This is a genomic window from Acidovorax sp. 1608163 (assembly GCF_003669015.1).
GTDB lineage: Bacteria > Pseudomonadota > Gammaproteobacteria > Burkholderiales > Burkholderiaceae_C > Acidovorax.
In genome coordinates this window covers 1349032-1464374 of record NZ_CP033069.1, presented here as the reverse complement: position 1 = coordinate 1464374, position 115343 = coordinate 1349032, and the positions used below count along the sequence as shown (strand labels likewise).

At 62.6% G+C, this 115343-nt stretch carries 84 protein-coding genes, 6 tRNA genes, 1 other RNA gene and 9 pseudogenes (2 of these 100 only partly in view); 28 read left to right on the top strand and 72 right to left on the bottom strand.

The genetic code is table 11. The features are described from left to right. The 3 genes from EAG14_RS06530 to EAG14_RS06520 all read left to right on the top strand — a co-directional run. Window positions 1-960, top strand: partial view of a DEAD/DEAH box helicase gene (locus tag EAG14_RS06530; RefSeq protein WP_121728399.1) — the 3' portion only. 849 nt of this gene lie to the left of the window's left edge; the window shows 960 of its 1809 coding nt (coding positions 850-1809); its start codon lies beyond the left edge, outside the window; its stop codon occupies window positions 958-960. A 291-nt stretch (window positions 961-1251) separates the two neighbouring features. Then, window positions 1252-3078 (top strand): M14 family metallopeptidase, encoded by a 1827-nt coding sequence (locus EAG14_RS06525; protein WP_240457029.1) that lies wholly within the window; start codon window positions 1252-1254, stop codon window positions 3076-3078. A 201-nt stretch (window positions 3079-3279) separates the two neighbouring features. Next, window positions 3280-3356, top strand: a tRNA-Arg gene (locus tag EAG14_RS06520). 378 nt (window positions 3357-3734) lie between these two features. Here the strand turns inward: EAG14_RS06520 and EAG14_RS06515 are convergent. The 10 genes from EAG14_RS06515 to EAG14_RS06470 all read right to left on the bottom strand — a co-directional run bounded on the left by EAG14_RS06515 (window position 3735) and on the right by EAG14_RS06470 (window position 13614). Continuing rightward, window positions 3735-3810 (bottom strand) — tRNA-His (locus EAG14_RS06515). Window positions 3811-3870: 60 nt separating this feature from the next. Next, window positions 3871-5784 (bottom strand): SurA N-terminal domain-containing protein, encoded by a 1914-nt coding sequence (locus EAG14_RS06510; RefSeq protein ID WP_121728397.1) that lies wholly within the window; start codon window positions 5782-5784, stop codon window positions 3871-3873. Window positions 5785-5842: 58 nt separating this feature from the next. Continuing rightward, window positions 5843-5918, bottom strand: a tRNA-Val gene (locus tag EAG14_RS06505). 15 nt (window positions 5919-5933) lie between these two features. Beyond that, a complete protein-coding gene (locus EAG14_RS06500; RefSeq protein ID WP_099658722.1) occupies window positions 5934-6206 on the bottom strand; it encodes an HU family DNA-binding protein in 273 nt (90 codons plus the stop codon). 331 nt (window positions 6207-6537) lie between these two features. Then, window positions 6538-7104 (bottom strand): CDP-diacylglycerol--glycerol-3-phosphate 3-phosphatidyltransferase, encoded by a 567-nt coding sequence (gene pgsA / locus EAG14_RS06495; RefSeq protein WP_099656142.1) that lies wholly within the window; start codon window positions 7102-7104, stop codon window positions 6538-6540. Window positions 7105-7154: 50 nt separating this feature from the next. After that, window positions 7155-9194, bottom strand: a complete 2040-nt coding sequence (gene uvrC / locus EAG14_RS06490; RefSeq protein ID WP_121728396.1) for an excinuclease ABC subunit UvrC — start codon at window positions 9192-9194, stop codon at window positions 7155-7157. Between the two features lie 117 nt (window positions 9195-9311). Then, entirely contained in the window at window positions 9312-10295 is a 984-nt protein-coding gene (locus EAG14_RS06485; protein WP_121728395.1) for a tripartite tricarboxylate transporter substrate binding protein, read from the bottom strand. Window positions 10296-10374: 79 nt separating this feature from the next. After that, on the bottom strand, window positions 10375-11355 hold the full coding sequence (locus EAG14_RS06480; RefSeq protein ID WP_121728394.1) for a tripartite tricarboxylate transporter substrate binding protein: 981 nt from the start codon (window positions 11353-11355) through the stop codon (window positions 10375-10377). A 46-nt stretch (window positions 11356-11401) separates the two neighbouring features. Beyond that, window positions 11402-12382 carry a hydroxymethylglutaryl-CoA lyase gene (locus EAG14_RS06475; RefSeq protein WP_121728393.1) on the bottom strand — a complete coding sequence of 327 codons (981 nt, stop codon included), beginning with the start codon at window positions 12380-12382 and terminating at the stop codon, window positions 11402-11404. Next, window positions 12379-13614: a CaiB/BaiF CoA-transferase family protein gene (locus tag EAG14_RS06470; RefSeq protein ID WP_121728392.1), complete on the bottom strand. Its 1236-nt coding sequence runs from the start codon at window positions 13612-13614 to the stop codon at window positions 12379-12381. Before EAG14_RS06470 ends, EAG14_RS06475 begins: the two co-directional genes overlap by 4 nt. 158 nt (window positions 13615-13772) lie before the next feature. Between EAG14_RS06470 and EAG14_RS06465 the strand changes: the two genes are divergently transcribed. The 5 genes and pseudogenes from EAG14_RS06465 (at window position 13773) to EAG14_RS06445 (ending at window position 18159) form a co-directional block, all read left to right on the top strand. Continuing rightward, a complete protein-coding gene (locus EAG14_RS06465) occupies window positions 13773-14672 on the top strand; it encodes a LysR family transcriptional regulator (protein ID WP_121728391.1) in 900 nt (299 codons plus the stop codon). Further along, a pseudogene (earP, locus tag EAG14_RS06460) lies at window positions 14669-15837 on the top strand (elongation factor P maturation arginine rhamnosyltransferase EarP). Before EAG14_RS06465 ends, earP begins: the two are co-directional and overlap by 4 nt. Window positions 15838-15977: 140 nt before the next feature. Further along, a complete protein-coding gene (efp, locus tag EAG14_RS06455) occupies window positions 15978-16532 on the top strand; it encodes an elongation factor P (RefSeq protein ID WP_099656149.1) in 555 nt (184 codons plus the stop codon). Between the two features lie 216 nt (window positions 16533-16748). Then, entirely contained in the window at window positions 16749-17921 is a 1173-nt protein-coding gene (locus EAG14_RS06450) for a hypothetical protein (RefSeq protein WP_121728390.1), read from the top strand. A 58-nt stretch (window positions 17922-17979) separates the two neighbouring features. Next, window positions 17980-18159 carry a hypothetical protein gene (locus tag EAG14_RS06445; RefSeq protein ID WP_121728389.1) on the top strand — a complete coding sequence of 60 codons (180 nt, stop codon included), beginning with the start codon at window positions 17980-17982 and terminating at the stop codon, window positions 18157-18159. A 104-nt stretch (window positions 18160-18263) separates the two neighbouring features. On the opposite strand, the gene rimO is transcribed toward EAG14_RS06445, so the two are convergent. From rimO to EAG14_RS06420, 5 genes and pseudogenes are all read right to left on the bottom strand, one after another. Beyond that, a complete protein-coding gene (gene rimO, locus EAG14_RS06440) occupies window positions 18264-19655 on the bottom strand; it encodes a 30S ribosomal protein S12 methylthiotransferase RimO (protein WP_099656152.1) in 1392 nt (463 codons plus the stop codon). A gap of 111 nt (window positions 19656-19766) precedes the next feature. Continuing rightward, a complete protein-coding gene (phaR, locus tag EAG14_RS06435; protein ID WP_099656153.1) occupies window positions 19767-20327 on the bottom strand; it encodes a polyhydroxyalkanoate synthesis repressor PhaR in 561 nt (186 codons plus the stop codon). A 346-nt stretch (window positions 20328-20673) separates the two neighbouring features. Further along, window positions 20674-21367 (bottom strand): annotated as a pseudogene (locus EAG14_RS06430) (IS5 family transposase). Between the two features lie 346 nt (window positions 21368-21713). Continuing rightward, complete coding sequence (locus EAG14_RS06425) at window positions 21714-21911, bottom strand: hypothetical protein (protein ID WP_121728388.1); 198 nt, start codon at window positions 21909-21911, stop codon at window positions 21714-21716. A gap of 80 nt (window positions 21912-21991) precedes the next feature. Beyond that, window positions 21992-26080, bottom strand: a complete 4089-nt coding sequence (locus EAG14_RS06420) for a DUF4347 domain-containing protein (protein WP_121728387.1) — start codon at window positions 26078-26080, stop codon at window positions 21992-21994. 452 nt (window positions 26081-26532) lie between these two features. Between EAG14_RS06420 and EAG14_RS06415 the strand changes: the two genes are divergently transcribed. Next, entirely contained in the window at window positions 26533-28071 is a 1539-nt protein-coding gene (locus EAG14_RS06415; protein ID WP_121728386.1) for an IS3 family transposase, read from the top strand. 148 nt (window positions 28072-28219) lie between these two features. Here the strand turns inward: EAG14_RS06415 and EAG14_RS06410 are convergent. The 3 genes and pseudogenes from EAG14_RS06410 to EAG14_RS06400 form a co-directional block, all read right to left on the bottom strand. Then, window positions 28220-28296, bottom strand: a tRNA-Val gene (locus EAG14_RS06410). Between the two features lie 59 nt (window positions 28297-28355). Then, window positions 28356-30565: pseudogene (locus EAG14_RS06405) on the bottom strand (bifunctional (p)ppGpp synthetase/guanosine-3',5'-bis(diphosphate) 3'-pyrophosphohydrolase). Next, window positions 30562-31566, bottom strand: a complete 1005-nt coding sequence (locus tag EAG14_RS06400) for an alpha/beta fold hydrolase (protein WP_121728385.1) — start codon at window positions 31564-31566, stop codon at window positions 30562-30564. Before EAG14_RS06400 ends, EAG14_RS06405 begins: the two are co-directional and overlap by 4 nt. 168 nt (window positions 31567-31734) lie before the next feature. Between EAG14_RS06400 and EAG14_RS06395 the strand changes: the two genes are divergently transcribed. After that, complete coding sequence (locus EAG14_RS06395) at window positions 31735-32517, top strand: 3-hydroxybutyrate dehydrogenase (protein ID WP_121728384.1); 783 nt, start codon at window positions 31735-31737, stop codon at window positions 32515-32517. 130 nt (window positions 32518-32647) lie between these two features. Here the strand turns inward: EAG14_RS06395 and EAG14_RS06390 are convergent, their stop codons facing one another. From EAG14_RS06390 to EAG14_RS06375, 4 genes and pseudogenes are all read right to left on the bottom strand, one after another. Further along, window positions 32648-35818: an efflux RND transporter permease subunit gene (locus tag EAG14_RS06390; RefSeq protein ID WP_121728383.1), complete on the bottom strand. Its 3171-nt coding sequence runs from the start codon at window positions 35816-35818 to the stop codon at window positions 32648-32650. 33 nt (window positions 35819-35851) lie between these two features. Then, window positions 35852-37215, bottom strand: a pseudogene (locus EAG14_RS06385) (efflux RND transporter periplasmic adaptor subunit). A gap of 210 nt (window positions 37216-37425) precedes the next feature. Beyond that, complete coding sequence (gene rnhA, locus EAG14_RS06380) at window positions 37426-37872, bottom strand: ribonuclease HI (protein ID WP_099658725.1); 447 nt, start codon at window positions 37870-37872, stop codon at window positions 37426-37428. Window positions 37873-37981: 109 nt separating this feature from the next. Next, window positions 37982-38799 (bottom strand): annotated as a pseudogene (locus tag EAG14_RS06375) (class I SAM-dependent methyltransferase). Between EAG14_RS06375 and gloB the strand changes: the two are divergent. Continuing rightward, window positions 38798-39580, top strand: a complete 783-nt coding sequence (gene gloB, locus EAG14_RS06370; RefSeq protein WP_121728382.1) for a hydroxyacylglutathione hydrolase — start codon at window positions 38798-38800, stop codon at window positions 39578-39580. The pseudogene EAG14_RS06375 and the gene gloB overlap by 2 nt on opposite strands. Beyond that, window positions 39577-41094 carry a transglycosylase SLT domain-containing protein gene (locus EAG14_RS06365; protein WP_099741667.1) on the top strand — a complete coding sequence of 506 codons (1518 nt, stop codon included), beginning with the start codon at window positions 39577-39579 and terminating at the stop codon, window positions 41092-41094. Before gloB ends, EAG14_RS06365 begins: the two co-directional genes overlap by 4 nt. A gap of 63 nt (window positions 41095-41157) precedes the next feature. Here EAG14_RS06365 and EAG14_RS06360 read toward each other — a convergent pair whose 3' ends face one another. From EAG14_RS06360 to dnaX, 6 genes and pseudogenes are all read right to left on the bottom strand, one after another. Continuing rightward, the gene (locus EAG14_RS06360) at window positions 41158-41310 is read right to left on the bottom strand and encodes a DUF3096 domain-containing protein (protein WP_099656161.1); all 153 of its coding nucleotides are present in this window, start codon (window positions 41308-41310) and stop codon (window positions 41158-41160) included. A gap of 66 nt (window positions 41311-41376) precedes the next feature. Further along, a complete protein-coding gene (locus EAG14_RS06355; RefSeq protein ID WP_099741669.1) occupies window positions 41377-42429 on the bottom strand; it encodes an ABC transporter substrate-binding protein in 1053 nt (350 codons plus the stop codon). Window positions 42430-42802: 373 nt separating this feature from the next. Beyond that, a pseudogene (locus tag EAG14_RS06350) lies at window positions 42803-43227 on the bottom strand (MAPEG family protein). A gap of 99 nt (window positions 43228-43326) precedes the next feature. Further along, complete coding sequence (gene recR / locus EAG14_RS06345; RefSeq protein WP_099656164.1) at window positions 43327-43917, bottom strand: recombination mediator RecR; 591 nt, start codon at window positions 43915-43917, stop codon at window positions 43327-43329. A 310-nt stretch (window positions 43918-44227) separates the two neighbouring features. After that, on the bottom strand, window positions 44228-44560 hold the full coding sequence (locus EAG14_RS06340; RefSeq protein WP_099656165.1) for a YbaB/EbfC family nucleoid-associated protein: 333 nt from the start codon (window positions 44558-44560) through the stop codon (window positions 44228-44230). A gap of 40 nt (window positions 44561-44600) precedes the next feature. Then, window positions 44601-46649 carry a DNA polymerase III subunit gamma/tau gene (gene dnaX / locus EAG14_RS06335; RefSeq protein WP_121728381.1) on the bottom strand — a complete coding sequence of 683 codons (2049 nt, stop codon included), beginning with the start codon at window positions 46647-46649 and terminating at the stop codon, window positions 44601-44603. 101 nt (window positions 46650-46750) lie between these two features. Between dnaX and ffs the strand changes: the two genes are divergently transcribed. Continuing rightward, an RNA gene (gene ffs / locus EAG14_RS06330) (signal recognition particle sRNA small type) lies at window positions 46751-46847 on the top strand. Window positions 46848-47014: 167 nt separating this feature from the next. Here the strand turns inward: ffs and EAG14_RS06325 are convergent. The 4 genes and pseudogenes from EAG14_RS06325 to EAG14_RS06310 all read right to left on the bottom strand — a co-directional run bounded on the left by EAG14_RS06325 (window position 47015) and on the right by EAG14_RS06310 (window position 55095). Continuing rightward, a complete protein-coding gene (locus tag EAG14_RS06325; RefSeq protein ID WP_099656167.1) occupies window positions 47015-47200 on the bottom strand; it encodes a hypothetical protein in 186 nt (61 codons plus the stop codon). A 290-nt stretch (window positions 47201-47490) separates the two neighbouring features. After that, window positions 47491-48777: a TIGR03862 family flavoprotein gene (locus EAG14_RS06320; protein WP_240457028.1), complete on the bottom strand. Its 1287-nt coding sequence runs from the start codon at window positions 48775-48777 to the stop codon at window positions 47491-47493. Window positions 48778-48938: 161 nt separating this feature from the next. Beyond that, a pseudogene (locus EAG14_RS06315) lies at window positions 48939-52489 on the bottom strand (UvrD-helicase domain-containing protein). After that, the gene (locus EAG14_RS06310) at window positions 52486-55095 is read right to left on the bottom strand and encodes a PD-(D/E)XK nuclease family protein (RefSeq protein ID WP_121728379.1); all 2610 of its coding nucleotides are present in this window, start codon (window positions 55093-55095) and stop codon (window positions 52486-52488) included. The pseudogene EAG14_RS06315 and the gene EAG14_RS06310 overlap by 4 nt, the downstream one beginning before the upstream one ends. Before the next feature lie 109 nt (window positions 55096-55204). On the opposite strand from EAG14_RS06310, the gene trxA reads away from it, so the two are divergent. The 5 genes from trxA (at window position 55205) to EAG14_RS06285 (ending at window position 60999) form a co-directional block, all read left to right on the top strand. After that, window positions 55205-55537, top strand: coding sequence for a thioredoxin TrxA (trxA, locus tag EAG14_RS06305; RefSeq protein WP_099656170.1), 333 nt, complete (start codon window positions 55205-55207; stop codon window positions 55535-55537). A gap of 274 nt (window positions 55538-55811) precedes the next feature. Continuing rightward, window positions 55812-57074, top strand: a complete 1263-nt coding sequence (rho, locus tag EAG14_RS06300; RefSeq protein ID WP_063459546.1) for a transcription termination factor Rho — start codon at window positions 55812-55814, stop codon at window positions 57072-57074. Window positions 57075-57348: 274 nt separating this feature from the next. Then, window positions 57349-57606: a type B 50S ribosomal protein L31 gene (locus EAG14_RS06295; RefSeq protein ID WP_099656171.1), complete on the top strand. Its 258-nt coding sequence runs from the start codon at window positions 57349-57351 to the stop codon at window positions 57604-57606. Window positions 57607-57744: 138 nt separating this feature from the next. Continuing rightward, window positions 57745-59451, top strand: a complete 1707-nt coding sequence (locus tag EAG14_RS06290) for a hypothetical protein (RefSeq protein WP_121728378.1) — start codon at window positions 57745-57747, stop codon at window positions 59449-59451. A gap of 228 nt (window positions 59452-59679) precedes the next feature. After that, complete coding sequence (locus EAG14_RS06285; RefSeq protein WP_371414403.1) at window positions 59680-60999, top strand: MATE family efflux transporter; 1320 nt, start codon at window positions 59680-59682, stop codon at window positions 60997-60999. On the opposite strand, the pseudogene phoR reads toward EAG14_RS06285, so the two are convergent. The 7 genes and pseudogenes from phoR to pstS form a co-directional block, all read right to left on the bottom strand. Then, a pseudogene (gene phoR / locus EAG14_RS06280) lies at window positions 60991-62315 on the bottom strand (phosphate regulon sensor histidine kinase PhoR). The gene EAG14_RS06285 and the pseudogene phoR sit on opposite strands and share 9 nt — an antisense overlap. Window positions 62316-62413: 98 nt before the next feature. Further along, the gene (phoB, locus tag EAG14_RS06275) at window positions 62414-63121 is read right to left on the bottom strand and encodes a phosphate regulon transcriptional regulator PhoB (RefSeq protein WP_121452839.1); all 708 of its coding nucleotides are present in this window, start codon (window positions 63119-63121) and stop codon (window positions 62414-62416) included. Window positions 63122-63136: 15 nt separating this feature from the next. Beyond that, complete coding sequence (gene phoU, locus EAG14_RS06270; RefSeq protein WP_099656176.1) at window positions 63137-63841, bottom strand: phosphate signaling complex protein PhoU; 705 nt, start codon at window positions 63839-63841, stop codon at window positions 63137-63139. A gap of 9 nt (window positions 63842-63850) precedes the next feature. Then, a complete protein-coding gene (pstB, locus tag EAG14_RS06265; protein WP_099656177.1) occupies window positions 63851-64636 on the bottom strand; it encodes a phosphate ABC transporter ATP-binding protein PstB in 786 nt (261 codons plus the stop codon). Window positions 64637-64651: 15 nt separating this feature from the next. After that, complete coding sequence (pstA, locus tag EAG14_RS06260) at window positions 64652-65533, bottom strand: phosphate ABC transporter permease PstA (protein ID WP_099656178.1); 882 nt, start codon at window positions 65531-65533, stop codon at window positions 64652-64654. After that, window positions 65530-66456, bottom strand: coding sequence for a phosphate ABC transporter permease subunit PstC (gene pstC, locus EAG14_RS06255; protein ID WP_233194960.1), 927 nt, complete (start codon window positions 66454-66456; stop codon window positions 65530-65532). Before pstC ends, pstA begins: the two co-directional genes overlap by 4 nt. Window positions 66457-66626: 170 nt before the next feature. Further along, complete coding sequence (gene pstS, locus EAG14_RS06250) at window positions 66627-67667, bottom strand: phosphate ABC transporter substrate-binding protein PstS (RefSeq protein WP_099741678.1); 1041 nt, start codon at window positions 67665-67667, stop codon at window positions 66627-66629. A gap of 407 nt (window positions 67668-68074) precedes the next feature. Between pstS and EAG14_RS06245 the strand changes: the two genes are divergently transcribed. The 3 genes from EAG14_RS06245 (at window position 68075) to EAG14_RS22680 (ending at window position 71349) form a co-directional block, all read left to right on the top strand. Continuing rightward, window positions 68075-69247: an ABC transporter substrate-binding protein gene (locus tag EAG14_RS06245; RefSeq protein WP_121728377.1), complete on the top strand. Its 1173-nt coding sequence runs from the start codon at window positions 68075-68077 to the stop codon at window positions 69245-69247. Window positions 69248-69328: 81 nt separating this feature from the next. Next, entirely contained in the window at window positions 69329-70807 is a 1479-nt protein-coding gene (locus tag EAG14_RS06240; RefSeq protein WP_121728376.1) for a Ppx/GppA phosphatase family protein, read from the top strand. Window positions 70808-70857: 50 nt separating this feature from the next. After that, window positions 70858-71349 carry a hypothetical protein gene (locus tag EAG14_RS22680; protein ID WP_162995924.1) on the top strand — a complete coding sequence of 164 codons (492 nt, stop codon included), beginning with the start codon at window positions 70858-70860 and terminating at the stop codon, window positions 71347-71349. Between the two features lie 21 nt (window positions 71350-71370). Here the strand turns inward: EAG14_RS22680 and sixA are convergent, their stop codons facing one another. From sixA to EAG14_RS06190, 9 genes are all read right to left on the bottom strand, one after another. Continuing rightward, the gene (sixA, locus tag EAG14_RS06230) at window positions 71371-71832 is read right to left on the bottom strand and encodes a phosphohistidine phosphatase SixA (protein WP_121728375.1); all 462 of its coding nucleotides are present in this window, start codon (window positions 71830-71832) and stop codon (window positions 71371-71373) included. A gap of 11 nt (window positions 71833-71843) precedes the next feature. Continuing rightward, complete coding sequence (gene ppk1, locus EAG14_RS06225; protein WP_233194965.1) at window positions 71844-73898, bottom strand: polyphosphate kinase 1; 2055 nt, start codon at window positions 73896-73898, stop codon at window positions 71844-71846. Between the two features lie 146 nt (window positions 73899-74044). Then, window positions 74045-75130, bottom strand: a complete 1086-nt coding sequence (locus EAG14_RS06220) for a glycosyltransferase family 1 protein (RefSeq protein WP_121728374.1) — start codon at window positions 75128-75130, stop codon at window positions 74045-74047. Next, window positions 75127-76011 (bottom strand): UDP-2,3-diacylglucosamine diphosphatase, encoded by an 885-nt coding sequence (locus EAG14_RS06215; protein ID WP_099656184.1) that lies wholly within the window; start codon window positions 76009-76011, stop codon window positions 75127-75129. The genes EAG14_RS06220 and EAG14_RS06215 overlap by 4 nt, the downstream gene beginning before the upstream one ends. Continuing rightward, window positions 76011-76847, bottom strand: coding sequence for a GNAT family N-acetyltransferase (locus tag EAG14_RS06210; protein WP_121728373.1), 837 nt, complete (start codon window positions 76845-76847; stop codon window positions 76011-76013). Before EAG14_RS06210 ends, EAG14_RS06215 begins: the two co-directional genes overlap by 1 nt. A gap of 198 nt (window positions 76848-77045) precedes the next feature. Then, complete coding sequence (glmM, locus tag EAG14_RS06205) at window positions 77046-78380, bottom strand: phosphoglucosamine mutase (protein WP_121728372.1); 1335 nt, start codon at window positions 78378-78380, stop codon at window positions 77046-77048. Window positions 78381-78422: 42 nt separating this feature from the next. After that, window positions 78423-79286: a dihydropteroate synthase gene (gene folP / locus EAG14_RS06200; RefSeq protein WP_121728371.1), complete on the bottom strand. Its 864-nt coding sequence runs from the start codon at window positions 79284-79286 to the stop codon at window positions 78423-78425. 97 nt (window positions 79287-79383) lie between these two features. Beyond that, window positions 79384-81303: an ATP-dependent zinc metalloprotease FtsH gene (gene ftsH, locus EAG14_RS06195; protein ID WP_099656188.1), complete on the bottom strand. Its 1920-nt coding sequence runs from the start codon at window positions 81301-81303 to the stop codon at window positions 79384-79386. A 239-nt stretch (window positions 81304-81542) separates the two neighbouring features. Next, window positions 81543-82205, bottom strand: coding sequence for an RlmE family RNA methyltransferase (locus EAG14_RS06190; protein ID WP_099656189.1), 663 nt, complete (start codon window positions 82203-82205; stop codon window positions 81543-81545). Between the two features lie 32 nt (window positions 82206-82237). Between EAG14_RS06190 and EAG14_RS06185 the strand changes: the two genes are divergently transcribed. Continuing rightward, window positions 82238-82711 (top strand): YhbY family RNA-binding protein, encoded by a 474-nt coding sequence (locus tag EAG14_RS06185; protein WP_099656190.1) that lies wholly within the window; start codon window positions 82238-82240, stop codon window positions 82709-82711. A gap of 5 nt (window positions 82712-82716) precedes the next feature. Then, on the top strand, window positions 82717-83469 hold the full coding sequence (locus EAG14_RS06180) for a glycosyltransferase (RefSeq protein ID WP_099741687.1): 753 nt from the start codon (window positions 82717-82719) through the stop codon (window positions 83467-83469). A gap of 112 nt (window positions 83470-83581) precedes the next feature. On the opposite strand, the gene EAG14_RS06175 is transcribed toward EAG14_RS06180, so the two are convergent. The 21 genes and pseudogenes from EAG14_RS06175 to rpsB form a co-directional block, all read right to left on the bottom strand. Continuing rightward, entirely contained in the window at window positions 83582-84046 is a 465-nt protein-coding gene (locus tag EAG14_RS06175) for a DUF4149 domain-containing protein (protein WP_121730333.1), read from the bottom strand. A 16-nt stretch (window positions 84047-84062) separates the two neighbouring features. Next, window positions 84063-84539, bottom strand: a complete 477-nt coding sequence (gene greA / locus EAG14_RS06170) for a transcription elongation factor GreA (RefSeq protein WP_099656192.1) — start codon at window positions 84537-84539, stop codon at window positions 84063-84065. A 219-nt stretch (window positions 84540-84758) separates the two neighbouring features. Continuing rightward, window positions 84759-88025, bottom strand: a complete 3267-nt coding sequence (gene carB / locus EAG14_RS06165) for a carbamoyl-phosphate synthase large subunit (protein WP_121728370.1) — start codon at window positions 88023-88025, stop codon at window positions 84759-84761. A 10-nt stretch (window positions 88026-88035) separates the two neighbouring features. Next, window positions 88036-88449, bottom strand: a complete 414-nt coding sequence (locus EAG14_RS06160; protein WP_099656194.1) for a hypothetical protein — start codon at window positions 88447-88449, stop codon at window positions 88036-88038. A gap of 28 nt (window positions 88450-88477) precedes the next feature. Continuing rightward, the gene (gene carA / locus EAG14_RS06155) at window positions 88478-89650 is read right to left on the bottom strand and encodes a glutamine-hydrolyzing carbamoyl-phosphate synthase small subunit (protein ID WP_099656195.1); all 1173 of its coding nucleotides are present in this window, start codon (window positions 89648-89650) and stop codon (window positions 88478-88480) included. A gap of 210 nt (window positions 89651-89860) precedes the next feature. Further along, entirely contained in the window at window positions 89861-90640 is a 780-nt protein-coding gene (locus tag EAG14_RS06150; protein ID WP_121728369.1) for an RNA methyltransferase, read from the bottom strand. After that, a complete protein-coding gene (gene rnhB, locus EAG14_RS06145) occupies window positions 90637-91299 on the bottom strand; it encodes a ribonuclease HII (protein ID WP_121728368.1) in 663 nt (220 codons plus the stop codon). Before rnhB ends, EAG14_RS06150 begins: the two co-directional genes overlap by 4 nt. After that, the gene (gene lpxB, locus EAG14_RS06140; RefSeq protein WP_121730332.1) at window positions 91271-92428 is read right to left on the bottom strand and encodes a lipid-A-disaccharide synthase; all 1158 of its coding nucleotides are present in this window, start codon (window positions 92426-92428) and stop codon (window positions 91271-91273) included. Before lpxB ends, rnhB begins: the two co-directional genes overlap by 29 nt. Before the next feature lie 10 nt (window positions 92429-92438). Beyond that, window positions 92439-93227, bottom strand: coding sequence for an acyl-ACP--UDP-N-acetylglucosamine O-acyltransferase (gene lpxA, locus EAG14_RS06135; RefSeq protein ID WP_099656198.1), 789 nt, complete (start codon window positions 93225-93227; stop codon window positions 92439-92441). Window positions 93228-93238: 11 nt separating this feature from the next. Then, window positions 93239-93679: a 3-hydroxyacyl-ACP dehydratase FabZ gene (gene fabZ / locus EAG14_RS06130; protein ID WP_099656199.1), complete on the bottom strand. Its 441-nt coding sequence runs from the start codon at window positions 93677-93679 to the stop codon at window positions 93239-93241. Between the two features lie 16 nt (window positions 93680-93695). Beyond that, the gene (gene lpxD / locus EAG14_RS06125; RefSeq protein ID WP_121730331.1) at window positions 93696-94676 is read right to left on the bottom strand and encodes a UDP-3-O-(3-hydroxymyristoyl)glucosamine N-acyltransferase; all 981 of its coding nucleotides are present in this window, start codon (window positions 94674-94676) and stop codon (window positions 93696-93698) included. A 24-nt stretch (window positions 94677-94700) separates the two neighbouring features. After that, complete coding sequence (locus EAG14_RS06120) at window positions 94701-95213, bottom strand: OmpH family outer membrane protein (RefSeq protein ID WP_099656200.1); 513 nt, start codon at window positions 95211-95213, stop codon at window positions 94701-94703. Further along, on the bottom strand, window positions 95213-97510 hold the full coding sequence (bamA, locus tag EAG14_RS06115; RefSeq protein ID WP_099656201.1) for an outer membrane protein assembly factor BamA: 2298 nt from the start codon (window positions 97508-97510) through the stop codon (window positions 95213-95215). Before bamA ends, EAG14_RS06120 begins: the two co-directional genes overlap by 1 nt. A 23-nt stretch (window positions 97511-97533) precedes the next feature. Continuing rightward, window positions 97534-98916: an RIP metalloprotease RseP gene (rseP, locus tag EAG14_RS06110; protein ID WP_121728367.1), complete on the bottom strand. Its 1383-nt coding sequence runs from the start codon at window positions 98914-98916 to the stop codon at window positions 97534-97536. A 25-nt stretch (window positions 98917-98941) separates the two neighbouring features. Continuing rightward, window positions 98942-100120 carry a 1-deoxy-D-xylulose-5-phosphate reductoisomerase gene (gene ispC / locus EAG14_RS06105; RefSeq protein WP_121728366.1) on the bottom strand — a complete coding sequence of 393 codons (1179 nt, stop codon included), beginning with the start codon at window positions 100118-100120 and terminating at the stop codon, window positions 98942-98944. Then, complete coding sequence (locus tag EAG14_RS06100) at window positions 100117-100971, bottom strand: phosphatidate cytidylyltransferase (protein WP_121728365.1); 855 nt, start codon at window positions 100969-100971, stop codon at window positions 100117-100119. Before EAG14_RS06100 ends, ispC begins: the two co-directional genes overlap by 4 nt. A gap of 9 nt (window positions 100972-100980) precedes the next feature. Next, window positions 100981-101712 (bottom strand): polyprenyl diphosphate synthase, encoded by a 732-nt coding sequence (uppS, locus tag EAG14_RS06095; RefSeq protein WP_121728364.1) that lies wholly within the window; start codon window positions 101710-101712, stop codon window positions 100981-100983. Between the two features lie 32 nt (window positions 101713-101744). After that, a complete protein-coding gene (frr, locus tag EAG14_RS06090; protein WP_099656205.1) occupies window positions 101745-102305 on the bottom strand; it encodes a ribosome recycling factor in 561 nt (186 codons plus the stop codon). A gap of 42 nt (window positions 102306-102347) precedes the next feature. Next, window positions 102348-103069 (bottom strand): annotated as a pseudogene (gene pyrH / locus EAG14_RS06085) (UMP kinase). A gap of 54 nt (window positions 103070-103123) precedes the next feature. Beyond that, window positions 103124-104050 carry a translation elongation factor Ts gene (gene tsf / locus EAG14_RS06080; RefSeq protein WP_099656206.1) on the bottom strand — a complete coding sequence of 309 codons (927 nt, stop codon included), beginning with the start codon at window positions 104048-104050 and terminating at the stop codon, window positions 103124-103126. Window positions 104051-104159: 109 nt separating this feature from the next. Next, window positions 104160-104912, bottom strand: a complete 753-nt coding sequence (rpsB, locus tag EAG14_RS06075; RefSeq protein ID WP_099656207.1) for a 30S ribosomal protein S2 — start codon at window positions 104910-104912, stop codon at window positions 104160-104162. Window positions 104913-105085: 173 nt separating this feature from the next. On the opposite strand from rpsB, the gene EAG14_RS06070 reads away from it, so the two are divergent. The 3 genes from EAG14_RS06070 to EAG14_RS06060 all read left to right on the top strand — a co-directional run bounded on the left by EAG14_RS06070 (window position 105086) and on the right by EAG14_RS06060 (window position 109483). Then, window positions 105086-106429, top strand: coding sequence for an amidase (locus EAG14_RS06070; RefSeq protein WP_121728363.1), 1344 nt, complete (start codon window positions 105086-105088; stop codon window positions 106427-106429). A 52-nt stretch (window positions 106430-106481) separates the two neighbouring features. Beyond that, window positions 106482-107699: an FAD-dependent oxidoreductase gene (locus tag EAG14_RS06065; RefSeq protein ID WP_121728362.1), complete on the top strand. Its 1218-nt coding sequence runs from the start codon at window positions 106482-106484 to the stop codon at window positions 107697-107699. Between the two features lie 221 nt (window positions 107700-107920). After that, the gene (locus tag EAG14_RS06060; protein ID WP_121728361.1) at window positions 107921-109483 is read left to right on the top strand and encodes an NAD(P)H-hydrate dehydratase; all 1563 of its coding nucleotides are present in this window, start codon (window positions 107921-107923) and stop codon (window positions 109481-109483) included. Window positions 109484-109533: 50 nt separating this feature from the next. On the opposite strand, the gene rnr is transcribed toward EAG14_RS06060, so the two are convergent. Next, window positions 109534-111897, bottom strand: coding sequence for a ribonuclease R (rnr, locus tag EAG14_RS06055; RefSeq protein ID WP_121728360.1), 2364 nt, complete (start codon window positions 111895-111897; stop codon window positions 109534-109536). 19 nt (window positions 111898-111916) lie between these two features. On the opposite strand from rnr, the gene EAG14_RS06050 reads away from it, so the two are divergent. Next, window positions 111917-112001 (top strand) — tRNA-Leu (locus EAG14_RS06050). 166 nt (window positions 112002-112167) lie between these two features. Next, window positions 112168-112252: transfer RNA gene (locus EAG14_RS06045), tRNA-Leu, on the top strand. Window positions 112253-112456: 204 nt separating this feature from the next. On the opposite strand, the gene EAG14_RS06040 is transcribed toward EAG14_RS06045, so the two are convergent. Then, entirely contained in the window at window positions 112457-112906 is a 450-nt protein-coding gene (locus tag EAG14_RS06040) for a GNAT family acetyltransferase (protein ID WP_121728359.1), read from the bottom strand. Between the two features lie 8 nt (window positions 112907-112914). After that, window positions 112915-115343, bottom strand: the 3' portion of a protein-coding gene (locus tag EAG14_RS06035) for a DUF349 domain-containing protein (protein WP_121728358.1). It continues 313 nt past the right edge of the window; only the last 2429 of its 2742 coding nucleotides appear in the window; its start codon lies beyond the right edge, outside the window; the stop codon is at window positions 112915-112917.

Below are 115343 nucleotides of genomic sequence, written 5' to 3'. Positions count from 1 at the left end.
AGCGCCCGTACACAGGCCCTGGCGGGCTTCAAGAGTGGTGATATCCGCGCCCTGGTGGCTACCGATATTGCAGCCCGCGGCATCGACATTGACGATCTGCCCCATGTCGTTAACTACGAAATCCCCAACGTCTCCGAAGACTATGTGCACCGCATTGGCCGTACGGGCCGTGCAGGCGCCACGGGCGAAGCAGTGAGCCTGGTCTGCATGGACGAAGAAGGCTTCATGATGGACATCGAGCGCTTCACCAAGCAGCAGATTCCAGTGCAAGTCATCGAGGGCTTTGGCCCAGACGCAGGTGAAAAGGCAGAGCCCATTGCCATGGGCCGCCAGACGATCTGGGGCGGTGCAGGCAAGCCCCCAAGCCGCGAAGTGATGCAGGCCGCCGCCAAGGCCGCCCGCAGTGAAATGATGGAACGCATCCGCACCAACAAAGCCGGCCAGGGTGCAGGCAACGGCAATGGCGGCGGCGAGCGCGGCCCCCGTCCTGCCGGTGGCGGCAATGGCGGCGGTGGCCGTGGCGGTCGCGCCGGTGGCGGTGCCGCAGCGAATGGCGGCGGCAATGGCCCACGTGGCGGTCGTGCCGGTGGTGGCCAGGGCGGCGGCGCACGCGCTGGCGGCCAAGCCCCTCGCGGTCGCTCCGGCGGCGGTGGTTACGAAGGCGGCGGTGGCGGCAATCGCTACGACGACTCGCAACCTCCGCGCGCCAATGCCCACCTGGGAACGCACTCGGGTCACAGCAACCCAGGCAACCGCCACTCAGGCCATTCGGCGGGCGGCCAGCCTGACCCGATGCGCACCAGCGTAGACAGCATGGGCGGCGGCGGTCGCCGTGGCAGTGGTGGTGGCTACCGCAGTGGTGGTGGCAATGGCGGCGGTGGATACGGCGGCGGTGGTGGCCGCAGCAACGGCCCTCGCGGGTCTGGCGGCGGCCCTCGCGGCGGCTCGTTCAACCGCTAAATTCATCCACCCACTGAGGGTCTGAGTGCCCGACCTCCCGCAAAGACACCCGGGATGTCGGGCACAGTCACATCTGAGCCCCAGAACTGCAGATGGCCAGCAAACTCATTACACCCTGGGTGCACCCACGCCCGCAGTGCAGGCTGATGTAAACCTGCAGCCACACGCCAACATCCCCTACAGGCGTCAACGGGTAACATCTGCAAGTTCCGTGACGCCCTCTTGCGACCTTTACAGCCCCACACCATGACTTTGCGCTCCGCACTCTTCAATGCCCTTGGCCCCCAGTCAATGCCTGAGAGCCCCGAGCCAAGCGGCAGGTGGCGGCTGCATGCACTCACCGCAACCATCATTTCAGCGGCTTTGCTGGCGGCTTGCAGCAGCACACCGTTGCCACCATGGCCCAGCGCCGGGAGCAAGCCCACGGCAACAGTCCCTGCACCGTTGCCACGCGCTGCATCGGCCAAGCAGGTTCCGCCCCCACTCGGCACTACACCTAAAGCAGCCGAAGCCACAGCGACGCCTGTCCTGCCAACCCCAGCTTTGGCGGGCAGAAACGAAGAACCACTCACGCCACCTTACAGCGCAGCGGTGGCAGCACGTTTTCCTGATCCAGCCATCCAATACAGCACCCCGGGGCTTGGGAAAGATCGCCGCTCATTCACCACCAATGCCGAGCTAGCGCAATGGCTGACAGGGCTTGCAGACATGCGATCTGGGGCCACCCCACCTCCCCAGTTGCTTCAGCTAGGCGTGTCTCAACGTGGCACTCCAATCTTGGGCTTGCTGCTGACCAAAGCAAAAAACCCCAGCCCAGCTGCACTGGAAACTGCAGGCCGCCCCACCGTGATCATGCTGGGGCAACAGCACGGGGACGAGCCGGCAGGAGCGGAAGCTCTCCTCATCATGGCCCGCGAGTTGGCCCCTAATGGGCTGCTCGATGCGCTGCTGGACAAGATCAACGTGATTGTGGTGCCGCGCGCCAATCCCGATGGCGCCGAAGCAGGAACGCGCAACACGGCCAACGGTGTCGACATGAACCGTGACCACCTGCTGCTGCAAACCCCCGAGGCCCAAGCGATAGCACGCTTGGTACGCGACTACCGCCCGTTGCTTGTCATTGACTCACATGAATACACCGTGGCAGGTCGGTTCAAGGAAAAGTTCAATGCCATCCAGAAATACGATGCTTTGCTGCAGCATGCGACGACAGCCAACTACCCTGAGTTTCTGACCAAGGCCTCCCTGGAGTGGTACCACGCCCCCATGGTGGCAGCCCTGAAAGAGCAAGGCCTGAGCAGCGAGTGGTACTACACCACATCCACCGACCGCGACGACAAGAGCATTTCCATGGGCGGCACACAGCCCGACACCGGTCGAAATGTGCACGGACTTAAAAATGCGGTAAGCCTGTTGATCGAAACACGGGGCGTTGGTATTGGCAGGCTGCATGCACAAAGGCGGGTACACACCCAGGTCACAGCCATCACCAGCGCATTGCGCAGCACGGCCGACAAGATAGGCCCACTGGAGCAAGTGCGCTCATTTGTTGCACGAGACATCGCTGCGCAGGCTTGCCGCGACCAAGTCGTAACCGAAGCCGCCGCCACCCCCACCCAACGCGACCTTGTTTTGCTGGACCCAACCACCGGAGAAGATCGCAGCCTGCGGGTGGACTGGAATTCCTCACTGAGCCTGCGCAAACTGCAGACCCGGGCACGCCCATGCGGCTACTGGCTGGATGCCAGTGCAGCCGCTGCTGTAGAGCGACTCAAGCTGATGGGCGTTCAAGTGATGAAGGTTGCCGAAGCAGGCTCGCTACTCGCGGAAAAATACCAGGAAACCGCAAGAGAAATCGGGGAACGGCGCGACGTGCGGGGCGCCATTGCAGCCAGCAGTGACACCATCCGCATCAAGGTGGCGCCCGTGCGCGCAGCCATCGACGTCCCCACTGGCAGCTACTACATTCCGCTGAACCAAGCCTTGGCACACATCGCCGTGGCGGCTTTAGAGCCCGATACCCAGAGCAGCTACTTTGCAAACCACTTGATCGGCGAGCTGGAGCACACAGCTCGCGTCATGGCCACCCCCTCCCTGGTTTTTGAAGAAGCCGACTGATTCGGACACCAAAGGCACCTCACCTGCTGCAAGCTGAACGGTCTGGCAAGAACCAAAAGCACATCGGCACAGCAGGCATTGGTCCGCATATTTGCGCCTACAGCCCCGTCGGACAAGTGTCTGCGGGTTATCATCGTACTCTCGGGTTCAGCATGTGCACATGCACAGCACCTCAAAACCCATTGAGGCTATCCCATCCATCTGCCCGTAGCTCAACCGGATAGAGCAATTGCCTTCTAAGCAATAGGTCGGGGGTTCGAGTCCCTCCGGGCAGGCCAATCCAGTCAGGTCATGCGAAACATCCAAGGACGATGTTGCCCATGGCGATGGCACTCCTCCAGATCAAAGATGAGCCCGCAAGAATGGGTTGAAATCACCCTGGCAACACTCTACCGGCTGGCCGCATTTGCAGTCTTCAATTTGACGGAAGATGCCGCATTGCTTGCTCTGGTGTTTTGTTAGTCAAGTGCAGCAGGTCAAAACCCGCAACGACACCACCTCAACACCACCAAGCAAATTGAACCGCCATCGGTGGCTTGTTTGCACAGCAGCAAGCGCCAGAGCCCAGCCCCACTGAAGCAGCACACAAACTGCACCGATAACGCCGAACCAAAAACAAGAAAACCCGCAGTGCTTTCACACTACGGGTTTTTATTTGGGGTGGCTGATGGGGCTCGAACCCACGACAACAGGAATCACAATCCTGGACTCTACCAACTGAGCTACAGCCACCGTAGACTCAAATTATAACGGAAATTTGGGCACTCGAATCAACTTCCAGAACTTTCTATTTCAAATAGCGGACGACTGTGGACGCGTGGGCTTGATCTGCACCTTGAAGCGCTCCTTGAGCATTTCATAGTAAGCGAAACCTTCGGCCGTGGTCCACCACTGCTGCAATTGCTGGCGTTGTTGCGCCGTTTGCTGGGCGTCTGCAGTCTCACGGGGCAATATGCGCGACACCTTCACCAAGGCGGCGCCTTGGGCACCAAGGTCTGCAACCACCCACGCAGGCAATCCATCTGGAGAGACGCGCAAGGCCGCGTCCAACACTTGGCGAGGCTGACCTTGGGTCTGGTCACGAGAAACCGTCACAGCAGCCGAAAGACCGGTCGCAGCGGCTGCATTGGCAGTCCATGCAGCCTTCTTGGCCTCTGCATCCTTGCGGGCAAGCTCCAGCGACTTTTCTTGCACATGCAGGCTGCGGGCACGGTCGCGGACCTCAGTCAAAGGAAGCGTACGGGCAGGCGCATAGGTAGAAACTCGCCCCGCCACCAGTTGACTAGGACCCACTTCGACAGCGCTGGTGTTGCGCTTTCCTTCGATGGAATCACTGGAAAACAAGGCTTCCAAAAACTTGGCATTGGCCAGGGGGCCGGTCACACCAGCCGCGGGAACCCGGGTGACTCCATCTGCCGTTTGAATCTTGAGTTTCAAACTGTCCGCCACAGGCTTGAGGCTGTCTGGCTGCTCATACACACCGTTCGTGAACAACTCTGCCACCTCGGCAAATTTGCGCTGAGCTTGTTGCTGCTTGAGTTCAGCTTCCAGCGAAGGACGCAGTTCCTCAAAAGACGGCTGGCGAGGGGTTTTGATGTCCGTCAGCAAAATGATGTGATAGCCGAAATCCGACTCCACCACATCACTGATATCGCCTTTCTTCATGGAGAAAGCGGCTTCCTCGAAAGGCTTGACCATGGCGCCGCGGCCAAAGAAATTCAGATCACCGCCAACGATTGCAGAACCGGTGTCCTGCGAGGACTTCTTGGCCACTTCAGCAAACGAGCCTGGCGCCTTGCGAACTTGCGCCAGCAACTCTTCGGCACGGGCCTTGGCCTTCTCGCGCTCCGCAGCAGGAGCATCCTTGCTTGCGCTGATCAGGATATGGCTGGCACGGCGCTCTTCTTTTGCCGCCAGACGGGTCAGATTCTCTTTGTAGTAAGTGCGCAGATCATCCTCATTGACGCGAATGCTGCCACGCACGCTGTCCAAATCCAGCACCACGTATTCGACTGCAGCCTGCTCTTGCTGCTGAAAGCGTGCACTGTTGGCTTGGTAGAAAGCCTCTACATCGGCGTCGCTGGGATTGACCTGTTTGGCATAGTCCGTGGCATTGAAGCGGGCCACCTGTATCTCACGGCGTTGATACAAGGAGTCAAAAGCCAGGCGCGTGGCCGAATCTGTGGCAAAGGCCGAGCCCATCACGCCACCCATCACCTGGCTCACAGACAGCTCTCGGCGAACATTCGACTCAAACCCTTCAGGCGTCAGCCCCTGGGCGCCCACCAGCGCACGATAGGCCTCGGTGTCCAGCGAGCCATCTGGTCGCTTCAACCCTGCAATGGCAGGAATGTCTTGCAGCGCACGGGCAAGGCGGGCATCACCTGTTACGAGATGGGCGCTTTGCGCAGCAGCAGCAAACACACGATCACGCACCAAGCGCTCCAGCGTTGCATACCGGGCCTGGGGCGTATCCAGTTGCTTGGGATCCACATTGGGGGACTGCGCGCGGATGCGATCTGTCTCCGTCCTGTGGGCATTGTCCCAATCAGCTTGGGTGATTTTGTGCCCATCAACACGCGCAACCACTGGGCTCTTTTCAGAGAAGTAGTTGCTGTCGATACCCACAAGAACAAACGAAGGAATGACCAGCAAGAACAACAAGAACATCACGATCTTGGAGTGCTTGCGGATGGCTTCAAACATGGTCGATCTTTCAGTGACAAAAAGAAAAGGCGAACTTTCGTTCGCCTTTGTTTGATGGTGGTGGGTCCTGACGGTCTCGAACCGCCGACCTACTCCGTGTAAAGGAGCCGCTCTACCAACTGAGCTAAGGACCCAGCCTAAAACAATTTTCAGTTCACAGCATCTTTCAATGCTTTACCTGGACGGAACTTTGGAACTTTAGCAGCTTTGATTTTAATCGCATCGCCGGTACGGGGATTACGACCTGTACGTGCAGCGCGCTTGCCGACAGCGAATGTACCAAAACCCACCAAAGACACGGTGCCGCCCTTCTTCAGGGTCTTCTTGACAGCTTCAATCGTCGACTCCAGTGCGCGTGCAGCAGCTGCCTTGGAGATATCGGCGTTGTTAGCGATGTGCTCGATCAATTCGGTTTTGTTCACAAGAAGCCTCTCGGGAAAAACGTTGATGGAATTTGTCTTGGGTATCTGGTCTTCACACGTCAAAGCGCCTCAATAAGAGGCTTGGATCAATGGACGGGAGAATGACTGGAGTACACAGCAATGGCTGCTGCGTCAGATTAAAACCATCGACTTTCCGGGTGTCAATACAACATGCCGTTTGGCGGCGATGTTTGCCTGAATTCTAGTCGCATTTCTCAGCCTGGCCGGGCTTGCTGCGTGTTTTTGTCTCAATCGCGCTGCATGCGCACCTTCACCGATTGACACGGGCAAACAGGCCCGAGTGACCTGCAAGCACCGCACGAACCCAGCGCTATCGAACCCTCGCCCGAATCTCCGGAAGGGCTTTTTGCAGGTAGTAAACCATGGACCACACCGTGAGCACAGCGGAGGCCCAGATCAGCCAAGTGCCCCAGACCCCCGTGTCCACCACACCCAGCAAACGGCCGTCGTACAAAAGAAAGGGAATCGCAACCATCTGCACCGTGGTCTTGACCTTGCCGATCATGTGCACGGCTACGCTCTTGCTGGCACCGATCTGCGCCATCCATTCGCGCAGGGCCGAGATCGCGATCTCTCGGCCAATGATGATGAGGGCCACAAACACATCGGCACGCTGCAAGTGCACCAGCACCAGCAGCGATGCGCAAACGAGGAATTTGTCAGCTACCGGATCGAGGAAGGCCCCAAACGACGAAGTCTGGTTGAGCTTGCGGGCCAGAAAACCATCCAGCCAATCGGTGGCAGCGAACACCACAAACATCACCGTGGCGATGAGGTTGCGAGTGGCCGGATCCACCGGCGCATAGAACACTCCGACGATCAAAGGTATCGCGACAATGCGCGTCCAAGTCATCAGGGTCGGTATAGTCCAAAACATGCGGCGATTGTGTCACGCGCCCAAAGCCCTGGCACCATGCCCTTGCAACTTCACCGCAACGCGCGGTAAATCTCTTCGGCCAGCTCACGTGAAATACCGTCCACCGTGGCCAGATCCTCCACGCTGGCCGCCGCCACGCCGCGCACCCCGCCAAACCGCTGCAGCAACCGTGCCCGCTTCTTGGGGCCCACGCCAGTGATCTCTTCCAGCTGCCCGCCACCCACACGCACCTTGGCCCGCGCAGCGCGCATGCCGGTGATGGCAAAACGGTGCGCCTCATCGCGGATCTGCGCCACCAGCATCAGTGCGGCCGAGTCCTTGCCCAGGTAGACCTTTTCGCGCCCGTCGGCAAACACCAGCTCTTCCAGGCCCACCTTGCGGCCCTCGCCCTTCTCGACCCCCACGATGCGGGTCAGGTCCAGCCCCAGTGCCGTGAACACCTCGCGCGCCACGCCCACCTGGCCCTTGCCGCCGTCGATGAGCACCAGGTCGGGCAAACGCGCCTGGCCCTTGGGGCGTGCTGCCGCTTGCACCTCGGGCGCTTGGGCATAGTCAATGCCGCCCTCCTCGCGCTGTGCCTCCACCACCTTGCTGTAGCGGCGCGTGAGCACCTGGCGCATGGCGGCATAGTCGTCGCCCCCCGTGATGCCCTCGATCTTGTAGCGGCGGTATTCGCTGCTCTGCATCTTGTGGTGGTGAAACACAACACACGACGCCTGGGTGGATTCGCCCGCCGTGTGCGATATGTCAAAACACTCGATGGTGAGCTGGTCCAGGTCTTCGGGTGGCAAATCGAGCGCCTCGGCCAGCGCGCGGGTGCGGGCCTGCTGCGATCCCTCCTCGGCCAGCAGGCGGGCGAGTTGCAGGTCGGCGTTCTTTTGCGCCATGTCCAGCCAGGCGCGGCGCTGCTCGCGCGGCTGGTGGATGGCGCTCACGCGCAAGCCACTTTGTTCGGTCAGCGCATCCAGCAAGCCCTTGTCCACCGGCACGCTGGTCACCAGCAACGGGGGCACCGGCACGCCGATGTAGTGCTGGGCGATGAAGGCTTCGAGCACCAGCGCCTCCACGGGGCGGGTGGGCTTGGCCGGGGCGGTGGCCGCGTCCTCGACGCCCTCCACGCCTTCCACGCCTTCCACAGCCTCGGCACTATCGCCCCCCTCTTCCGCATACACCGCTGCAGCGTCTTCCACATGCACCGGGAAATAAGGCCTGTCGCCAAGGTGGCGGCCACCGCGCACCATGGCCAGGTTCACGCAGGCGCGGCCGCCTTGCACACGCACCGCGAGGATGTCCACATCCTTGTCGTCCACCGTCTCGATGGACTGCTGGTGCAGCACGCGCGACAGCGCCTGGATCTGGTTACGCACCTCGGCGGCCTGCTCAAATTCCAGCTTGTCGGAGTGCGCCATCATGCGCGCCTCCAGCGCCTGCAGCAGCTCCTGCGTTTCGCCGCGCAGCAGCGCCTCGGCATGCGACACGTCGGCGGCATAGGCTTCGGGCGAAATCAGGTCCACGCAGGGCCCGGTGCAGCGCTTGATCTGGTACAGCAGGCAGGGCCGCGTGCGGTTGGCAAACACCGTGTCTTCGCAGGTGCGCAGCCGAAAGACCTTTTGCAGCAGCTGGATGGTTTCCTTCACCGCCCAGGCGCTGGGGTACGGGCCAAAGTACCGGTGTTTTTTATCGACCGCGCCCCGGTAGTACGCCATGCGCGGAAACACCTGGCCCGGCGCATCGCCCCGCGTGTGGGCGCCCGGCGTGCCGGTGATCTTGAGATAGGGGTAGCTCTTGTCGTCTCGGAACAGGATGTTGAACTTGGGGTTCAGCGTCTTGATGAGGTTGTTTTCCAGCAGCAGCGCCTCGGCCTCGGAGCGCACCACGGTGGTCTCCATGCGCACGATCTTGCTGACCATGTGGCCGATGCGCGTGCCACCATGGTTCTTCTGGAAGTAGCTGGACACCCGGCGCTTGAGGTTGAGCGCCTTGCCCACATACAGCAGCGCATCCTGCGCGTCGAAATAGCGGTACACACCCGGCAGCGCGGGCAGCGCAGCCACCTGCGCCAGGAGTTCTTCGGAATGCACATCAGACATGGCGCGTATTGTGGCCCCGCGCGCAGCCGGCCCCATTCACTATCAAATAAATAGCTGCTAGCGCTTATCCAGCGGGCGCCAGCAGGCTTTTTAATCCAATTTTCTGAATCCTCCGGGTCACTCCGCCTCGATCTTGGAGGTTTTCACCACCGTGGCCCAGTTGGCCAGATCGGCCTTCACCTTGTCACCCAGCTGCGCAGGGGTCTGGTAGTCCGCCGTGGCGCCCTGCTCTTGCGCCTTTTGCTGGAAGGCCGGGTTCTGCACCACGGTGCGGATGTCGGCCGTGAGCTTGTCCACCACGGCCTTGGGTACGGCGGCGGGGGCAAACACTGCAAACCACGAGGTGGCATCGACCTTGGGGTAGCCCGCCTCGGCTGTGGTGGGCACATCGGGCAGGCTGGGCAGGCGCTGCTTGCCCGTCACGGCCAGCACGCGCAGCTTGCCGCTGGCGATGTGGGGCATGAAGGGGGGCGCGGTGCCGAAGGTCAAGTCCACCTGGCCGCCCAGCAGGTCCTGCAGCGCGGGGCCCGTGCCTTTGTAGGGCACGTGGACCATCTTGATGGCGCCCTGCTGCTCCAGCATGGCACCGGTCACGTGCTGCAGCGACCCATTGCCCGACGAGGCGTAGTTGAGCTTGCCGGGGTTGGCCTTGGCGTAGGCGATCAGCTCGGGCAGCGTTTTCACCGGCAGGTCGGCCCGCACCACGATGATCTGCGGGGCCGAGATGACATTGGCCACAGGCTGGAAGTCACCCTGCTCCCACTGCTTTTGTTTGGTGATGTGGGGCGAGATGACGTGGTAGCCCGAGTACTGCATGAGCAGCGTGTAGCCGTCGGCCTCGGCCCGCTTGACGGCGCTGGCCGCAATGTTGCCGTTGCCCCCGCCCTTGTTGTCTGCGATGACCGACTGGCCCAGCACCGGCGCAAGCGCCTGCGCCAGCATGCGGGCCGACAGGTCGGTGGTGCCACCGGCGGCGGTGGGCACCACCAGGGTCACGTTCTTGGACGGGTAAGCGCCCTGCGCCGCTGCGTGGCCGATGAAGCTGATGGCGGCCAGTGCGGCAAGGGCCAGGGTGGTGAACTGTTTGCGGGTGGTTTTCATGAAAGCGATGTCTCCGTTGTCGTTGTTGTGAAAGGTCTGAGTATCAAAAAGGCAGCAGGGTTCGACAGTCGTGCACCGCTCAATCCACCGTCGCACCCGTCTCCTTGACCACACGGCTCCACTTGGGCAGGTCAGACTGCACCAGCGCCGCCAGTTGCGCCGCCGTGCCCTTGAAGGGCTCGCAGCCCACGGTGGCCAGCTTGTCCACCACGTCCTTGTGCTCCAGCGCGCGCGCCACCTCGGCCTGCAGCTGCGCCACGATGGGCGCGGGCGTGCCAGCCGGGGCAAACAGCGCATACCAGGGAGCCTGGCCAAAGCCTTTGATCGTCTCGCCAATGGTGGGCGCATCGGGCAGCGCGGCCACACGCTTTTCATTGACCACACCCAGCACCTTGAGCTTGCCTGCCTTGATGAACGCAATGGCCGACGGCAGGCTTTGCACCGACAGCGGCACTTGCCCGCCCACCACATCGGTGGCGGCTGCGGCGGAACCCTTGTACGGAATGTGCTGCAGCTGGATGCCCGCCGCCTTTTGCAGCATCTCGCCAATCAGGTGGTTCAGCGTTCCGTTGCCCGCCGAGGCAATCGAATATTTGCCGGGGCTGGCCTTGGCCAAAGCCACCATTTCGGCCACGGTGTTAGCCGGGAAGGATGGATGCGCCACCAGCACATAGCCCGCCGTGGCCACGGGCGCCACGGGTGCGAAGTCCTTGACCGGATCGAACCCCGGGTTCTTGTACAGCGCAGGGCCGATCACATGGGCGCTGTCGGCCGTGAGCAGCAGCGTGTAGCCATCGTTGCGCGCACGGGCCGTGGCGCCGGTGGCCAGCGTGCCGCCCGCGCCAGGGCGGTTGTCCACGATCACGCTCTGGCCCAGCTGCTCGCTGAGTTTTTGCGCCACCACGCGCGCAATGGCGTCGTTGGCGCCACCCGCAGCCTGGGGCACGACCACGGTGATGGGCTTGGAGGGGTATTTGTCCTGCGCGCCCGCAGCGAAGGCAGCGGAGCACAGCACGGCGGCGGTAAAGATGCGGCGGGACAGCGTCGTTTGAAATGTCATGGCTTTTGTCTCCTGGTGTTATGTATGAATGCAGGCTCGCCCGCATTCAGCGGGCAAGCGCCCTTTCGCGAATGGCTTCGAAATCCGCAGGCACCGGGTGCAGCGCCAGGCGCGGGCCCGCCTTGGCGATCTGGCTGGGAATATCGTGGCCGATCAACGCAGGCAGTTGCTGCGCCGCCACCACCAGTTGTGCCAAGTCCACCCCGGTGTCATAGCCCATCAGCGCCAGCGCATGCACGATCTCTTCGCTGCACACATTGCCGCTGGCGCCCGGCGCATAGGGGCAGCCACCCAGGCCTCCCAGCGAGGCATCGAACCGGTCTGCGCCTGCGTCAATGGCCGCCAGCACATTGGCCAGCCCCATGCCGCGCGTGTTGTGAAAATGCAGGGTGAACTCCACCCCCGGCCAGCGCGCGCGGGCTGCCGCCGTGAGCTGGTGCACCTGCGTGGGGTAGGCCATGCCCGTGGTGTCGCACAGCGTGATGCCACGCACGCCCCGATCCACAAAACGCTGCACCCAGCCGAACACGTCGGCCTGGGCCACATCACCCTCCATGGGGCAGCCGAACACGCAGGACAGCGACACATTCACCGCCACGTTGGCGCCCTGCGCCAGGGCCACCACCTGCGCCAGCGCCGCAAACGACTGTTCCTGCGTCATGCGCAGGTTGGCCAGGTTGTGGGTGGCGCTGACCGACATCACCAGGTTCAACTCGTCCGTGCGCGACTCGATGGCGCGCTCTGCACCGCGCAGGTTGGGCACCAGCGCGGTGTAGACCGTGCCAGGGCGGCGCGTGATCTCGCGCATCACGATCTCGGCGTCTTTCAGCGCTGGAATCGCCGTGGGCGAAGTGAACGAAGTCACTTCGATCTTGGCCAGGCCCGCCGCCGACAGCGCATTGCACAGCGCGATCTTGTCGGCCGTGGGCACAAACGTCTTTTCCATCTGCAGGCCGTCGCGCAAGCCGACTTCCTGCATATGGATGCGGTGGCCTGCGCCCTGCCACACCGTGTTGGATGCACTCATTGAATCACCCCCTTGCTGCGCAGCAGCGCGATCTGTTCGGCCGTGAGCCCGGCCTCGGCCAGCACCGCATCGGTGTCGTCGCCCAGGTGCGGCGCGCTGCTGCGGATGCTGCCCGGCGTGGCAGAGAGCTTGGGCACGATGCCGGGCACCTGCACGCTGTAGCCGTCGCGTGTCTGCTGGGTCAGCAGCATGTCGCGGGCGCGGTAGTGCGGGTCTTCGGCGATGTCCTTGGCGGTGTAGACCTTGCCCGCAGGCACGCGGGCGGCGCCCAATGCATCCAGCACCTGCTGCACAGTGCGCTGCGCGCTCCAGGCGCCAATGGCGGCGTCGATCTCTTCCACACGCGCCACGCGGCCGGTGTTGTTGGCCAGGTCCGGCGCGGCGCCCAAATCAGGCCTGCCAATCGCATCCATCAGCCGCTTGAAGATGCTGTCGCCATTGCCCGCCACCAGCACCCAGCCGTCGGTGCAGGGGTAGGCGTTGCTTGGCGCAATGCCCGGCAGCGCGCTGCCTGCGGCCTCGCGCACGGCGCCGAAGGCGCTGTATTCGGGGATCAGGCTTTCCATCACGTTGAACACCGCCTCGTGCAGCGCCACGTCAATCACCTGGCCCTGGCCGCCGTTGACCTTGCGGTGGTACAGCGCCGTGAGCACGCCGATGGTGCCGTGCAGCGCCGCCAGCGTGTCGCCAATCGACACACCGACGCGCACCGGCACGCGGCCGGGCTCGCCCGTCAGGTGGCGCAGGCCGCCCATGGCTTCGCCGATGGCGCCAAAACCAGGTAGGTCGCGGTAGGGCCCCGTCTGGCCATAGCCCGAGATGCGCAGCATCACGAGGCCGGGGTTGAGTTGGTGCAGCTCCTCGGGCGACATGCCCCAGCCTTCCAGCGTGCCGGGGCGGAAGTTTTCGACCAGCACATCGGCTTCTGCAATCAGCTGGCGAGCGATGTCCTGCCCCTCCTTTTGCCGCAAGTCCAGCGCCACCGAGCGCTTGTTGCGCGACTGCACCTGCCACCAAACGGAGGTGCCTTCCTTGATGAGGCGCCAGTTGCGCAATGGGTCACCGGTCTCTGGGGCCTCGATCTTGATCACGTCGGCGCCAAACTCGCCCAGCGTCTTGCCGCAGAACGGCCCGGCGATGAGCTGGCCCATTTCGATGACACGCACGCCTTGCAGTGCGGCGGGGCTGGCTGGGATGGGTGAAGCGGGCGGGTGGGCAGGTGGCAAAGCCATGCGGGGGTTCTCCTGGGGTCCATCAGACAATCAATGCACCCTCCATGCAACATGGAGGGGATGGCGCGCATCATGCGCAAAGCCCACGCCCTCTGCAAAACGCTGATGCGCGAAGCTGCCATCGCCAACGGGCATGGCCGGGGTACGATCTGACGACCATGAAACTAGACCCAGTCTCCCTGCGCCTCTTCGTTGCGGTGATGGAAGAAAGCACCATCGCTGCCGCCGCAGAGCGCGAACACATGGCGGCCTCGGCCGTCAGCCGCCGCCTGGCCGACCTTGAAGATGCCTTGCGGGTGGAGTTGTTCACCCGCAGCAACCGGGGCGCTACGCCCACCGCTGCGGCATTTGCGCTGCTGCACCTGGCACGCGGGGTGCTGAATGATCTGGACAGCATCACCACCCAGATGCGCGAGTACGGCAGCGGCGTGCGCGGCCATGTGCGGGTGGTGGCCAACATTTCAGCCATCACGCAGTTCTTGCCTGCACAACTGCAAAGCTTCATGGCCTTGCACCCGCAGGTGGATGTGCGCCTGCAAGAGCAGATCAGCACCGCCATCGCCACCTCGGTGGCGGAGAACGCGGCCGATATCGGCATCTTGAACGATGGCGACTACGGCGACCGCGTCACCCTGCTGCCCTACCGCACCGATGAATTGGTGCTGGTGATACCCGCAGACCACCCCCTGGCCCGGCGCAAGGCCGTGCGGCTGCGCGAAGCGCTGGCCTACGACTTTGTGGGCGCCCACCCCGGCAGCGCCATCAACAACCAGCTCAACCAGGCCGCCGCGCAGGCCGGGTTGCCGCTGAAGCTGCGCATCCAGGTCACCAGCTACGACGCGCTGTGTTTGATGGTGAACGCGGGCCTGGGCGTGGGCGTGATGCCCCGGGGCAGTGCGGCACTGTACAAAGGCACGCTGGGCATCCGCGCCATCACCCTGAACGAGCCCTGGGCGCACCGCCACCTCAAGCTGTGCGTGCGGTCGGAAGAATCGCTCTCCAGCGTAGCCCGCCTGCTGGCAGACCACCTTCGCAACCCGACCGAGGCCACGGTATGAGCCTGCTGCCCACACCGCCGTCTGCGCCGCCAGCCCCGCCGCTGCAGTGGGATGTGTTTTGCCGTGTGATCGACAACTTTGGCGACATTGGCGTGTGCTGGCGCCTGGCCTCGCAACTGGCCGGGCAAGGTCAACGCGTGCGCCTGTGGGTGGACGATGCATCGGCCCTGACCTGGATGGCCCCCAGCGGCTGCCCCGGTGTGGAACTGCGCGACTGGAATGCCCCGCCCCCCAGCGCCGACGAAGCCCCCACCGATGTGATGGTGGAAGCCTTTGGCTGCGAAATTGCTCCTGAATTCATAGCATCCTGCGCTTATCAGGCAAGCGCTAGAGGCCAAAAACCTGTTTGGATCAACCTCGAATACCTGTCTGCCGAGCGCTATGTGGAGCGCAACCACCGCCTGCCCTCCCTCATCTCGCAAGGGCCTGCGCAGGGCTGGACACGGTGGTTTTTCTACCCCGGCTTCACGCCCGCCACGGGGGGGCTGCTGCGCGAGCCCGATCTGCTGCCGCGCTGCCAAGGCTTTGATGCACTGGCCTGGCGCGCAGCCAACGCACACCCCCAACGGCCCGCGCAAACTGCGGCCAACGAACCTGCCACGCGCTGGATGTCGCTGTTCTGCTACGAGCCCCAGGCCCTGCCCCAATGGCTGCAGCTGTGCCAGACGGCCGCCACGCCCACGCACCTGCTGGTGGCCCCTGGCCGCCCCACGCACGCGGTGCAGCAGGCGCTTTTCCCTCAAGGTGAAATCGACCTCCAGCCCCTACAGACAAGCGCAAGCAGCTATACATTTCATACCGATCGCACTGCCCGCAGCCTGCCTTTGACGAGATGCTTTGGGCCTGTGACTTCAACGCCGTGCGCGGCGAGGACTCCCTGGTGCGGGCCCTGTGGGCGGGCAAGGCGCTGGTGTGGCACATCTACCCCCAGGACGACGACGCCCACCACGCCAAACTGCTGGCGTTTTTGGACTGGCTGCAGGCGCCAGCCTCCATGCGCCAGTTTCACTGCACCTGGAACGGTTTGGACGCCCAGCCACTGCAATGGCCGGGCGACACTACCCTGCGCGAATGGACGGCCTGCGTGCAAGCCGCCAGGGCACGGCTACTGATGCAAGACAACCTTGTGGCACAGCTTTTGGGCTTTATCGCGGAAAAACGGTAAAATCCGAGGCTTTGCGCAAATCCAGCGCGGCACACTAGTGCCCCGCAACCGCGCACTTCCGCCGCGGAACATGCGCCGGCAGGCACCGCCCCACAAGGCAGCCCGCCCGCATTGAGCGGCCCCAACCCAAGCAATCAGCTATGAAAATCGCTCAAGAAATCCGCGCCGGCAACGTGATCATGCACGGCAAGGACCCCATGGTCGTCCTGAAGACTGAGTACGCCCGTGGCGGCCGCGGTGCAGCCACCGTGCGCATGAAGCTCAAGAGCCTGATCGGCAACTTCGGCACCGAAAACGTGTTCAAGGCCGACGACAAGATCGACAACGTGATCCTGGACAAGAAGGAGTGCACCTACTCCTACTTCGCCGATCCCATGTACGTTTGCATGGACACCGAGTTCAACCAGTACGAAGTCGAAGCCGAAAACATGGGCGACGCACTGAACTACCTGGAAGACGGCATGGCCCTCGAAGTGGTGTTCTACGACGGCAAGGCCATCTCGGTCGAACTGCCCACCAGCGTGGAACGCGAAATCACCTGGACGGAACCCGCCGTCAAGGGCGATACCTCTGGCAAGGTCATGAAGCCCGCCAAGATCGCCACTGGTTTTGAAGTGCCTGTGCCCCTGTTCGTGTCGCAAGGCGACAAGATCGAAATCGACACCCGCACTGGCGAATACCGCAAGCGCGTCTAAGCCTTTGCACCGGGGGCACCCCGCCACCGCCCTGCTCACCGCAGGGTGTGCGTGGCAAAAATGCACAAAAAAGGAGCCCGCGTGGCTCCTTTTTTTATCCGCTGGTCCTTTTGGCGCGCGCGCAGCCCACCCAAACCAGGGGGACGCTGGCACCATCGCGGGTTGCACAGGGTGGCCCGAGGTGGCCCCTTAGCACCCCAGCCCGCCACATGCCCCATGCAAAGCACCACCCCAGCAACAGCCCCCACGCCACCCGCGTTCGCCGAGCGCACCAGCGAGCACCTCTACGCCATCGTGCACCGCTGGCCGGGCACCTGCCAGCCACAGGAACAACTGCAACCGCCCGAGCAATCCCTCGCACGCGATGAAGACGCCCGCGAAGTCCTGGCCCTGGGGTACCTGGCAGACCTGCGCCTGCGCTTTGTGTTCACCCAACCAGGCACTGAATCCATGGCCCTGGCCCGCGCCTCCGACCTGGCCCGGCTCGACCTGACACCCCACAAAGCCCTGGCCTTGGCCACCATGCACCTGCGCAAGTCCGGCACAACTCCCACCTTGCAGCCACAAACGAACGGCACCTATAGGCTGCAGTCACTACAGCCCTTGCTGCTGGAAAGCCACCTCACCGACCGCCACTTTTGGCGCGGGCTGCTCGCACAATTCCCGTGCGGCGTGGTGGTTGCCATGCCGCGCCGGGGCTGGATGGCCCTGGCACCCGCTGACGACAATGCCGCCCAGGCCCAGCTGTTTGACGCCGCAGACACCGAATTTGCCGCCGCCGGGCCGCAGCAGCTGTCGGGCTGCCTGCTGCACTTTGACCAGACCGGCTGGCGCCTGCATGTGCGGCTACCCGCCTCGCTCAAGCCCACCCAACGCAAACGCAGGCGCAAAAAGACCGAGGAAGCCGACCAAGGCAGCGCAAGCCAGACGAGGCAGCGCCCCCATGCCGCACTGGCCGCTGCCGCCCAAATCAGCGGCGCATCCGCTGCTGCAGCGCAGGAGCAGCCAGAGACAGCAGAGCGATATGCAAGGCAAGACTTCGCAAACTCTGGAGACATCGAGGACTCGCACCTCGTGACCACAGGCATGCAATGCCTGCTGGCGGCCCTGGTGGCATTCGTGCTGGGAGCGCTGCTGTGGAAGCTCAGCCCCTTCATGCGTCTGGGGCCAACGCAACTGCTGGGCACGGGGGCGGCGGCGCTGGGCGCCATCGGAGCAGTGCGGCTGTCTTATGGACTGGGGGCACAAACCACCACCGCGCTGCTCTACGCCGTGGCTTCCTTCACGCCCATCGCCAACATGGCGCTATGGGCCTGGCTGATCTACACAGGACTGCGTGCACTGCGGGATGCGGGTTGGCAGCCCAGCTGGCGCACCTTCATTCCTTGAAGCACCGCCCGAAACCCAATCCCCAGCCCACAGCAAAAACGCCCCCAAAGGTTTGCCCATGGCCAAATGGCTTCTTTACTTTCCACTGATCCTGCCCATCTGCGCCTTGCTGGCCGGGGCCGCCACCTGGGTGCTCATCCGCGACCAGGAACCCGATAGCACCGACTTGTTGATGGACTTTGGCGCCTTTCTGGGCATGGCCTTGCTTTGCTCGTACGGCGTGTTCTCATTGCGATAGCACGCGCACCTTCGCGCGCCCCGTCAACCGCCACAACGGGCCGAGAAACACGCTGAAAACCCACAAGACAAAGGCCATGCGCCCCTCGGCACGGGCAATGCAGATCAGATGGGCAGAGCCACCAGGTCGTGCCCTTGCACGCCCACAATGCGCGCCTTGGTGAACTCGCCCACCTTCAGCGTCTTGCTGATTTTCTCGGGTGGCAGCAGGTGCACCACGCCATCGATCTCGGGGGCATCGCCGTAAGTACGGCCCGTGCCGCCCTTGCGGCCCAGCGCAGGGGCGTGGTCCACCAGCACCTGCATGGTCGAGCCCACGCGCTGGCGCAGCCGGGCGATAGAGACTTCCTCGGCCACCGCCATAAAGCGCGCACGGCGCTCTTCGCGCACTTCCATCGGCAGCATGCCGGGCAGCTCGTTGGCGGCGGCGCCATTCACATCGCTGTAGGCAAAGCAACCTGCACGGTCAATCTGCGCCTCGCGCACAAAGTCAAGCAGGTGCTGAAATTCTTCTTCCGTCTCACCCGGAAATCCTGCAATGAAGGTGCTGCGAATTACGATCTCGGGGCAGGCCTCGCGCCAGCGCTGGATGCGCTCGAGGTTGCGCTCGCCACTGGCGGGGCGCTTCATGCGCTTGAGCACGTCAGGGTGGCTGTGCTGGAATGGCACATCCAGGTAAGGCAGCACTTTGCCCGTGGCCATGAACGGGATCACCTCGTCCACGCTCGGGTACGGGTACACATAGTGCAAGCGCACCCAGGCGCCGTAGGGCTCGGCAATCTCGCCCAGCGTCTGCACCAGCTCCAGCATGCGGGTCTTGACGGGCTTGCCATCCCAAAAACCGGTGCGGTACTTCACATCCACGCCGTAGGCCGAGGTGTCTTGGCTGATGACCAGCAGCTCTTTCACCCCGCCCTCAAACAAGGCCTTAGCCTCGCTCAGCACATCCCCCACCGGGCGCGATACCAGATCGCCACGCATAGAAGGGATGATGCAGAACGTGCAACGGTGGTTGCAGCCTTCGCTGATCTTGAGGTAGGCGTAATGCTTGGGCGTCAGCTTGATGCCCGCCACACCGAAGCCACCGGGCACCAGATCGATGAACGGATCGTGCGGCTTGGGCAGGTTCAAGTGCACCGCGTCCATCACCTCTTGCGTAGCGTGGGGGCCGGTCACCGCCAGCACGCTGGGGTGCATTTCACGCACCATGTTGCCGCCGCCCTCACCTGCGCGCGCGCCCAGGCAGCCGGTGACAATCACCTTGCCGTTTTCAGCCAGGGCTTCGCCGATGGTGTCCAGGCTTTCCTTGACGGCATCGTCGATGAAACCGCAGGTGTTGACGATCACCAGATCGGCGCCCTGGAAGGTTTTGGAGGTTTCATAACCCTCAGCGCTCAGTTGCGTGAGGATGAGTTCGGAATCGGTCAGTGCCTTGGGGCAGCCAAGGCTCACGAATCCGACTTTGGGTGTTTTGGTGGGGGCAATTGCTTCGCTCATATCCCCGTATTGTCCCAGTTCCGGCGTTCGGCGGGTGGAGTTGCCTATTCAAGGCAAGGTTTGGCGCGGGCAGGCCCCTTTGACGGGGACCGCCCTCACGCAGCCCAGGGACTACCTTTTGATTCCGAACGCGCCCAGCATCTGCTCGGTCTGCTTTTGCATCTGTTCCTGCATTTGCGTGAGCATCGATTGGGATTGCTCCACATAGTTGCCCATCATGCCCTTGAGCATCGGCGACTGCAGGTTCATAAACTGCGCCCACATCTCTGGTGTCACGCTTTGCGACTGCTCGGCCAGCTTGGTTTGCACATCGGTGAAGGCCTGGACGTTTTTCTCCAGATAAGCCCCCATGAAGCCCTGCATGGCATGGCCGTAGAACCGGATGATGTTGGCCAGCACCGCCTCACTGAACATAGGCGCCCCACCCGCTTCCTCTTCCAGAATGATCTGCAGCAAGATGCTGCGCGTGAGGTCTTCACCGGTCTTGGCGTCGCGCACCACCACATTTTGGTGATCCATGACGAGTTGCCGCACCTCGGTCAACGTGATGTAGGTGGAGGTATCGGTGTCGTACAGGCGCCGATTGGGGTACTTCTTGATCACGCGCTGCGCTGGTTTGGCAGAGGCGCTGGTGGATTCAGGCAAATCGTGGCTCCTTGGGCGAACGCCCATGTGGGTATTGCAGTGCAACACATTCTAGAGAGCCACGGGGCGGAGATTCTCCGAGGATTACCCTGATGGGCGTGCGCGCCGACCCAACACCCGGTTTCACGGCGGAAAATAAAAAAGCCTTCCAAGCAGTTTGCTTTGGAAGGCTTTTTACCAATGGTTAGTTGGTAGGCGCGATTGGACTCGAATGTGTGGGCACCTGGAGCTCCACTGTGAGGTGCCCCTGCAATCACCCTCCAGTGACCGCCTGGAAACGTCAGTAAACCCCAAATAAAGCCCCACGTAGGCGGGGCCCCACCGACCAATGAACGGAGTCCACTCGCGGTAGCCAAAAACCCTTAGAACCTGTTCAAGATCTTTTGAGCAGTAGGGCCAAGAATGCCAGATGGACAAACTGCAAACTGGTACTGAGCAGTCTCTCGCAGTTCTTCCACAACCGCCTGTTCTTCTCCAGCCACGCAAAGCTGCGCTCCACCACCCAGCGCTTGGGCATCACAGTGCGTTTGGCGATCTGTACTGTGACGTATGCGCCCAGAATGTCTTGGACGCCTTGGGCGAACGGCTTGCCCACATAGCCGCTGTCACACAGCAAGGCTTGCACCCGGCTCAAAGCCAGTTTGCAGCGCTGCAGTGCCTGTAGGTCCGTCACCTTGGCTGTGGTCACCGCAATGGCGTGCGGTAGCCCTTGGGTGTCCACTGCAATGTGGCGCTTGATGCCCAACCTGCGTCATAGCCCTTCAAGGCGGCTGTGTCCGTGTTCTTCACGCTCTGTGCGTCCACGATCAAGAACGCGTTTGAGGCGTTGCGCCCCTGCTTCTCTCGGGCCGCGCCAACCTGATTTTTTAAGCCTGCTCCAGCAGACTGACGCCTTCGCGCTGCTCACTCCAGATGGCAAAGTACGCGTGCACCATACGCCATTTGGGAAAGTCACTGAGCAGGGCTCGCCACTAGCAGCCTGTGCGCAGCAGATAGAGCACCGCACAAAACACCTCGTAGAGTTTTACCGTGCGTGGGTGCGTGATTTTGCGGGCGTTCTCCAGCATGGGGGCGATGAGCTCGAACTTCTACAGGCCGATGTCGCTGGAGTACTTGGCTCTCATGGGGCAGGCTGCTTAGCAGCAAGTCAGCAAGAAACGGAGATTTTGAACACGTTCTTAGATAAAGCGCCTTATGCATCGGTTGATTGGGCTCGAACCAGAAACCTGGGGAACTAGGGGGTTTTCCGGGGAACGTCTCAACGGTTCATCCGAGAGATATGCCCCTTGCCACGCCTCGCTGCCCCAAGGCCGCCCCTGTAGTAGCTGCCCCCGGCACACGCAAACTTTTCAAGTAACCGTCATCCGTCACTACTGAGCCTCGCTGCTGTTCGTATGACTACTCATTCACCGCTCACAGATCCGCATCCGACCCGGCTGCATTGACCAAAGCATCGATCTCCGCACCAAACCCACCGGCCATCATCTGGTACCTTATGTTCGCTTGGAGTCGGGCAGCCTCGTCGATACTGGGCAGGCCGATTCGGCCATTCGCAAGTTTGCGCACCTGTAACAGTGAGTCCAGGCCGCGCAGGCCGTTCGCAAAGCGCATCTTGCCCTGGATCAGGGCATGCCCGCAGATTCGGGCACGTTGCCAAGCACCATCAGGACGCTACTCTACCTGCGTGCCAGCTACTTGCGGGCACGCTGGCGCTGCTTGTGCCAGACCATCAAGCCAATCATGGCCGAGAGCAGCGCTAGCGCCCATGGCGCATCCACAGGAATCCCCACGGCGTCGCTCGCCACAGGCACCGCCAACGGGGCGAACGGATCGCTGATGCTACCGACCGCTCCATCCGAGTCACCCACGCCGTTATCCGTAATGCTGTAGGTCACCGTCTTGCGGTCACCGCTGAGTGACGCACCACTGAACTGGAACCAACTGGATGCAGCCACCACCCCGCCCACCGCCGCTGTAGCAGGGCCATACTTCCAGAACTGAATGCCGGCCGGGAGGGCTTCAGGGTATGTAATCGCCATCGTCACCGTCCCGACGCAGCTGGTGGACTGGAATGCGTATTCCCCATAAGGCATGGTTTTGCCCGCAGGAGCCGGGTTGGACAAACTCGCAAAACCACTGGTGGGATTCAGCGTGCAGGATGAGCCGCCTCCCGACAGGGTCGCCGTAGCCGTACCAACCATGCCAGGCACCGAGCCCGACACAGTGAGCAACTGGGGGGTTACGGCGGAAGATGCAGCCGATGCAGCGCTAGCGCCTGCGGAGTTGTTGGCGGCCACCGTGAAGGTGTACGACGTGCCGTTGGTCAGACCGGGTACGACGATGGGGCTAGAGGCGCCGGTGGCGGTGATACCGCTAGGCGCGGATGTCACCGTATAGCTTGTGATCGGTGCGCCACCATTGACGGCCGGGGCCGTGAATGACACGCTGGCCTGGGCATTACCCGCCGTGGCCACACCGATGGTGGGTGCGCCCGGAATCACTGCGTTGACTGCGAAGCTGCGCGACACCTGTGGGGCCGCCAGATAACTGCCATTACCGGCCTCGTCTGCATTGATCGTGCAGGTGCCGACAGTGACAAAGGTCAGCGAGCCGGTTGTGGTGATGGTGCAAACGCCCGTTGTCGAAGACGTGAACGTCGGGGTCAGACCGGAGTTGGAAGTCGCGGTAAGCGTTGGGGTTGTTCCAAAGTTCTGCGCGGCTGGCTGGGCAAATGTAATGATTTGCGCGGCCTTGGGCGTTACCGCATTGGATGCCGCAGAAGCCGCGCCCGTACCCGCAATGTTGGTTGCAGTGACTGTAAACGTATAGGAAACCCCATTGGTCAGACCCGTCACAGTGATGGGGCTTGCAACGCCAATATTGGCAAGCCCAGCCGGGTTAGATGTGACGGTGTAGCCGGAAATAGCGGAACCACCCGTGAATACCGGGGCGGTAAATGTCACCGATGCCTGGGTGTCGCCTGCCGTGGCGGTGCCAATCGTGGGTGCACCTGGCACAACCGCGGCTACGGTGAAGCTTCGTCCAACCTGCGAGGCCGCCAAGTAACTACCGTCACCGGCCTGGTCCGCATTGATGGTGCAGGTGCCGCTAGTGACGAAGGTCAGTGCCCCACCGGTGCTGATGGTGCAGACACCCGTTGTCGCTGACGTGAAGGTCACGCTCAGGCTGGATGTTGCCGTGGCGGTTAGCGTCGGGGTCGTGCCAAAGTTCTGTGTACCAGGGTTGTTGAAGGTGATGGTCTGTGCCGCCTTGGGTGTTACGGAATTCGATGCCGCAGACGCCGAACTGGTGCCTGTACCGTTGTTCGCGGTGACGGTGAAGGTATAGGACACGCCATTGTTAAGCCCTGTCACGGTGATGCTGCAAGCAGCAGGACCTGAACAGGTGCCGGTCGCGCCGCCAGGATTTGCCGTTGCCGTATAGGTGGTGATGGATGCGCCACCGTTGGACGCTGGCGCGGTGAAGGTGACCGAGGCCTGGGTATCACCAGCGACTGCCGTGCCGATCGTCGGGGCCCCGGGGGCGATGGCGTTGACGGTGAAGGTTTGCTGGACCTGTGGAGCGGCATTAAAGCTACCGTTGCCCGCCTGGTTTGCGCTGATGGTGCAGCTACCCGCTGTCACGAAGGTCAATGTGCCGCCGGGCGTGATCGTGCAGACACCGGCCGTCGCGGTCGTGAAGGTGGGTGCCAGGGTCGATGTGGCAGTGGCCGTCACTGTGGGCGAGGTGCCGAAGTTTTGCGCCCCGGGGTTGTTGAAGGTGATGGTCTGCGCGCCTTTGGGGGTGACGCTGTTGGATGCAGCCGATGCAGTGCCGGTGCCGGCAGCATTGGTGGCGGTCACGGTGAACGTGTAGGCCGTGCCGTTGGTAAGCCCCGTGACAGTGATGGTGCAGGCAGCAGGCCCTGCGCAGGTGCCAAACGACCCCCCGGGATTGGCCGTTGCCGTGTAGGTGTTGATGGCAGAACCGCCGTTGGAAGCCGGGGCGGTGAAGGTGACCGAGGCCTGGGCATCACCCGTTGTCGCCGTGCCGATGGTGGGCGTGCCGGGTGCGACTGCAGCGATCGTGAACGATTGCTGGACCAGGGATGCCGCGGCGTAGGTTGCATCACCGGCCTGGTTGGCATTGATGGTGCAGGTGCCGGTGGTCACCGTGGTCAGTACACCGCCGGTGGAGATGGTGCAGACACCGGCGGTGGTGGTCGTGAAGGTGGGTGCCAGGCCCGATGTGGCGGTGGCAGGCAGCGTGGGCGTGGTGCCGAACGACTGGGTGCCAGGGTTGTTGAAGGTGATGGTCTGCGGGCATTTGCTGGTAGTGAACGTGGCGTCACTGCCGTTGGTGGTGCCTGCGCTGTTGACCCCTTTGACCCGGAAGTGGTACGTGGTGTTGCAGGTCAGGCTGGAGATGGCCACGGAGGCAGCGGTGGCACCCGCGCCTGCGCCCACGGTGCCGCCGGTGGTGGCTGCTGCGGAGCTGCCGTAAGCGTTGGTCAGGCCGTACTCAAAGGTGACGGTGGTGGATGCGCCGTTGTCGTTGCCCGTGCCGTTCAGGGTCGCGCCAGTGGCGGTAATGCTGGTGGCTGCGCCTGTAGTGGCGGTGGGGGCGACCGGCACTGCATCTGCAATCACAATGTTGTTGATGGAGGCGTTGGTCGCTGTCTGGTCACCCAAATATCCACCTGCGGTGATGTAGAAACGGACATCGTCAACATTGTCAAAACTATTGCCCAAAACAACATCAAATGGCAGAAAGGACGCCACGTAGGCTTCGAAAGTCGTCGATGCAACCTCCACGCTGTTGCGATAGCCTTTTACGGTCATGGTGGTGGTCGATGTTTCACCCCAGTTGTAGTGCTTGAACTGTGTGAGCTTGAATTTGCTGCCGTTACTGGATTTGATCCGCATGCCTTTGGAACCGGCATTCTGGTCGTAGGTAATTGCGGAGTAACTGCCGTCGTTGCTGTTCAAGAAACCATTGTTTTGCCACGACATGGTGCCAGTTTGCGTTCCGGCAGTATCGGATATGTTGGATATCTGGATCACGATACCAGGCAGATCGGCAGACCCACCCTGTCCGTCCGTTGCGATGCCGCCGGTGCCCAGCCCACCACCATTGCTGGTGAACGTTATTGTCCCGTTCGCCAACAGATGGGAATAACCAGGACTTGACAGGCTCGCAGTTTGAATCGCGCCGGAGCGCTGCTCCAAAAACCAGTCCCCGCCAAGGCTTTTGGCTCCCGTTTTATTGACTGAGGCTGCAACAGCAACTTGTGTTTCGCGGGATAAAGCAGACACAAAATTTTGGCCAATTTCACCCGCAGCAACTTCGCACCCATAGAGCAGCAGGTCACCGCCCGGTTTCAAAGCCCGCCGCACTGCAGCCAACTCTTTCACATACAAGCCGAGATTGCTCTCGGTCAAAGTGAGGGCACCCAGATGCAGAGCGCCAGAAGCACCGTGCGATATAAGGTGTATGGCGTCCACCTTGTCGTATTGGTTCAGAACACGGGCCATTTCCACTAGCCCGTCTTGCTTGGCGTCCAGCACGTAGGGATGAAAACCAGGGCCAAAATCACGCACGAGTGTGCTGTGGTCCTCCACGTTGCTTTCTATGAAAACAAGTTCTTGCCGAGCGTTGCCTAAGTAAGCATGAGTCCCAGCTATCGTCGAAGGGTGTGCAAAAAGCAGTACGGCCAATGCAATCGCAAGCAGCGCGAATTGATAAATCGTTAAACGATGGTGTGTGAAAGCTTTTTGCATGTACCCCTCTTATTTATATTTGGCAACAAAAATACTGCAAGTTGCAAAACCAGAGGGATTAAAAAGTCACATAGGCATCTTTTTTAGCCCCGACGCAGCTTTAAGGCTCACCCTCGAAGGAGATGCACCGCCACCAAAAAGTCCCCAGCGTTTCTAAATCCCACACTGCGGGCGACTATATCTTAAGCAGGCCGATTGCAATGCACTTTAAAAGTGCGCCTGAGTGTTGAGGCCGATATGGCGGACCAGCGGTCCCGATAACACGCGACGGCGCCACGGCAAGTGCAGTGCCCCCAAAAGCCTTGGAGTTTTCCTGCATGAATCCCTCTGCAACGTAATTTGGGCAAGGATGAAGCCCAGACAATACGCCCATGAAGCAAAGCCGCCTGGGCCTGCGCAATACCTTCAAAACGGGGGTGCGGCGGAAAACTTGGACTACCTGGAGGTAGTTCATGTATTCATACGAAGACCGCATCCGAGCGGTCACGCTCGACATCAAGCTGGGCAAGCGCACCGGAGCGACTATCCGCCAGTTGGGCTATCCGACGAAGAACTCCTTGAAGAGCTGGCATGAGGAGTACGAGCGGCGCCTGGACCTGTTGTCCGGCTACGTGCGCTCGAAGCCGAAGTATTCTCAAATTCAGAAGGAGCAGGCTGTCAAACACTACGCCGAGCACGGGCGCTGCATCGCATCAACAGTCAAGGCGCTGGGCTATCCGTGCCGCGATTTGCTGCGCGCCTGGATTGATGAACTGGACCCCGACTCCCGCCAGCGCGTTGTCGGCAGAGCCGTCAGTGCACCTCGGCCGCCGCAAATGAAGAAGCAGGCGGTCCTCGAACTGTGCACTCGTGAGGGAAGTGCGCAGGCGGTTGCTCAGAAGCTTGGCGTGAGCAGGCCGACGTTGTACAACTGGAAGAACCAGCTCCTGGGGCGTGAGGCACCCGCATCCATGAAACAAACCAATCAGTCACCCCACGCTCAAGAGCGCGACGAGCTCGAGCGCCAGGTTGAGGCGTTGCGCCGCGAAGTCAGGCAACTGCGCCTTGAGCAGGACCTCTTGAACAAGGCCAATGAACTGCTAAAAAAAGGCCTGGGCGTCGATCTGCAGCTCCTGTCCAACAGGGAGAAGACACTGCTGATTGACGCCCTCAAGGAGCACTATGGCCTGCCAAAGCTCCTTGGACAGTTGGGCCTTGCACGCAGCTCGTACTTCTACCATCGGGCCCGCGCAGCGGTGGGCGACAGGTACCTCTGTGCGCGTCGTGCGATCACCGATATCTTTGAGTCGGACCACCGTTGCTACGGCTACCGCAGGCTGCAGGCCTCGCTGACAAGGCAGCAGGTCAACATCTCGGAGAAGGTGGTGCAGCGGCTGATGAGGCAGGAGCGCTTGGTTGCTCCAAAGTCCAAGAAGCGCAGATACGCCTCGTACCAAGGGGAGATCAGTCCAGCGCCAGAGAACATCATCAACCGCGACTTCCAGGCTGCTGCATCCAATGAGAAGTGGCTCACGGACATCACAGAGTTCCAGATCCCCGGCGGCAAGGTTTACCTGTCGCCAATCATCGATTGCTTCGACGGCATGGTAATGAGCTGGACCATTGGCACGAGCCCGGACGCTGAGCTGGTCAATACCATGCTGGACGCAGCCATCGAGACGGTGACGGACACCGCTGACCGGCCTGTGGTCCACTCCGACCGCGGCGGCCACTACCGCCGGCCAGGCTGGATATCAAGGATGCGCGATGCCAACTTCACCCGCTCGATGTCTCGCAAGGCATGCTCCCCTGACAACGCAGCCTGCGAGGGGTTCTTCGGTTGGCTGAAGAACGAACTGTTCTATCCTCAGGACTGGAAGAGCGTCACCCTTGCGCAGTTCATTGAGGCAGTCGACAACTACAGCCGCTGGTACAACGAGAAGCGGATCAAGATATCCCTGTGGGCCCTCAGCCCGATCGAATACAGGGTGAGTCTTGGACTTGCGGCATAAAACCAGTCCAAGTTTTTATCCGCACCCCCGATGGCTCAGCTCTACTTCGGCGCGGACACTTCAAGGTGAATAAAGCCTCAACCAGCGAAACAACCAAAAAAAAGCCTTCTAGACCGTTAATCTAGAAGGCTTTTTACCAATGGTTAGTTGGTAGGCGCGATTGGACTCGAACCAACGACCCCCACCATGTCAAGGTGGTGCTCTAACCAGCTGAGCTACGCGCCTGTTTGTATTCGAGAATGCGAGTATAGCATCAAAAAAGCAGGTCTCGCAAAACTCAGCACTCAGCGCCGCCGTGCCGAGCGCACCCCCGGCACCGAAGCCACGATGCCCAGCACCTTGTTGAGGCGGCCAGAGTCTGCCACTTCTACCGTGAAAGTCATCCAGGCAGTGCCCTTGACGGACTGGGTCTGCACCCCGATCACGTTGGTCTTTTCACGGGCAAACACTTCCGAGATATCGCGCAGCAGCCCCTGGCGGTCAGCCGCCTCGACCGCCACATCCACCGGGTACACGGCAGCGGCAGCCGCTTTGGGCGTGCCCCATTCCACCTCGATCACCCGTTCGGCGCTGCGCGCGGCCATCTCACGGAAGTTGCTGCAGTCAGCGCGGTGCACGCTCACCCCCTTGCCACGCGTGACAAAACCCCGGATCAGGTCGGGCGGTGCTGGCTTGCAGCACTTGGCCAGCTGGGTCATCAGCGAATCAATGCCCACCACCAGCACCCCGCCCTTGGGGCAGATTCGTTGGTGCGGGTTTTCTTGAGCAGCAGGTAATCGTCCGGCTGCAACACGGGCTCGGGCGGGCGCAGCAGGTTCTCGATGTTGCGCAGCGAAAACTCGTCCTTGCCCACCACTTCAAACAAACCGTCCGCAGATTTGAAGCCCAACTGCGCAGCCAGGTCGTCCAGCTTCATGGCGGTTTTGCCTTCGCGCTGCAGCAGCTTCTCTACCGCCTCACGCCCACGGGCCACCGTCTCGTGCGTGGCCTGGGCGTTGAACCAGGCGCGCACCTTGGCCTTGGCGCGGTTGCTGGTGAGGTAGCCCAGCTCGGCGTTGAGCCAATCGCGCGAGGGGCGGCCTTCCTTGACAGTGCTGATTTCCACCGTCTGGCCGTTTTGCAATGGAGTATTCAGCGGCACCATGGCGCCGTCCACCCGTGCCCCCCGGCAGCGGTGCCCGACACTGGTGTGCACGGCATAGGCAAAGTCCACCGGGGTAGCGCCTTGCGAAAGCTCGATCACCGCCGCATCGGGCGTGAGCACGTAGATGCGGTCTTCAAACAGGCCTCGGTTGGGCACGTTGCCAGCCAGGTCGCGCTCCCAGGCCAGCAACTGGCGCAGCACCGCGATCTTGGCGTCGTACTCGCCTGCGGCAGACACGCCTGCGTAACCCTTGCTGCCCGCCTCTTTGTACGCCCAGTGCGCCGCCACGCCGTGCTCGGCGTGGTCGTGCATGGCCTGGGTACGGATCTGGATTTCGACCGGGCGGCCCTGCTCGTCCCGCACGATGGTGTGCAGGGACTGGTAGCCGTTGGGCTTGGGCTTGGCGATGTAGTCGTCAAACTCTTCCACGATGGGTGTGAACTGCTCGTGCACCCAGCTGAGGGCGGCATAGCAATCCTTCACGCTGGGCACCACCACGCGCAGCGCCCGCAGGTCCAGCACCTGGTCGAAGTTCAGCGACTTGCCTCGCATCTTCTTGACGATGCTGTAGATGTGCTTGGGCCGCCCCTGCACGGTGGCGCTGATGCTGCGCCCGCGCAACTCAGACTCCAGCCGCTGGCGCAGCTGCTGCATGTACACCTCGCGCTCACCGCGCTTTTCATCGAGCAGGCGGGCCACGTCCTTGTAGGTGTCGGGCTCCAGGAAGCGAAAGGACAAGTCCTCCAGCTCCCACTTCATCTGCCAGATGCCCAGGCGGTTGGCCAGCGGCGCAAACACCTGCAGCGATTCGCGCGCCAGGCTGGGCGACACCGGCCGCTTGCTGGCCGCATGAAAGCGCAGCGTTTGCAGGCGCGACGCCAGCCGCAGCATCACCACCCGCAAGTCACGCGAGAAGGCCAGCAGCATCTTGCGCACGTTCTCGGTCTGCACCGCAGGGTCATCGACCTGCTCGGCGGCCAGGGCCTGGCGCTGCACCCGCATGAGCTTGGTGGTCTCGACCGCCAGGGCGGCAAAGTTGTCACCAAACGCTTTGGCGATCACCTCTTCGGGCTTGTTGAGGTGCACGCAGGCATACACCAGATAGCACGCGGCCTGCATGGCTTCAGAGCCGCCAATGCCTTTGAGGATGGCCGCCACGGCGTCGGCGTGGAGCAGGGTGTTTTCGCCAGAGTCCAGCGTCTCGCAGGCCAGCAAGGGCTCGGCAAAAGCCCGGGCCCGGGCCAGAGCGTCCACTTGCTCGGGCAGTGCATGGGCCGTGGCAGCAATCAGCTGCGGCAGGGGCTCGGAGGGCGCGAGGGTGGGGACGTGGGTCGAGGGGTTCGTCTTCATTCTGCCAAGGCACCTTTTTCGAGGGGAGCGGCCAGAAGAAAGTCCTGCACCACGGCCACCTGGTCGGCAGCCACCAAGGTGGGGGCATGCCCCACGCCTTCCAACTCCACGCAGCGTGCCCTGGGGCCACGGGCCTGCATGGCGCCGGCCGTCTCTCGCGACAGCAAGTCCGATTGCGCCCCACGCAGCAGCAACGTTTGCGCCTGGATATGGTCGTACAGCTGCCACAAGGCGGCCTCGCCCGCAGCGGCAGCCTCAGGCGTCAACGCCCGAAACGGCACGGCAATGGCCGGGTCGTAGTGCAGCGCCAAACCCCCTTCGGGCAGGCTGCGCACCATGGGTTGAGAGAGCGCCAGCCACTGCGCTGGGGTGTGCGGCCCAAAGCTGCTGGAGATGGCCCACATCGCATCGGCCGCCTGCTGCAGCGATTCAAACCGCGCTGGGTAGCCCAGGTATTGGCCAATGCGCTGCAGCGCCTGCCACTGGATGACCGGCCCCACATCGTTGAGCACCAATCGGCGAACGGGTGCGGGCAAGGGCAAGCCCGGTTGCCCCGCCAGGGCCATGCCGATGAGCCCCCCCATGCTGGTGCCCACCCAATCGAGGGTGGCAATGGGGCCTTGCTGGTGCACCTGCGCCAGCAAGGCCAGCATGTCGGCCGCGTACACCGGCAGCTGATAGCCCATGGGGTCTGCCAGCCAGTCGCTTTGGCCACGCCCCACCACATCGGGGCAAATCACGCGCGCGTGGGCGCTGAGGCTGCGGGCCAGGGTGTCAAAGTCGCGCCCTTGGCGCGACAGGCCATGCACGCACACCACCACATGCGGGTGGGCTGGGTTGCCGGTGGCATTCCACTCCCAATACGCCATGCGGTGGGCTGCTGGGTGGACGGCCGGTTGGGCCGCAGGATGCTGCGCAGGCGATGCGTCGGTCAGGGCTGCTGGTGCCGAGGCCGCAGCAAGGCCTGGGCACGGTACGTAGTTCAGCGTAGGTTCAATCATGGGTGCGAAATCCGAAGGCAGCGCTTGATAATGGCTGCGTTGCATCGTAATTCATTAGGACTTGCGCAAACCGGTATGCAGCAAAAGCCTTTGCCCTGCGGTGGGGCCACCTGCACCCTGGTTGCGCCAGTCATGTTTCCCAGTCATGTTCATTAGGGAGAAACTCTCATGCTGAAAGGCAAAACGGCCCTCGTCACCGGCTCTACCAGCGGCATCGGCCTGGGCATTGCAAAAGCCCTGGCCCGCCAGGGGGCCAACATCGTGCTCAACGGGTTTGGTGACGTGGATGCGCCCCGGGCCGAGGTGCTGGCCGCAGGCCAGGCGGCGGATGCCCAGGTGGCCTACCACGGGGCGGACATGAGCCGGGCCGCAGACATCGAAGACATGATGCGCTACAGCGCCACCCAGTTTGGCCAGGTGGACATTCTGGTCAACAACGCGGGTATCCAGCATGTCGCCAATGTGGAAGACTTTCCCGTGGAGAAGTGGGATGCCATTTTGGCCATCAACCTGACCAGCGCCTTCCACACATCGCGCCTAGCCTTACCCAGCATGCGCAAGGCCAACTGGGGCCGCATCATCAACGTGGCGTCGGTGCACGGGTTGGTGGGCTCGGCCCAAAAATCCGCCTATGTGGCCGCCAAGCACGGCATCGTGGGGTTGACCAAAGTGACGGCGCTGGAGACCGCCACCACAGGCATCACGGCCAACGCCATCTGCCCCGGCTGGGTGCTGACACCGCTGGTGCAAAAGCAGGTGGATGCCAAGGCCGCCGCCCACGGCCTGAGCAACGAAGAAGCCACCAAGCTGCTGCTGGGCGAGAAAGAGCCCTCCATGCAATTCACCACCCCCGAGGAGCTGGGTGACCTGGCGGTGTTCTTCTGCTCCACCGCGGCCAACAACGTGCGTGGCGTGGCCTGGAACATGGACGGCGGCTGGGCGGCTCAGTAAACAACCGCCTCAAACGCTATTAATTTGATAGCTACTAGCGCTTATTCGACAAGCACTAGAGGCACATTCAATTAAAAAGGCCCTTGGCGTGATGCCAAGGGCCTTCTTTTGTGGGTGCAGCCAGTGCGACTCAGCCGTGCGCCGCCGCAGACCCTGCAGGGCCATCGGCGTGCGGCGTGGCACTCTCCACCGCCACGGTGGTCTTGGCCCCCGGCACCGCCTTGCGAGCAAACAGGGTGTACATGGTGGGCACCACAAAAATCGTGAGCAAGGTGCCCAACGACATGCCGCCCACAATCACCCAGCCAATCTGCGACCGCGTCTCGGCCCCAGCCCCGGTGGCCAGCGCCAGGGGCACAGCGCCCAGCACCATGGCGCCGGTGGTCATCAGGATGGGGCGCAGGCGCTGGGCTGAGGCTTTGACCAGCGCGTCCACCATGTCCATACCCTCTTCGCGCAGTTGGTTGGTGAACTCCACAATCAAGATGCCGTGCTTGGTGATCAGGCCCACCAGCGTGATGAGGCCGATCTGCGAGTACACGTTGAGCGAGCCCCCGCTCCACTGCAGCGCCAGCAGCGCACCGATCATGGACAGCGGCACCGACACCATGATGACCAGGGGGTCGATGAAGCTCTCGAACTGCGCAGCCAGCACCAAGAAGATGAACACCAGCGCCAGCAGGAACACGATGCCCAGGGCGCCCTGCGAGCTTTTGAACTCGCGCGAGGTGCCGTTGAGGTCGGTGGTGTAGCCAGGCTTGAGCACCTTGGCGGCGGTGGAATCCATGAAGGTCAGCGCCTCGCCCAGCGAATAGTCGGGCGACAGGTTGGCCGTGATGGTGACCGAGCGGCGCTGGCCAAAGTGGTTCAGCTCGCGCGGGCTCACACTCTCCTTCACGTTCACCAGACTGGAGAGCGGAATCATGGCGTCGTTGCGGCCACGCACGTAGATGCTGTCAATGTTCTCTGGCGTGGTGCGGCCCCGGGCCTCGGTTTGCACGATCACGTCGTACTGCTCGGCATCGCGCTTGTAGCGCGTCACGGTGCGCCCGCCCAGCATGGTCTCAATGGCCTTGGCCACCACGTCCACACTCACGCCCAGGTCGGCTGCGCGCTCGCGGTTCACGCTGATGCGCAGCTCGGGCTTGTTCAGGCGCAGGTCCACATCGGGCGAGATGATGCCGGGGTTCTTGGCAATCTCGGCCATCATCTGGTTGGTGACGGCGTTCAGGTTCTCGTAGCTGTCCGAGGTCTGTATCACGTACGTGAGGGGCCGCGAGCGAAAGCCCTGGCCCAGCGACGGCGGGGTGATCAGGAACGAATTCACGCCTGGCAAGGCCGCCACCTTGGGCTGCAGGTCACGCGCCATGGCCAGGGTGCTGCGCTCGCGCTGCTCCCAGTCCACCGTGCGGTAGATCACGCTGCCTTGCGCTACCGTGGGGTTGCCGATGTTGGCAAAGATGCGGTCGAACTCGGGGTACTCGCGGCCAATCTTTTCCAGCTCCAGCGCGTAGCGGTTGGTGTAGTCCAGCGTGGCGCCATCGGGCGCCGTGACGTTGACGAGAATCGTGCCCCGGTCTTCCATGGGCGACAGCTCTTGCTTCATCTTGGGGTAGATCGCCACCAAACCGGCCCCACTGACGAGCATCACCGCCACAACCAGCCAGCGGGCCTGGAACAGCGCACCACGCAGCCCTCCACCCGAGCCGTCTTCCCTGCGCCCCCCCCACCGCGCCGTCACCACCCAGCGCAGCAGGCGGCCATAGGCGTCTGACAGGGCCGTGAGCCACCGCTCCATGGAGCGGTCAAACCAGTTCGGATTGGGGTTGTGCTTGAGCAGCAGCGAGCACATCATGGGCGACAGGGTCAGCGCCACAAAGCCCGACACCACCACAGCCCCGGCCAGGGCCAGCGCAAACTCCACAAACAACCGCCCAGTGCGGCCCGGGGTGAACGCCAGCGGCGCGTACACCGCCACCAGCGTGAGCGTCATGGCGATGATGGCAAAACCGATTTCACGCGCCCCCTTGATGGCGGCCGAGAACGGGTCCAGCCCCTCTTCAATGTGACGGTAAATGTTCTCCAGCATCACGATGGCATCGTCCACCACCAGCCCGATGGCCAGCACCAGGGCCAGCAAGGTCAAGGTGTTGATGGAGAAGCCCGCCAGGGACATCAGCGCAAACGTACCCACCAGACTCACCGGGATGGTGATGATGGGAATGATGGAGGCACGCAAGGTGCGCAAGAACACAAAGATCACCAACGCCACCAACACCACCGCCTCGCCAATGGTGTGGTACACGCTCTTGACCGAGCGGTCGATGAACAGCGAGTTGTCGTTGGCCACGTCGATGGTGATGTCGGCGGGCAAGTCGGCCTTCAAGGTGGGCAGCATGGCGCGCACACCGGCAGACAGCTCCAGCGGGTTGGCCGTGGCCTGGCGGATCACGCCCATCGAGATGGCTTCGCGGCCATTGAGGCGCACACGGCTGCGGTCGCTGGCGGCGCTTTCCTCCACCCGCGCCACATCGCGCATGCGCACCGGAAAGCCACTCACCGTGCGGATGACGATGTCAGAGAACTGCGCCGGGCGCGCCAACTCCGTCTGCGAGGTCACGCTGAACTCGCGCTGCTGCGACTCGATGCGGCCCGCGGGCAGCTCCAGGTTGTTGCGGCGAATGGCGTCTTCCACGTCCTGCGTTGTGAGGCGGTAGCCGGCCATGCGCTCGGGGTCCAGCCAGATGCGCATGGCATAGCGGCGCTCGCCGTAAATCGGCACGTCGGCCACGCCCGTCACCGTCTGCAGCCGAGGCTTGACGATGCGGTTGAGCAGGTCATTGATTTCGAGCGGGCTGCGCGTGTCGCTGCTGAAGGCCAGCCACATAACGGGCGAGGCATCGGCCTCCACCTTGGCGATGACGGGTTCGTCCACCGCGTCGGGCAGGCGGTTGCGCACGCGGGCGGTGCGGTCACGCACCTCGGCGGCGGCGTTGTCGGCGTCCTTCTCCAGCCGAAAGCGCACACTGATCTGGCTTTGCTCGGCGCGGCTGATGGAGGTGATCACGTCCACCGCATCAATACCGGCAATCGAGTCTTCGAGGGGCTTGGTGACCTGGGATTCGATCACCTCGGCCGAGGCCCCCGCATAGCGCACGCTCACGGTGACCACGGGTTCGTCGATCTTGGGGTACTCACGCACCGTCAAGCGGGTGAAGCTGACGGCCCCCACCAGCAAGACCAGCAAAGACAGGACGGTGGCGAAAACCGGCCGACGGATGGAGATTTCAGCAAGTTGCATGGCGGGCGTCGGGCGATGTCAAAAATGCAGAACTCAGGAGGAACGCGCGCCGCGGGCCGCGCGCGTGGGGCCAGGAGGCACTGCAGGCTCTGCCGCCCCTTGGCACGGATTGGCAGCACGCACATCGGGCAGCCCAGGCGGCGGGCTGGCAGCAGCAGACGCTGCGCGGGTGCTGGTCGCCACCACCGTGGCGGAGGCCGCAGCGGGGGCTGCAGCCGCAGTGTCTGCAGCGGATGCAGGCGGGGTTGGGGTTTGCGCCGCCGCTGCCTTGGCATCGCCCACAGACTGACCCAGCTCCACCACACGCACGGCCAGACCATCGCGCTGCAAGCGTTGCTGCCCGGCGGTCACCACCACATCCCCGGCGGCCAACCCTTCCACCACCTCGACAAAGCCGGGGGTGCGAGCGCCCAGGCGCACCGGGGTGCGTTTGGCAATCTTGCTGCCCTCTTCCTTGCCGGGCACGATGCGCAGCACATAGGGTGCGGTGCCATCGGGCACGATGGCTTCCTCAGGGATCACGCGGGCGTCTGCACGCTCGCCAAACACCGCTGTCACGCGGGCAAACATGCCGGGGCGCAACTGCAAGCGGCGGTTGTCGATGCAACCGCGCACGGCAATGGAGCGCCCATCGGCGTCAATTTGCGGGTTGATGGCCTGCACCACCGCCGAATACTGCACACCCGGCAGCGCATCGAAGGCCACGCGGGCCAGTTGGCCGGGTTTGACCTTGTCCTGCAGCCGCTCGGGCAGGCGGAAGTCCACATACACCGCGTCCAGGTCTTCCACGTTGACGATGTCGGCGCCATCCTTGAGGTAGTCGCCCACGTTCACCCCCGAATGCCCGCGATGCCATCGAAGGGCGCCAGGATGCGCAGGCGCTGCGCCGTGGCCTCAGACAGGGCCAGCTTGGCCTCAGCCACTTCGAGGTTGGCCGCACTTTCATCCACCGAGCGCTGGCTGATGAAGCCCTGGGCCACCAGCTCCTGGTTGCGTTTGTGGTTGGCGCGGGCAATCGACAACTCAGCCCGGCTTTGCTGCACCTGGGCCCGGGGCAGTTGGTCGTCTAGCTGCACCAGCAACTGCCCCTTGTGTACCCGCTGTCCATCGCGAAAGTTCAATTGGGTGATGCGCCCACTGATTTCAGGCCGCAGCACCACGCTACGCCGTGACCGCAGGCTGCCCACGGCCTCGGCGTCGTCGCGCAAGGCCATCTGGCGCACAGCGGTGGCTTCCACCATCACAGGTTTTCCACCGCCTTGAGGCGCCGACTTGGCCTGAGGGGCTGCCGCATCGGGGCGCGAAGCCTTCGAGGGTGACTGGAGCCACCAGGCAGCACCGGAAGCAGCGGCCAAACCGATAACCGCAAAAACGACGTATTTGTTCTTGAGCGCCATGGATCCATCAAACCTGGGGAGTTGCGACATGCAGCGAAGCAATGTATCAGTGCGTACCAAGTTGTGCATTCACTTTGGCGCTTACCCCCGTGGTCTGTTGTGCGAGATTTACACAAGCTTTACACGCAGCCACGGAGCGGTGCGCTTCACACCTCAGGCAAGGCGCTTTGCGCAGAGCCCACCCCGCGCGCCCGGGGCGAAGCCCTTACCTCAACGGCCGTTGGCTTTGTCCACGCCTTTGTTGGCCAGCGCATCTGCCCGTTCATTGCCCGGATCGCCCGAGTGGCCCTTGACCCAGCGCCATTCAATGCGGTGCCCCCCCGTGCTCACCAGCGCGTCCAGGCGCTTCCAGAGCTCCACATTCTTGACCGGTTGGTTGGACGACGTGCGCCAGCCTTTGGCCTTCCAGCCATGAATCCACTCGGTGATGCCTTTGCGCACGTATTCGCTGTCCAGAAACAGCGTGACGGCGCAGGGCCGCTTGAGGGCCGTGAGCGCCTCGATCACCGCCATCAGCTCCATGCGGTTGTTGGTGGTGCCCAGCTCGCCGCCAAACAACTCTTTTTCCAGCGTACCTGAACGCAGCAACACCCCCCAGCCCCCTGGGCCAGGGTTGCCTTTGCATGCGCCATCTGTGTATATCTCGACCTGGTTCAAACTGGATTCCTGCAAATGTGAAGATGATGAATAGAAGGGTGTGAGAGCGTAGAGCCCCACATCGCCCTGCGCAGCAGCGAGCCCATGCGTGGCCTGCGCAGCCCCTGGGTCAGCGCCTGCGCACCGGGCCCCCTGGGTCCGTGCGCCGCACCACGGGCACCGTTGCTGCCACGCGGGCCTTGCCAGAGCGCCAGGCAGGGCCCAACAGGCGCATGCCATGGACACGCTTGACCGCTACCAAAAAATAGGCCGCACCAAAAATGGGCCACCACTTTTCGCCCAGCGGGTCCACCCAGGCAAAGCGCTCCAGCCACTCGGCACTGCGCACCGCTGGACGATAACAGCCAAACTGGGCCGACTCGACCTCAAAGCTCAACAATCGCAGCCAGTCACGCAAGCGCCCAAAGCCGATGAACTCACCAGCATCTGGCAAATACAGCGAGCCGCCCATCCAGCGCTGGCACAAGCGCACCCGCATCTGGCGCAGGGCCCACAGGCTCAGGGGGTTGAGCCCGGCAATCACCACACGCCCCTCGGGCACCAGCACACGCTCGACCTCGCGCAGGGCCATGTGCGGGTCTTCGCTCAGCTCCAGGGTGTGGGGCAACACCACCAGGTCCAGGCTGGCGCTGGGAAACGGCAACGCCACAGGCTCGGCCCACAAGGCCACTGCGCGCGGCGCATCAGGGGGATGGGGCCACCCCAGTCCCCCGGTTCATTCAGCAATGCATCTGCGCCCAAGGCAAGCCACTGGTGCGGCATGCGGTTGGTGCGCAGGCCATCAATGCGGGGCATGCCCAGCTGCACCGCGTGGTAGCCAAAGATGTCGGCCACAGCCTCGTCCATGCACGCCTGCTCCCAGGCCAGCAGGTACCTTCCGGGCGCAGAGTCGAACCACTGGTGCAAATCTATAATTTGAGAGCTCATGAACTTGCTGCCGCTACCCGCCTTTACCGACAACTACATCTGGATGCTGCACGACGCGCAGCATGCGGTGGTGGTGGACCCTGGAGACCCCGCGCCCGTGCTGGAGGCGCTGCAGTCCATGGGGCTATCCTTGCAGGCAATTCTAGTCACCCACCACCATGCCGATCATGTCGGTGGCGTAGGGGTTTTGCGTGAGCACACCGGGGCCCGCGTGTACGGCCCGGCAGGCGAAGACATCCCCCAGCCCCTCACGGGCCTGAGCCAGGGCGACCAGGTCACGGTGCTGGGCCTCACGCTGGACGTGCTGGACGTGCCCGGGCACACCGCCGGGCACATTGCTTATTACTGCGCTGGCGTTGGTGGCGGGGACGAGCCCCTGCTGTTCCCTGGAGACACCTTGTTCTCGGGTGGCTGCGGTCGGTTGTTTGAGGGGACTCCGGCACAAATGCACACATCGCTCAGCCAGCTCAGTGCACTGCCCGACAACACACGGGTATGCTGCGCGCACGAATACACACTCTCTAACCTGAAATTTGCGCTGGCGGTGGAACCCGCCAACGCAGCACTGCTCAACTACAACGCCTGGTGCCTGGCCCAACGGGCCGCCAACCGCCCCACGCTGCCATCCCACATGGCACTGGAGCGCAGCATCAACCCATTCCTGCGGGTTCAGCAGCCAGAGGTTGCACGAGCAGCCAAGGCCCACGCGCCGCAGATCGACAGCAACGACGCAATCGCCGTACTGGCCGCTTTGCGCACATGGAAGAACGAGTTTCGATGAAATTTCTGCACATTGCCAGCCTGCTTGGCATGCTGTGGCTGACAGGCTGCGCCACCACCGGTGGAGCGCCGGATACCGCCAGCAACTCGCCCAACGAAACACCCACCAGCCGCCAGGCAGGCCACACGCCACTCATCCCCAAGGGGCCGCTGCAGCCCATCACGGCTGCCAACGCCTCCAGCCGCGAAGTGGCGTCGCTCTCCGCTCCTGCAGATCTGTGGGATCGCATCCGTCGCGGCTTTGCCATGCCCGACCTGCAAAACGATCTGGTGCAAGACCGGGAGCAGTGGTATGCCAGCCGCCCAGACTACATGCAGCGCATGACCGAGCGCTCCAGCAAATACCTCTTTCACATCGTTGAGGAACTGGAGCGGCGCGGCATGCCCACCGAGCTGGCCCTGCTGCCTTACATTGAAAGCGCCTTCAACCCACAGGCTGTCTCCAGCGCCAAGGCAGCGGGCATGTGGCAATTCATGCCCGCCACCGGCAACTACTTCGACCTGAAGCAAAACGCGTTTCGCGATGACCGGCGCGATGTGCTGGCCTCCACCCGTGCAGCGCTGGACTACCTGCAAAAGCTCTACGGCATGTTTGGCGACTGGCACCTGGCCCTGGCCGCCTACAACTGGGGCGAAGGCAGCGTGGGCCGTGCCATTGCACGCAACCAAAAGGCAGGCCTGGGCACCAGCTACACCGACCTGAACATGCCCGCAGAAACACGCCTGTATGTGCCCAAGCTGCAGGCCGTCAAGAACATCGTGGCCAACCCGGACGCCTTCAAGACCGAGCTGCCACTGATTGAGAACCACCCCTATTTCCAGACGGTGGACGTCACCCACGACATCGATGTGTCGCTGGTGGCGAGCCTTGCGGGCATTCGCGAAGCAGATTTCAAGGCGCTGAACCCTTCTTTCCACAAACCCGTGATCCTGGCGGCGGGAACCCCGCAGATCCTCTTGCCCTGGGACAACGCCAAAGTCTTCCAGCGCAACCTGGAAGCCCGCAGCGAAGGCCAGTACGCGAGCTGGACCGTGTGGTCGGCCCCCAGCACCATGAGTGTGGCCGAAGCGGCACGCCGCACTGACATGAGCGAGAACGACCTGCGCAGCCTCAACAACATCCCCCCGCGCATGCTCATCAAGGCGGGCTCGGCGCTCATCGTGCCGCGCAGCGCCACCACGCGCCAGGATGTGTCATCGCACCTGGCAGACAACGGCCAAGTGGCGCTGGCCCCCGAAATCGTGACACGGCGCACCTCGGTGCGGGCCGCCAAAGGCGAAACAGTGGCCAGCATTGCGCAGCGCTACAAGGTCAGTGCCGCCAACGTGGCCGATTGGAACGATGTGAAGCTGAGCGCCGCCTTCAAGGCCGGACAACAGGTGGTGATGTACCTGCCCGTGCGCCAAATCGCTGCCGCCGCACAGCCACGCGTGCAAGCCCGCAGCAGCGCCAGCAAGACCGCATCGGCGCCAACGCGCCGTGGTGGCACGCCCTCTAAAGTACGCCGCCGCTGAGCACGCCCCTGCATTCACTTAACAAAGCGCCTGCAAAGACAGGCGCTTTGTGTTTGAGAGCCCTCAGAGGCGCAGCGACGCCATGCCCATCAGGCCCAAAATGCCCATGATGATGAGGTACAGCGCCACGATGGTGCTGAGCAAACGGGGCATGACCAGGATCAGGATGCCAGCAATCAGGGACACCAAAGGGCCGATACTGAGACTCAACGACATGGCGGGTCTTTCTGCACAAAGTGAAACAGGCCGCTATCTTGCCCGAGCACACCCTGCCCCGCGCCCTCACACGTTGAATTTTTGCCGTGCCTTGCGCACCCAGTCGTTCGAGAAGGTGCGCGCCAGGTCCACCTTGCTGCCCGCCAACTCGGGGTAGGCCAGCGTCAGGGTGCGCAGCGCCACGGCAGGGCCGTCGTCCGGCATCACCCCGTTGGGCGAGAAGGTCTCGCGCATGCGATAGAAAGCGGCCAGGTACAACGCCCTGTCACCGGCCAGATAGGCCGCTGGCAACGCCTTGACGATATCGGCAGGCTCTGCCGTTTGCAGCCACTTGAGGGTGTGCACCATGGCGTGCACAAGGGCCTGCACTTGGTCGGGGCGCTTCTGTACAAAGGGCTGGGCTGCATACAGACAACTGGCAGGCATGTTGCCGCCAAACAAATCCTGCGAGGACTTGAGCGTGCGCGCATCGGCCACCACGCGCAGGGCCAGCTTTTGCTCGGCCTGCGCCACGATGGGGTCTGAATGGCACAGCGCGTGCACCTGCCCCGCACGCAGGGCGGCCAGGGCTGCCGCCCCAGAAGGCATGGCGACAAAGGTCACATCCTCCGGTGCAAGCCCTTCACGCGCCAACACCCAGCGCGCAAAGGTGTGGGTAGACGAGCCCGGGGCCGACACGCCAATGCGCCGCCCAGCCAGGTCACGCAAGGATTCGTACTTGGGCAGCGCACGCTGCGATATGCCCAGGGCCACCTGGGGTGCGCGCCCGTGCAGCACCATGGAGCGCAGGGGCAACCCACGGACCTGCTGGCGGATGGTGTGCTCGTAAGCGCCCGAGACCACATCCACAGCCCCTTCTTGCAACGCCTGCAAAGCCAGCGCACCGGCATTGAAGTCGCGCAGCACCACGTCCAGCCCTTCGGCGCGGAAAAACCCGAGCTGGTCGGCCAGCAGCACCGGCAGGTGGTACATCTCGTTCTGCCCCGCCACCGCCAGCGTCACCCGACCCAAATCGCCCACGGGGGCCGACTGGGCGCCCAGCAAGGGCGCAAAAACGCCAGCGGCGTACGCAACGGATGCGGCCCCCAGGGTACGGCGGTGGATCAGAAAACGCGACATGGAATCAAGACAGCCCAAAAAAGTGCAACGCACACAATGCAGCGTAGAAAAGACCAAAGATGCTGCACTGCAACAATTGTGCCGGAGCCATCGGGCGAAAACATCAGGGATCACCCCTGCGGGCTTCTACGTACCGTGAAAAAGGTGGGGAAACAGTCGAAAAACTGAGGTAACCAGCGGGCAACGCGAGGGGCGAACAAGCCCGAGCCCCCGTCACAGGCCTGCAAGCCGGTTCTACGACAGCCCTAAAGCCAAAGCGCCCCCACCGCGCAGACCAGGGCTTGCCTGAACCTGCACCGTGGAGGCGCGTGGACGTGATGGAGAGGGAGCGGTTGAGCGACAGGTGAGCGTTTGGCGCCTCAACACACTGGTGTCAGTGGTAGCCCACAAACAAGATGGCGATGTTCACAAAGAACGCCGCCCCCACACCGCACTGCGGGCCGTGGGCATGTTGGACACGTACATCATGATGTAGAAGATGCGCAACATGATGAACAGCATGGCCAGCAAGTCCAGCCAAGTCTGCCGGGCCCCGAGCTGGTGCGCAATGATGACCGCGCCGATGAAAAACGGCAGCACTTCAAAACTGTTGGCCTGCGCGGCGTTGGCACGGGCCCGCCAATCGGACTGGCGGGCCAGCCAGCCCCGTGGATCGCTGTTGTCGAAGCCGCCCTGGTCTACGGGCTTGCCGAGGGCGCCCCGCTTGGCGATCCAGGCGCACACGATGGGCAGCAACGCGGCCACCAGGACGCACCAGTACGCCACCGTGAAGCGGGCCAGTTGCATGGATGTGTTCATTTTTAAGCCTTTAGGGACCCAAAGCCCCTGTTTATAAGCGCTAGCCGCTATGAATTCGGGAGTATTCTACCCACGATGGCCAGGCCTCAGGCCCGCACTTCAGCGGCGGTCGACCAGCGCGTGCGCAATGGTGCCCAGGTCCACGTACTCCAGCTCGCTGCCCACCGGAACGCCGCGTGCGAGGCGGGTCACATGCAGGCCCCGGCTCTTGAGGGCTTCGCTCAACACATGCGCCGTGGCCTCGCCTTCGGCATTGAAGTTGGTGGCCAAAATCACCTCTTGCACCACGCCATCGCTGGCGCGCTCCATGAGCTTGTGCAGGCCAATTTCCTTGGGGCCAATGCCATCGAGCGGGCTCAAGCGCCCCATCAGCACAAAGTACAGCCCCTTGAACGCCCCCGTGCGCTCCAGCGCCGATTGATCGGCCGGGGTCTCCACCACACACAGCCGCGAAGCATCTCGCTCAGGGTCCAGGCAGGTGCTGCAGATGTCATCCTCGGTGAACGTATGACAGCGTGCGCAGTGGTGCACGTTCTGCACCGCGCCATGCAGCGCCACCGACAACGCCTCGGCCCCATCGCGGTCATGCTGCATCAAATGAAACGCCATGCGCTGCGCAGACTTGACCCCCACCCCCGGCAAACGGCGCAGCGCCTGAATCAAGACATCAAGGGCGTTGGTGGAGGACATGGGTGGGTGGGCAATCTGGGAGAGTCGGGACAGAAATACGGGAAAGTGCGGTGCAAGGCTTCGACAGACTCAGCCTGAACGATGAGGGGATAGCCCTGGCTTGGACAAGCTCAGCCAGAACGGGCTGGGGAAAGATCAGAAATATCCCATCCAAACCCTGTCCTCCCCTGCCTTCCCACCCCACCCTCAAGGGCGTAGCGAGCGCCTGCCAGGCTAGGCGGACGGAGCACAGCAACCGGAACGTACTTCCTGTACGTGAGGATTGCGAGCACCGCCCAACGACGCATGGCTGGCGCGCAGTAGCCAATCCTCAGAAAGGGAATTTCATGCCGCCGGGGAGGCCTGGCATACCTGCTGTGAGTTTGCCCATCTTCTCCGACGAAGTCTCTTCAGCCTTGCGCACCGCCGCATTGAACGCAGCCGCCACCAGGTCTTCCAGCATGTCCTTGTCTTCGGCCAGCAGGCTCGGGTCGATGGTGATGCGTTTGACATCGTGCTTGCAGGTCATCACCACCTTGACCAGGCCCGCGCCCGATTCGCCTTCCACCTCGACAAACGCCAGTTCGTCCTGGGCCTTCTTGAGGTTGTCCTGCATGGCCTGGGCTTGCTTCATCAGGCCGGCGAGTTGTCCTTTGTTGAACATGGATGGTTTCCTTCTTTTGAAAAATGGCGAGGGTCAAAAATTACAGTGGCTTGATGCTGCCAGGCACGATCTTCGCGCCATGGTCGCGCATCAGCGTCTGCACATAGGGGTCGTTCATCACGGTTTCTTCGGCCAGGCGCTGGCGTTCGGCGGCCGCGGCGGCGTTGCGGCGGGCGGGGCTGTCGATCACGCGGCCCACCTCCACGCTGATCTGCGTGGCGTGGCCTGCAGCTTCCAGCGCCGAGCGCAGGCGCTCGCGGGCCGTGGGCTGGTTGAGCGATTCGCGCTCCACCCGCAGCAGCCAGTGGGCGCCATCGCGCGCCACCAGTTGGGATTGCAAGGCCAGCTCGCGCACCAGGGCGGTGATGGCCTCGGCCGCCACCAGCTGCTGCACCGTGGCGTGCCACACATCGCCCTCTTCGGTGGGCGTGTAGCGGGTCGATACCGGGGTGGGGGCCGACAGGGGCAAGGGCTGCAAGCGTTCGCTGGGTTCAGACGCCTCGCGCACCGGGATTGCTACCAATTCAGGAGCTGCTTGCGCTTGATTGTTAAGCGCTGGAGGCAGATTTTGTTCTGAATTTTGAGCCGCATGCGCTGGCGGAACGGCAGGGGCAGGCACCGATCCATCGTCCGCGTCGGGCCAGGGTGGGGGTTCGCTGCCAGCGTCATCCCACGGGGCTACCGCATGGGCTGGGGCAGCCGCCGGGGCGGGCGCCGCCACAGGGGCCTGCGCAGACGGCACGGCCCGGGGCGCAGGCTCTGGTGGCTGCGCAACGGCAGGAGCCATTGGGGTCGTTGTGGTCGTTGGAGCGGATGGAGCCAACGCAGCGGGAGGCACCGGCTCAGCAGGGGCTACGGGCGGCAGCGGGGCAGCCTGCGGAGTAACCGCTGCAGGCTGCACTGCAGACGCCAAGGCGGGGCCTGGGGTCGGTGGCAATGCGGGCTCAGGCCGCGTCAGAGTTTTTTTTTCAGCCGGGTCTGCAGGGGCTTTGAAGGCCAGCAGGCGCAGCAGCACCATGGTCAGCGCGGCGTACTCATCGGGCGCCAGGCCCAGCTCGGCACGGCCGTGCAGGCACAGGCTGTACAGCAGCTGGGTTTCATCCGCTGGCATCTGGCCCGCCAGACGGGCGGTTTCCACGGCTTCTGGATCGTTCGCGTCCACTGCCTGCGCCATCTGCGGCACGGCCTGGTACACGGCCATGCGTTGCAGCACGGCGCTCATTTCTTCCAGCGTCGATGCGGCCGACAGGCCGTTCATGCGCAGGGCATCGGCCGTTTCCACCACGGTTTTGCCGTCGCCCTGGGCCAGCGCGTCGACGAGGCGGAAGACGTAGGAGCGGTCTACTGCGCCCAGCATCTGGCGCACACCGGCTTCTTGCAACTGGCCGCTGCCAAAGGCGATGGCCTGGTCGGTGAGCGAGAGCGCATCGCGCATGGAGCCCCGCGCAGCGCGTGAGAGCAGGCGCAGCGCCTGGGGTTCGGCGGGCACGTTCTCTTGGGCCAGCACGCGGGTGAGGTGGTCCAGCACCGTCTCGGGCGCCATGGGGCGCAGGTTGAACTGCAGGCAGCGTGAGAGGACGGTGACCGGCACCTTTTGCGGATCGGTCGTGGCCAGCACAAACTTGAGGTACTCGGGCGGCTCTTCCAGCGTCTTGAGCATGGCGTTGAACGCCGTGTTCGTCAGCATGTGCACTTCGTCGATCATGAAGACCTTGAAGCGGCCCTGCACCGGCTTGTAGACGGCCTGCTCCAGCAGGCTTTGCACCTCGTCCACGCCCCGGTTGGAGGCGGCGTCCAGTTCGGTGTAGTCCACAAAGCGGCCGCTGTCGATGTCCATGCAGGCCTGGCACACACCACAGGGGGTGGCGGTGATGCCGCCTGTGCCGTCCGGCCCCTGGCAGTTGAGCGACTTGGCCAGGATGCGCGACACCGTGGTCTTGCCCACGCCGCGCGTGCCGGTAAACAGGTAAGCGTGGTGCAGGCGCTGCTGGGTCAGCGCATTCGACAGGGCCTGGACCACATGCTCCTGCCCCACCATTTCGGTGAAATTGCGGGGGCGGTACTTGCGGGCGAGCACGAGATAGGACATGGGCGGGATTCTACGGGCTGGGCGGTGCCTGCTCTTTTTGCCGCACCCACAAATCCCCTGCGCGCCGCAAAGTGCCCTGCATCCGAAGTACAATGCGCGCTGACGGGCCTCCCCGCATGGCAAAGCAGCCAACCGGGTCAGGTGGGGAACCAAGCAGCCCTAACTGTAGAGTCAGTGCCGGGGGTAAGGCTCGTCAACTTCTTTAGATGCCATGCCCGTCATGCGCACCGCACCCGTGCCAGCAGGCACACCCCAGGTGCATCGTTCCCCCACAGTGATTGCAAGCATCGGCCCACGGCCCATGCCAAAACCCTTGGCCGCTGACGCGCGCTAAGCGGGCCTTGTGCCTCACCTGAAGCAGGCGCTCAGCGCCCCACCCCCGACTCGCGCATGAATTTTTCCATCTCTTCCAGCGTGGAGACGATGGTTTTCAGCTCGGCCTCCTTCTCGCGCAGCTCGGCAATGGCGGTTTCGTGGGTGCGAATCTGCGCCTGCAACTCAGCGATCTGGGCTTTCATGCCGGCGATGTGAGGGGCATTGGACTGGCTCATACAAAATTCCCTTTCATTGACACGTTGCCAGCAGGGCACAGGTGCATGGTATCCCCCAGAAGCTGTTTAGAGGGAACACAACCGTGCACACTATTGCTATCAATTCAATAGCTGCTAGCGCTTATCCTTCAGACGCTATGCCCCAAAAATGCCTGATTGGCGACCTGCCTCACACGCCTTATCGTCCCCACCCGTTCGGGCTGAGCCTGTCGAAGCCTTGCACGCACGCGGTAAGCCCTGGCTTCGACGGGCTCAGCCCGAACGGATGGAGTGGTATCTGAGGCAAGTAGCTAATCAGGCAAAAATGCCAAAACACCCTGCCCGGCCTGCACGCCACTGGCCAGGCAGGCGGTGAGCAAATAGCCCCCTGTGGGCGCCTCCCAGTCCAGCATTTCTCCCGCACAAAACACGCCGGGGGCGGCCTGGGCCATGAGGTGCGCGTCCAGCGCCTCGAACGTGACGCCGCCCGCTGTGCTGATGGCCTCGTCGATGGGCCGGGCGGCCACTACGGTGATGGGCAGCGCCTTGATGGCCTGGGCCAGGGCCACGGGGTTGTTCATGCCGTCTTTGCCCAGGTGCTCAAAAAGCACCCCGGCTTTGATGCCATCAAGCCCCAAACGGCTTTTGAGGTGGCTGGACAGTGAGCGCGAGCCGCGCGGGTGGCGCACTTCCTGCAGCACGCGCTCAGGGGCGTGGTCGGGCAGCAGGTCGAGGTGGAAGGTGGCGTGGCCATGGGCCTCGATCTCATCGCGCAGCAGGCTGGAGACGGCGTAGACCAGGCTGCCCTCCACCCCCGTGGCCGTGGCCACGAACTCGCCCCGGCGCTGGAAGTGCTGGCCGGTGCTGCTGGTAAAGCCCAGCGCCACCGACTTGAACGGCTGGCCTGCAAAGCGCTCCACAAAATGCGGTGTCCAGCCCACAGGCACGGCAGGCGTGCGGCCCAGCAGCTCTTGCAAAAAGGCGCGCCGCGTCTCGCCCGCCGGGGCGTGCATGCCCGCCACGTCAAAGCCGCAGTTGGACGGGCGCAGTGGGGCCACGGCCACACCGCGCTCGGCCAGCAGGGGCACCCAGGCACCATCCGACCCCAGCCGCGCCCAGCTGCCGCCGCCCAGGGCCAGCACCACGGCGCGGGCCGTCACCACCGCCTCGCCCGCAGGCGTGGCAAAACGCAGCGTGTGCGGCCCTTCTTCGGATGCCTTGACGCCATCATCTGCCCAGCCCAGCCAGCGGTGGCGCATGTGCAGTTGCACGCCCTGCCCGCGCAGGCGGTGCAGCCAGGCGCGCAGCAGGGGCGCGGCCTTCATGTCTGATGGGAACACACGGCCCGAGGTGCCTACAAACGTCTCCACCCCCAGGCCCTGCGCCCAGGCGCGCACCTCGGGGCCGCCAAAGGTGCGCAGCAGCGGCTCGATCTGCGGCTGGCGTGCGGCGTAGCGGCTGGCAAAGGGCTCGTGCGGCTCAGAGTGCGTGAGGTTGAGCCCGCCTTTGCCCGCCAGCAAAAATTTGCGCCCCACCGAAGGCATGGCGTCAAACAAATGAACAGCCACCCCGGCCTGGGCCAGCACCTCGGCCGCCATCAGGCCCGCCGGGCCACCGCCGATGACGGCCACGTCGCACGACAAGGCCCCCGCAGGCAGGGCTGGCGCAACGGGTGTGGGGGAAGAAGAGAGGGTGTGGGACACGGGAGAACCTTGCTAAAAAGAGGGGCGTTGCGCGGATTGAGGGCCCTGGGTGCGGGTCAAAACAAGGAGCCTTGCGCAGAATCTGCAGGCCCCGGCGCGGAGCGCGGGCGTTCGGACTTCGGGGCCGCGGCCGAGGCAACGGGGGCGGAAGTATGCCCCACGCCGGAGGCCTGGGCGGCCGATGGGCCTGCTTTGCCCCCCTCGCTCGTACCCCCGCTCGTCCCTGTGCCACCCGCAGGCCCATCGCCCACCCGCACCATGCGCCCGTCGCCCGTGAGGAAGGCCGCGTGCACCACCTCGCCCGGCATCAGGGCCTGCACAGCCTCGTGGTAGCGCTGCAGTTGCGCCACCAGCGCCTGCTGGCGCTGGGGCTGGGCGGCGCTTTTGTAGTCCAGCACCCACCAGCCTGCCACGGCGTCATCTGCGGGCGACGCACGGCGCTGTACCAGCCGGTCGATGCGCAGGCTTTGGCCCTGGTAGTGCAGCGGGGCCTCGTTGATGGCGGTCTGCACCTGGGCCAGGTCCCAGGCCCAGGCGCCCTCGCCCGCCAGAATGCCCTGTGCCATGCGGGCGGCCAGTTCGGCGGCAGCCAGGGCAATGTCGTGGTCGCGGGCCAGCCGGGCGATGCGCGCCGCAGGCCAGCCGTGGGCGCGCAAGTCGGCCAACGGGGCACCGGCCACACCGGCCTGCTCCAGCAGCTGGTGCATGGCATCGCCCTGGCGCGACAGGGGGGTGGAATCGCCATCGCCGGGCATGGCCACGGGCGTGGCGCCACTGGGGTCGGCGGCTGCAACACCCGGTTTGGTGCGGGCGCTTTGCAGGGCCTCGGGCAGGGGTTGCAGCGCGGCGATGGTGAAGGTGTCGGGGGTTGCCCCGGCCCCGGCGGCGGGTGCCGGGGCAGTACCCGCATCCACCTCGGGCACTAACGGAGCCAAGGGTGTCAGCCGGTTCCACCAGCTGCCCGGCGCCGAATTGCTGGGCTGCACGGACGACAGCGCCAGGCAGTGCTTGGCGCGCGTCATGGCCACGTAGAGCATGTTCAGCTCCTCGCGGCCGCGGGCCTGCTGCTCGGCGGCGAGTGCGTCCACCGCGCTGGGCGGCGGATTCGATTCGCTGGCCAAAAAGACGAAGGCCGAGGGCACGGTCTGCTCGCCGGGCCAATCCACCAGCACGCCCATGGTCTCGGCTTTTTGCGGGCGGGTGTCGGTGTCCAGCAGCAGCACGCAGTCGGCCTCCAGCCCTTTGGCACCGTGCACCGTCAGCAGGCGGATGGCCTGCGCGTCGGCACGGCCGGGGGCGCGCACGCCACCTTTCTTCATGGCCCGCACCAAGGCATAGGGCGTGAGGTAACGGCCCCCATCGTGCTGCAGCGCTGCGGCCAGCAGAGCGCGCAGGTTGGCCTGCACCGACAGGCGCTGGGTGGGGGGGCGGCGGCGGCAAAACGGGCCAGCACGTCACCATGCTCGTAGATGGCATGCAGCGCGTCGTGCGGCGGCAGGCTGCCTACCCAGGCCTGGTATTGAATCAAAACAGGCCCCAGCGCTTGCATATCAAGCGGTAGCAGCTCACTTTTCAATAGCAAATCAAACCAGCTACTGCCCGCATGTTCAGGTTGGCGACGCAGCACGGCCAGGGCCACCAAAGCGTCGTCGCCCAGGCCAAACAACGGCGACTTGAGCGCGCGGGCCAAAGGCAGGTCGTGCGTGGGCGAGACCAGCACATCCAGCAGCGCCACCATGTCCTGCACCTCGGGCGCGTCGAACAGGTCGGCCTTTTCGGGCTGCACACAGGGCAGGTGCAGGGCGCGCAGGGCGTCCTGCATGCTGGCCAGGCGGTCGCGCTTGCGGGCCAGCACCAGCACCTCTTTGGGCGGCGTGCCGCTGGCGATCTGCGCGGCCACCCAGGCGGCGGCCTGGGTGCATTCGCGCATGCGCTGGGTTTCTTCGGCCTCGTGGCGGGGTTCGGTCAGGCTGTCGCGCCAGGCCAGGGGGTCGCGGCCTGCGCCTTGGCTATCGTCGTCCGCATCGGTGATGGCGGGCAGGCGCAGCAACTGGCCTGTGTGTTTCGATTCGGTGGTGTGGTCGCGGAATCCGCTGGTCTCGTGCTGCGCCTGGGCCTCGCCCATCACAGCGTTGACGGCGCCGATCACGCCCTGCGCGTTGCGGCGTGTGTGGTCGCAGCTCAGCAGGTCGCCGCCCAGCCCATCGCGCACAAAGGCCTGCGCCGCGATGAACACCTGCGGCTCGGCGCGGCGAAAGCGGTAGATGCTCTGCTTGGGGTCGCCCACGATGAACACGCTGGGCGCGGCAGACCCGCCGCCCGAGCCCGCATAGCCCGACAGCCACGCATGCAGCGCCTGCCACTGCAGCGGGTTGGTGTCCTGAAACTCATCGACCAGCAGATGGCGAATGCGGGCATCGAGCCGCTCCTGCACCCAACCGCTGAGCACCGGGTCGGCCAGCATGACCAGGGCCGTGCGCTCCACATCGTTCATGTCCACCCAGCCGTGCTGCTGCTTGACGGCCACAAACTGCGCGATGAGGCAACGCGCCAGCCGGGCCATGCGCTGCTGGTGTTGCCAGGCCTCGTTCTGGCGGCGGGCGGTGAGCAGGCGCTGCAGCTCGGGCTCGGCCTCCTGCGCGGCGGGGAACTTCTCAAGGTTCTTGGACAGGCGATCTTCCTTGGCCACGAACATCGCACGGCGCAATTGGTCCAGGCGCTGGTTCAGATCCGCGCAGGCCAGCGCGTCGATGATGGCGTCGGCCGCCTTTTGCGGGGTCTTGTTGGCCTCGGCGCCCAGGGCGCTGGCGCGGTGGAGCCAGCGCTGTTGGCAAGCCTCGTCTTGCAGGGCCTCCGCAGGCTCACCACAAGCGGCCAGTTCGGTGTAGGCCTGCTGGAACGGCGGCACCGAAGCATCGACCACACCCGCCTCGTCGGCCAGATCGAACTCCACCCGCTTGGCCAGCGCCGCCGCCAGCGCCTTGTGCGTTTGCGAGCGGCCGTGGCGGGCCACCACGGCTTCGTAGTCGGCGCGCAGGCTGGCGCTCTCCGCCACGGTCTGCAAGAACGGGGGCCAGACCTCACGCACGGCCTCGGCATCGTCTTCGAGCAGCTCAAAGTGCGCGGGCAGGCCTTGTTGTTGCAGCAGCGCCAGCGGGGCCGTGCCCAGCAGCGCGGCAAACCAGCTGTGGAAGGTGCGGATCTGCACCGGGCGGCCTGCAGTGAGCAGCTGGCGGTATAGATTTTGCAGCGCCTCGCGCTTGTCCAGTGCGCCCTGGGGGCTGATTCCCCTTGCAATCAGCTCGGCCGTGAGTTCCTCCAGCGGCTTGTGGCTGAACTGCTCCAGCCACTCCTGCAAACGCTGGCGCATTTCGCCCGCCGCCTTTTTGGTGAAGGTGATGGCCAGGATCTCGTGCGACGCGCAGCCGTCGAGCAGCGCCCGCAGCATGCGCGAGACCAGCATCCAGGTCTTGCCCGCACCGGCGCAGGCCTCCACGGCCACGCTGCGCGCGGGGTCACAGGCGATGGCGTAGAAGGCCTCGCGCGAGACGGGGCGGCCGTTGTGTTCGTAGGCGGCCTGGGCGGGTGGGGAAAGGCTGTCGGTCATGGCGTTTGTTGCGCGGGCAGCGCCTGCTCGGCATCGGCCCACATGTCTTTGCGGCACAGGCCACGCACGGCGCAGTAGTCACACACCGAGCCCTCACCCAACGCAGGCAGGGGCGCACCAGCGGCGATGCGGGCCATGTCGTGCTGGATGCCTTCGACCAGCACATCGCGCAGGTGCACCACTTCGTCCTGTTCGTGCATTTGCGTCTCGCCGCGCTCGCCCACGTTGACGTAGGCAGCGCGCAGGGTGTCGTGGCTCAGCAAGGCGGCGTAGAAGGCCAGTTGCGTGTCCTCCGCCCCGGACTTGATGCGCTGGCGGGTCACGCTGTCGCTTTCGGTTTTGTAGTCAATCACCAGCACCGTGGGCTCGCCCGTGGACGAGACGCCATCGATGCGATCGAGGGTGCCAACCAGCTCCAGTTCGCCCAGCGGCTGGCGCGCTTTGACCTCGGCCTGGCGGAAGGTGGCGCCCTGCTGCTCATGCCCAGCCAGCCACTGCAGGTAGCCATCGCGCAGTTGTGCCCAGCCGGCGGCAAAGGGCAGGAAGTCGCCGTCTTGCAACCGCTGCTCGCGAGTGACGGCCTCGGCGGCAGCGTCCATGCGGGCGCGGCGCTCCTCCGGGTGGTCGGTCGGGTCGGCCAGCAAGGCTTCATGAAAGTGTTGCAGCACGGCGTGCAGCCAGGTGCCAAAGTCGCGCTTGTCCACTTCGGCGTCCAGTTCGTCGGCCTCGCGCAGGCCCAGCTGGCGCTGGGCAAAGAAGCGGTAGGGGCAATGGCGCAGGTCGGAATACGCGGTGGATGACAGGTGTGCCACCGGCAGCGCCTGGCCCACGGGCTGGGGGCGCAGCGTGGGCGTGGCAGCCACTGCGCGGGCCGCACGGTCGTCCGTGCCGGGCGTCGCGGTGCCATCCAGTTGCAGGGCCAGCACCAGGGCGCTGGCCAGCAGGGGCTCACCGCCCTCGTCGCCGGTGCGCCACAGCACATCGACCACGGGCGTGCGCAGGGCATGGGCCCAGGCAGCGCGCTGGGCAGCTTCGAGCGATGGGCGCGTGGGCAGGCCCCAGGCCTCGCGCTGGGCCTGCGACCAGTCGCCTGCGGGCTCAGGCGCAGCTTGCAGGCGCTTTTCGTCGCAGCCCGGCAGCACAGCGGCGGCAAAGGGGCGGGCCAGCAGCTGGGGCAAGGGCACCACCACCACGGGGGCATCGGCCGCCTGAGACGCCACGTAGCGCCCTGCCTCCAGCACATCTTTCGCCCAACGGGTGAATTCGGCCAGCGCCATGCGGCGGCCTGCACTGTCGCCCCAGCCGTCCAACTCGGCCTGCTGGCCGTCTTGCAGGTGCAGCGCGGCCAGCACGCGCATGCCGGCTGGGTCGGCCTGCAGGGCTTGCCACTGGCCGGCTTGCTCCAGCACAGCGCGCAGGGCGGGCAGCCACTGCGCCAGCGGGCGGGCGGTGCGCAGGGCGTCGCGCCAGGCCTCCACCGTAGCCACGGTGCGGGCCAGGTGGGGTTGCGCGCTCAGGTCGCGGGCGGCGGCGGCGCTCCAGTGCTGCACCACGCCCTTGCGCAGCCATTGCTCCAGGCGGTTGACCTCACCCGGCATCAGCGCAGGGGTGTGTTTGATCCAGTCCAGCACCGCATTGGAAGAGGCATTCCACGCCGCAGCCTGCAGCGCGGCCATGACCCGTGAAGCGGCGCGTGTGGTGGAAAGAATCCAACCGCTCTCATCGCGCACCAGCACGCCGCTGCTGTCCAGGTGGGCCAGCACGCGGCGGATAAGTGCCCGGTCAGTAGCGGCCAGCGCCACAGGCACGCGGCCATCGCGCACATGGGCCAACACGCAGGCGGCGGCGCGGTGGGCTTCGTCTTCGGCATCGGTGGCGGCATGCAAGGCCCACTGCGGCGGTGCGGGGGCATCGCCCACCACATCATCGACCAGGGCGGGCAACGCAATGCAGGTGCCTTGCTCGCCCCAGTGGGCCATCAGGGCCGGGGTCAGCGCGTCGGACTGAAAGCCTTCGAGCACCACCACGGCATCCACCGCCGCGCGCACCCCGGGCTCAAACAGCACATCGGTGGCATGGCGCGAGGCCAGCACCCATTCCAGCGCCAGGCGCGCCACCAAGGCCTCGTAGTGCAGGGTGCTGCCCTCGTCGTCGGTGGCCAGCAGCTTGCGGGCCTCGTCGCCCCAGGCGGCGCGCTGCGCGGGGGGCACGGCCGCCACGGCGGGGGCCAATTGGGCGGCAGCTTCTTGCAGGGGCGTGGCCAGCATCTCGCGCTGGGCGCCCTGCCCCACGCGCTCGAGCAAGGCGCGGGCGGTGAGGGTGTCGCGCGCCACGTCGCCCGCAAAGTCATCGGCCGAAGGCTCAAACACCTGCAATTGGCGCGCCCAGTTGCGGCTGGTTTCAAAGCGCGGCGCAAAGCCTTGCGGAAACTGCAGCGCCCAGTGGCGCTGGGCCCAGGGCATGAGCTGGGCGTAAGGCACCAGCACCACGGTGCGCGCCAAATGGGCACCGTGGGCCTGGGCATGCACGGCCACCTGGGCCAGCGCACGTTGCCACAGGGCCGCGCCCAGGCCCGTGCCATGATCGCTTTTCGCTATGACAGTCATAGCGTCACAAGCCCCGGCCATAACGGTGTACGTGGTATTGGTTTCTGTCACAATGCCCAGACTTTAAACGTACACCGGTCACAACCCGCTCAAAATCAAGGAATCCGCTATGGCCAGCGAACTCATTAAACATGTCTCCGACGCCAGCTTTGAAGCCGACGTGCTGCAACCCGGCACCCCGGTGCTGGTGGATTACTGGGCCGAGTGGTGCGGCCCCTGCAAAATGATTGCCCCCATCCTGGACGAAGTCGCAGGCACCTACCAAGGCAAGCTGCAAATCGCCAAGATGAATGTCGACGAAAACCGCGAAATCCCTGCCAAGTTCGGCATCCGCGGCATCCCCACCTTGATGCTGTTCAAGGATGGCCAACTGGCCGCCACCAAAGTGGGCGCCATGAGCAAGGCGCAACTGACTGCCTTCATCGATCAGCAACTGGCCTGATCCCCCAAGCCCCGCTGGTTTGCTGCCTGCGGGGCATTTTTTTGGGGTGCGTGCGACACGCAATGGATCCAAAGCCCTGCCGCAGCACCAGCCCCCATTGCGATCACGCAAAGCGCCTGCATTTTTTCCTGTCATAATTCCTTCAGATCACCGGCCTGCACGCACTGGCAGACGGACCAAGATCCCCGGCAAGCCGGACCTGCAAACAGCAGCCCATCTGGCACCAGCCCCCACTCCCCCAAGATTCTTACCAGCTCCGCCAAGGAGTCATTCCATGCACTTAAACGAACTCAAGGCACTGCACGTGTCTGAAGTCCTGAAGCAGGCCGAAGAACTCGAAATCGAAAACACGGGCCGCATGCGCAAGCAGGAGCTGATGTTTGCCATCATCAAAAAGCGCGCCAAGGCGGGCGAACAGGTGTTTGCAGACGGCGTGCTGGAAATCCTGCCCGATGGTTTTGGCTTCTTGCGCAGTCCCGACACCAGCTTCACGGCCAGCACGGACGACATCTACATCAGCCCCAGCCAGGTGCGCCGCTTCAATCTGCACACCGGGGACATGATCGAAGGCGAAGTGCGCACGCCCAAGGATGGCGAGCGCTACTTTGCCCTGACCAAGCTCGATGCCGTCAACGGCGGCCCACCGGAGCAAAACAAGCACAAGGTGATGTTCGAAAACCTGACGCCCCTGTTCCCCAAGGAACAAATGCGCCTGGAACGCGAGATCAAGGGTGAAGAGAACATCACCGGCCGCATCATCGACATCATCGCCCCCATCGGCCGCGGCCAGCGCGCGCTGATCGTCGCCCCGCCCAAGAGCGGTAAGACGGTGATGATGCAGCACATCGCCCACGCCATCACGGCCAACAACCCCGATGTGCACCTGATGGTGCTGCTGGTAGACGAGCGCCCTGAAGAAGTGACCGAAATGCAGCGCACGGTGAAGGGCGAGATCATCGCCTCCACCTTCGACGAGCCCGCCGCCCGCCACGTGCACGTGGCCGAGATGGTGATCGAGCGCGCCAAGCGCCTAGTCGAGCTCAAGAAGGACGTGGTGATCCTGCTGGACTCCATCACCCGCCTGGCCCGCGCCTACAACAACGTCGTGCCGTCGAGCGGCAAGGTGCTGTCCGGCGGTGTGGACGCCGCCGCACTGCAGCGCCCCAAGCGCTTCTTCGGCGCTGCCCGCAAGGTCGAAGAAGGTGGCTCGCTCACCATCATCGCCACCGCGCTGGTCGACACCGGCAGCCGCATGGACGAAGTGATCTTTGAAGAATTCAAGGGCACGGGCAACTGCGAAATCCACCTGAACCGCCGCCTGTACGAAAAGCGCGTGTTCCCCGCCATCGAGCTCAACAAGAGCGGCACGCGCCGCGAAGAGCTGCTGCTGGCGCCCGAGATCCTGCAAAAGACCCGCATCCTGCGCCAGTTCATGTACAACATGGACGAGATCGAGTCGATGGAGCTCATGATCAAGAACATGAAGGCCACAAAAACGAATGTGGACTTCTTTGACATGATGCGAAGGGGCGGGTAAACAAGCTCCCCCTGAGGCGCTGTCGCGCCTTCCCCCTTCCCAAATTGCTACGCAATTCGGGAAGGGGGACACCGCCAGCGCGGCGGGGCAGCCCTTGCGCGGCGGTTCTGGCCCAGGCCACGCCAGTTTCAGCGGTCACAGGCCATCGCAAAAATGCCGTCCGACCGTCTGTGCAATAATAGAGGGCTTTTTCTGCGGAAAGTACGCTGGATGTTCCACGGTGCAAAGGTTGCCCCGGGTCCTGCACGGCTCCCGCACTTGACAAGGATTGATCATGAAAGAAGGCATTCACCCCAATTACCGCGAAGTGTTGTTCGTTGACCTGTCCAACGGCTTCAAGTTCGTGACCCGTTCTTGCGTGAACACCAAGGAAACCGAAACCTTCGAAGGCAAGGACTATCCTCTGTTCAAGCTGGACACTTCCTCTGAATCGCACCCCTTCTACACTGGCACACAAAAGTCGGTGGACAACATGGGCGGCCGCGTGGAGAAGTTCCGCAACCGTTTCGGCAAGACCACCGCAGCGAAGTAATTCGCGGCCGTTTCGCCAAAAAGGCAGCCCGGGCAACCGTGCTGCCTTTTTTCTTTGGTTCTGGCTCTTTGGTTTTGCCTTTATCCTCGGCAACGCCTCTTTTTTTCGTCCCCCTCATCTTCTTGCCTGGCATCTCGCGTGACCCCGCCCACACCCGCCATCGTTAGCCAAAAAGCCGCCAAGGCACTGCCCCGCTGGGCCCTGCTGTTGCTGTGCATGGCGTATGTCATCCCGGGCTTTGTGGTGCGCGACCCGTGGAAGAGTTCTGATGTCAGCGCCTTTGGCTACATGCTGGAGCTGGCGCGGGGCAAGACCTCCTGGTTAAACCCATTGCTGGGCGGGGTAGCCCCGGAGACCGATGGCCTGCTGCCTTACTGGCTAGGGGCCTTGGCCATCCAGTGGGCACCCGCAGGCATATCGCCCGACATGGCTGCGCGCTTGCCTTTTGTGGGGCTGCTGGTGCTGACCCTGGTGGCCACCTGGTACGGCGTGTATTACCTGGCCCGCAGCCCTGCCGCCCAGCCGGTCGCGTTTGCGTTTGGTGGTGAGGCCCTTCCCACCGACTACGCCCGCGCTATGGCCGATGGCGGGCTGCTGGCCCTGCTGGCCTGCCTGGGGCTGGCGCAACTCTCGCACGAGGCCACCAGTTACCTGGTGCAGTTGTGCTGCACCGCGCTGGTGTTTTTTGGCTTCGCAGGCCTGGCGTTTCACCGCGTAGCACCTGCGCTGGCCCTGGTGGCCGGGCTGGCAGGCCTGGCGCTGGCAGGTGCGCCCACACTGGCCACCTTGCTGGGCCTGGGTGGGGCCTGGCTGCTATGGTATGCCCCGGCCCAGGAAGTAGCGGACCGCCGCACCTGGGCCTGCGCCACCCTCGCGCTGCTGGCAGCCATCGCCGGAATGACCTGGCTGTTGGGCCTGTGGGGCTGGCGCATTGTGGGCATTGCGGCAGGTGGCAAGGAATGGCTGAGCCTGGCACGCCTGCTGCTGTGGTTTGGCTGGCCTGCCTGGCCTCTGGCCATCTGGACTTTGTGGCGCTGGCGCAAACAGATTGCCAGTGCCCAATGGCACCGCCACCTGTGGTTGCCGCTGTGGTTTTCGCTGGTGTCCATCGGGGCCACAGTCACCACCAACCCGGCTGACCGCGCCCTGCTGCTGGGCCTGCCAGCCATGGCCACGCTGGCGGCCTTTGCCCTGCCCACCCTCAGCCGCGCCGTGGCAGCGCTGATCGATTGGTTCACATTGCTGTTCTTCAGCCTTTCAGCCTTGGCCATCTGGGTGATCTGGATTGCCATGCAAACCGGCGTACCCGCTAAACCGGCAGCCAACGTGGCCAAGCTGGCGCCTGAGTTTGCGCCCTCCTTTTCATGGATCGCTTTGCTGGTGGCGCTGGCCGCTTCGGTGGCCTGGTGCAGCCTTGTGTGGTGGCGGGCTTCGCGCGACCGCGCCGCTATCTGGAAGAGCCTGGTGCTGCCCGCCAGCGGTGCCGCGCTGGGCTGGCTGCTGCTCATGACGCTATGGTTGCCTTTGCTCAATCACGCGCGCAGCTATGTGCCTCAGGTGCAAAACATGCTGCGGGTGATGCCAGATGCGCCGCAAAGCTGCGTGCAGACCTACGGGCTCAGCCGCGCGCAAACTGCGGCCTTTCAGTACCACGGCGGGCTCACCCTGCAGCCAGCCGACAGCAAGAATGGCAACAAGGACTGCAACTGGTTGCTGGTGGATGCGAGCGCATGGCCTGCACCTCCGGGCGTTGTTCAGGCCGCTGAGTGGACGCCCGTCGCCAATGTGCCCCGACCCACCGACAAGAACGACCAGGTGCTGGTGTTCCAACGCACCTCGCGGTAGCGGCCTTAGCGCCAAAGCCCGTCCGCCTGTGCCGTCCGATCCAGGGCGACAACGCGGTCTGCAATGATGCCAATGGATCGTGCAGCACGGCCGCACGCTCCGTCTGCCATCGAGCCTCGCTACACAAGTGTCAGCCACGCCCCCACCCCAGTCCCGCATGACTAACGCCCTGCCCCGTATTCAAGACAAGCCCCCGAACTACCCCAGATTGCACGCCACGCGGCCACCGTGCTGGCAGGGCAGTTGGCGGTGATGGCGTTTGGCGTCACTGACACCTTGGTCGCAGGCCGGGATGGCGAAGCGTCATTGGCGGCACTGTCGGTGGGCTCGGCGATTTTCATCAGCATTTATGTGGGCCTGATGGGGGTGCTGCAGGCACTGATGCCGGTGTGGGCGCAGCAACGTGGCGCAGGCGACCTGCCAGCGGTGGGGCGGTCGGTGCGGCAGTCGCTGTACCTGTGTGCAGCCGCATCGGTGCTGGGCATGGGGCTGCTGTTGTCACCCGCCCCTCTCCTGCGATGGACCGAGATCCCGCCCACGCTGCGCGCCGAGGTGGTGCAATACCTGGCGGTGCTGGCCTTCGCACTGCCTGCCGCGCTGCTGTTTCGCATCTACAGCACACTGAACCAGGCGCTGGGCAGGCCGCAGTTGGTGACCTGGCTGCAGGTGGGCTCGCTTTTTATCAAAATCCCGCTGTCCATCTGGTTCACGCTGGGCGGCGCGGGCCTGCCCGCCCAAGGGGTGGTGGGGTGCGCCTGGGCCACGCTGATCGTGAACTACACCATGCTGGGGCTGGCGCTGTGGCTGCTGCGCACCCAAAGCATCTACGAGCCGCTGCAACTGTGGCGCCCGCTGGAGCGCCCCCATGGCCCCACCCTGGGCAGTTTCTTGCAACTGGGCGTGCCTGCGGGCTTGGCCATCATGGTGGAGGTGACGTCGTTCACGCTGATGGCGTTGTTCATCGCGCGCCAGGGCACCACGGCGGCGGCGGCGCACCAGATCGCCTCGAACATGGGGGCCCTGCTGTACATGGTGCCCCTGTCACTGGCGATTGCCACCAGCACCCGCGTGAGCTACTGGCTGGGCGCGGGTGACCCGCAACACGCCCGCCGCATCGTTCATATGGGTTTTAGGCTTGCAGCGCTCACAGGTATTGCGCTAGCAGCTATGTTATTTATAGCAAACCATGCCATAGCCAGCCTGTACTCGGGCAGCCCTGCCGTGGTGGCGGTGGCGTCGGGCTTGCTGCTGTGGGTAGCGGCCTACCACCTGGCCGATGCCTGCCAAACCCTGTGCGTCTTTGTGCTGCGCAGCTACCACATCACGGTGGCACCACTGGTGGTGTATTGCGTGCTGCTGTGGGGCCTGGGGCTAGGGGGCGGCTACCTGCTTGCTTACGGCACATGGAGCCCCTGGGCGCAGATGGCCCACTCACCCACTGCATTCTGGGCCTGCAGCGCCCTGGCCCTGGCCATCACCGCCGCCGCGTTTGGCGCCATGCTGCTCAAAGCCGCCGCACGGACGGCGCTGCCCCCGCCATCAGCGTAGGCGATTGGCCGGGAAGGACACTGAGAAGATCGAGCCTTTGCCCACCTCACTGGCGATGTTGAGCGAAGCACCGTGGCGCTGCAGCACATGCTTGACGATGGCCAGACCCAGGCCTGTGCCTCCGGTTTCACGCGAGCGGCTGCGGTCCACACGGTAAAAGCGTTCCGTCAGCCGGGGATGTGTTCGGCGGCAATGCCTGGCCCGGTGTCGCGCACAGAGAACACGGCCGATCCATCGCCGGAGCGCTCCCAGGTCACCGTGATGCTGCCACCCACCGGCGTGTAGCGGATGGCATTGTTGATGATGTTGGAAAGCGCGCTTTGCAACTCAGCGGGCACCCCGGCAATGTCACCCATGGCGCGCAACTGTTCGGGCGCAGGAAACCCCAGCACATGCGGGCGCGCCTGGTTAGGCGTAAGCAATGAGGACAACGCCCGAGCTTCCTCTTCGCAGCGGTGAAGCAACGCCTGCACGGGCGTCCATTCTGAAATACCGGGCGGCGGACTGCCCTCCAGGCGCGAGAGCGTGAGCAAATCCTGCACCACGCTTTGCATGCGCGAGGCCTGCTGCGCCATCATGCCCAGGTAACGGTTGCGCTCTTGTGGCGAGAGCTGCAGGGTCTGCAAAGTCTCCACAAAGCCGATCAACACCGTCAACGGCGTGCGAATCTCGTGCGACACGTTGGCCACGAAATCGCGGCGCATGGCATCGGCCTGCTCCAAGGCCGTCACATCGCGCGACAGCAGCAGTTTGCGCCCGTCGCCATAGGGGTGCAGGTGCACCGAGATGCGCACCGGGCGTGAAGGCTTGCTGTCGCGGCCCTGCAGCACCACGTCGTGCGAAAAATCATGTGCGGCGTAGTAGGCACTGAAGTCGGGGTCGCGCACCAGGTTGCCGATGGACTGCATCACGTCGCGTTGCGCATCGATGCCAAACTGGCTGGCCGCGATCTGGTTGCACCATTCAATGTGGCCTTCGCTGTCGAGCAGCACCACGCCATTGGGCGTGGCCTGCAGCGCGGCCAAAATTTCGTGCAGCCGGCTCAGGCTGTCTTGTTCTCTGGCATCACTCTGGCGCAGCAGGCGCCGAGCGCGGTCTGCGGCTTCACCCCACATGCCACGCATGTGGGGCGCCTTGGCCAACTCGCCCGTGCGCAACCACAGCAGCACGCGAGCCCCCCGCGACAGATCCCAGACAAACCATGCCCAGCCCGCCAGCGCAGCCCCCAGTGCCGCTCCCCAGGGCCCTGCCCGCCACCAGCCCAGCCCGCCCCCGGCCAGTTGCCAGGTCAGGAAAAACACAAAACGCCAAAACATGCGAGACGCACAGCTTTCTCAAAAATGCGGGCCATTTCGATGGCAGGCCCGCCTGTGGCCCGTTCAGTGCAAACCCAGCGGCAGCTGGGCGCTGGCCCTCAGGCCTGCATCAGCGCCTGGGGCTGGGCCGTGAGACGATAACCTGCGCCGCGCACGGTCTCGACCATGGTGCCTGCTGTGCCCAGCGCCTCGCGCAAGCGCTTGACGTGGACATCCACAGTGCGCTCTTCAATGAACACATGGTCGCCCCACACCTTGTCGAGCAATTGCGAGCGGCTGTGCACCCGCTCCGAGTGCTTCATGAGAAAGTGCAGCAGCTTGAACTCGGTGGGGCCCACCTTGAGGGGCTGCGCCTGGAAGGTGACGCGGTAGGTGGCCGCGTCCAGCACCAGATCGCCAATGGTCACGCTGTCGTTCACCTGCTCGGGCGCGCGGCGGCGCAGCACGGCGCGGATGCGGGCCAGCAGCTCCTGCGTGGAAAACGGCTTGGTGATGTAGTCGTCTGCACCAGCATCCAGACCGGCCACCTTGTCAGGCTCGTCCCCGCGCGCAGTGAGCATCAAGATCGGGATGGCCTTGATGCGGCTGTCGGCGCGCCACTTGCGGGCGAGCTGCAGGCCGCTTTGGCCTGGCAGCATCCAGTCCAGCAGGATCACGTCTGGCAGCACGGCATCCAGCTCGCGCTGGGCCGACTCGCCATCTTCCGACCAGATGGGCTGGAACCCGTTGTGCCGCAGGTTCACGGCAATCAGCTCAGCAATCGCGGGTTCATCCTCAACGATCAAGACCCGGGGCATTTTCTTCATGGCTACGCCCTTCCCTTACTGCAACACGGTCGATTCAATATCGTCCATCGCGGCATGGCGCACGTCCTTGCCTTTGACCAGATAGATGATGAGTTCGGCCACATTCTTGGAGTGGTCGCCAATGCGCTCAATCGCCTTGGCCAAAAAGAGCAAGTCCAGGCTGGCAGAGATGGTGCGAGGGTCTTCCATCATGTAGGTGACCAGCTTGCGCACAAACCCGTCGAACTCCTTGTCGATCAGATCGTCTTCTTTCAGAATGGCGAGCGCGGCTTTGGTGTCCAGGCGGGCAAAGGCATCCAGGGCCTTGCGCAGCAGGCCAGAGGCCAAATCTGCCGCCATGCGCAAATCACTGGAGGGCAGTGAGCGCGCGGCACCGCTTTCAATGATGGACTTGACCATGCGCGCCATCTTGTGTGCTTCGTCGCCCATGCGTTCGAGGTTGGCCGTGGCCTTCGAGAAGGCAATCAGCAAGCGCAGGTCGCGCGCCGTGGGTTGCCGGCGGGCGATGATGGAAGAAAGCTCATGGTCAATCTCCACTTCCATGGCATTCACGCGCTGCTCCATGGCAACCACTTGCTCCACGGCCTCCATGCTGAACTGCGACAAGGCATAGATCGCCTGGCGGATTTGGGATTCCACCAAGCCGCCCAACTCCATCACACGGGAAGAGACGTTGTTGAGTTCGCTGTCAAACTGGGTGGACAGGTGTTTTTCGGGCATGGTGTCTCCTCAGCCGAAACGGCCGGTAATGTAGTCTTCGGTTTCCTTGCGCTGGGGCTTGAAGAACATCTGCTCTGTCTCGCCAAACTCCACCAGATCGCCCAGGTACATGTAGGCGGTGTAGTCGCTGCAGCGCGCGGCCTGCTGCATGTTGTGGGTCACGATGACCACGGTGTAGTCGTTCTTCAGCTCGGCAATCAGTTCCTCGACCTTGGCGGTGGAGATAGGGTCCAGCGCCGAGCAAGGCTCGTCCAGCAACAGCACTTCGGGCTTGATGGCAATGCCGCGTGCAATACACAGGCGCTGCTGTTGGCCGCCCGAGAGGCTGGAGCCGCTTTGGTTGAGCTTGTCCTTGACTTCGTTCCACAGTGCCGCCTTGCGCAGCGCCCATTCCACACGGTCGTCCATGTCGGTGGCATTGAGGCTTTCAAACAGCTTCACACCAAACGCAATGTTGTCGTAGATGGACATGGGGAACGGCGTGGGTTTCTGGAACACCATGCCCACCTTGGCGCGCACCAAGGCCACGTCTTGCTTGCTGGTCAGCAGGTTTTCACCATCCAGCACGATCTGGCCTTCAGCGCGCTGCTCAGGGTACAGCTCGAACATGCGGTTGAAGGTGCGCAACAAGGTGGATTTGCCACAGCCCGATGGACCGATGAAGGCCGTGACCTTGTTCTCGGGGATGTCCAGGTTGATGCCCTTGAGGGCGTGGAATTTGCCGTAGTAAAAGTTCAGATCGCGCACCGTGATCTTGGAGTTGGCGGATGCGGATGCTTGCAGGGTGGAGGGCATGAATGTCTTCCTTGTTTATTTCTGGCGTGTCAAAACACGCGCCAGGATGTTGAGACCGAGAACGGCTACCGTGATCAGGAACACGCCGGCCCACGCCAGCTCCTGCCAATTCTCATAGGGGCTCATCGCAAATTTGAAAATCGTGACCGGCAGGCTGGCCATGGGTTTGGACAGATCGGCGTTCCAGAACTGGTTGTTGAGCGCGGTGAACAGCAGAGGTGCCGTCTCACCCGCAATGCGCGCCACAGCCAGCAGCACCCCAGTGATCACACCGGCACGGGCCGCGCGCAAGGTGACCATGGTGATGACGCGCCACTTGGGCGTGCCCAGGGCATACGCCGCCTCACGCAGGCTGGCAGGCACCAACAGCAGCATGTTTTCGGTAGTGCGGATGACCACCGGAATCACGATCAGCGCCAAGGCCAGCACCCCGGCGTAGCCTGAGAAGCTCTTGAACCGGGCCACCACCACTGCGTACACAAACAGGCCGATCACGATGCTCGGGGCGGACAGCAAAATGTCGTTCACGAACCGGGTCGTGGCCGCCAGCCAGCTGCGCGACTCGTACTCGGCCAGGTAGATCCCGGCCATGATGCCGATGGGCGTGCCCACAAACGTGGCCATCGTTACCATGACCAGCGAGCCAAAGATGGCGTTGGAGATACCTCCCACCTCGTTGGGTGGAGGGGTCATCTGCGTGAACAGCGCCACGCTCAGGCCACCCAGGCCCAGGCGGATGGTTTCCCACAGAATCCAGACCAGCCAGAACACACCGAACAGCATGGCCGCCAAAGACAGCGTGAGCGCAATCTGGTTGACGCGCTTGCGGCCGTTGTAGCGGGTTTGCCGCATTTGCGCCAAATCGGCGGCAGAAATCAGGCGTTGAGAGGTACTCATGAACGCGCCCCTTCACTCTTTTTAAGACGCGACAGCAACAGCTTGGACAAAGACAGCACCACGAAGGTGATGAAGAACAACACCAAGCCCAGGTAAATCAGCGATGCCTGGTGCAGGCCTTCGCCCGCTTCGGCGAACTCGTTGGCCAAAGCAGAGGTGATGCTATTGGCTGCTTCAAACACCGACAGGGAGTCGAGCTGGTTCATATTGCCGATGACGAATGTCACGGCCATGGTTTCGCCCAACGCACGGCCCAGGCCCAGCATGACGCCACCAAGCACACCGGTCTTGGTGAACGGCAGCACCACTTTGAAGACAACCTCCCAAGTGGTTGCACCCAAGCCATAGGCAGACTCTTTGAGCAAGGCGGGGGTCACCTCAAACACATCACGCATCACCGACGCAATGAAGGGGATGATCATGATGGCCAGGATGATGCCCGCCGACAAAATGCCGATGCCCACGGGAGGGCCCGACACAAAAGCGCCCAGGTAAGGCACGCCGCTGAACATCGCTTGCAAAGGCTGCTGCACAAAGCGTGCAAGAATGGGGCCAAACACCATCAGCCCCCACATGCCATACACAATCGACGGCACGGCCGCCAGCAGCTCGATCGCAGTCCCCAAAGGACGCTTGAGCCAGGCGGGAGAAAGTTCGGTCAAAAACAGCGCAATGCCAAAACTCACGGGCACTGCGATCAGCAAGGCAATGACCGAGGTGGCCAAAGTGCCGTAAATCATGACCAAGCCACCGTACTCGTTCTGTACGGGGTCCCAGACGCTACGGGTCAGGAAACTGAGGCCATATTTCGCGATCGAAGGCCAGGCTCCGATCACCAAAGAAACAAGGATGCCCACCAGGAGCAGCAGGGTCAGCACGGCTGCGCTGCGAGCGAGCCAACCAAAAATGCGGTCAGCCAACATGCCAGAGATCAAGGGCTGCGGACGAGGTGGCGTGGTCCGTTGAGCGCCACGCCCCGCCTTGGCAGACGGGGTTTGCGGGACCGGCAAGATAGTGGACACGTTAAGAGCCTTCTATAAATGCAATCTGGGGACTGGCCAGGCCATCAAGCCAGCCAGCCCCACCAGACTACTTACTTGTATGCAATCGCCTTACCAGCCGTGTCTTGGATACCCGCCCAAGACTTCAGAATGACACCCTTCACAGCGTCAGGCATAGGCACATAGTCCAGGTCTTCAGCCGTCTTGTCCCCAGACTTGTAAGCCCATTCAAAGAACTTCAGAGACGTAGCAGCCTGCACAGGCTTGTCTTGCGACTTCTGCATCAGGATGAAGGTGGCGCCAGTGATGGGCCAGGATTCCTTGCCAGGCTGATTGGTCAAGATTTGGTAGAAGCTCTTGGCCCAATCGGCACCTGCAGCGGCAGCCTTGAAGGCCGAGTCGTCAGGGGCGACAAACTGACCGTCGGCATTTTGCATCTGCACGTAGGTCATCTTGTTTTGCTTGACGTAGGCGTACTCCACGTAACCGATGGAGTTAGGCAGACGGCCCACAAAAGCAGCCACGCCTTCGTTGCCTTTGCCACCTGCACCGGTAGGCCAGTTCACTGCAGTGCCCTCACCCACCTTGCTCTTCCACTCAGCATTCACCTTGCTCAGGTAATTGGTGAAGATGAAGCTGGTGCCCGAACCGTCGGCACGGCGCACAGGGGCGATGGCGGCATCAGGCAGAGCCACACCGGGGTTGAGCGCCTTGATGGCGGCATCGTTCCAGTTGGTGATTTTGCCCAGGTAGATGTCACCCAACACTTGGCCGCTGAGCTTGATCTGGCCGGCCGCAATGCCCTTGATATTGACCACAGGCACCACGCCACCGATCACGGTAGGAAACTGAACCAAGCCCTTTTTGCTCAGATCTTCGTCCTTGAGCGGGGCGTCAGAGGCACCAAAGTCCACCGTCTTGGCTTCGATCTGGCGCAGGCCAGCTCCGGAGCCAACGGATTGGTAGTTGATCTTCACGCCAGTGGCCTTGTTGTAATCAGCAGCCCACTTGGAGTACAGGGGTGCAGGAAAGCTGGCACCCGCGCCAGTTGCCTCTTGCTGCGCCATGGCGCTGGAAAAAGCACCCGCAGCAACCACACCGGCAACCAGAACTCGAATCGCAGACAGTTTCATGGAAAGACCTCTAGAGTGAATAAGTTGGGATGTCGGTACTCTAGGATCACTCTATGACAGTGTTGTGACACAAAAAATGGATTGTCACAACAGCGGAAGGAGCGATTTTCAGGAAGTCGTGGGCGCATAGATGCCCTACCGATCCGCATCAAAACTGCGCAGGACTATCCCCCTCAGGCGACAACATCACGCGGACCGACTTGTGGAGTTCTTGCGGCACTCCGTCACAAGACTGACACAAAGCCCCCTTAGTCTCCCGCCACCGGCCTACGCGCTGCGACGACCTCGCAAGAGACATCGATGGCATGGACGCTGCCCTAATTTAGGACCCATCGCAGGTCTGCCCGCCCGAGACAAGCACCAGCCATGACCGCACCAGAGCTCCGCCGACACCCCCACTCGCCCCCATGCTCGCCCACATCACGCCCCACCCAGCCTCGCCTCCCCGGCGCAGGAGCACTGGCGCCTTCGCGCTGGGGCGACGTGATTGGCTGCGCTGCGCAACAGGCATAGGGGTATGGGTTGCGGCCGGGCAGCCCACCTGGGCACAGGGGGACAGCTCACGCACCGTTTCGATTGCGCAAGTGGTGGACATGTCGCCCACCCAACAGGATGTGAGCCGAGATTTTCTGACCGGATCGCGGGTCGCGTGGCAAGACACGAATGCACGCGGTGGCATCCAGGGCAAACCGGTGCAGCACATGGTTCTGGAAACCGATGGCACCCCAGGACAACTCCAGGCGGCCTGGCAAACTGCCCACCGCCAAAGCCAATGCGCAGCGCTGGCAGGCTGCGTAGGGCACAACGCGGCCCAAGGGCTTGCCAAGCTGCAAACCGGTGCGGACATCAACAACCCGCTGCCTTTGGTGGCCCCATGGCTGCACCACACGGCAACCCAAGGTGCAGTCGATACCGTCTTTGATGTCTTTGCCGACTTGCGCGCGCAAGTCACCCATGCGTTGAAGTCCTTGGCATCCATGGGGGTCCCTGAGCTGGCCGTCGCCTATGCGGCGGGCCATGACCCGGCCCTTTGGCAAACCGCAGTGGCACAGGCTGCTCGCGAGCAGAACGTCAAGGTGCAAACCATCAGCGCGGGCGCGCAGCTGACGCAGCCCATCGTTCTTTTTGTGGGAGGCACCCCCGAACTGCACGCGTTTGTGGAAAAACTCAAACTGCCAGCGGGGCGCCAGTGCTACGTGATTGCATTGGCCGACGTGAATTTGCAGGTGTTGGCCCAGATGGGCAATCTGCCCAAAAAAGTGTCCATCGTCGCCACACAGACCGTTCCCCTGGTCACTGCGGGCCTGCCCATCGTCCGCGCATACCGAGAAGCCCTGGCACGTTTGTACGACGAGCCCCCTTCGCCCCAGGGGTTGGCCGGCTTTATTGCAGCCAAGTACACCGCCGAGGTCTTGCAACAAATCAACGGCCCCATCACCCGGGCCAATGCGCTGGCGGCCTTCCAGCAACGCAAGCCCGTCACCGTGGGTGGCTGGGCTGTTTCCTATCAAGACAAGAAACGCTCGGCGCCCTTTGTGACCCAAAGCATGCTGTCATCCGACGGCCGCATTGTGGGCTGAGCCCCGGCCGCCATTCGCGCAAGGCAGATGCTATGCTGCCCAAGATCAGAGCCAGAGAGACTGCGCACACTGCGCCACCCCATGCAAAACGGAACATTGCTCGCCGCTGTGGATCTTGGATCCAACAGCTTTCGCCTTGAAATTGGCCGCTTCGAGCACGGCCACATCCACAAAGTCGAATACCTCAAGGAGACCGTGCGCCAAGGCAACGGGCTGGACGACAACCGCAACCTTACACAAGACGCACTGGAGCGCGGCTGGGCTTGCCTGGCACGGTTTGGTGAACGACTGGCAGGATTTCCTCGCGAACATGTTCGAGCCGTCGCCACCCAGACTCTGCGCGAAGCCCGCAACCGGGACGATTTTCTGACCCGCGGCAGCGAGGTGCTGGGATACCCGATTGACGTGGTGTCTGGCATTGAAGAAGCCCGACTGATCTACCAAGGGGTGGCCCGGCTGCTGCCGCAATCCGATGAACGCCGGCTGGTGGTGGACATTGGGGGGCGTTCTACCGAACTGATTTTGGGCCAGCAGTTCTCCCCCAAGTCCGTGGCTTCGTTCAGGGTGGGCAGCGTGGCATGGTCGTCCCGCTATTTTGCGGATGGCGCCTTCACCCCCCAGGCCTTTCTGGCTGCCGAAATCGCCGCCAAAGCCGTGCTGGACGAGGCTCTGGCCGTGTTTCGCCGAGACGCGTGGGATGTGGCGTATGGATCATCGGGTACCGCCGGTGCCGTGGGCGATGTGCTGGCAGCCATGGGCGGCCCCAGGGGCATCATCACTCGCTCGGGCCTGGAGGCATTGCGCGACAAATTGCTGCGAGCCCAAAGCGCAGACCGCGTTCGAATGGAAGGACTCAAGGAAGACCGGCGCGCCGTGATTGGCGGCGGGATCAGCATCCTGCGGGCGGTGTTCGATCTTCTGGATATTGACGAGATGCAGGTGGCCCAGGGCGCCTTGCGACAAGGTGCCCTCTACGATCTGTTGGACCGCGAGCAGCCCGAGACCGACCTGCGCACCGACACCGTGAACGCCCTGATGCAGCGCTTTGCCGTGGACACACCACACGCCGATCGTGTTGCCGAAACAGCCTGCAAGCTCTTCTTGCAAGCGGCGCAGCCCGACAGTGAACGGGCCGCACGCAAACTGGAATGGGCCGCCAAGTTGCACGAGGTGGGCTGCCGCATTTCGCACAGCGACTACCACCGGCACGGCGCCTACATCCTCGACAACACAGACGCTGCAGGCTTTGCGCTGCCCGAGTTGCATCGACTGAGCGTGCTCGTCTTGGGGCAACGTGGAAAAGTGCGCAAGCTGGAGGCGGATTTGTCCGACCCCATCTTTGCGCTGCAGCTGCTGTGCCTGCGATTGGCCGTAGCGCTGTGCCACGCACGGCGCGCCCCCGATATCTCAGGCATACGGTTGCACGCGCAGCCTGGCGTATTCACACTCTCAGCCCCACCGCCTTGGTCAAAGGCCTATCCCCAATCGGCCCACTTGCTGCAGGAAGAAGTCACCGCTTGGCAAAAAACACCTTGGGATTTGCACATCGTGGGTGATTGATACACCTCCTTAAACGGTATAAACTGTTTATACCGTTTAAGGAGAGCTACATGAACAACGCCCAAGAAACAACGCCTGTCGCCACTGCTGCTGAAAAAGAACCGGCAAAAGCCACCAAAGCAGTCGCCACTCCCGCAAAAAAAGCACCAGCATCGCCAACCAAGGCAAAAACCGAAAAAGCCAAGGTAGCTGCGGCCCCGAAAGCCAAAGCAGCCCCGAGCAAGGCGAGCCCCATCAAGGAAGCCAAGGCCAAAAAGCCCAAGCTGGTGCGCGACAGTTTCACCATCCCCAAGGACGAATACTTGGTGATTGAAAACCTGAAGCAACGGGCACTGGGCCTCTCGCACCCTGTCAAAAAGAGCGAGCTGCTGCGTGCTGGACTGAAGCTGCTCGCCAGCCTTTCTGATGCCGCGCTGCGCACCGCCTTGCAGGCCGTGCCGTCCATCAAAACCGGGCGCCCAACCAAAGAAGCACAGACACCACAACCTAAACCAGTGACTGCCCCCAAGGCAAAGCCAGCCGCCAAGGCTCGCACCAAGTAAGCCCACCGGCTGAGCCCAGCATCACAGGTATTCGGGGGACTGAACGGTCATCAGGACCGTTTGGCTCTGTTCCAGGCGTTGCCGCTGGCGCAGCCACCACACAGCCCCTTTGCGTACAGCACACTCAGGCGACTGCAGCCCGAGCAATTGGGCAATCACCTGCCCCAGTATGGGCTGGTGCCCCACAATCAAGATGGTGCCCCGGGCGTTGGGCCATTGCACCAAGTCGAGCAAATCCTGCACGGTGCCGCCTGGTGACAGTTCAGCACGCATTTTGAATTTGCGGCCCAACGCTGCTGCGGTCTGCTCTGTTCGGCGCGCCGGGCTGGCAATCACACGCAACCCTTCAGGCAATTGGCGGTCCAGCCAGGCGGCCATTCTGGCCGCCTGCTTTTCACCGCGCGGTGTCAAAGAGCGCGCCAAGTCATCCACACCTTCTGCCGCCTCTTCGGCCTCGGCATGTCGCCAGAGAATCAAATCCATTTCATCCCCCGTCACGCAGACCGAAGCCCCGCCGCACCATAGCGCACCATCAAGGCGTTCTGCGCGCCATGTCCTGTCGATGGGCGACTTGCACGCTGGTACGCCCCATTGGCGTCCAAAGTCCATGCATCGCGGTCGTCATGCAAATAGGCCACCAGGCACTCATCCACAATTTGCTGGCGCAGTTTCGGGTCCATCACCGGCCAAGCCAGCTCAATGCGCCGCATCATGTTGCGATTCATCCAGTCGGCACTCGACAGATACAAGTCTTCTTGGCCATTGCTGCGAAAGTAAAACACCCGCGTGTGCTCCAAGAACCGGCCAATCACCGAGCGCACCCGGATGTTGTCGGTGACGCCTGGCACCTGAGCTGCCAACATGCACGCGCCGCGCACAATGAGATCAATGCGCGCCCCGCACTGCCCGGCCAAGATCAGCGCCCGGATCAAAGCCTCGTCGGTCAAGGCGTTCATCTTGAGCACGATGCGTGCATCTTCTCCTCGGCTGGCAGCTTGCCCCACCTGTTCAATCTTTTCCTGCATGCGGCGCTGTAAATGAAACGGGGCCAAGATCAGCTGGCGCAGCTTAGGTGGGCGATTCTGGCTGGCAAGGTGGCTGAAAACGCCATCCATGTCTGCAGTGGTTTCCTCATTCGCCGTCAGGTAGCTGAGGTCTGTGTACAAGCGTGCTGTGCGCACGTTGTAGTTGCCCGTGGAAAGGTGCCCGTAGCGGCGCAAACGCCCACCTTCCCGGCGGGTCACCAGCAGCATCTTTGCGTGGGTCTTGAGGCCGACCACCCCATACACCACCTGTGCTCCCACAGACTCCAGAGCTTCTGCCCAGTTGATGTTGGCCTCTTCATCAAAGCGGGCTTTCAGCTCCACAACCGCCATGACCTCTTTGCCACGGCGCACCGCTTCCGTCAGCAACTCCATCAACTCTGAATCAGCCCCGGTGCGGTAGATCGTTTGCTTGATCACCAGCACTTGAGGGTCGTTGACGGCCTCGCGCAAAAAAGCCAGCACACCATCGAAACTCTCAAATGGCTGGTGGATCACCACGTCCCGTTGGCGCACCTGCTCAAGGATAGAGACCCCCTGCTGCAACTGCCGTGGCCAGGACGAGCGCCAGGGCGGAAACAACAAAGCGGGGTCATTGACGAGATCCACCAATTGCGTCAACCGCACCAGATTGACGGGCCCCGGAACCCGGTACACCGCCGCGGGCGGTAGCGCAAACTGCGCCCTCAAAAACTCAGACAAAAACGAAGAACAACCGGCAGATACCTCCAAGCGAACCGCTTGGCCATAGTGACGCTGCTGAAGCCCTTGGCGCAAAGCCGTCCGCAGATTGCGCACATCCTCCTCGTCCAGCGCCATGTCCGAATGCCGGGTGACCCGGAACTGCGAGAACTCGGTGACTTCGCGGCCTGGAAACAGGTCGTGCAGATGGGCGCGGATGATGCTCGAAAGACTCACAAACCACGTGCCTTGCGGGGCCACCTTGCTGGGCATGCGCACCAGACGTGGCAAGGCCCGAGGCACTTTCACAATGGCGACTTCGTTCTCACGACCAAAGGCATCCGGTCCGCGCAAGCGCACAATGAAATTCAAAGACTTGTTGGCCACTTGCGGAAACGGATGGGCCGGATCCAGTCCCACCGGTATAAGCAAAGGCCGCACTTCTTTCACAAAGTAGTCTTGTACCCAGCGCCGCTGCGCGGCATTGCGCTCCCCGTGAGAGACGATGCGAATTCCATGCGACTCAAACGCGGGGACCAAGGACTCGTTGTACAACGCATACTGGCGCACCACCAGGTTATGGACGATTGCGGACAAGGACTCCAGCGACGCAGCACTGTAGAGGCCCTTGGCGTCCCCATTCTTGGCGGCAGTGATGTGTGGCGCGGCCCGCACCTCAAAAAACTCATCCAGATTGGATGACACGATGCACAGGTAACGCAGCCGCTCCAGCAAGGGCACATCCGTGCGTGCGGCCCAATCAAACACCCGCTCGTTGAATGCCAGAATGCTCTGATCACGGTCCAGCATCACAACAGGAGACATGGGGCTTTTGCGTCGGAAAGCTCCAGAATCGTCAGGACTGCCCGACTCTTCAGCACCCTCAACAACAGCATCGGTCAGCGGTTTGTCCAAAGGCAAGGGCAGCATGAGAGGCGCAATCAAAGTCACAATCAGACGCGCAGTATTTGCTATTCAGATGACAATGATGTGACAGTTTTTTGCATCACCTTATGCGGTGTCACAAAACGATTGACCGGCACAAGATGGCCGAGAAACTGATCTGCAGCCGAGCCCCAGGTGAATGCCAGGGCACGCTGACGCGCCTCATGCCGAGGGATACGCAAAGCCTGCTGACAGGCTGACAACAGGTCTTCGTCCAGCACACCGCCCTGGGCTGTAGCACCGTCATGCGCACCCAGCACCTCCACAGGCCCATCGACAGGAAATGCCGCAACCGGAGTGCCACAAGCCATGGCTTCCAGCATCACCAAGCCAAAAGTTTCAGAGCGGCTGGGGAAAACAAATACATCGGCCGCTGCATAGACCTGCGCCAGCGTGGGCCTGTCCAAAATGCCCAACCAGCGAACATGGGGAAACCGCGCCTTCAGCCCCGCTTCCAGCGGCCCAACCCCACAGACCACCTTGGTCCCAGGCATCTGCATTTGCAGGAAGGCCTCAATATTTTTCTCGTAGGAAACACGGCCGACATACAGACTGACGGGGTGCGACAATGCCCCTGTCACATGACAAGGCTTTGTGACGGCTTCAAATTGAAATGCCTGAGTGTCTACCCCATGGGTCCACTGGCGCAAGTTGCGAAAGCCACGTTGGGCCAGCATATTCATCACGTCTCGCGTCGGCACCATCACCCCTGAAGAGGGTCGGTGAAAATGGCGAAAAAGGGCATACCCCCAAGCCAGTGGAATACGCAGCGCCGCGTGCAGAATCTCTGGAAACCGCGTGTGGAAGGCGGTGGTGAACGCCAAGCGGTGCCGCAAACAATATTTGCGAGCAGCCCAGCCCAGAGGGCCTTCCGTGGCCAGGTGAATCGCGTCGGGCTGGTAATCGTTCAACAAGCCAGTCAACACTTTGAATGGCCGTACCGCCAAATCAATGCCTGCATAGCCAGGGCAGGGGCGGGTGCGAAACAACCCTGGATGGATGACCATCACCTGGTGTCCACGCGACTCCAGTTGCTGCACCAGTTCCACCAGCGTTGTCACAACGCCATTGACCTGGGGCTGCCATGCATCGGTGACGAGGGCAATTTTCATGCGGCCACCTGCTGTCCCACGGGCTCCGACACGCGGGGCAATGCATTTCCATGCCAATGCACGAGTTCCAAGCGCCCGTCGCGGTGCTCAACCAAAGCCGTGCAACTCTCCACCCAATCACCATCATTGCAATACAAGATACCGTCAATCTCACGCATCTCTGCCCGATGGATATGGCCACACACCACGCCCTGGTGCCCCCTGCGACGGGCTTCAGCCGCCACGGCGTTCTCAAAATCAGTCACGTAGTTCAATGCCTTTTTGACTTTGCCTTTGAGGTAGGCAGAAAGCGACCAATAGGGCAAGCCCATGCGTGCGCGCAAGCGATTGAGGTGCCTATTGAGTTTGAGGGTCAATTCATACAGGTTGTCCCCCAGGTAGGCCAACCATTTGGCGCATTGGATGACGCCATCGAAGTAGTCCCCATGGACCACCCAAAGCCTTCGCCCATCGGCTGTGGTGTGTACAGCTTCGGTCTGCACGTGGATCCCCCCAAAGGAGTGCCCCTCAAACGCTCTTGCAAACTCGTCGTGGTTGCCCGGAACAAAGACGATGCGACAACCTTTGCGGGCACTTCTCAATAATTTCTGCACCACGTCGTTGTGCAACTGGGGCCAAAACCAGCGGCGGCGGAGTTGCCAACCATCCACAATATCCCCCACCAGATACAGCGAGTCGCTGGAGTGGTGACGCAGAAAATCCAGCAATGCAGCAGCCTGAAAGCCTGGAGTTCCCAAATGCAAATCAGAGATAAAAATGGCCCGGTACCTGGGGTGAGAATCCGCCTCCGGGCTGTCTGAATCCGCGGCTTGCGCTTCGGGTGGCAGAAAAGGCAGGTTCATACCACCCCATGCACCGGAAGCATCCAACGCGGCCCGCATCAAGCCCCCAGAAAGTGCTTGCGATAGCGGGGATGCAAATCTGCCAAACGCATCAACATGGGCAGATCTGCGGTGTTGAAATCGGGATCCCATGCGGGTGCGCCCAATACACGGGCCCCCAGGCGCAGATAGCCTTTGATCAAGGCTGGTGGCTCGGCCAATACCGAATTGTCGAGCTGCTCTACAGGCAGAGGAAGGCGGGGACGTACGTGGTATTCAATGGGCGCAAGGTGGGTTTGGCGAAGCTGCTCCCAGATACTGGCAGCCACGTCGCCACTGACCACACCGTTGTGCAGCATGGGGATGCTTGCGCAACCGATCATGGTGTCGAGCTGGTTGCGAACCATGAAGTCGGCCAACGCGCCCCACAACGCCATGATCACACCGCCAGTGCGATGTGCCGGGTGCACGCAACTGCGCCCCAACTCCACCATCCTTGACCGCAGCCCACGCAAACGTGTGAGATCAAACTCCGTGTCGCTGTAGGTGCCCCCAACCCGCTGGGCCTGGGCGGGTGTCAGGACCCGGTAGGTTCCGATGACGGCCTGGCTCGCCTCATCAAGCACCAAGAGATGCTCGCAATAGTCATCGAACAGATCAATGTCGTGACCCGGCACTGGAGTCGATAGGCGTGCACCCATTTCAAGGCCAAAGACCTCGAACCGCAGTCTTTGTGCCTGCCTGACTTCGTCCAGATGGCGCGCCCAGCGGACCTGAATGCCCGCCTGGACTGGCTTGCCAGCGCCCCAGACTACGCCAGACGCAGACGAGCGCTCGGACGCGCTATGTACAGACTCGACAACGGGGGATAAACCGCCATGGGTGGGCTCTTGCATGAATAGGCTCCTTCGTTCAACCCAAGAATCTGGAGCCAGGCAAACACCTCAACCCGGTCCATTTTTTGGAAGTTTGAAAGAACCCGATGACACTGACGTTGCAATGCCAAGGCGAATTCATGACACAGGGCCATCAGTCCATGGCCGATTGACATCTACATCAAAAGTGGATGGCCGCAGGAACCACCCGCCAACCCATCAACCGGCCCGCGCTGCGTCAGCCAATTTTTGAGCGCAGCGATTGGCCTGTTCCTCGTCTCGCGCCTCCACCATCACACGCAGCAGGGGCTCAGTCCCGCTGGCGCGGATCAGTACCCGGCCTGTTTCGCCCAGCTCGGCCTCCACTTGCACAATCGCGTCGGACAGCAGGGCATTGCCCTTCCAGTCTTGCCCAGGGGTGAGACGCACGTTCAACAACACCTGCGGAAACAACACCAGATCCTTGAGCAAATGCGGCAAGCTGGAGCCGCTGCGCACACAGGCTTGGAGCACTTGCAGGGCGCTCACCAGACCGTCTCCCGTGGTGTGCTTGTCCAGTGCCAACAAATGGCCAGAGCCTTCGCCACCCAATGTCCAGCGGTGCTTGGCCAATTCTTCCAGTACGTAGCGGTCACCCACTTTGGCGCGCTCCAGGCGAACGCCACGCTGTTTGAGCGCCACCTCCACCGCCATGTTGGTCATCAATGTGCCCACGACGCCCGGCACATGTTCATCACGCCCCATGCGGTCGGCAGCCATCAAATACAGCAACTCATCGCCGTTATAGAGGCGCCCTGCCGCATCCACCATCTGCAAGCGATCCGCATCGCCATCCAGCGCTACACCGTAGTCAGCGCGATTGGCACGCACAGAGCGCACCAGAGCTTCGGGGTGTGTGGCGCCCACCTCATGGTTGATGTTCAGGCCATCCGGTGCGCAGCCAATGGACAGCACTTCTGCGCCCAGTTCATGGAATACCTTGGGAGCCACTTGGTAGGCTGCGCCGTGCGCTGCATCCACCACGATCTTGAGCCCACGCAAGGTCAGGTCCTGAGGGAACGTGCTTTTACAGAACTCAATGTAGCGCCCTGCCGCATCGTCCAATCGACGCGCTTTACCCAGGCTAGAAGAATCAGCCCAGACCGGTGTCTCGTCCAGCGCGGCCTCAACCGCCTGCTCCCAGGCATCTGGCAATTTCGTGCCTTGGGCGCTGAAAAACTTGATGCCATTGTCTGGATAGGCGTTGTGGCTTGCACTGATCACCACACCCAAGCTGGCGCGCTGAGCCCGCGTCAGGTATGCCACCCCAGGCGTGGGCAGCGGCCCGAGCAGCACTACATCGACCCCAGCGGAGTTGAACCCTGACTCCAAGGCACTCTCCAGCATGTACCCAGAAATGCGCGTGTCTTTACCAATCAACACGGTGGGGCGGTCTTCTGTGCGGCGCAAGACGCGTCCCACGGCATGGGCCAAGCGCAACACAAAATCGGGAGTGATGGGGTACTGCCCCACCGTGCCTCGAATGCCATCTGTGCCGAAATACTTGCGGGTCATGTCTCTCAATCTCCAATCGTTAACGAAGGCGTATCCAACGCCTTATGGTGTTGCCAGCCCATCGCGCAGATCGGGCTGCAGACCTTGGCCCGCAGCCCGCCACACGGTCAAGGCCGCCACCGTCTCTCGTACGTCGTGTACGCGAACGATGCGAGCCCCCCGCTCCACCCCCAGCAAGGCGGCAGCCACGCTGGGGACCATGCGGGCATCCACGTCCAAACCTGTCACAGCCCCTAGTGAGGATTTGCGAGACCATCCCACCAGCAAGGGGTAGCCATCGGCCAGCAGCTCGGACTGGTGGGACAACAAGGCAAAATTCTGCTCTACCGTTTTGCCAAAACCCACGCCCGGGTCCAGCACGATACGCTCGCGCTGTACTCCGGACGCTCGCAAACTGGCTGCTGATTCTTGCAAAAATTTTCTCACTTGCGGCACGATCTCTCCTGACATGGGAGACACCTGCATGGTTTGCGGATCACGGTGCATGTGCATGAGGCATACACCGCAAGAGGGGTGGGTAGCCACTACGGCCAGCGCCCCCGGCTGGCGCAGCGCCCAGATGTCGTTGATGACGTCTACGCCCAAGTCAAGAACGGCCCGCATGACTTGGGGCTTGTAGGTATCCACAGAAACAGGAACACCCAAAGACACCGCATCCCGAACCACGGGAAGTACGCGGGCCAGCTCCTCCTCAAGCCCGACAGCGGGGCTGCCTGGGCGGGTAGATTCGCCCCCAATGTCCAGGATATCCGCCCCCTCACGGATCAAGCGCTCGCAATGGCGCAAAGCACTGGCCGTATCAAAGTGCTGGCCGCCATCTGAGAAGGAGTCAGGCGTGGCATTGACGATGCCCATGACGAGGGGCCTGTCCAGCGCAAGAGAGAACCTTGAAGTCTGCCAATCCATGTGATCCAGGGAGCTTGTGGTTTTCCTGCGAAAAACGCGAGGAGTGCAAAAAAGAAACGGGGCATGCGCCCCGTTCTTTCATTCAAAAGCCTGCAGGTCAGGCCGCTGTGGGTGCAGTATCTGCCGCCACAGCGGGCGTACCACCACTGGAGCCATCGCCACCGGAAGACGGTGTGCGGGGAGTCCAGTCCTTGGGAGGGCGGGGTTCCTTGCCAGCCATGATGTCGTCCAGTTGCTCGCTATCGATGGTTTCCCAATCCAGCAAAGCCTTCGCCATGGCATGCATTTTGTCGCTGTGCTCTTCGATCAAGCGGCGGGCCAGGTTGTATTGCTCATCGATGATACGGCGGACCTCGCCGTCCACCTTCTCCATCGTTTGCTCGCTCATGCTGGTCGTCTTGGTCACGGAACGCCCCAAGAAGACTTCGCCTTCATTCTCGGCATACACCATGGGGCCCAGAGCCTCCGTCATGCCATAACGGGTCACCATGTCACGCGCAATGTGTGTGGCTCGCTCAAAGTCGTTGCTGGCACCCGTGGTCATCTGGTTCATGAACACCTCTTCAGCAATACGGCCACCAAACAGCATGCTGATCTGGTTGAGCATGTACTCGCGGTCGTAGCTATAGCGGTCTTGCGCAGGCAGGCTCATGGTCACACCCAGAGCGCGGCCACGGGGGATGATGGTGACCTTGTGCACAGGATCGCATTTAGGCAGCAGCTTACCAATGAGTGCATGGCCTGCTTCGTGGTACGCCGTATTGCGCCGCTCTTCTTCGGGCATGACCATGCTCTTGCGCTCGGGGCCCATCAGGATCTTGTCCTTGGCCTTCTCGAAGTCCTGCATCTCCACCGTGCGCGCATTGCGACGGGCCGCCATCAAAGCAGCTTCGTTACACAGGTTGGCCAGGTCCGCGCCGCTCATGCCAGGTGTGCCGCGGGCGATGATGCTAGGCGCAACATCCTGTCCCACTGGAATTTTGCGCATGTGCACATTGAGGATCTGCTCACGGCCACGGATATCCGGCAATGTCACATACACCTGACGGTCAAAGCGACCGGGGCGCAGCAAAGCGGCGTCCAGAATGTCTGGGCGGTTGGTGGCAGCCACCACGATCACGCCAAGGTTGGTTTCAAAACCATCCATCTCCACCAGCATCTGGTTGAGGGTCTGTTCGCGCTCGTCGTTACCACCGCCCAGGCCCGCACCGCGCTGGCGGCCCACCGCGTCAATTTCATCAATGAAGATGATGCAAGGCGCATTCTTCTTGGCGTTCTCAAACATGTCGCGCACTCGGGCAGCACCCACGCCCACAAACATTTCTACGAAATCAGAACCAGAGATGCTGAAAAACGGGACCTTGGCCTCGCCAGCAATGGACTTGGCCAACAATGTCTTGCCAGTGCCTGGAGGGCCAACCAGCAGCAGACCACGGGGAATGCGCCCACCCAGCTTCTGGAATTTTTGCGGGTCTTTGAGGAAGTCCACCACTTCCTTGACTTCTTCTTTGGCCTCATCGCAGCCAGCCACATCGGCAAAAGTCACCTGATTGGTGTTTTCGTCCAGCATGCGGGCTTTGCTCTTGCCAAAGCTGAAGGCACCGCCCTTGCCACCACCTTGCATCTGGCGCATGAAATAAATCCACACACCAATGAGCAGCAGCATAGGGCCCCAGCTGACCAGCAAGGTCATGAGCAAGGAGCCTTCTTCACGCGGCTTCACATCAAACTTAACTTTGTGCTCGATCAGGTCGCCCACCAAGCCACGGTCCAGCACCGATGCGTTCGTACGGATCTTCCGATCATCGTTGGTGGTGGCGATGATTTCACCGCCACTCAACCCTTCAGGAATCACAGCGCTCTTGATGCGGTTGTTGCGAACCTCATCCAGGAACTCGGAGTACCCGACGGTCGTAGCACCACCGCTGCCGCGGGTGTCAAACTGTTTGAACACCGTGAACAACACCATGGCAATGACCAGCCACACGGCAAATTTCGAAAACCACTGATTGTTCAAGCGGAACTCCAGTTACAAGGGAGAAAAATGGCTGCATGCCCATTGAGGCTATAGCTTTGGGTGATTTTAGGTCTTTCAAGCCACAGAGCCAGTCTTATTCCCCCTAGTGCCCATGGACTCCACGCGGGATGGAGGGGGCGTCACAGGCCAAAATTGATTTTCATCAAGAAAATTCAACCCCGAGGACAGTGCAGAAGCCCCGCACACTTGAAGCGAACGCCTGCAGAACCGCCATGCGATTACGGCTTGGCCTTCAACCCCATGCCAACCAAAAAAGTTTCCGACGACTTGTCACGCGAGGCCTTGGGTTTGAGGGGCTTGACGACTTTGAAGGTCTGTTTGAACAAATTCACCAAGTCGCTGTAGCCACTGCCGTGAAACAGCTTGACCACCAAAGCGCCATCAGGCTTCAAATGGGCACAGGCGAACTCCACCGCCAGCTCCACCAAGTGCGCAATACGGGCAGCGTCGGCAGACTCAATGCCGGAGAGGTTGGGCGCCATGTCTGACACCACCACGTCCACCACCCGCCCATCCAGTGCCTGTTCCAGTTGCGCCAAGACCTCAGGCTCGCGAAAATCGCCGTTCAAGAAGGTCACGCCCTCAATGGGCTCCATGGGCAAGATGTCCAGCGAGATGATGCTGCCATTGAGCTGCCCTGCAGCCGCCCCCGACGGAGACAGACGACGGCGCACATACTGGCTCCAGGCTCCGGGGGTGGAGCCCAGATCGACCACCGTGTAGCCAGGCTTGATCAACCCCAGCTGCTCATCAATTTCCTTGAGCTTGTAGGCGGCGCGGGCGCGGTAACCCTCTTTGTGGGCCAACTTGACATAGGTGTCGTTGACATGGTCGTTGAGCCATGCCTTGTTGACCTTCTTGCTTTGGGTTTTTACTTTCATTGTGTTTTTCTTCCTGCCTCGATAATACGGCCATGCCCCAAATTCAATTGACTCCCGCAGAGCGCCGGGAACACCGCGCCAATGCCCACCATCTGGACCCTGTGGTCCTCGTCGGTGGAGACGGCATGACCCCTGCGGTCAAAAAAGAAATCGACGCGGCGCTCAACGCCCACGGACTGATCAAGGTCCGCGTGTTCGGTGATGACCGGGTCGCTCGCGAACTCATTTACCAAGAAGTGGCGGCAGAACTCAATGCCGCCCCGATCCAACACATCGGCAAACTGCTGGTGCTGTGGCGCCCGATGCCTGCCAAAGAGCGTGCGATCGACGAGGACCGCATGCCTGGCCCTCGCGACGTGAAGGTGCTCAAGTTCAGCAAACGCGGCGGCCAGCGCCCTGAAATCAAGCAGCTGCGCGTGCTGGGCAACCAGCGCTTGACGTCCGGCGGCCAGATCAAGCGCGCCAAGCCCAAGCAAAAGTCCATCAAAAAGCGCCAGGCTGACTGATCCCGATGCCAGGACACGGAGACACCGCCGGGCGCGAACGCCACATCATCTGCATGAAATGGGGCAAGAAATACGGCCCCGAGTACGTCAATCGGCTCTACGCCATGGTGCGGCGCCACCTCACTGGCGACTTCCGGTTTGTCTGCTTGACCGACGATAACACCGGTATCCGAAGCGAGGTGCAGTGCCTGCCGATTCCCCCTCTGGATTTGCCGCCCGGCATCCCCGAGCGGGGCTGGACCAAGCTGGTGACGTTCAGCGCGGACCTGCACGGGCTCAAGGGCACGGCACTGTTCCTGGATGTGGACGTGGTGGTCACCGGCAGCCTGGATGACTTCTTCACCCAACCGGGCGAATTCCTGATCATTCACGATTACAAGCGGCCTTGGCGCGTCACGGGCAACTCGTCGGTGTACCGCTTTGAACTGGGCGCCCACCCCGATGTACTGGAGTACTTTCGCGGCCACTTTGCCGAGATTCGGCAACAGTTTCGCAACGAGCAGGCGTATCTCTCGGATTTCCTGCACAAGCAAGGCAAGTTGCAATACTGGCCTGCCAGCTGGTGCCCCAGCTTCAAATACCATGGCATTCCAGCCTGGCCCACCAACTACTGGAAAGCCCCATTTGTGCCGCCCGATGCACGCGTGGTGATTTTTCATGGCGAGTGCAACCCCCCCGACGCGCTAGCGGGCCGACGCAATCGACGCTTTCGCTACATACGCCCCGCCACGTGGGTGGCAGAGCACTGGAAAGAATAGTCCAGTACCCCACCACGGCCATAAAAAAACCCGCACTCAGCGGGTTTTTTTATGGCCGTGGACTGCGCAACACCGCTGTCAATGCGGAGCAGCCAAAACAGCGCAAACGCACTCAGGCGCCCCGCGCAGGCCCGTCCACACCATCGGCTTCTGACGGCACCAAGGCCTGAGACTTCGGCAGCATGTGCAGCAAAACCACCAAGGCACACACCCACTGAAGCGCAAACATCACCGACCCCACGCTGTGCCACAGGCGCAAGTCCTGCCGCGCCACAATGCGTGGCGCCACACCGTACTGGGACAGCAGCGCCAGCAACATGCCGCCCACTATAAAAATCATAGCTGCTTGCGCCCATGGATATTGCGCTACAGACCCTTTTGGCCTGGAAACCAAAAGCAGCAGCAAGGTACAGCCGACAGACACCCAGGTCTGTGCAGCAAACAACTGGGCAGCCATGCCCCCTGCCATGGCAGGCGATGGAAGGTGGGCAAACAGCAAAGGCACCACCAACAAGCCAACGGTGGATAGGCTGCCCCACCACAAGGCAGCAGCCAGTAGGGGAATACGCCCGGGCATGGTGGTCAATCCCTGGTCACAGGTAGCTGACAGCCACCACCTCATAGCGACGGATACCGCCTGGGGCTTGCACTTCAGCGGTGTCGCCCTCTTCCTTGCCAATCAACGCACGGGCGATAGGGCTGGAGATGTTGATCAGCCCCTTCTTCAGATCGGCCTCGTCCTCCCCCACGATTTGGTACTTCACCAAATCGCCAGACTCTTCGTCTTCCAGTTCCACCGTGGCGCCAAACACCACTTTGCCGCCACCGTCGACGGCGCTAGGGTCAATCACCTGGGCCACGGAGAGCTTGCCTTCAATCTCCTGAATGCGTCCTTCGATAAAACCCTGGCGGTCTTTCGCTGCGTCGTAGTCAGCGTTTTCGCTCAGGTCACCCTGGGCACGGGCTTCCGCAATCGCAGTGATCACGGAGGGGCGCTCCACGGTCTTGAGTCGATGCAGCTCTTCCTTGAGTATTTCAGCGCCGCGCTTGGTAATTGGAATGGTGGCCATTCGTGTCACTCTCCATAAATCAGGACAACTGCAGCGCCACAGGGCTGCAGCCATTGGGTCGGTATGAGGTCGGTCGGCGCTACTGCGCAGACACCACGTATTCACGACCCTACAAAAGGAAACCGCCGCACGTTGCCGCGCGGCGGTGTCTGGTCAGGGGCCGATTATGCCGCTTTTGCGATGGCTCAGGCCACCCTCAAACAACGCGATCGGGGCGCCTCAAGCTGCCAATTGGGCGTGGAGTTCCTGCACCGAATACACATCGAGCTTGTCGAGGTATTTCATGCCTTCCACAGCCGCCTCGGCACCAAAGATGGTGGTGAAGGTGGTCACGCGGGCCAGCAGCGAGCTGGTGCGGATCGCACGCGAATCGGCGATCGCATTGCGGCGCTCTTCTACGGTATTGATGACCATGACGATCTCGTTGTTCTTGATCGCATCCACGATGTGCGGGCGACCTTCGGTCACCTTGTTCACCACGCCCACAGGCACGCCAGCTTCGGCAATCGCAGCGGCGGTGCCCTTGGTCGCCACCAACTCAAAGCCCAACGCCACCAGTTGGCGGGCGATGTCCACAGCACGCGGCTTGTCGGCATTTTTCACGGTGAGGAACACTTTGCCCGAGGTAGGCAGTTTGGTGCCCGCGCCGAGCTGGCTCTTCACGAAGGCTTCGCCGAAGGTCTTGCCCACGCCCATGACTTCGCCGGTGGACTTCATCTCGGGGCCGAGGATGGTATCCACGCCGGGGAACTTCACGAAGGGGAACACGGCCTCCTTCACGCTGAAGTACGGCGGGGTCACTTCCTTGGTGATGCCTTGCGAGGCCAGAGTCTGGCCCGCCATGCAGCGTGCCGCCACCTTGGCCAGCTGGATGCCGGTGGCCTTGCTCACGAAGGGCACCGTGCGCGAGGCGCGCGGGTTCACTTCGAGCACGTAGATCACGTCCTTGCCGTCGACTTCCTGGATGGCAAACTGCACGTTCATCAGACCGACCACGCTCAGGCCTTCGGCCATGGCGGCGGTCTGGCGCTTGATCTCGTCGATGGTCGGCTGCGACAGGTAGTACGGAGGCAACGAGCAGGCAGAGTCGCCGCTGTGCACGCCGGCCTGCTCGATGTGCTCCATCACGCCACCGATGAAGGTGACGCCTGCGGAGTCACGCACGCAGTCCACATCGCACTCGATGGCGTTGGACAGGAAGCGGTCCAGCAGCACGGGCGAGTCGTTGCTCACCTTGACGGCTTCGCGCATGTAGCGCTCCAGGTCACGTTGCTCATGCACGATTTCCATCGCACGGCCGCCCAGCACGTAGCTGGGGCGCACCACCAGGGGATAGCCCAGGGCAGCGGCCTTTTCCAGGGCTTCAGGTTCGGTACGGGCCGTGGCATTGGGCGGCTGGCGCAGACCCAGGTCACCCAGCAGCTTCTGGAAGCGCTCGCGGTCTTCGGCCGCATCGATCATGTCGGGCGTGGTGCCGATGATTGGCACGCCTTCGGCCTCGAGGCCCAGGGCGAGCTTCAGGGGCGTCTGGCCGCCGTACTGCACGATCACGCCGACCGGCTTTTCCTTGTCCACGATCTCCAGCACATCTTCGAGCGTCACGGGCTCGAAGTACAGGCGGTCGGAGGTGTCGTAGTCGGTGGAGACGGTCTCGGGGTTGCAGTTGACCATGATGGTTTCATAGCCGTCTTCGCGCATCGCCAGCGCGGCGTGCACGCAGCAGTAGTCGAACTCGATGCCCTGGCCAATGCGGTTGGGACCGCCGCCCAGCACCATGATCTTCTTGTTGTTCGTAGGCTCCGACTCACACTCGGCGACTCCACCGTGAGGTGCGACTTCGTAGGTGGAGTACAGGTACGCGGTGTTGGTGGCGAACTCGGCCGCACAGGTGTCCACACGCTTGTACACGGGGCGCACCTTAAGCGCACGGCGTGCTTCGCGCACTGCCTTCTCGGTGGTCTTGAGCAGCTTGGCCAAGCGACGGTCCGAGAACCCCTTTTGCTTGAGCGTGAGCAGCGTGCCGGCATCCAGCGCCGCCAGGGCACCGTCACCCTTTTCGGCCACCAGCTTGTCGATGTCCAGCTCGATCTTCACGATCTGCTCGATCTGCACCAGGAACCACTTGTCGATCTTGGTCAGCTCAAACACTTCGTCGACCGACAGGCCCATGGCGAAGGCGTCACCTACATACCAGATGCGCTCAGGGCCGGGCTCGCCCAGTTCCTTTTCGAGCACTTCGCGGTCCTGGGTCTTTTCGTTCATGCCATCCACGCCCACTTCCAGGCCGCGCAGGGCTTTCTGGAAGGATTCCTGGAAGGTGCGGCCCATGGCCATGACTTCGCCCACGGACTTCATCTGCGTGGTCAGGCGGCTGTCGGCCGTGGGGAACTTCTCGAACGCAAAACGTGGGATCTTGGTGACCACGTAGTCGATTGAGGGCTCGAACGAAGCGGGCGTAGCACCGCCCGTGATTTCGTTCTTGAGCTCATCGAGCGTATAGCCCACCGCCAGCTTGGCCGCGACCTTGGCGATCGGGAAGCCCGTGGCCTTGGAGGCCAGCGCCGAGGAGCGCGAGACGCGCGGGTTCATCTCGATCACGACCATGCGGCCGTCCTTGGGGTTGATCGAGAACTGCACGTTGGAGCCACCGGTGTCCACGCCAATTTCGCGAAGCACGGCCAGGGACGCATTGCGCAAGACCTGGTATTCCTTGTCCGTCAGCGTTTGCGCGGGGGCCACGGTGATCGAGTCGCCCGTGTGCACGCCCATGGGGTCCAGGTTCTCGATGGAGCAGATGATGATGCAGTTGTCCGCCTTGTCGCGGACCACTTCCATCTCGTACTCTTTCCACCCAAGCAGCGACTCTTCGATCAGCAGTTCGTTGGTGGGCGAGGCTTCCAGGCCGCGCTTGCAGATGGTCTCGAATTCTTCGGGGTTGTAGGCGATGCCGCCGCCCGTGCCGCCCAGCGTGAAGCTGGGGCGGATCACCGTAGGGAAGCCCACGCTCTTTTGCACGGCCCAGGCTTCGTCCATGCTGTGGGCGATGCCCGAGCGCGCGGAACCCAGACCGATCTTGGTCATGGCGTCCTTGAACTTCAAGCGGTCTTCGGCCTTGTCGATGGCCTCGGGCGTGGCGCCGATGAGCTCGACCTTGTACTTGTCGAGCACGCCGTTGTGCCACAGGTCCAGCGCGCAGTTCAGCGCGGTCTGGCCACCCATGGTGGGCAGGATGGCGTCGGGGCGTTCCTTGGCGATGATCTTCTCGACCGTCTGCCAGGTGATGGGCTCGATGTAGGTGACGTCGGCCGTGGCCGGGTCGGTCATGATCGTCGCGGGGTTGCTGTTGATCAGGATGACCTTGTAGCCCTCTTCGCGCAGGGCCTTGCAGGCCTGTACGCCGGAGTAGTCGAATTCACAGGCCTGGCCGATGATGATCGGGCCGGCGCCAATGATGAGGATGCTTTTTATGTCGGTACGTTTTGGCATGGTGCGTCGATCAGTCGATCGTAGGTTCGGCTGCCTGGGGGCTGGAGGATGGGGCGGCGGCAATCGCGTCGCGCCGCAGGGTCAGCTTGTCGAGAAGGGCCTGCACACGCTCTGGGGGCAGGTTCTTTTGCATCAGCTGCAAAAGGCCATCGCCTTGAATCAGCGGGCGCAGCACTTCGGCTTCGGCCTCATAAAACGTCACATCCCAGTCCTGCATTGCCTCGGCAAACGTGGCGTCATCCCAGGTTTTGCCCTTGGCCACCAGGGTCACCAACGGCATGGCCTTGTTTTCAATGAACGCCTTTTTGTAAGGCTTTTGCTGCCAACGCTCGGTAAACCACTCTTTGTGGGGCGAAGGCAAGGTTAGCACACGCTTGTGGATCGCTTTTTCCAGCGAGGCTGCGGGGAAACTGAACAATTTCATGGGGCAAGACCTTCTCGAAACGAGCTTCTTACGCTGCTTTCGCTGCCTGCATGGCGCGGGTGAAGCGGTCAAACAGGTAGGCGATGTCGTGCGGACCGGGAGAAGCCTCAGGGTGGCCCTGGAAGCAGAACGCGGGCTTGTCAGTGCGCTCCAGACCCTGCAGCGTGCCATCGAACAGGCTGATGTGGGTGGGGCGCAGCGTGGCGGGCAACGACTCCATGTCCACCGCAAAGCCATGGTTCTGGCTGGTGATGCTCACGCGGCCAGTGTCCAGGTCTTTCACGGGGTGGTTGGCACCATGGTGGCTGTTGACCATTTTGAAGGTCTTGGCACCCGAGGCCAGGGCCATGATCTGGTGGCCCAGGCAGATACCGAACGTGGGCACACCACTGTCCATCAAGGTGCGCGCAGCGGCAATGGCGTAGTCGCAAGGGGCTGGGTCACCCGGGCCGTTGGACAGGAACACGCCATCGGGGTTGAGGGCCAGCACGTCGGCTGCGGGCGTCTTGGCGGGCACCACGGTGACCTTGCAACCGCGCTCGGCCAGCATGCGCAAGATGTTTTTCTTGACGCCAAAGTCGTAAGCCACCACATGGAACTGGGGGGCAGTGAGTTCGCCGTAGCCCGAGCCCAGCTTCCACTCGGTCTGGGTCCATTCGTAGCGGGTGGCCGTGGTCACCACCTGGGCCAAGTCCAGGCCCGCCATGTTGGGGGCGGCCTTGGCTTTGGCCACCGCCTCATCAATCAATGCCTGCGTCACCGACTGGCCTGCCGCCAGACCGACGATCGCGCCGTTTTGCGCGCCCTTGCTGCGCAGCAGGCGGGTGAGCTTGCGGGTATCGATGTTGGCAATGGCGACCGTGTTTTCACGGACCAGGTACTGCGAGAGCGTTTCGGACTCGCGGAAGTTGCTGGACAGCAAAGGCAAGTCTTTGATGATGAGACCTGCGGCGTGGATCTTGTCGGCTTCGACGTCCTCGGCATTGACACCGTAGTTGCCGATGTGCGGATACGTGAGCGTCACGATCTGCTGGCAGTAGCTGGGGTCTGTGAGGATTTCCTGGTAGCCGGTGATAGCGGTGTTGAAAACCACTTCGCCGACGGTGGTGCCGGTGGCACCAATCGAATTGCCGATAAAGACCGTGCCGTCTGCGAGCGCCAGGATGGCGGGCGGGAAGGTTCCCTGGATAGACAAAAGCACTGGGTTCTCCGGATGGTTACGGTCGCCCGGCGCCTGCAGGCCACTCGCAAGGCGAGTGCCAGTGGCTGCTCTCAGATGGGTTATTGCTTTGGGTGCGGTCGGGCGACGCTGTTGCGAGAAAAGCCCCTGATTATACCCGCATCGGGCAAAAACCACGATGCAAAATGATGCACCGCAACATGGTTCGCAGAGAAAGGGTTAAGCGCTCGCTTACGCGGAGCGCATGGCGCCGCTGGCATGCAGGCAAATGGCGGCGGCGGCGCCCACGTTCAAAGATTCCTCGCCCCCCGGCTGGGCGATGCGGATGCGCAAGGCGGCCCGGGCTTCGAGCGACGCAGCAACGCCCTGCCCTTCGTGCCCCATGACCCAGGCGCAAGGCCAGGGCAAGGCTGCCTGGTGCAGGTAGCTGCCGCCATGCGAGCTGGTCACCACCAGCGGCACCTGCAAGGCATCCAGATCCTGCTCGCTCACGCCTTCGACCAAACTGAGCGCGAAGTGGGCACCCATGCCCGCACGCAGCACCTTGGGCGACCACAGGGCCGCACTGCCCTTGATGGCCAGCACCTGGCGAAAGCCAAAGGCCGAAGCGCTGCGCAAGATGGAACCCACATTGCCCGCGTCCTGCACCCGGTCCAGAACCACCGTGGCAGCGGCGGGGTCCAGGGGCTGTGCCGCAGGCATGTCCCACAAAAACCCCATGCCGGCCGGGGACTCCAGCCCACTGATGTCTTTGAACAAGGCGTCTGGAATCACTATTATTTTGATAGCTGCCAGCGCTTTATCGTATTGCCATTGGGGCCAAAAAGACTCCGAAAACACCGCCATGGAGGGGCGAATGGAGCGGTCCAGCGCTGCGCGGCACAGGTGGTCGCCCTCCAGCCACACGCGGCCTTGTTTGCGGTAGGCCGTGGTGTCTTGCGCCAGGCGGCGCAAGTCCTTGATCAGGGCGTTGTCGCGGGACTGGATGAGGGTGACGGCAGCAGAGGTCATGCGATGGTTTTCTCAGGGGCACCAGCGGCAATCGCCAGCACCTGCGCTACAGGCGCAAACGAGCGGCGGTGGTGGACACAGGCCCCGTGCTCTTTCAAGGCGGCCATGTGCACGGCCGTGCCGTAGCCCTTGTGCCCTGCAAACCCGTACTGGGGGAATTGCCCGTGCACCTCGGCGCACCAGCGGTCGCGGTGCACCTTGGCCAAAATGGACGCTGCGGAAATGGATTGCACCAGCGCATCGCCTTTGACGATGGCCTCTGCAGGGATATCGAGCTGCGGGATGCGGTTGCCGTCCACCAGCACCATCACCGGCTTGAGCCGCAAGCCCATGACGGCACGGCGCATGGCCAGCATCGTGGCCTGCAGGATGTTGAGTTGATCGATCTCCTCCACACTGGCCTGCGCAATGCTGCAGCACAGGGCTTTGGCACGGATTTCATCGAACAGTTTTTCGCGCCGGGCGGCGGTGAGCTTCTTCGAGTCGGCCAGGCCCGCAATGGGGCGCAGGTCGTCCAGGATGACGGCCGCCGCCACCACAGGCCCGGCCAACGGACCGCGCCCGGCCTCATCCACCCCCGCCACCAGCCCGGGCGGGTGCCACGGCAGGCTGGCTTGCTCAGGAAAGGCGTCAGGATGCGAGGACTTTTTGGATCGCATCGGCGGCCAGTTGAGAGGTGTTGCGCTGCAGGCTTTCATGCAGGGCATCAAAGCGCTGCTCCAGCGCGTGGATCTTTTCAGGCTGCTGCTCTTTGGCCTGCAGCCATTGCAGGGTGGCCGCGCACAACGCCTGGGGGGTGGCGGCATCCTGGATCAGCTCCGGCACCACAAACTCGCCGCACAAAATATTGGGCAACCCCACCCAGGGCTGCAATTGCTTGCGGCGCATCAGCCACCAGCTCAGCGGTTGCATGTGGTAGCCGATGACCATGGGGCGCTTGAACAAAGCGGCCTCCAGCGTGGCCGTGCCGCTGGCGATCAAGGTGGCATCGCAGGCGGCCAGCACGGTGTGCGACTGGCCTGTGACAACGCGCACCACCCCTTCGAGCCCGGCGGCACGCACCAGTTGCTCAATGCGCCCCTGCAGCAGCGGCACCGCTGGTACTATGAATTTAGTAGCTGGTCGCGTTTGATGGATAAGCGCTGCAGCCGAAAAGAAGGGCGGCGCAATGTACTGCACCTCGGACGAACGGCTGCCGGGCAGGATCGCCAGGATCTCGTCTTGATCCGCAAACCCCAGCGCGGCACGTGCCGCAGCGCGGTCAGGCACCCGAGGGATGACGCTGGCCAGGGGATGGCCCACGTAGGTGGCAGCAATGCCGTGCTGGGCCAGCAACGCAGGCTCAAACGGAAAAATGCACAGCACATGGTCGGCACTGCGGCGGATTTTCTCCACCCGGTTGGCTCGCCACGCCCAAATGGAGGGGCAGACAAAATGCACGGTCTTGATGCCCGCCGCCCGCAAGTCCGCCTCCAGCCCCAAATTGAAATCGGGGGCATCCACACCGATGAAGACGCCAGGGCGCTCGCGCAGCAGCCGCTCACGCAGTTGCTTGCGGATGCCCAGCAACTCGCGCAGGCGGCGCAGCACTTCCATGCTGTAACCATGCACGGCCAGCTTTTCACTGGGCCACAGGCATTCAAAACCCCGGCGTGCCATGTGCGGGCCGCCAATGCCCTGGGATTGGAGGTCGGGCCATTGGGCCTGCAAGCCATCCAGCAGCAGGCCTGCAAGCAAGTCGCCAGAGGCCTCGCCCGCCACCATTGCGATGCGAGGGGTGGATTCCATCAGCACGCGCTCAACGGGCAATGCCAGCGGCAGAGCTGGCGATGAAGGCGTCCATCAACGCCACATCGTCCTGCGCCTGCGGCATCTGCTGGGGCAACGCCAAGATCGCTTCGCGCGCTTGCTCCAGCGTCAGCCCCTGTCGGTACAGCAGCTTGTGCATTTCACGGATGGCCGCAATGCGCTCATCAGAAAAGCTGCGGCGGCGCAAACCCACCAGGTTCACACCGCGCACGGCCAGCGGGTTGCCATCGACCACCATGAACGGAGGCACATCCTTGCCGATATGGCTGGCAAAGCCCACCATGGTGTGCGCACCGATGCGCATGCGCTGCAGCACCCCGGTCAAGCCACCCACGGTGGCCCAATCACCCACATCCACATGGCCCGCCAAGGTGGTGTTGTTGGCCAGCGTGGTCTGGTTGCCCACCTGGCAATCGTGCGCAATGTGCACGTAAGCCATGATCCAGTTGTCATCCCCCACACGGGTCACGGCACGGTCTTGCACCGTGCCGGTGTTGAAGGTGCAGAACTCGCGGATGGTGTTGCGATGGCCAATAACCAGCTCGGTGGCCTCGCCCGCGTACTTCTTGTCCTGGGGCTGCGCCCCGAGCGAGGCAAACTGGAAAATCCGGTTGTCCTCGCCAATCGTGGTGCGCCCCTCGATCACGCAATGGGCACCCACTACCGTGCGCGCGCCGATCGAGACCTGCGGGCCAATGACCGCATAAGGCCCGATGGTCGCCGTCGGGTCAATACTGGCGGCTGGATCGATGACCGCAGTTGCGTGGATATTGCTCACGATCGGTCAAATCAGCCCACGGCACGCATGGTGCACATCAACTCAGCCTCGCAGGCCACTTCATCGCCCACGCGGGCCACGCCCTTGAACTTCCAGATGCCACCGCGCACGCGGTCAATCTTGATCTCCAGGTGCAGTTGGTCACCAGGCTCCACCGGGCGCTTGAAGCGGGCGCCATCAATGCCAACAAAGTAGTAGATGTTGTTTTCGTCAGGAACCTGGCCCATGGCATCAAAGGCCAGCAGGCCTGCGGCCTGTGCCAGCGCTTCCAGAATCAGCACCCCAGGCATGACAGGGCGGCCTGGGAAATGCCCCATGAAATAGGGCTCGTTGAAAGTCACATTCTTGATGGCCAGAATGCGCTCATTGCGCTCGAGCTCGAGCACGCGGTCCACCAGTAGAAACGGGTAACGGTGGGGCAGTTGCTTGAGAATTGCGTGGATATCCATCATCGAATTGTTCTTCCGTTCATGCTGCTTTGAGGGCTTGCTCCAGCGCCTTGATGCGCTCACGCAAGCTGTGCAGTTGTTTGAGTGTTGCAGCGTTCTTTTCCCACTTCGCATTGTCGTCGATGGGAAACATGCCAGTGTATTGACCTGGGCGCGACAGCGAGCGGGTGACCACCGTGGCTGCAGAGACGTGCACATTGTCTGCCAGTTCCAAGTGGCCCAGCACAATGGCACCGCCACCCACGGTGCAGTGGGCACCAATGGTGGCACTGCCGGCCACCCCTACACACCCCGCCATGGCCGCGTGGCGACCAATGCGCACGTTGTGCCCAATCTGGATCAGGTTGTCGAGCTTCACACCGTCCTCGACCACGGTGTCTTGCAGTGCGCCACGGTCAATGCAGGTGTTGGCGCCAATCTCCACGTCGTCCCCGATCTGCACCGCACCCAGTTGCTCAATCTTGACCCAGGTGCCTTGAGAGGGCGCAAATCCAAAACCATCGGCCCCAATGACGACACCGGGGTGCAGCAGACAACGCGCACCCACACGGCAGTTCTCGCCCAGCGTGATCCGAGAGGTGAGCACCGTGCCCTCCCCCACCACGGCACCGCGCTCGACCACACACAACGGACCGATGGTGGCCGTGGGGTGAATTTGAGCCGTGGGATCCACCACCGCACTGGGGTGAATGCCCACCGGGCGCGCAGGCGCGTGCTGCTGCTTCCACAGCTGCGTGGCCCTGGCAAAGTAGACATAAGGGTTGTCCACCACGATGCAGGCGCCGCGCGCCAAGGCGGCCTCGCGCATGGCAGGCGCCACAATGACACAGGCCGCCTGAGAGGCGGCCAGTTGCTGTTGGTAGCGCGGGTGGCTCAGAAAACTGATGTCACCCGGGCCGGCAACCTCCAGCGGCGCGATCCGGTGGATGGCGGTGTCCCGCCCCCCACCTTCGAGCGAGCCGCCCAGCGCATCCACCATCTGCCCAAGAAGCAAGCTCACGCGCCGACCACCCGTTGCATCCAATTACTTGGCAGCATTCAAAGCCTTGATCACCTTGTCGGTGATGTCGTGCTTGGGGTTGATGTACACGGCCTCTTGCAGGATCACGTCGTACTTTTCGGCCTCAGCCACTTGCTTGACGACCTTGTTGGCGCGCTCCAGAACCTGGGCCAACTCTTCGTTCTTGCGGGCGCTCAGGTCTTCCTGGAACTCGCGGCGCTTGCGCTGAAAGTCACGGTCTTGATCGACCAACTGGCGCTGGCGGGTTGTGCGCTGGCTCTCCGCCATGGTGGGGGCTTCGCGCTCGAATTTGTCGGTGGCGGTCTTGAGCGAACTGCCGATATCGACCAGTTCTTTCTCACGACGGGCAAATTCCTGCTCCAGCTTGGCCTGCGCCGTTTTGGCGGTGTTGGCTTCACGGAAGATGCGATCCGTGTTGACGAAACCTGCCTTGAACTCTTGCGCCTGTGCCGAGACGGCAAAGACGGTTGCGCCCATCAACAGGGCCAAAGATGTCTGACGGAAAAGGGATTTCATTAGAAAGACGTTCCAATCTGGAATTGCAGTTTCTGGATTTTATCGCCAGCGAACTTACGCACTGGCTGCGCAAAGGCTAGGCGCAATGGGCCCAAGGGGGAAATCCAGCTCAAACCGACCCCTGCCGAAGCACGCATGTCGCTGAATGTCACCTTCTGGTCTTCGCCGTACACGTTACCCACGTCCACAAAAGTGAAGACGCGCAAGGTGCGGTCATTGCCCGCGCCTGGGAATGGCGCCACCAACTCGGCATTGAGCGTGACCTTCTTCGGGCCACCCAAGGATGCGCCAGTCACGTCACGTGGACCCAACGTGCCTTGATCAAAGCCACGCACGGAGCCAAGACCACCCGAGTAAAAGTTCTTGAACACAGGGAACGGACGGCCATTGAGCCCCTTGCCATACCCAAACTCACCATTGAAGGCGACCGTGAAGCGCTTGTTCAAAGGGATGTATTGCTGGTACTGGTAGTTGCCTCGTACATAACGGGCGTCACCGGCCACTGACCACTCGGAATTGAGTCGCTGGTAGCGGCCCGAGTTGGGTGCCAAGGCACTGTCACGGTCATCGCGCGACCAGCCGATCGTCAAAGGAATCGAGTTGCTGGTGGCGCCATAGGTGTTGGCGTAGGCCAAGTACGTGGCGGGGATGTTGGTCCCTGCCTTGATCTGGGTCTGCTCCAGCCCACCACCGAAGAACACGGTATCGATCTCGCTGAATGGCACACCAAAGCGCATGGAGGCACCCGTGGTGACCAATTCGTAGTTACCGCCCTGGTCCTCGTAAGGCTTGTCGGTGCGGTAATACACGTCCACAGTGCGGGAGATACCGTCTTGCGTGAAATAGGGGTTGGTGGTGCTGAACACCAGCGTACGGCGGTACTTGCTGGTGTTGACGTCAATACCCAGGTAGTTGCCCGAACCAAAGAAGTTCTCTTGCTTGATGCCGAACGACAGCGCCACTTTTTCAGCGCTGGAGAAGCCAGCGCCCAGTTGCAGCGAGCCTGTGGGCTTCTCAGCCACGTTCACCACCAGGTCCACCTGGTCAGGAGAGCCGGGCACATCTTGCGTCTCCACATTCACTTCGGTGAAGAAGCCCAGGCGGTCCACGCGGTCGCGCGACAGGCGAATGCGCTCCCCGTCGTACCATGCGGCCTCGTACTGGCGGAACTCGCGGCGAATCACTTCGTCGCGGGTGCGGTTGTTGCCACTCACATTGATCTTGCGCACGTAGGCACGGCGCGATGGCTCAGCCTGCAACACCAGCGTGACGCGGTTGTTTTCGCGGTCGATTTCAGGCACCGCCTCAACGCGCGAGAAAGCAAAACCAAAACGGCCAAAGTATTCAGAGAACGCTTTGGTGGTTTCCGTCACCTGGTCTGCGTTGTAGGGCTCACCCGCACGGATGCTCACCAGCGATTTGAACTCGTCTTCACGGTCCAGGTAGTTGCCTTCCAGCTTCACTCCTGCCACCACAAAGCGCTCGCCCTCAGTCACATTCACGGTGATGGTGATGTCCTGCTTGTCTGGCGAAATCGCCACCTGGGTGGAGTCCACCCGAAACTCAAGGTAACCACGCTGCAGGTAGTAGGAGCGCAGGGTTTCCAGATCGGCGTTGAGCTTGGTGCGCGAATAGCGATCGGACTTGGTGTACCAGCTCAGCCAGCCGCCAGTGTCCTGGTCAAACAAGCCTTTCAGCGTGGATTCGCTGAATGCCTTGCTGCCATTGATGCGCACTTCCTTGATGCGGGCGGGCTCGCCTTCCACCACGGTGAACGTCAGGTTCACCCGGTTGCGCTCAATGGGGGTCACCGTCGTCACCACCTCGGCGCCATACAGGCTGCGGTTGATGTACTGGCGCTTGAGTTCCTGCTCCGCACGGTCTGCCAGCGCCTTGTCAAACGGGCGCCCTTCCGTCAGGCCCACGTCGCGCATGGCTTTCTTGAGAACCTCTTTGTCGAATTCGCGCGTCCCCGCAAAGTCGACATCGGCAATCGTGGGGCGCTCTTCCACCACGACCACCAGCACATTGCCATTGGCTTCCAGACGCACATCCTTGAACAAACCCAAAGCGAACAGCGCGCGAATGGCGGCCGCCCCCTTGTCGTCGTTGTAATCGTCGCCCACGCGCAGCGGCATGGAGGCAAAGATCGTCCCAGGCTCCACGCGCTGCAGACCTTCCACACGGATATCCTGGACCTTGAAAGGCTCCAGGGCCCACGCCGCGTTGGCGACGAATACCATGGCAGCAACGGCAGATGCAGTACGCACGCCAAGGCGAGTAATGTGTTTTTTCATGAATGAAACTGAAGCCGATATGGCTAGGCAAATACGGCCAGAAGTTTGGCGAGGTATCGGGAGATATCGTTAAAGAGAGCGATAGACATCATCACGGCAAGGACTGCAACGCCGCCACGCTGAAGGTATTCCGTCCAGGTGTCGGAGACACTTTTGCCTGTGACTCCCTCCCAAAGATAATACATCAGGTGCCCGCCATCGAGCACTGGCAGAGGTAACAGGTTCAACACCCCCAGGCTCACGCTGATGAGAGCCAGGTAGGCCAAGTACTGCATCAACCCCATTTCAGCCGAGCGGCCTGCGTAGTCAGCAATCGTCAATGGGCCGCTCAGGTTCTTGAGCGATGCCTCTCCCACCAGCATGCGCCCCATCATGCGCAAAGTCAGGGCAGACACCTCCCAGGTACGGTCAGCGCCTTTAAACAAGCCTTCCAGGGGGCCATACTGCACCTCCACCATTTCAGGGTTGCCACCGACGTAGGCATTGATGCGCCCCACCGCACCCGTGGGCTCCTGGACCACATCAGGCATCACCTCCAGCGCCACCAATTGCCCACCGCGCTCAACCTGCCACGACTGCATGACATCTTGATCGCCGCGCACCGACGTGCGAATCAATTCACGCAACTGCATGCCATCCACCACTGCAGTCTGCCCAATCTTGCGCACCAGATCCCCCTGGCGAAGGCCCGCACGCTCGGCAGCACCGCCAGCCATCACCTCGCCAATGGCTGGGCGCGTCCAGGGTGCAAACACCCCAATCTTCCGAAACAGTTGGGCATCGGCATCACGCACGTTCAGGGTGGAGAGGTCCAAAGTCACCTCGCGCAGTGATGCGCCGGGTGCAGGCTCCAGCTCCAGGCGCACACGCTGGCCATCCAGGGCGCCCTGGGTCAAAACCCAGCGCAGCTCTTCAAAAGAGCGCATAGGGGCCAGCTCCTCATCGCCCGCCGCAGCGCGGCGCACCAACTCGCCGCCCGCCAAGCCTGCACTCTGGGCGATAGAGCCCGCGACGGGGCTGGACAAAACGGCCTTGGGCTCCTGCACGCCCCCCCAATTGACCAACGAATACAGCAAAACCGCTAACAACAAATTGGCCAAGGGACCTGCCGCCACGATTGCGGCACGCGACCGCAAGGGCTGGGTATTGAAAGCCAGGTGGCGCTCATGGGGCTCTACCGGGGCTTCGCGCTCGTCCAGCATGCGAACATAGCCTCCCAGAGGAAACAGACCCAAAACAAACTCAGTGCCTGAGCCTTTGGCACGCCACATCAGCAGGGGTTTGCCAAAACCCACGGAGAACCGCAGCACCTTGACTCCGCAAGCCACTGCGACACGGTAATGCCCGTATTCATGCACAGCAATGAGCAGACCCAGCGCGACGAAAAAAGCAACCACGGTCAGCATACGAAGCTCCAGAAGAAACGGCCGATCAAAGCGCCATGGAGGCGGCAATGCGCCGGGCTGCATCGCGGGCCTGTGCATCCAGCCCCAGCAGCGACTCCAGCGAATCCGGCTTGGAGGGCGGCACGGCCTCTAAAGTTGCAAGGTTGACCGCGTGAATATGGTCAAAACGCAAACGCTCAGCCAAAAAGGCCTCCACCGCCACTTCATTGGCGGCATTGAGCACCGCCGTGGTGCCCTCTGGCGCATTCAATGCTTGCCAGGACAGATGCAGCCCCGGAAACCGGTGGGCATCGGCTTGCTCGAAGGTCAACGCCGTCAGCGCAGCGAAATCCAATCGGCCGGCCCCGCTCTCGATGCGCTCAGGCCAGGCCAGGCCACAGGCAATCGGCACACGCATGTCCGGCGTACCCAGTTGGGCAAGGATGGAAGCGTCGTTGAACTGAACCATGGAGTGGATGATTTGCTGAGGATGGATCACCACCTTGATCTGCTCGGGTGCCAAGCCAAACAGCCAACGGGCTTCGATCACCTCGAGCGCCTTGTTCATCATCGTGGCAGAGTCCACCGAAATTTTGCGCCCCATGGAGAAGTTGGGGTGCGCACAGGCTTGCTGCGGTGTGATTTGCGCCAGCGTGTCAGGCGCACGCGTGCGAAACGGGCCGCCCGAAGCTGTCAACAAAATATGGTCAACGCGCTCGGCCCAGCAGGCCGGGTCTTCTGGCAGGCACTGAAAAATGGCGGAGTGCTCACTGTCGATCGGCAGCAGCGTCGCGCCCCCATCGCGCACCGCCTGCATAAACAAGCCGCCGCCCACCACCAGGGCCTCTTTGTTGGCCAGCAGCAATCGCTTGCCTGCACGGGCGGCAGCCAGGCAGGGCGCCAGCCCAGCCGCTCCCACAATGGCCGCCATCACCGCATCTACCGACTCATGCGACGCTATGATTTCAAGAGCATCTTGCGCTTTTAGTACGGACGTTGGAAGCCCATTTTGCTTGATTTTTTCTGACAACAACTGGGCATGCGGCCCACTGGCCATCACCGCAAACTGGGGGCGAAAGCGGGCGCACTGCTCCAGCATCAGATCGACCTGGGTTGCCGCGCTCAGCGCAAACACTTCATACCGCTCAGGGTGGCGAGACACCACATCCAGCGTGCTTTTGCCAATGGAGCCCGTGGAGCCCAATACCGTGATTCTTTGCTTCATACAGAAATAAGTCGGGTGAGCATCAACGCCAGCGGCAAGGTAGGCAGCAGGGCATCCACCCGGTCCAGCACCCCACCATGGCCTGGCAGCAGGCCACTGCTGTCTTTCACACCAGCGCTGCGCTTGATCAGCGATTCCACCAAGTCACCCGCCACGCTCATGGCCACCATGAACACCACGGCAATCGCCAAAAACCACCACCCCGCACCATAAAGCCGCGTGTAGAAGCTGGCGACATCTGCTTGCCAATAACGATCCGCTACGACCCAGACGATGGCCAGACACAAGACACCTGCCAGCCCCCCCCACACACCCTCCCAGCTTTTGCCCGGGCTGATGGAGGGCGCAAGCTTGCCCCGGGTAAAACGCAGGCCAAATGCCCGCCCCGCAAAGTAGGCAAAAATATCAGCCGCCCACACCAGCGTGAGCACGGACAAAAGAAAATTGATACCCAAACTACGCGCCTGCACCACGGCCAGCCACGCCAGCCACAGCGCCAGCACGCCCAGCACGATGCGCACAGGCGCAGGTACCTGAGGCCAGCCCGGCACCCCGGCGCGCAACAGCCACGCGGCGCAGACCACCCACAGCCCACCGCCCACCATCCAAAGCGTGGACAAGGGCTGCACCACCCAACCTGCCCACCATGCGGCCGCACACAAAGCGGAGCACACCACCGAAAGGCCGATGGACACAGCATGGCTGCAACCATTCAAACGCCCCCACTCCCACGCAGCGGCGGCCATGAACACCAGCACTACCAGAGCAAAGGGCGCGATGGAGGGGTAAAACAGGGCTGGCAGCAAAATGGCCAGCAAGACCAGGGCAGTGATAACGCGCTGTAGAAGCATGGTGCCTTTTCAGCCCGGCATCGGATCAGGATGCACGGACACTATTTGTTCAGACGTTTTGCCAAAGCGGCGTTCACGCGCCTGGAAGGCATTCAATGCCTCGTCCAAGGCCGACTCATCAAAGTCAGGCCACAAGCGATCACTGAAGTACAACTCGGAATAGGCCGCCTGCCAGAGGAGGAAATTGCTGATACGCATCTCCCCTCCAGTGCGAATGATCAAGTCTGGATCTGGCACATGGGACATTCCCATGGCAGCGTGCAAACTCGCTTCGGTGATGGCCTCGCCACGGGCTGCCAGTGAGGCCGCCGCCTGTGCGATGTCCCAACGGCCGCCATAGTTGAAACACACATTGAGGATCAGGCGCGTATTGTCGGCCGTGGCTGCTTCGGCCTGGGCCAAGCCGTCGCGCACCCTGGGCGACAGGCCTTCACGGCTGCCTACGAAGTAAAGCCGTACCCCATCTTTTTTGAGCTGCGGCACCTCGCGACCCAGGGCCATGGCCAGCAACTCCATGAGGCCAGAGACCTCATCCGCAGGGCGATTCCAGTTTTCGGAGGAAAAGGCGAAGACGGTTAGCACCGCAACGCCCTGCTGCACACAGGCTTGCACACAGCGGCGCAGCGAATCAACACCCTGCTTATGCCCGGCCAAACGCGGCATGAAGCGGCGCTTGGCCCAGCGGCCGTTGCCATCCATCACGATGGCGATGTGGTGGGGCACCACCGGCGAATCAGACATGCAAACGATCAGTCAGCTCCATTGACGGGAGCTTAGACCGCCATGATTTCTTGTTCTTTGGCAGAGACCAGCGCATCGATCTCAGCGATGTGCTTGTCGGTGAATTTCTGCACGTCGGTTTCTGCACGCTTTTGGTCGTCTTCCGAAGCGAGCTTGTCCTTGACCAGTTTCTTCACGGATTCATTGGCATCGCGACGCAGGTTGCGCACGGCGATTTTGGCGCTCTCGCCCTCATTGCGGGCCAGCTTGGTCATTTCTTTGCGACGCTCTTCGCTCATGGGCGGCATCGGCACGCGAATCAAATCCCCCATCGACGCTGGATTCAGGCCCAAATCGCTCTCGCGGATGGCTTTTTCGATTTTGGCGCCCATGCCCTTTTCCCAGGGCTGCACGCTGATGGTGCGCGAATCCAGCAGGGTCACGTTGGCCACCTGGCTCAGGGGCACCATGGAGCCGTAGTACTCCACCTGGATGCTATCGAGCAACGCAGGATTGGCACGGCCCGTGCGGATCTTCTGGAGGTTGTTCTTGAACGCTGCGATGGACTGGTCCATCTTGGTTTCAGCGGTTTTTTTGATATCGGCAATCGTCATGTTGTTTCCTCAGGGCGAAGCTGCTGCGGGGCACTCGGATGGTCAGGCGTAGACCAAGGTACCTTCGTCTTCACCCATCACCACGCGCTTGAGAGCGCCATGCTTGATGATGGAGAACACGCGCACGGGCAGCTTTTGATCACGGCACAAGGCAAACGCCGTGGCATCCATGATGCCCAGATTGCGGGACATAGCCTCGTCAAAGCTGAGCTTCGTGTAGCGCGTTGCGGTGGGATCCTTGTGAGGGTCGGCAGTATATACGCCGTCGACCTTGGTGGCCTTCAGCACCACCTCGGCACCAATCTCGGCGCCGCGCAGGGCAGCGGCGGTGTCTGTGGTGAAAAACGGGTTGCCCGTGCCTGCGGCAAACACCACGACCTTGCCCTCTTCGAGGTACTGCAGCGCCTTGGGGCGCACATAGGGCTCCACCACCTGCTCAATGGCAATGGCCGACATCACCCGCGCCGTCAGGCCTTGCTTGTCCATGGCATCTGCCAAGGCCAGGGCATTCATGACCGTGGCCAGCATGCCCATGTAGTCGGCAGTGGCCCGGTCCATACCAACCGAGCCGCCCGCCACACCACGGAAGATATTCCCCCCCCAATCACCACCGCGACCTGGACACCCAGGCGGGTCACCTCTGCAATTTCCTCCACCATCCGGACGATGGTGGCGCGGTTGATGCCAAAGGAGTCATCGCCCATCAGCGCCTCACCGGACAGCTTGAGCAAAATACGCTTGTGGGCTGGCGCGGCGGTGGTCATGGGCAATTTCTCCAATGGATGATGGTGTTTGAGGGTTAAGCGGGAGTCAGTAGATCAGGCAGCAGCCTTGGCAGCAGCCACTTGGGCTGCCACTTCAGCAGCAAAGTCGTCCACCTTCTTCTCAATGCCTTCACCCACCACGTACAGGGTGAAACCCTTCACGGTGGTGTTGTTGGCCTTGAGCATTTGCTCAACGGTTTGCTTGCCATCCGCAGCCTTCACGAAGACTTGGTTGAACAGCGAGACTTCCTTGAGGAACTTCTGCACGCCGCCTTCGATGCGCTTGGACACGATTTCGTCGGACTGCACTGGCTTGCCTTCAGCTTCGGCCTTGGCCTTGTCTTCAGCCGCCTTGGCTGCGGCCACCGAGCGCTCTTTTTCGATCAGTTCGGCAGGCACATCAGCGCTGGTCAGCGCCACGGGCTTCATTGCAGCCACGTGCATTGCCACATCCTTGGCCGCAGCAGCATCACCGTCAAATTCGATGACCACGCCAATGCGCGTGCCGTGCAGGTAGGAAGCCAGGTTGCCGCCCGAGAAACGCTTGAAGCGACGGAACGACATGTTCTCGCCGATCTTGCCGATCAGACCCTTGCGCACATCTTCCAACGTGGGGCCAAAGGTCTCTTGCTCGTAGGCCAGAGCACTCAGTGCAGCGATATCAGCAGGGTTGTGGTCAGCCACCAGCTTGGCAGCAGCGTTGGCCAGGGCGATGAAGCTGTCGTTCTTGGAAACGAAGTCGGTTTCGCTGTTCACCTCGATCAGGGCACCCACATCGCCGTTGATGTAGCTGGCCACGACGCCTTCAGCCGTCACGCGGGCAGCAGCCTTGCCAGCCTTGGTGCCCAGCTTGACGCGCAGCAGCTCTTCCGCTTTCGCCATATCGCCGTCGGCTTCTGTCAGTGCCTTCTTGCATTCCATCATGGGAGCGTCGGTTTTGCCGCGCAGTTCAGCAACCATGCTTGCGGTAATTGCAGCCATCTGTGTTCCTTCAGTATTCAGTTCAAACGATTCAAAACTCGGGCTAAAAAAAAGGGGGCTAACCAGGAGCCCCGCTTTCATTCGCGACCACGGTCGCGCAGCCGGGCGCTCAGGCAGCCGACTCTTGCACTTCCACGAATTCGTCAGTGCTTTCCGAAGCCACAGCCTTCACGACTTCGTTCACGGCATTGGCACGGCCTTCGATGATCGCGTCAGCGATGCCACGGGCGTACAGCGTCACAGCCTTGGCCGAGTCGTCGTTACCAGGGATCACGTAGTCGATGCCTTCAGGCGAGTGGTTGGTGTCAACCACACCGATCAGTGGGATGCCCAGCTTCTTGGCTTCAGCCACGGCGATCTTGTGGAAGCCCACGTCGATGATGAAGATGGCATCAGGCAAGGCAGCCATGTCCTGGATGCCGCCGATGTCTTTTTCCAGCTTGGCGATTTCGCGGCTGAAAGTCAGTTGTTCTTTCTTGCTCAGGCTGTCCAGACCGGTTTCCATCTGGGCCTTCATGTCCTTCAGGCGCTTGATCGAAGTCTTCACGGTCTTGAAGTTCGTCAGCATGCCGCCCAACCAGCGTTGGTCCACGAATGGCACGCCAGCGCGCTGCGCTTCAGTGGACAGGATTTCACGGGCTTGGCGCTTGGTACCCACCATCAGGATGGTGCCGCGGTTCGCAGCCAGTTGCTTGGCGAACTTTTGGGCTTCCTGGAACAGTGGCAGCGACTTTTCCAGGTTGATGATGTGGATCTTGTTGCGGTGACCGAAGATGTACGGGGCCATCTTGGGGTTCCAGAAGCGGGTTTGGTGACCAAAGTGGACACCGGCTTCCAGCATTTCGCGCATAGTAACGGACATAAAAATACTCCAAAGGTTGGGTCTAAAATCCAGCCCCATAACTTGCGACTTCTGCTTGAAGCCGCAACACCTTGACGGGGCTGGTTTGCGATTGGTTTTGCCTCAACTGCGGGCTCAGGCCAAAAGACCACGCGCCACTGCGTACAGCAAAACCCAAAGATTCTAGCACACCCATGCAAGCCGACCTGATCGCGACCCGCGCCCTGATACAAGAGGGCGCCCTGACCGCAGCCCAGGCCATGGAGGCATCGGAGCGCTTGGCGCAAGCCCCTGCTGCGGCCCACTGTTTTCTTTCCTCATCCTTTGAGCAAGAGCGTGATCGGTTGCAACGCACCGAAACAGCGCACCAACCCCTGGCGGGTCTGGCCATCTCCGTCAAAGACCTTTTTGACGTGGCAGGGCAAGTCACCGCAGCAGGTTCGCTGGCTTTACAAGATGCCCCGGCAGCCGCAAGCGATGCGCCCGCCGTAGCCCGACTGCGTGCCGCAGGCGGCAGCATTGTGGGCCGCACCCACATGGTGGAGTTCGCTTTTTCCGGAGTGGGCACCAACCCGCACTTCACCACACCCGCCGCCTTCGACGCCCGCTTTGGCGCCATCCCCGGTGGTGCGCGCGTGCCGGGCGGATCATCCTCGGGTGCTGCTGTATCGGTGGCCAGTGGCGCCTGCTTTGCCGCGCTGGGCTCAGACACAGGGGGGTCCATCCGCATCCCTGCGGCCTTCAATGGACTGGTCGGGTTCAAAAGCACGGCAAGGCTGGTGCCCACCGGGGGCGCCATTCCCCTGTCGACCACCCTCGACACCGCCTGCGCCATGACGCGCAGCGTGCGCGATGCCATCCTGGTGCACGAGGTTCTGGCCGCACGGCACGCAGTGCGCAGCGCTGCCCCCCTGTCACAGTGGCGCCTTGCGGTACCCGCCACCACATTTTTGGAAGACCTCGCCCCAGAGGTTCGCACCGCGTTCCAGCGCTCCCTGGACGCACTGCAGCAAGCGGGCGCACACATCGAGACCATCGATCTGCGTGAAACAGCCGAACTAGGCCCCATGCAAGCACAGGGCAGCCTGGCCGCCGCCGAGAGCTACGCATGGCACCGCCCCCTGCTGGCCCAGTCGGCCCATCGGTACGACCCTCGGGTCCGCAGCCGCATCGAGCGGGGCGGCACCATGGGCGCCGCCGATTACATCGACCTGCAGCAAGCCAGGCAAGACTGGATCAACCGCATGCAAGCCCGCATGGCCTCTTTTGATGCCCTGCTCTCCCCTTGCACCCCCATCCCCGCCCCGCTCATGGCCGATGTAGCACCGGGCGAAGCGCGTGACGAGGCCTTTTTCAAGGTCAACGCCTTGGTGCTGCGCAACACCAGCGTGGTCAACATGCTGGACGGCTGCGCACTCTCATTGCCCTGCCATGTGCGCGGCGAATTGCCCACCGGGCTGATGGTCTGGCACGCGGGTGAGCACGATGACGCCGTGCTCAACATTGGCTTGCGTATCGAAGAATTGCTACAAAAATAATAGCTGCTAGCGCTTATAGAAAAAGCGCTAGAGCACCATTTCATTCAAAACCATGAAGATCGCCATTGTGGGCGCCGGGATCATCGGCGTGACCACCGCATACGAATTGGCCCACGACGGCCATGAAGTGACCGTGCTGGAACAGCGCAGCGCCGCCGCCGAGGAAGCCAGCTTTGCCAACGCCGGGCTGCTCGCCCCCTACCTGACCACCCCCTGTGCACTGGCTGGCAAAGCCGGGCTGCTGGGCAGCACACCAGCGGGCATCCGCATGGCGCAAGGCGCCGGACTGAAGGAGCTGGCCTGGCTGTGGCGCTGGCGGCGCAGCCAAACACCACTGGCAGCACTGGAGGGCCTGGCCCGCTACAGCCGCCAACGCACCCTGGACCTTGCCGCGCGCCACGAGCTGGATTTTGAAAGCAATACCGCCCGCTTGGTTCTTTTCCGGTCCGCCAAAGACCGCGCGCAGCTCCAGCCACTGCTGGACTGGCTGCGCGAATCCGGCACCCCGGTCCAAGACATCAGCCCAGACAATGCGCGCCAACTGGAGCCCGGCCTGTCGCCCGAAGCACCACTGGACAGCGTGGTGCTGCTGCCCTCCGCCGCGTCCGGCAACTGCCGACTGTTTGCCCAGATGCTGCGCCAAGGCATGCAAAGTGCCGGGGTGCAATTTGCGTTCAACACCCCAGTGACCGCGCTGTCCAGCGAGCCCACCGGCCTGTGGCTGCAAGGCGAGCCCGACATGCGCCGGTTTGACGCCGTGGTGCTGTGCGCGGGCGCCGCCTCCCCCGCCCTGCTGCGCCCACGCGGGCTGAAGCTGCCCATGGCCTCGGTGTTTGGCTACTCCGTCAGCGCCCCCCTGCGCGAGGCCACCCATGCGCCGCTGACCAGCGCCATCGACGCGCAACAGCAAATCACCATCACACGGCAGGGCCAGCGCATTCGCATTGCTGGCGGCGCCGAAGTCGGATCGCCGCAGGCGCCGCACCACCACGCCACCCTGCAAAAGCTGTACCGCGCCGTCAATGACTGGTTTCCCGGCGGCGCGCAATTGTCTGGCAGCCTGCAAATCTGGCGGGGCGCACGCCCAACCCTGCCCGACGGAGCGCCCGCCCTGGGCAACAGCGGCTTGCCCGGCATCTGGCTCAACACCGGGCACGGCGCCGGTGGCTGGGCCCTGGCCTGCGGCAGCGCCCGCGTGTTGGCCGATCTGATCGGCCAACGCACCCCGGAAGTCAACCTGCAGGGGCTGGAGGCGCAGCGCTTTTATTGATCCGACACTAAATCTACTTGAACCGTTCACGCTGAGCCCGTCGAAGCGCAGCGCAAGGTTTCGACAAGCTCAATCCGAACGGATATTTCAAGTTCAAAGAGGCCTGCCCAATAAGCTTGGCTAAAGGCACGGGGGCCTCACCACCCCCGCGAGATCGTCAACAGGCCCCCAGCAGCGCAAAATCAAGGGATAAGCAGCCCTTTGCGCTGCGGGACCCTGCCATGCAACGCATCACGCCCGACCAAGCCCACCCGTTATTCGACACCGCCGCCACCCGCCGACAAGAACAGGCCATGGCGGCCGCACTCCCACCCCACACCCTGATGCAACGCGCCGGACGGGCCGTGGCCCAGCTGGCGCAGGCGATTGCCCCGCACGCACGCACCGTATGGATTGCTTGCGGCCCGGGCAACAATGGCGGCGATGGGCTGGAGGCCGCCACCCATCTGGCACGCAGCGACCGCCAGGTCATCATCACCTGGCTGGGCTCGCCCGAAACACTGCCGGACGACGCACGGAAGTCCTGGGAGAAAGCCCGAAACACCGCCCACACCACCTGGAGCGACACCCCACCCGAGCACCTGACGCCGCAAGACCTGTGCATCGATGCCCTGCTGGGCATTGGCGTGCGCGCCTCCACCCCGCCCGCACCAGCCCCCAACACCGCAGGCAGCGTGCTCGCCCAATGGCTGGCACAGCTGCACACCTGCAGGGCCCCGGTGCTAGCAGTCGACGTGCCATCGGGGCTGGATGCCGACACCGGGCAATATGCCCACGGGCTGGAAGCCGCCGCCGGCGCAGGCCTCACGGGTGGCGCAGGGGCACGCTACACCCTCAGTCTGCTGACCCTGAAGCCGGGACTGTTCACCGCCCACGGGCGAGATGCGGCAGGACAGGTGTGGTTGGATGACTTGAGCGCACCACCCCATCCGCACACACCGCACAGCCGCGTACAGGAAAACCGGGAGCCCCCCACCGCCTGGCTGGCAGGCCCACCCGCCAGAGCGCAGCGCCACCATGCCAGCCACAAAGGCAGCTATGGTGATGTCGCCATCGTGGGCGGCGAAGGGCTGGCCCAGCGCGGCATGGGCATGACAGGGGCCGCGCTGCTCGCCGCATCCGCGGCATTGCATGCGGGTGCTGGCAGGGTGCTGGTCAGCCTGCTGGACCCTGCGGAGACCGCCGAGATCAGCACACAGCCTGAGCTGATGCTGCGCCGTTTTGAAGCCTTGGAGCTGGAGGCCCTCACCGTGGTGTGCGGCTGCGGCGGCGGGCAAGCGGTGCGTGGCGTGCTGCCAGCCGTGCTGCAACGGGCAGGCACCTTGGTATTGGACGCCGATGCCCTCAACGCCCTCAGCGCAGAGGGCAGCCTGCAACAGGTGCTCAAGGCGCGCGCCGCACGCCAGCACACCACCGTGCTGACCCCCCACCCGCTGGAAGCCGCACGCCTGCTGCACACCCACACCGCCCAGGTGCAAGCCCACCGGCTGGCTGCAGCACAGCAACTCGCCCGTCAATTTCAGTGTGTGGTGGTTCTCAAAGGCTCAGGCACCGTCATCGCCAGCCCCCAGGGCACCCCCACCATCAACCCCACGGGCAATGCCCGCCTGGCAACGGCGGGCACCGGCGATGTCTTGGCAGGCATGATTGGTGCCTATCTGGCACAAGGCATGCCCCCCGAACAGGCGGCCATGGCCGCCGTCTTTGTCCATGGGCAAGCAGCAGACCAGTGGCCAGAGCAAATGCCGTTGACTGCGGGAACACTGGCGCAACGCTTGGCCTAGCCGCCAAGTCCAACACGCCACCGGGGACGCCCCCCCCGGTGGCACTGTGCTCAACTGCGGCGCGCCTTACGGCCCTTGCCCTTGGCGGGCTTGCCACTGGCCACAGCCTGCTTGACCGAGGCCTTCAGTGACTGGATGGGGGAACGGTTGCCCCGGTCACGCGCGGACGGGGTCGCGTCCAAGGCCGATGCATCTGCCGCAGGCCTGCGGCCCTTGCCAGCCGCCCCTGCGGCAGAGCCTTTGCGCTCTGCCGCAGAGCGCCCTTTTTTACCGCCCGGTGCGGTGGCCGAATCACCGCCAACCCCCTTGTCCCTGAGCGCACGGCCGATCAGCTCTTCGTTCTCACGCACCAGACGGAAGTCAATCTTGCGCCCGTCCAGGTCCACACGGCTGACCTGCACCCGCACCCGCGTGCCAATGGCGTAACGGATGCCCGTGCGCTCACCGCGCAACTCCTGGCGCGCTTCATCGAACTTGAAGTACTCGCCCCCCAGCTCGGTGATGTGCACCAGCCCTTCGACATACATGGCGTCCAACGTCACAAAGATGCCGAAGCTGGTGGCCGCGCTGACCACGCCGCTGTACTCCTCGCCCAGGTGCTCGCGCATGTACTTGCACTTGAGCCAAGCCTCCACATCGCGGCTGGCCTCATCGGCGCGGCGTTCATTGGCACTGCAGTGCAGGCCCGCCGCCTCCCAGGCCTGGGTTTCACGGCTGGCAGGCTTGGCTTCTTTTCTTGGCTTGGTGCCCGGGGGCGCCACGCGCGCTGCCAGCCGCTTGGCCAGCTTGGCATGGGCCTCACCAGGGGTGGGCAAGGCGGGCAACTTGTACTGCGTCTTGCTCAAAATGGCTTTGATGACGCGGTGCACCAGCAAGTCGGGGTAGCGGCGAATCGGGCTGGTGAAATGTGTGTAGGCCTCAAACGCCAAGCCAAAGTGCCCACTGTTGATGGGCGTGTAGATCGCCTGCTGCATGGAGCGCAGCAGCATGGTGTGGATCTGCTGCGCATCTGGGCGGTCTTTGGTCGCCTCGGCAATCGCCTGAAACTCCGAAGGCTTGGGGTTGTCGCTGATCGACATCCCCACTGCCATGGCCTTGAGGTAGCCCCGCAGAATTTCCTGCTTTTCAGGGGTTGGCCCCTCGTGCACCCGAAACAATCCGGGCTGCCCACCCTGTGCGATGAAGTCGGCACTGCAAACGTTGGCAGCCAGCATGGCTTCTTCAATCAGCTTGTGGGCATCGTTGCGGGTGCGGGGGACGATTTTTTCGATGCGTCCGTTTTCATCGCACACGATTTGCGTTTCAGTGGTCTCAAAGTCCACAGCCCCGCGTTCACGGCGCGCCACCAGCAGGGCGCGGTACACATCGTGAAGGTTCAGCAAATCCTTCACCCGGTCCTTGCGCTTGCTGGCCTCAGGACCACGGGTGTTGGCCAAAATTGCAGCCACTTCGGTGTAGGTGAAGCGGGCGTGGCTGAACATCACTGCCGGGTAGAACTGGTAGGCATGGACCTCGCCCTTGGCGGTCACCAGCATGTCGCATACCATGCACAGCCGCTCGACCTCGGGGTTCAAAGAGCACAGGCCATTGCTGAGCTTTTCGGGCAGCATGGGAATCACGCGGCGCGGAAAGTAAACGCTGGTGGCTCGGTCGTAGGCGTCAATGTCGATGTCACTGCCGGTTTCGACGTAGTGGCTCACATCGGCAATCGCCACCAGCAGGCGCCAGCCTTTACTGCGCCCCACTTTAGCGGGCTCGCAATACACGGCATCGTCAAAGTCGCGCGCGTCTTCTCCGTCAATGGTGACCAAAGGCACATCGGTCAAATCCACCCGGCGCTTCTTGTCCAACGCCCGAACCTTGTCTGGCAGCGCCTTGGCCTGCGCCAGACAGTCCGCAGAAAACTCATGCGGAACACCGTACTTGCGCACCGCAATCTCAATCTCCATCCCTGGGTCATCGACCTCGCCCAGCACTTCAACAATGCGGCCCACAGGTTGCCCGAACAAAGCAGGCGGCTCGGTCAGTTCCACCACCACCACTTGCCCCGGTTTGGCAGCGCCAGTGGCCCCCTTGGGGATCAGGACATCCTGCCCATAGCGCTTGTCCTCAGGGGCCACCAGCCATACGCCGCTTTCCTGCAACAAACGGCCAATGATGGGCTGAAAAGGACGCTCAATGATTTCAACGACCCGCCCCTCAGGGCGGCCGCGGCGGTCCTGGCGAACGATGCGCACACGCACACGGTCCTTGTGCAACACAGCCCGCATCTCGTTGGGAGGGATGAAGATATCGCCATCCCCGTCGTCGCGGATGACAAACCCATGCCCATCTCGGTGCCCCTGAATGCTGCCTTCGATTTCGTCAGACAGGTGTGCAGGCGCTGCGCCGGGGGTGTTTTTTTTGATATACAATCTAAATCTTTCCTGAAATGCCCAGGTGGCGGAATTGGTAGACGCACTAGTTTCAGGTACTAGCGAGTAACATCGTGGAGGTTCGAGTCCTCTCCTGGGCACCAAGTTTAACGACAACCGATGACGGTTTTCTAAATAAAAAAGCCACTGCCTCTGCGGTGGCTTTTTTTATGGATGGCAAACGGACTGCACAAGCCATCCTTCAAAAAAATCAAGACAACTTATAAAAACAGGAAAAACCTGTTCTATAATTCAAATCTTTCCTGAAATGCCCAGGTGGCGGAATTGGTAGACGCACTAGTTTCAGGTACTAGCGAGTAACATCGTGGAGGTTCGAGTCCTCTCCTGGGCACCAAATCATTAAAAAGCCGTTGCACATGCAACGGCTTTTTTGTTTTGCGCTAACCCTTTTTGGCAAAGTACCTCGCCGCAGCCCATTGGCCTTCACGCATGCCAAATGCGTTACAGACCTCGCCGAAACTCAGGAGAGAAAGAAAGATGGTTCAGGGTAGGCACTGGAGCAAGATCGCGCTGACACACCAGCGCACCCAATCCGCACTCAATGGTCAGGGATCAATCGCTTGCCAAGGCAAAAAGCCTCATCCTGCGCGTAACCCAGCGCGTCATAAAAACCAAGCACCTGCACATTGCTGGTCCGCACCAGCACATTGACCTTGGGGCAGCCTAGCGCCAGCAGACGCTGCTCCACTTCCTGCATCAGCCGACGGCCCAAAGCCGCCCTCTGATGCTCTGGCGCGACAGCAAGGTAGTACACCGATCCACGGTGACCATCGTACCCCGCCATGGCAGATCCGACCAACACCTCCACACCCGCCGCATCAGCCTGCGTGGCCACCAAAAAAAGCCCGGGCTGAAAGCTTCGCTTGCGCTCAATATCCTTGTACGGATCATTCCAGGGGCGCACCAGCCCACAGGCATGCCAAAGCGCCACCACCTCCGACTCGTCAGCCGAGTCGAAGGTGCGGATGCACAGCGCAACAGCGGGCATGGGCAGAGTTACTTGCGCAGCAATGCCTTCAGCACATTTTGCAAACGCCGTGCACCGGCGGCGTCGCTGGCACTGGCCAACACCTGGGCTGCATCAGCACCCCAGGTTTGGTCTGGCGCCGGATCGTTGCGGCGCGTGAGCAATTGCAGTTGCAGCATGCGGCGAGCGGCGATGTACTCTGCCGGAGTGGGCACTTCGGCGGCCATTTCCAAGCGCAACAGCGCCTGGGCCGCATCACCCTTGGGCGCTGCAGACAAAGCCTGCGTCCAGGCCGAGCGAACGGCTGGCGTGACACGCCCGCCCAGATCTTGAGCACTGGGCACCTGCGCCGCATCGCGCTTTTCCCAGGCCGACAGCAACTGGGTCAGGGCTTCGCCATGGGCCTGTGCCGCCAACTTTTTCAGCGCTTGCTGGGCATGCTCCATGGCATCGCGCTGGGCTCGGAAAGCAGCATCCCCCAGACGAGGGCCACGGTCTTCGCGCTCTGCACGGTCGCCAAAGCGGCCTGGACGGTCATTGCGATCACCGAAACGCCCCTCCGTACGAGGACCACGATTGGCATCGCGGTCACCAGGGCGCGCATCGCGGCGATCACCTGGGCGTGCTCCACGACCGGGGGCGGCCGGGGCTTCTTTTTTCATACCGGGTCGATCATCACCACGCACAGCCACCACTGGACGGGCCACTGGCTTGGGCGCTGCAACAGGCGCAGGGGTCGCCACGTCCTCAGAAGTTTCTGAAGAAGTCTCAACCGCTCCTTCTTTAGGAGCATCTTGCGCTGATTCAACGGGCGCTGGCGCCTGATTTGACTCATCTTTTTGCGCCGTCTCCACGGCTTGGGCAGCTTGCGCTTGTCCACGCAAAGCAGCCTCCAGGGCCTGCATGGCAGAGCGAATCTGCTGTGCGTCACCCGTGGCGTTAGCAGCCTCCAGCGCCTTGGAGGCATCCACCACCACACGGTCTCTCGCACTCAACTCAGTCACTGCACGCTCACGGTCTGCAGACTTGCGATTGAACGCCTCATCAATCGGCTTACGGAAAGCATCCCACAGCTTTTGCTCGTGCTTGCGATCCAGAGGCACAGACTGAGCCTCGCCTTGCCAGCGCTGCTGCAGCGCCTTGACCGCATCAATGCGCAACGTGGGCGCTGCGCCCAAGGCCGTAGCCTCTTCAATCATGGCATGGCGCCGGGCCAGACTTTCCTTCTGGGCTGCCTCAAACGGCGCGGCAGCGGCGGCAATGGCCTGCTTCCACAACGGCTGCAACTCGGCAAACAGCTTTTCACCGATATGGCCGCTTTCGCGCCAACGGTCGCCAAACTGGTACAGCGCACGATGGATGCCCTTCCAATCGCCAGAGGCTGCATGCTCCTGGGCCCAGGCCTTGACCTCTTCGATCAAAGCCAGGCGCTGGGCCTTGTGCTCAGCAGCCTCCGCCCGGATCTTGTCCAGCCATGCTTCCACCACTTTGTGGGCTGCATTGCAGGCCTCGTCAAACTTCTTCCACAACCCGTGGTTGGGTGCACCACCCTGGTCGGCTTGCTTCCATTGCTCACGCAGCTGGCGCAGGGTTTCCTGCATCTTGCGCCCACCCAAGGCCTGGCCTTCAGGGCGATTGAGCAGCGCTTCGGCCTTGGCCACCAACTCTTCACGCACCTGATCGGCACTCCAACGCTGCCAGCCTTCCAGCTCACCAGCGGCCACCAAGGCAGCATGCACTTGCTGCTCCAACGCGGCATCCAGGTGCTTGCCATGGACCTTCAGCACGGCGCGCAAAGCGGCAGCCGCACCCGCGCTGGCCTTGCCGTGGCCTTCGGCAGTTTCCTTTTCTAGCACGACCAGCGCTTCGCGTACGGCCTGCACCGCCTTGTCGCGCACCTCGGGGGCCACCTTGGGCTTGGCCGGACGGGCCGCCTTGGCCGCTGCGGCAGCCGCCTCAGAGGGCAGGCCCCGCGCCACACGCAACTCATCAGCCCACACAGGCACAGGCGGCAGTGGGGCATTGGCATCCTCGGCCGCCGCAACCGCTTGGGCCAGCGCAGGCTGAAATGCCTCCCACACCACCAGCAACTGGGACTTGGAAGCATCCAACAGCGGGGGAAAACGGGCTTCCACACTGGCCCAACTGGCATCACCTGCCAGACCAAGGGCTTGCTCTTGCCAACGGGCGACATCCGCCCCCAGCAATTCCAAGGCGGCCTGCGCATCACGCCAAGATTTTGTCGATAGCACTTCAATGCGCTGCGCGAGCAGTACGGCCGCTTCGCGCTGCACCTGGACACGGTGCTGCAGGTCTTCAATCACCTTGACGCGGTCGGCAATTTGCACCTTGAGCACAGACAGGGGCTCACGCGACAGAGGTGCACCTGCCTTGGCGGCATCCCGCTGCCAGGCTAAAGCGTCAGCGATATTGAGCTTGGAGGCCGCCAGCAGTGCCT

Coding starts and splice junctions, on each gene's coding strand:
- EAG14_RS06525 (WP_240457029.1), top strand. CDS start 1,252: ATGCCTGAGAGCCCCGAGCCAAGCGGCAGGTGGCGGCTGCATGCACTC.
- EAG14_RS06510 (WP_121728397.1), bottom strand. CDS start 5,784: ATGTTTGAAGCCATCCGCAAGCACTCCAAGATCGTGATGTTCTTGTTG.
- pgsA (WP_099656142.1), bottom strand. CDS start 7,104: ATGTTTTGGACTATACCGACCCTGATGACTTGGACGCGCATTGTCGCG.
- uvrC (WP_121728396.1), bottom strand. CDS start 9,194: ATGTCTGATGTGCATTCCGAAGAACTCCTGGCGCAGGTGGCTGCGCTG.
- EAG14_RS06485 (WP_121728395.1), bottom strand. CDS start 10,295: ATGAAAACCACCCGCAAACAGTTCACCACCCTGGCCCTTGCCGCACTG.
- EAG14_RS06480 (WP_121728394.1), bottom strand. CDS start 11,355: ATGACATTTCAAACGACGCTGTCCCGCCGCATCTTTACCGCCGCCGTG.
- EAG14_RS06475 (WP_121728393.1), bottom strand. CDS start 12,382: ATGAGTGCATCCAACACGGTGTGGCAGGGCGCAGGCCACCGCATCCAT.
- EAG14_RS06470 (WP_121728392.1), bottom strand. CDS start 13,614: ATGGCTTTGCCACCTGCCCACCCGCCCGCTTCACCCATCCCAGCCAGC.
- EAG14_RS06465 (WP_121728391.1), top strand. CDS start 13,773: ATGAAACTAGACCCAGTCTCCCTGCGCCTCTTCGTTGCGGTGATGGAA.
- efp (WP_099656149.1), top strand. CDS start 15,978: ATGAAAATCGCTCAAGAAATCCGCGCCGGCAACGTGATCATGCACGGC.
- EAG14_RS06450 (WP_121728390.1), top strand. CDS start 16,749: ATGCAAAGCACCACCCCAGCAACAGCCCCCACGCCACCCGCGTTCGCC.
- EAG14_RS06445 (WP_121728389.1), top strand. CDS start 17,980: ATGGCCAAATGGCTTCTTTACTTTCCACTGATCCTGCCCATCTGCGCC.
- rimO (WP_099656152.1), bottom strand. CDS start 19,655: ATGAGCGAAGCAATTGCCCCCACCAAAACACCCAAAGTCGGATTCGTG.
- phaR (WP_099656153.1), bottom strand. CDS start 20,327: ATGGGCGTTCGCCCAAGGAGCCACGATTTGCCTGAATCCACCAGCGCC.
- EAG14_RS06425 (WP_121728388.1), bottom strand. CDS start 21,911: ATGCGCTTTGCGAACGGCCTGCGCGGCCTGGACTCACTGTTACAGGTG.
- EAG14_RS06420 (WP_121728387.1), bottom strand. CDS start 26,080: ATGCAAAAAGCTTTCACACACCATCGTTTAACGATTTATCAATTCGCG.
- EAG14_RS06415 (WP_121728386.1), top strand. CDS start 26,533: ATGTATTCATACGAAGACCGCATCCGAGCGGTCACGCTCGACATCAAG.
- EAG14_RS06400 (WP_121728385.1), bottom strand. CDS start 31,566: ATGATTGAACCTACGCTGAACTACGTACCGTGCCCAGGCCTTGCTGCG.
- EAG14_RS06395 (WP_121728384.1), top strand. CDS start 31,735: ATGCTGAAAGGCAAAACGGCCCTCGTCACCGGCTCTACCAGCGGCATC.
- EAG14_RS06390 (WP_121728383.1), bottom strand. CDS start 35,818: ATGCAACTTGCTGAAATCTCCATCCGTCGGCCGGTTTTCGCCACCGTC.
- gloB (WP_121728382.1), top strand. CDS start 38,798: ATGAACTTGCTGCCGCTACCCGCCTTTACCGACAACTACATCTGGATG.
- EAG14_RS06365 (WP_099741667.1), top strand. CDS start 39,577: ATGAAATTTCTGCACATTGCCAGCCTGCTTGGCATGCTGTGGCTGACA.
- EAG14_RS06360 (WP_099656161.1), bottom strand. CDS start 41,310: ATGTCGTTGAGTCTCAGTATCGGCCCTTTGGTGTCCCTGATTGCTGGC.
- EAG14_RS06355 (WP_099741669.1), bottom strand. CDS start 42,429: ATGTCGCGTTTTCTGATCCACCGCCGTACCCTGGGGGCCGCATCCGTT.
- recR (WP_099656164.1), bottom strand. CDS start 43,917: ATGTCCTCCACCAACGCCCTTGATGTCTTGATTCAGGCGCTGCGCCGT.
- EAG14_RS06340 (WP_099656165.1), bottom strand. CDS start 44,560: ATGTTCAACAAAGGACAACTCGCCGGCCTGATGAAGCAAGCCCAGGCC.
- dnaX (WP_121728381.1), bottom strand. CDS start 46,649: ATGTCCTATCTCGTGCTCGCCCGCAAGTACCGCCCCCGCAATTTCACC.
- EAG14_RS06325 (WP_099656167.1), bottom strand. CDS start 47,200: ATGAGCCAGTCCAATGCCCCTCACATCGCCGGCATGAAAGCCCAGATC.
- EAG14_RS06320 (WP_240457028.1), bottom strand. CDS start 48,777: ATGGCGGCCGAGGTGCTGGCCCAGGCCGGGGTGGCTGTTCATTTGTTT.
- EAG14_RS06310 (WP_121728379.1), bottom strand. CDS start 55,095: ATGACTGTCATAGCGAAAAGCGATCATGGCACGGGCCTGGGCGCGGCC.
- trxA (WP_099656170.1), top strand. CDS start 55,205: ATGGCCAGCGAACTCATTAAACATGTCTCCGACGCCAGCTTTGAAGCC.
- rho (WP_063459546.1), top strand. CDS start 55,812: ATGCACTTAAACGAACTCAAGGCACTGCACGTGTCTGAAGTCCTGAAG.
- EAG14_RS06295 (WP_099656171.1), top strand. CDS start 57,349: ATGAAAGAAGGCATTCACCCCAATTACCGCGAAGTGTTGTTCGTTGAC.
- phoB (WP_121452839.1), bottom strand. CDS start 63,121: ATGAAGAAAATGCCCCGGGTCTTGATCGTTGAGGATGAACCCGCGATT.
- phoU (WP_099656176.1), bottom strand. CDS start 63,841: ATGCCCGAAAAACACCTGTCCACCCAGTTTGACAGCGAACTCAACAAC.
- pstB (WP_099656177.1), bottom strand. CDS start 64,636: ATGCCCTCCACCCTGCAAGCATCCGCATCCGCCAACTCCAAGATCACG.
- pstA (WP_099656178.1), bottom strand. CDS start 65,533: ATGAGTACCTCTCAACGCCTGATTTCTGCCGCCGATTTGGCGCAAATG.
- pstC (WP_233194960.1), bottom strand. CDS start 66,456: ATGTTGGCTGACCGCATTTTTGGTTGGCTCGCTCGCAGCGCAGCCGTG.
- pstS (WP_099741678.1), bottom strand. CDS start 67,667: ATGAAACTGTCTGCGATTCGAGTTCTGGTTGCCGGTGTGGTTGCTGCG.
- EAG14_RS06245 (WP_121728377.1), top strand. CDS start 68,075: ATGCTCGCCCACATCACGCCCCACCCAGCCTCGCCTCCCCGGCGCAGG.
- EAG14_RS06240 (WP_121728376.1), top strand. CDS start 69,329: ATGCAAAACGGAACATTGCTCGCCGCTGTGGATCTTGGATCCAACAGC.
- EAG14_RS22680 (WP_162995924.1), top strand. CDS start 70,858: ATGAACAACGCCCAAGAAACAACGCCTGTCGCCACTGCTGCTGAAAAA.
- sixA (WP_121728375.1), bottom strand. CDS start 71,832: ATGGATTTGATTCTCTGGCGACATGCCGAGGCCGAAGAGGCGGCAGAA.
- ppk1 (WP_233194965.1), bottom strand. CDS start 73,898: ATGTCTCCTGTTGTGATGCTGGACCGTGATCAGAGCATTCTGGCATTC.
- EAG14_RS06220 (WP_121728374.1), bottom strand. CDS start 75,130: ATGAAAATTGCCCTCGTCACCGATGCATGGCAGCCCCAGGTCAATGGC.
- EAG14_RS06215 (WP_099656184.1), bottom strand. CDS start 76,011: ATGCGGGCCGCGTTGGATGCTTCCGGTGCATGGGGTGGTATGAACCTG.
- EAG14_RS06210 (WP_121728373.1), bottom strand. CDS start 76,847: ATGCAAGAGCCCACCCATGGCGGTTTATCCCCCGTTGTCGAGTCTGTA.
- glmM (WP_121728372.1), bottom strand. CDS start 78,380: ATGACCCGCAAGTATTTCGGCACAGATGGCATTCGAGGCACGGTGGGG.
- folP (WP_121728371.1), bottom strand. CDS start 79,286: ATGGATTGGCAGACTTCAAGGTTCTCTCTTGCGCTGGACAGGCCCCTC.
- EAG14_RS06190 (WP_099656189.1), bottom strand. CDS start 82,205: ATGAAAGTAAAAACCCAAAGCAAGAAGGTCAACAAGGCATGGCTCAAC.
- EAG14_RS06185 (WP_099656190.1), top strand. CDS start 82,238: ATGCCCCAAATTCAATTGACTCCCGCAGAGCGCCGGGAACACCGCGCC.
- EAG14_RS06180 (WP_099741687.1), top strand. CDS start 82,717: ATGCCAGGACACGGAGACACCGCCGGGCGCGAACGCCACATCATCTGC.
- EAG14_RS06175 (WP_121730333.1), bottom strand. CDS start 84,046: ATGCCCGGGCGTATTCCCCTACTGGCTGCTGCCTTGTGGTGGGGCAGC.
- greA (WP_099656192.1), bottom strand. CDS start 84,539: ATGGCCACCATTCCAATTACCAAGCGCGGCGCTGAAATACTCAAGGAA.
- carB (WP_121728370.1), bottom strand. CDS start 88,025: ATGCCAAAACGTACCGACATAAAAAGCATCCTCATCATTGGCGCCGGC.
- EAG14_RS06160 (WP_099656194.1), bottom strand. CDS start 88,449: ATGAAATTGTTCAGTTTCCCCGCAGCCTCGCTGGAAAAAGCGATCCAC.
- EAG14_RS06150 (WP_121728369.1), bottom strand. CDS start 90,640: ATGACCTCTGCTGCCGTCACCCTCATCCAGTCCCGCGACAACGCCCTG.
- rnhB (WP_121728368.1), bottom strand. CDS start 91,299: ATGCGATCCAAAAAGTCCTCGCATCCTGACGCCTTTCCTGAGCAAGCC.
- lpxB (WP_121730332.1), bottom strand. CDS start 92,428: ATGGAATCCACCCCTCGCATCGCAATGGTGGCGGGCGAGGCCTCTGGC.
- fabZ (WP_099656199.1), bottom strand. CDS start 93,679: ATGATGGATATCCACGCAATTCTCAAGCAACTGCCCCACCGTTACCCG.
- EAG14_RS06120 (WP_099656200.1), bottom strand. CDS start 95,213: ATGAAATCCCTTTTCCGTCAGACATCTTTGGCCCTGTTGATGGGCGCA.
- bamA (WP_099656201.1), bottom strand. CDS start 97,510: ATGAAAAAACACATTACTCGCCTTGGCGTGCGTACTGCATCTGCCGTT.
- rseP (WP_121728367.1), bottom strand. CDS start 98,916: ATGCTGACCGTGGTTGCTTTTTTCGTCGCGCTGGGTCTGCTCATTGCT.
- ispC (WP_121728366.1), bottom strand. CDS start 100,120: ATGAAGCAAAGAATCACGGTATTGGGCTCCACGGGCTCCATTGGCAAA.
- EAG14_RS06100 (WP_121728365.1), bottom strand. CDS start 100,971: ATGCTTCTACAGCGCGTTATCACTGCCCTGGTCTTGCTGGCCATTTTG.
- uppS (WP_121728364.1), bottom strand. CDS start 101,712: ATGTCTGATTCGCCGGTGGTGCCCCACCACATCGCCATCGTGATGGAT.
- frr (WP_099656205.1), bottom strand. CDS start 102,305: ATGACGATTGCCGATATCAAAAAAACCGCTGAAACCAAGATGGACCAG.
- tsf (WP_099656206.1), bottom strand. CDS start 104,050: ATGGCTGCAATTACCGCAAGCATGGTTGCTGAACTGCGCGGCAAAACC.
- rpsB (WP_099656207.1), bottom strand. CDS start 104,912: ATGTCCGTTACTATGCGCGAAATGCTGGAAGCCGGTGTCCACTTTGGT.
- EAG14_RS06070 (WP_121728363.1), top strand. CDS start 105,086: ATGCAAGCCGACCTGATCGCGACCCGCGCCCTGATACAAGAGGGCGCC.
- EAG14_RS06065 (WP_121728362.1), top strand. CDS start 106,482: ATGAAGATCGCCATTGTGGGCGCCGGGATCATCGGCGTGACCACCGCA.
- EAG14_RS06060 (WP_121728361.1), top strand. CDS start 107,921: ATGCAACGCATCACGCCCGACCAAGCCCACCCGTTATTCGACACCGCC.
- EAG14_RS06040 (WP_121728359.1), bottom strand. CDS start 112,906: ATGCCCGCTGTTGCGCTGTGCATCCGCACCTTCGACTCGGCTGACGAG.